At 72.7% G+C, this 115,343-nt stretch carries 89 protein-coding genes and 3 pseudogenes (1 of these 92 running past the window's edge); 50 read left to right on the top strand and 42 right to left on the bottom strand.

Annotation, left to right across the window (positions count from 1 at the left end):
* From htpX to AB0912_RS19325, 3 genes and pseudogenes are all read left to right on the top strand, one after another.
* Positions 1–284: pseudogene (htpX, locus tag AB0912_RS19335) on the top strand (zinc metalloprotease HtpX) (its annotated part extends 628 nt beyond the left edge of the window); the annotation flags it as partial.
* Between the two features lie 59 nt (positions 285–343).
* Complete coding sequence (locus AB0912_RS19330; protein ID WP_366701194.1) at positions 344–928, top strand: hypothetical protein; 585 nt, start codon at positions 344–346, stop codon at positions 926–928.
* A gap of 198 nt (positions 929–1,126) precedes the next feature.
* Complete coding sequence (locus AB0912_RS19325) at positions 1,127–1,996, top strand: DUF1269 domain-containing protein (protein WP_366701193.1); 870 nt, start codon at positions 1,127–1,129, stop codon at positions 1,994–1,996.
* A 180-nt stretch (positions 1,997–2,176) separates the two neighbouring features.
* Here AB0912_RS19325 and AB0912_RS19320 read toward each other — a convergent pair whose 3' ends face one another.
* Complete coding sequence (locus AB0912_RS19320; RefSeq protein WP_366701191.1) at positions 2,177–3,541, bottom strand: DUF2252 domain-containing protein; 1,365 nt, start codon at positions 3,539–3,541, stop codon at positions 2,177–2,179.
* A gap of 5 nt (positions 3,542–3,546) precedes the next feature.
* Entirely contained in the window at positions 3,547–4,074 is a 528-nt protein-coding gene (locus tag AB0912_RS19315) for a hypothetical protein (protein ID WP_366701189.1), read from the bottom strand.
* 222 nt (positions 4,075–4,296) lie between these two features.
* On the opposite strand from AB0912_RS19315, the gene AB0912_RS19310 reads away from it, so the two are divergent.
* Entirely contained in the window at positions 4,297–5,499 is a 1,203-nt protein-coding gene (locus AB0912_RS19310) for a winged helix DNA-binding domain-containing protein (protein WP_366701187.1), read from the top strand.
* A 240-nt stretch (positions 5,500–5,739) separates the two neighbouring features.
* On the opposite strand, the gene AB0912_RS19305 is transcribed toward AB0912_RS19310, so the two are convergent.
* A complete protein-coding gene (locus AB0912_RS19305; RefSeq protein WP_366701185.1) occupies positions 5,740–6,048 on the bottom strand; it encodes a hypothetical protein in 309 nt (102 codons plus the stop codon).
* A gap of 409 nt (positions 6,049–6,457) precedes the next feature.
* On the opposite strand from AB0912_RS19305, the gene AB0912_RS19300 reads away from it, so the two are divergent.
* From AB0912_RS19300 to AB0912_RS19275, 6 genes and pseudogenes are all read left to right on the top strand, one after another.
* On the top strand, positions 6,458–7,156 hold the full coding sequence (locus AB0912_RS19300) for a hypothetical protein (RefSeq protein ID WP_366701183.1): 699 nt from the start codon (positions 6,458–6,460) through the stop codon (positions 7,154–7,156).
* A 501-nt stretch (positions 7,157–7,657) separates the two neighbouring features.
* Positions 7,658–8,686, top strand: coding sequence for a glutamine synthetase (glnII, locus tag AB0912_RS19295; RefSeq protein WP_366701181.1), 1,029 nt, complete (start codon positions 7,658–7,660; stop codon positions 8,684–8,686).
* Between the two features lie 431 nt (positions 8,687–9,117).
* On the top strand, positions 9,118–9,738 hold the full coding sequence (locus tag AB0912_RS19290; protein WP_366701179.1) for a winged helix-turn-helix domain-containing protein: 621 nt from the start codon (positions 9,118–9,120) through the stop codon (positions 9,736–9,738).
* 245 nt (positions 9,739–9,983) lie between these two features.
* Entirely contained in the window at positions 9,984–10,970 is a 987-nt protein-coding gene (locus AB0912_RS19285; protein ID WP_366701228.1) for an SDR family oxidoreductase, read from the top strand.
* 243 nt (positions 10,971–11,213) lie between these two features.
* Positions 11,214–11,918 (top strand): annotated as a pseudogene (locus tag AB0912_RS19280) (sensor domain-containing protein); the annotation flags it as partial.
* Positions 11,919–12,176: 258 nt separating this feature from the next.
* The gene (locus AB0912_RS19275) at positions 12,177–13,742 is read left to right on the top strand and encodes a DUF1996 domain-containing protein (RefSeq protein ID WP_366701177.1); all 1,566 of its coding nucleotides are present in this window, start codon (positions 12,177–12,179) and stop codon (positions 13,740–13,742) included.
* Positions 13,743–13,858: 116 nt separating this feature from the next.
* Here the strand turns inward: AB0912_RS19275 and AB0912_RS19270 are convergent, their stop codons facing one another.
* Entirely contained in the window at positions 13,859–14,323 is a 465-nt protein-coding gene (locus AB0912_RS19270; RefSeq protein WP_366701175.1) for a hypothetical protein, read from the bottom strand.
* Positions 14,324–14,481: 158 nt separating this feature from the next.
* Here AB0912_RS19270 and AB0912_RS19265 point away from each other — a divergent pair, with 158 nt between their 5' ends.
* From AB0912_RS19265 to AB0912_RS19245, 5 genes are all read left to right on the top strand, one after another.
* Positions 14,482–14,991 (top strand): tetratricopeptide repeat protein, encoded by a 510-nt coding sequence (locus tag AB0912_RS19265; protein WP_366701173.1) that lies wholly within the window; start codon positions 14,482–14,484, stop codon positions 14,989–14,991.
* Between the two features lie 180 nt (positions 14,992–15,171).
* Entirely contained in the window at positions 15,172–17,100 is a 1,929-nt protein-coding gene (locus AB0912_RS19260; protein WP_366701171.1) for a hypothetical protein, read from the top strand.
* Between the two features lie 216 nt (positions 17,101–17,316).
* On the top strand, positions 17,317–18,237 hold the full coding sequence (locus AB0912_RS19255) for a metal-dependent hydrolase (RefSeq protein WP_366701169.1): 921 nt from the start codon (positions 17,317–17,319) through the stop codon (positions 18,235–18,237).
* The gene (locus tag AB0912_RS19250; protein WP_366701167.1) at positions 18,237–19,286 is read left to right on the top strand and encodes a PDR/VanB family oxidoreductase; all 1,050 of its coding nucleotides are present in this window, start codon (positions 18,237–18,239) and stop codon (positions 19,284–19,286) included. Before AB0912_RS19255 ends, AB0912_RS19250 begins: the two co-directional genes overlap by 1 nt.
* Before the next feature lie 56 nt (positions 19,287–19,342).
* Positions 19,343–20,044 (top strand): TetR/AcrR family transcriptional regulator, encoded by a 702-nt coding sequence (locus tag AB0912_RS19245; RefSeq protein WP_366701165.1) that lies wholly within the window; start codon positions 19,343–19,345, stop codon positions 20,042–20,044.
* A gap of 129 nt (positions 20,045–20,173) precedes the next feature.
* Here the strand turns inward: AB0912_RS19245 and pulA are convergent, their stop codons facing one another.
* The 6 genes from pulA to AB0912_RS19215 all read right to left on the bottom strand — a co-directional run bounded on the left by pulA (position 20,174) and on the right by AB0912_RS19215 (position 32,699).
* The gene (pulA, locus tag AB0912_RS19240) at positions 20,174–25,603 is read right to left on the bottom strand and encodes a pullulanase-type alpha-1,6-glucosidase (RefSeq protein ID WP_366701226.1); all 5,430 of its coding nucleotides are present in this window, start codon (positions 25,601–25,603) and stop codon (positions 20,174–20,176) included.
* 144 nt (positions 25,604–25,747) lie between these two features.
* Positions 25,748–27,130 carry an alpha-amylase family protein gene (locus tag AB0912_RS19235; protein WP_366701163.1) on the bottom strand — a complete coding sequence of 461 codons (1,383 nt, stop codon included), beginning with the start codon at positions 27,128–27,130 and terminating at the stop codon, positions 25,748–25,750.
* Between the two features lie 270 nt (positions 27,131–27,400).
* Positions 27,401–29,080, bottom strand: coding sequence for a glycoside hydrolase family 13 protein (locus AB0912_RS19230; protein WP_366701161.1), 1,680 nt, complete (start codon positions 29,078–29,080; stop codon positions 27,401–27,403).
* A gap of 281 nt (positions 29,081–29,361) precedes the next feature.
* Complete coding sequence (locus tag AB0912_RS19225; protein WP_366701159.1) at positions 29,362–30,270, bottom strand: carbohydrate ABC transporter permease; 909 nt, start codon at positions 30,268–30,270, stop codon at positions 29,362–29,364.
* Positions 30,271–30,283: 13 nt separating this feature from the next.
* Positions 30,284–31,288 (bottom strand): sugar ABC transporter permease, encoded by a 1,005-nt coding sequence (locus tag AB0912_RS19220; RefSeq protein ID WP_366701157.1) that lies wholly within the window; start codon positions 31,286–31,288, stop codon positions 30,284–30,286.
* 136 nt (positions 31,289–31,424) lie between these two features.
* On the bottom strand, positions 31,425–32,699 hold the full coding sequence (locus AB0912_RS19215; RefSeq protein WP_366701155.1) for an extracellular solute-binding protein: 1,275 nt from the start codon (positions 32,697–32,699) through the stop codon (positions 31,425–31,427).
* A 467-nt stretch (positions 32,700–33,166) separates the two neighbouring features.
* On the opposite strand from AB0912_RS19215, the gene AB0912_RS19210 reads away from it, so the two are divergent.
* A complete protein-coding gene (locus AB0912_RS19210) occupies positions 33,167–34,201 on the top strand; it encodes a LacI family DNA-binding transcriptional regulator (RefSeq protein WP_366701153.1) in 1,035 nt (344 codons plus the stop codon).
* Positions 34,202–34,343: 142 nt separating this feature from the next.
* Entirely contained in the window at positions 34,344–35,201 is an 858-nt protein-coding gene (locus AB0912_RS19205; protein WP_366701151.1) for a phosphatase PAP2 family protein, read from the top strand.
* Between the two features lie 200 nt (positions 35,202–35,401).
* Here AB0912_RS19205 and AB0912_RS19200 read toward each other — a convergent pair whose 3' ends face one another.
* Positions 35,402–38,407, bottom strand: coding sequence for a bifunctional [glutamine synthetase] adenylyltransferase/[glutamine synthetase]-adenylyl-L-tyrosine phosphorylase (locus AB0912_RS19200; RefSeq protein ID WP_366701149.1), 3,006 nt, complete (start codon positions 38,405–38,407; stop codon positions 35,402–35,404).
* Between the two features lie 495 nt (positions 38,408–38,902).
* On the opposite strand from AB0912_RS19200, the gene AB0912_RS19195 reads away from it, so the two are divergent.
* Genes AB0912_RS19195 through AB0912_RS19185 form a run of 3 tightly spaced genes read left to right on the top strand, consistent with a single transcriptional unit; the run spans position 38,903 to position 42,457 of the window.
* On the top strand, positions 38,903–39,790 hold the full coding sequence (locus tag AB0912_RS19195; protein ID WP_366701147.1) for an alkaline phosphatase family protein: 888 nt from the start codon (positions 38,903–38,905) through the stop codon (positions 39,788–39,790).
* A 1-nt stretch (position 39,791) separates the two neighbouring features.
* Positions 39,792–41,432, top strand: coding sequence for an MFS transporter (locus AB0912_RS19190; protein WP_366701145.1), 1,641 nt, complete (start codon positions 39,792–39,794; stop codon positions 41,430–41,432).
* Positions 41,433–41,437: 5 nt separating this feature from the next.
* The gene (locus tag AB0912_RS19185; RefSeq protein WP_366701224.1) at positions 41,438–42,457 is read left to right on the top strand and encodes a TolB-like translocation protein; all 1,020 of its coding nucleotides are present in this window, start codon (positions 41,438–41,440) and stop codon (positions 42,455–42,457) included.
* 270 nt (positions 42,458–42,727) lie between these two features.
* Here AB0912_RS19185 and glnA read toward each other — a convergent pair whose 3' ends face one another.
* Entirely contained in the window at positions 42,728–44,089 is a 1,362-nt protein-coding gene (gene glnA / locus AB0912_RS19180; RefSeq protein ID WP_081216896.1) for a type I glutamate--ammonia ligase, read from the bottom strand.
* A 373-nt stretch (positions 44,090–44,462) separates the two neighbouring features.
* Between glnA and AB0912_RS19175 the strand changes: the two genes are divergently transcribed.
* The 4 genes from AB0912_RS19175 (at position 44,463) to AB0912_RS19160 (ending at position 50,294) form a co-directional block, all read left to right on the top strand.
* Positions 44,463–45,155 (top strand): DUF3105 domain-containing protein, encoded by a 693-nt coding sequence (locus tag AB0912_RS19175; RefSeq protein WP_366701143.1) that lies wholly within the window; start codon positions 44,463–44,465, stop codon positions 45,153–45,155.
* On the top strand, positions 45,152–45,775 hold the full coding sequence (locus tag AB0912_RS19170; protein WP_366701141.1) for a DUF305 domain-containing protein: 624 nt from the start codon (positions 45,152–45,154) through the stop codon (positions 45,773–45,775). The genes AB0912_RS19175 and AB0912_RS19170 overlap by 4 nt, the downstream gene beginning before the upstream one ends.
* Positions 45,776–46,068: 293 nt before the next feature.
* Complete coding sequence (locus AB0912_RS19165; RefSeq protein ID WP_366701139.1) at positions 46,069–48,009, top strand: S53 family peptidase; 1,941 nt, start codon at positions 46,069–46,071, stop codon at positions 48,007–48,009.
* Between the two features lie 230 nt (positions 48,010–48,239).
* Entirely contained in the window at positions 48,240–50,294 is a 2,055-nt protein-coding gene (locus tag AB0912_RS19160) for an NAD(+) synthase (RefSeq protein WP_366701137.1), read from the top strand.
* Positions 50,295–50,388: 94 nt separating this feature from the next.
* On the opposite strand, the gene AB0912_RS19155 is transcribed toward AB0912_RS19160, so the two are convergent.
* From AB0912_RS19155 to AB0912_RS19140, 4 genes are all read right to left on the bottom strand, one after another.
* A complete protein-coding gene (locus AB0912_RS19155; protein ID WP_366701135.1) occupies positions 50,389–51,612 on the bottom strand; it encodes an MFS transporter in 1,224 nt (407 codons plus the stop codon).
* Between the two features lie 315 nt (positions 51,613–51,927).
* Positions 51,928–52,965, bottom strand: a complete 1,038-nt coding sequence (locus AB0912_RS19150; protein WP_366701133.1) for an endonuclease/exonuclease/phosphatase family protein — start codon at positions 52,963–52,965, stop codon at positions 51,928–51,930.
* Positions 52,966–53,226: 261 nt separating this feature from the next.
* Positions 53,227–53,856 (bottom strand): TetR/AcrR family transcriptional regulator, encoded by a 630-nt coding sequence (locus AB0912_RS19145; protein ID WP_366701131.1) that lies wholly within the window; start codon positions 53,854–53,856, stop codon positions 53,227–53,229.
* 100 nt (positions 53,857–53,956) lie between these two features.
* Positions 53,957–55,579 (bottom strand): MFS transporter, encoded by a 1,623-nt coding sequence (locus tag AB0912_RS19140; protein WP_366701129.1) that lies wholly within the window; start codon positions 55,577–55,579, stop codon positions 53,957–53,959.
* A gap of 211 nt (positions 55,580–55,790) precedes the next feature.
* Between AB0912_RS19140 and panB the strand changes: the two genes are divergently transcribed.
* From panB to AB0912_RS19125, 3 genes are all read left to right on the top strand, one after another.
* Entirely contained in the window at positions 55,791–56,678 is an 888-nt protein-coding gene (gene panB / locus AB0912_RS19135) for a 3-methyl-2-oxobutanoate hydroxymethyltransferase (protein ID WP_366701127.1), read from the top strand.
* A gap of 191 nt (positions 56,679–56,869) precedes the next feature.
* On the top strand, positions 56,870–57,904 hold the full coding sequence (locus AB0912_RS19130) for an ATP-binding cassette domain-containing protein (RefSeq protein ID WP_366701125.1): 1,035 nt from the start codon (positions 56,870–56,872) through the stop codon (positions 57,902–57,904).
* Complete coding sequence (locus AB0912_RS19125; protein ID WP_366701123.1) at positions 57,901–58,788, top strand: ABC transporter permease; 888 nt, start codon at positions 57,901–57,903, stop codon at positions 58,786–58,788. Before AB0912_RS19130 ends, AB0912_RS19125 begins: the two co-directional genes overlap by 4 nt.
* 38 nt (positions 58,789–58,826) lie before the next feature.
* Here AB0912_RS19125 and AB0912_RS19120 read toward each other — a convergent pair whose 3' ends face one another.
* Positions 58,827–62,471, bottom strand: coding sequence for a BTAD domain-containing putative transcriptional regulator (locus AB0912_RS19120; protein ID WP_366701121.1), 3,645 nt, complete (start codon positions 62,469–62,471; stop codon positions 58,827–58,829).
* A gap of 282 nt (positions 62,472–62,753) precedes the next feature.
* Between AB0912_RS19120 and AB0912_RS19115 the strand changes: the two genes are divergently transcribed.
* Positions 62,754–63,554 (top strand): site-2 protease family protein, encoded by an 801-nt coding sequence (locus AB0912_RS19115; protein ID WP_366701119.1) that lies wholly within the window; start codon positions 62,754–62,756, stop codon positions 63,552–63,554.
* On the opposite strand, the gene AB0912_RS19110 is transcribed toward AB0912_RS19115, so the two are convergent.
* The 3 genes from AB0912_RS19110 to AB0912_RS19100 all read right to left on the bottom strand — a co-directional run bounded on the left by AB0912_RS19110 (position 63,544) and on the right by AB0912_RS19100 (position 65,999).
* Entirely contained in the window at positions 63,544–63,732 is a 189-nt protein-coding gene (locus AB0912_RS19110; RefSeq protein ID WP_366701117.1) for a hypothetical protein, read from the bottom strand. The two genes, AB0912_RS19115 and AB0912_RS19110, sit on opposite strands and share 11 nt — an antisense overlap.
* 306 nt (positions 63,733–64,038) lie before the next feature.
* Positions 64,039–64,743 (bottom strand): NADPH-dependent F420 reductase, encoded by a 705-nt coding sequence (npdG, locus tag AB0912_RS19105; protein ID WP_366701115.1) that lies wholly within the window; start codon positions 64,741–64,743, stop codon positions 64,039–64,041.
* A 68-nt stretch (positions 64,744–64,811) separates the two neighbouring features.
* The gene (locus AB0912_RS19100; protein WP_366701113.1) at positions 64,812–65,999 is read right to left on the bottom strand and encodes a sialidase family protein; all 1,188 of its coding nucleotides are present in this window, start codon (positions 65,997–65,999) and stop codon (positions 64,812–64,814) included.
* A gap of 117 nt (positions 66,000–66,116) precedes the next feature.
* Between AB0912_RS19100 and AB0912_RS19095 the strand changes: the two genes are divergently transcribed.
* Positions 66,117–66,719 carry a hypothetical protein gene (locus AB0912_RS19095; RefSeq protein ID WP_366701111.1) on the top strand — a complete coding sequence of 201 codons (603 nt, stop codon included), beginning with the start codon at positions 66,117–66,119 and terminating at the stop codon, positions 66,717–66,719.
* Between the two features lie 383 nt (positions 66,720–67,102).
* On the top strand, positions 67,103–68,461 hold the full coding sequence (locus AB0912_RS19090) for an MFS transporter (protein WP_366701109.1): 1,359 nt from the start codon (positions 67,103–67,105) through the stop codon (positions 68,459–68,461).
* Between the two features lie 285 nt (positions 68,462–68,746).
* On the opposite strand, the gene AB0912_RS19085 is transcribed toward AB0912_RS19090, so the two are convergent.
* Complete coding sequence (locus tag AB0912_RS19085) at positions 68,747–68,980, bottom strand: hypothetical protein (protein WP_366701107.1); 234 nt, start codon at positions 68,978–68,980, stop codon at positions 68,747–68,749.
* A gap of 58 nt (positions 68,981–69,038) precedes the next feature.
* Here AB0912_RS19085 and map point away from each other — a divergent pair, with 58 nt between their 5' ends.
* Both map and AB0912_RS19075 read left to right on the top strand, forming a co-directional pair.
* On the top strand, positions 69,039–69,896 hold the full coding sequence (gene map / locus AB0912_RS19080) for a type I methionyl aminopeptidase (protein WP_366701105.1): 858 nt from the start codon (positions 69,039–69,041) through the stop codon (positions 69,894–69,896).
* 243 nt (positions 69,897–70,139) lie between these two features.
* Positions 70,140–70,826 (top strand): biliverdin-producing heme oxygenase, encoded by a 687-nt coding sequence (locus AB0912_RS19075; protein WP_366701103.1) that lies wholly within the window; start codon positions 70,140–70,142, stop codon positions 70,824–70,826.
* Positions 70,827–71,035: 209 nt separating this feature from the next.
* Here AB0912_RS19075 and AB0912_RS19070 read toward each other — a convergent pair whose 3' ends face one another.
* The gene (locus AB0912_RS19070; protein WP_366701222.1) at positions 71,036–71,485 is read right to left on the bottom strand and encodes an ATP-binding protein; all 450 of its coding nucleotides are present in this window, start codon (positions 71,483–71,485) and stop codon (positions 71,036–71,038) included.
* A gap of 410 nt (positions 71,486–71,895) precedes the next feature.
* Here AB0912_RS19070 and AB0912_RS19065 point away from each other — a divergent pair, with 410 nt between their 5' ends.
* The gene (locus AB0912_RS19065) at positions 71,896–72,951 is read left to right on the top strand and encodes a DNA-binding protein (protein WP_366701101.1); all 1,056 of its coding nucleotides are present in this window, start codon (positions 71,896–71,898) and stop codon (positions 72,949–72,951) included.
* A gap of 8 nt (positions 72,952–72,959) precedes the next feature.
* Here the strand turns inward: AB0912_RS19065 and AB0912_RS19060 are convergent, their stop codons facing one another.
* The 4 genes from AB0912_RS19060 to AB0912_RS19045 form a co-directional block, all read right to left on the bottom strand.
* The gene (locus tag AB0912_RS19060) at positions 72,960–73,976 is read right to left on the bottom strand and encodes an NAD-dependent epimerase/dehydratase family protein (protein ID WP_366701099.1); all 1,017 of its coding nucleotides are present in this window, start codon (positions 73,974–73,976) and stop codon (positions 72,960–72,962) included.
* A 92-nt stretch (positions 73,977–74,068) separates the two neighbouring features.
* On the bottom strand, positions 74,069–74,713 hold the full coding sequence (locus AB0912_RS19055) for a PhzF family phenazine biosynthesis protein (protein WP_366701097.1): 645 nt from the start codon (positions 74,711–74,713) through the stop codon (positions 74,069–74,071).
* A gap of 79 nt (positions 74,714–74,792) precedes the next feature.
* On the bottom strand, positions 74,793–76,355 hold the full coding sequence (locus AB0912_RS19050; protein WP_366701095.1) for an HtaA domain-containing protein: 1,563 nt from the start codon (positions 76,353–76,355) through the stop codon (positions 74,793–74,795).
* A gap of 175 nt (positions 76,356–76,530) precedes the next feature.
* Positions 76,531–78,117 (bottom strand): HtaA domain-containing protein, encoded by a 1,587-nt coding sequence (locus tag AB0912_RS19045; RefSeq protein ID WP_366701093.1) that lies wholly within the window; start codon positions 78,115–78,117, stop codon positions 76,531–76,533.
* 262 nt (positions 78,118–78,379) lie between these two features.
* Here AB0912_RS19045 and AB0912_RS19040 point away from each other — a divergent pair, with 262 nt between their 5' ends.
* The 7 genes from AB0912_RS19040 (at position 78,380) to AB0912_RS19010 (ending at position 86,107) form a co-directional block, all read left to right on the top strand.
* A complete protein-coding gene (locus tag AB0912_RS19040) occupies positions 78,380–79,432 on the top strand; it encodes an ABC transporter substrate-binding protein (RefSeq protein WP_366701091.1) in 1,053 nt (350 codons plus the stop codon).
* Positions 79,433–79,692: 260 nt separating this feature from the next.
* Positions 79,693–80,712, top strand: a complete 1,020-nt coding sequence (locus AB0912_RS19035; protein WP_366701220.1) for an iron ABC transporter permease — start codon at positions 79,693–79,695, stop codon at positions 80,710–80,712.
* A 65-nt stretch (positions 80,713–80,777) separates the two neighbouring features.
* A complete protein-coding gene (locus tag AB0912_RS19030; protein WP_366701218.1) occupies positions 80,778–81,596 on the top strand; it encodes a heme ABC transporter ATP-binding protein in 819 nt (272 codons plus the stop codon).
* 190 nt (positions 81,597–81,786) lie between these two features.
* The gene (efeO, locus tag AB0912_RS19025; RefSeq protein WP_366701089.1) at positions 81,787–82,935 is read left to right on the top strand and encodes an iron uptake system protein EfeO; all 1,149 of its coding nucleotides are present in this window, start codon (positions 81,787–81,789) and stop codon (positions 82,933–82,935) included.
* Between the two features lie 22 nt (positions 82,936–82,957).
* The gene (gene efeB / locus AB0912_RS19020; RefSeq protein ID WP_366701087.1) at positions 82,958–84,241 is read left to right on the top strand and encodes an iron uptake transporter deferrochelatase/peroxidase subunit; all 1,284 of its coding nucleotides are present in this window, start codon (positions 82,958–82,960) and stop codon (positions 84,239–84,241) included.
* A 2-nt stretch (positions 84,242–84,243) separates the two neighbouring features.
* Positions 84,244–85,119: an iron uptake transporter permease EfeU gene (gene efeU / locus AB0912_RS19015; RefSeq protein WP_366701084.1), complete on the top strand. Its 876-nt coding sequence runs from the start codon at positions 84,244–84,246 to the stop codon at positions 85,117–85,119.
* Complete coding sequence (locus tag AB0912_RS19010) at positions 85,076–86,107, top strand: hypothetical protein (RefSeq protein ID WP_366701082.1); 1,032 nt, start codon at positions 85,076–85,078, stop codon at positions 86,105–86,107. The genes efeU and AB0912_RS19010 overlap by 44 nt, the downstream gene beginning before the upstream one ends.
* Positions 86,108–86,134: 27 nt before the next feature.
* Here the strand turns inward: AB0912_RS19010 and AB0912_RS19005 are convergent, their stop codons facing one another.
* The 5 genes from AB0912_RS19005 to AB0912_RS18985 form a co-directional block, all read right to left on the bottom strand.
* Positions 86,135–86,872 (bottom strand): bifunctional DNA primase/polymerase, encoded by a 738-nt coding sequence (locus AB0912_RS19005; protein WP_366701080.1) that lies wholly within the window; start codon positions 86,870–86,872, stop codon positions 86,135–86,137.
* A 185-nt stretch (positions 86,873–87,057) separates the two neighbouring features.
* The gene (locus AB0912_RS19000) at positions 87,058–87,720 is read right to left on the bottom strand and encodes a TetR/AcrR family transcriptional regulator (RefSeq protein ID WP_366701078.1); all 663 of its coding nucleotides are present in this window, start codon (positions 87,718–87,720) and stop codon (positions 87,058–87,060) included.
* Between the two features lie 134 nt (positions 87,721–87,854).
* A complete protein-coding gene (locus tag AB0912_RS18995) occupies positions 87,855–88,847 on the bottom strand; it encodes a small ribosomal subunit Rsm22 family protein (protein WP_366701076.1) in 993 nt (330 codons plus the stop codon).
* Between the two features lie 422 nt (positions 88,848–89,269).
* The gene (locus AB0912_RS18990; RefSeq protein WP_366701074.1) at positions 89,270–90,463 is read right to left on the bottom strand and encodes a serine hydrolase domain-containing protein; all 1,194 of its coding nucleotides are present in this window, start codon (positions 90,461–90,463) and stop codon (positions 89,270–89,272) included.
* Positions 90,397–91,959 carry a multidrug effflux MFS transporter gene (locus AB0912_RS18985; protein WP_366701072.1) on the bottom strand — a complete coding sequence of 521 codons (1,563 nt, stop codon included), beginning with the start codon at positions 91,957–91,959 and terminating at the stop codon, positions 90,397–90,399. The genes AB0912_RS18990 and AB0912_RS18985 overlap by 67 nt, the downstream gene beginning before the upstream one ends.
* An 82-nt stretch (positions 91,960–92,041) precedes the next feature.
* On the opposite strand from AB0912_RS18985, the gene AB0912_RS18980 reads away from it, so the two are divergent.
* The gene (locus tag AB0912_RS18980) at positions 92,042–93,070 is read left to right on the top strand and encodes a Gfo/Idh/MocA family oxidoreductase (RefSeq protein WP_366701070.1); all 1,029 of its coding nucleotides are present in this window, start codon (positions 92,042–92,044) and stop codon (positions 93,068–93,070) included.
* Here AB0912_RS18980 and AB0912_RS18975 read toward each other — a convergent pair.
* Positions 93,057–94,703 (bottom strand): alkaline phosphatase D family protein, encoded by a 1,647-nt coding sequence (locus AB0912_RS18975; protein ID WP_366701068.1) that lies wholly within the window; start codon positions 94,701–94,703, stop codon positions 93,057–93,059. The two genes, AB0912_RS18980 and AB0912_RS18975, sit on opposite strands and share 14 nt — an antisense overlap.
* Before the next feature lie 145 nt (positions 94,704–94,848).
* On the opposite strand from AB0912_RS18975, the gene AB0912_RS18970 reads away from it, so the two are divergent.
* On the top strand, positions 94,849–95,742 hold the full coding sequence (locus AB0912_RS18970) for an SDR family oxidoreductase (protein ID WP_366701066.1): 894 nt from the start codon (positions 94,849–94,851) through the stop codon (positions 95,740–95,742).
* A gap of 525 nt (positions 95,743–96,267) precedes the next feature.
* On the opposite strand, the gene AB0912_RS18965 is transcribed toward AB0912_RS18970, so the two are convergent.
* The 3 genes from AB0912_RS18965 to AB0912_RS18955 all read right to left on the bottom strand — a co-directional run bounded on the left by AB0912_RS18965 (position 96,268) and on the right by AB0912_RS18955 (position 99,236).
* Positions 96,268–97,464 (bottom strand): D-alanyl-D-alanine carboxypeptidase, encoded by a 1,197-nt coding sequence (locus tag AB0912_RS18965; RefSeq protein ID WP_366701064.1) that lies wholly within the window; start codon positions 97,462–97,464, stop codon positions 96,268–96,270.
* Positions 97,465–97,724: 260 nt separating this feature from the next.
* Positions 97,725–98,765, bottom strand: a complete 1,041-nt coding sequence (locus AB0912_RS18960) for an aldo/keto reductase (protein ID WP_366701062.1) — start codon at positions 98,763–98,765, stop codon at positions 97,725–97,727.
* 144 nt (positions 98,766–98,909) lie between these two features.
* Positions 98,910–99,236, bottom strand: coding sequence for a nuclear transport factor 2 family protein (locus AB0912_RS18955; RefSeq protein WP_366701060.1), 327 nt, complete (start codon positions 99,234–99,236; stop codon positions 98,910–98,912).
* A gap of 132 nt (positions 99,237–99,368) precedes the next feature.
* Between AB0912_RS18955 and AB0912_RS18950 the strand changes: the two genes are divergently transcribed.
* Entirely contained in the window at positions 99,369–99,902 is a 534-nt protein-coding gene (locus AB0912_RS18950) for a DoxX family membrane protein (protein WP_366701058.1), read from the top strand.
* 269 nt (positions 99,903–100,171) lie between these two features.
* A complete protein-coding gene (locus AB0912_RS18945) occupies positions 100,172–101,494 on the top strand; it encodes a hypothetical protein (RefSeq protein WP_366701056.1) in 1,323 nt (440 codons plus the stop codon).
* 355 nt (positions 101,495–101,849) lie between these two features.
* Here AB0912_RS18945 and AB0912_RS18940 read toward each other — a convergent pair whose 3' ends face one another.
* Complete coding sequence (locus AB0912_RS18940; protein ID WP_366701216.1) at positions 101,850–102,464, bottom strand: response regulator transcription factor; 615 nt, start codon at positions 102,462–102,464, stop codon at positions 101,850–101,852.
* A gap of 272 nt (positions 102,465–102,736) precedes the next feature.
* Here AB0912_RS18940 and AB0912_RS18935 point away from each other — a divergent pair.
* A pseudogene (locus tag AB0912_RS18935) lies at positions 102,737–102,940 on the top strand (ATP-binding protein); the annotation flags it as partial.
* A 912-nt stretch (positions 102,941–103,852) separates the two neighbouring features.
* Positions 103,853–106,366: a LuxR C-terminal-related transcriptional regulator gene (locus tag AB0912_RS18930; RefSeq protein WP_366701214.1), complete on the top strand. Its 2,514-nt coding sequence runs from the start codon at positions 103,853–103,855 to the stop codon at positions 106,364–106,366.
* 113 nt (positions 106,367–106,479) lie between these two features.
* On the opposite strand, the gene AB0912_RS18925 is transcribed toward AB0912_RS18930, so the two are convergent.
* A complete protein-coding gene (locus tag AB0912_RS18925; protein WP_366701054.1) occupies positions 106,480–107,700 on the bottom strand; it encodes a hypothetical protein in 1,221 nt (406 codons plus the stop codon).
* A gap of 30 nt (positions 107,701–107,730) precedes the next feature.
* Positions 107,731–108,207: an ATP-binding protein gene (locus AB0912_RS18920; protein ID WP_366701052.1), complete on the bottom strand. Its 477-nt coding sequence runs from the start codon at positions 108,205–108,207 to the stop codon at positions 107,731–107,733.
* A gap of 199 nt (positions 108,208–108,406) precedes the next feature.
* Here AB0912_RS18920 and AB0912_RS18915 point away from each other — a divergent pair, with 199 nt between their 5' ends.
* From AB0912_RS18915 to AB0912_RS18900, 4 genes are all read left to right on the top strand, one after another.
* Positions 108,407–109,234, top strand: a complete 828-nt coding sequence (locus AB0912_RS18915) for a helix-turn-helix transcriptional regulator (protein ID WP_366701212.1) — start codon at positions 108,407–108,409, stop codon at positions 109,232–109,234.
* Positions 109,231–109,440 (top strand): DUF397 domain-containing protein, encoded by a 210-nt coding sequence (locus AB0912_RS18910; RefSeq protein WP_366701050.1) that lies wholly within the window; start codon positions 109,231–109,233, stop codon positions 109,438–109,440. Before AB0912_RS18915 ends, AB0912_RS18910 begins: the two co-directional genes overlap by 4 nt.
* Positions 109,441–109,572: 132 nt before the next feature.
* The gene (locus AB0912_RS18905) at positions 109,573–110,157 is read left to right on the top strand and encodes a helix-turn-helix domain-containing protein (protein ID WP_366701048.1); all 585 of its coding nucleotides are present in this window, start codon (positions 109,573–109,575) and stop codon (positions 110,155–110,157) included.
* A gap of 13 nt (positions 110,158–110,170) precedes the next feature.
* Complete coding sequence (locus AB0912_RS18900; protein WP_366701046.1) at positions 110,171–110,371, top strand: hypothetical protein; 201 nt, start codon at positions 110,171–110,173, stop codon at positions 110,369–110,371.
* Positions 110,372–110,403: 32 nt separating this feature from the next.
* Here the strand turns inward: AB0912_RS18900 and AB0912_RS18895 are convergent, their stop codons facing one another.
* The 4 genes from AB0912_RS18895 to AB0912_RS18880 all read right to left on the bottom strand — a co-directional run.
* The gene (locus AB0912_RS18895) at positions 110,404–111,141 is read right to left on the bottom strand and encodes a 4'-phosphopantetheinyl transferase superfamily protein (RefSeq protein ID WP_366701044.1); all 738 of its coding nucleotides are present in this window, start codon (positions 111,139–111,141) and stop codon (positions 110,404–110,406) included.
* Positions 111,142–111,144: 3 nt separating this feature from the next.
* Entirely contained in the window at positions 111,145–112,122 is a 978-nt protein-coding gene (locus tag AB0912_RS18890) for an aspartyl/asparaginyl beta-hydroxylase domain-containing protein (protein WP_366701042.1), read from the bottom strand.
* 93 nt (positions 112,123–112,215) lie between these two features.
* The gene (locus tag AB0912_RS18885) at positions 112,216–113,508 is read right to left on the bottom strand and encodes an MFS transporter (RefSeq protein WP_366701040.1); all 1,293 of its coding nucleotides are present in this window, start codon (positions 113,506–113,508) and stop codon (positions 112,216–112,218) included.
* Between the two features lie 34 nt (positions 113,509–113,542).
* Positions 113,543–115,343 (bottom strand): non-ribosomal peptide synthetase (locus tag AB0912_RS18880; protein WP_366701038.1); only part of this gene is annotated, 1,801 nt, incomplete at its 5' end.

Below are 115,343 nucleotides of genomic sequence, written 5' to 3'. Positions count from 1 at the left end.
CGCTCTCGCGGTACCGCGAGCTGGCCGCCGACCGGGCCGCGGCCCACCTCACCGGCCGCCCCTCGGCGCTGGCCTCCGCCCTGGCCAAGGTGAGCGGGGACATCGGCCGTATCCCCACCAAGGACCTGCGGACCGCGCAGGCCTTCAACGCCTTCTACTTCACCCCCGCGCTCGGCCGGGAACCCGGTGTCGCCAGGTTCTTCTCCACCCACCCGAGCCTGGAACAGCGGCTCGAACAGCTGGCCGGTATCTCCGTCGAGCTGGGCGAGCCCGCGTCGCCGGGCCCGCTCACCCCGACTCCCGACTCCCGGCCCCCCGACTCCCGGAGAGGCCCGCTGACCGCATGGGGTTCCTGGACATCCTGCTCGGCCGCAGCAAGCCCGTCGCACCGGACCTCGACCGGCTCTTCGGGCTGCCGTCGGCGGCGGTGACGCTGGAGGCGGCGGCCGGTTTCACCCCGACCGGCACGGGTGCGGTGTGTTTCGCGTCCGTGGAGGGCGCGGCCTTCGCCGAGGCGCACCAGGAGGCGCAGGCCCTGCTCGACGCGGACGCCGACCGGTCGGGACCACCGGTGGAGGTCAGCCGGGACGAGTACGGATACTCGTGGCTGGTCTCCCGCCGCTCCGCCGACGACCTGCCCGCCCTGGTCAGCGATCTGCACGCGGTCAACAGCGCCCTGGAAGGCACCGGGTTCGGGCCCCAGCTGCTGTGCTCCGTGGTGGCGTTCGAGGACCGCGAGCGGCGGCGGCTCGGCCTCGTCTACCTCTACAAGCGCGGCACCTTCTATCCCTTCGCCCCGCTCGCCGGGGCGGGCGAGCGGCGCGACAACGCGCTGGAGCTGCAGATCAAGGCGGTGCTCGCGAACGACCTGCGGATCGAGGAGGACCTCGGCCGCTGGTTCCCGATCTGGGGCGCGCCGGGGCTGTGACGCCCTGGCAGCCTCGGGAACCCCGGAAGTCCCGGCGCGCCCCGGGAACCTCGGCAACCCTGGGAGCCTCAGGAGCCTCAGGAACCGTAGAGGCTCCCGGGCGGCCCGGAATCACCGGCTCGTGTGCGTGAACTGCCCGACTGCACCCTGTCCGATATCCCTATAAAGTCGAACGAAATCGACATAAGGGGTGCCCTCATGAGCAATCTGTTCGTCGTGGCCTACGACGACGTGGCCACCGCCGGCCAGGTGCGCGACAAGCTGTTCGAGCTGTCCAAGCAGCACCTCGTGGAGCTGGAGGACGCCGTCGTCGTCGAGCGGCACGAGGACGGCCGGATCAAGCTGCACCAGGCGGTCAGCCACACGGCGGTGGGCGCGGCGGGCGGTGCTCTGTGGGGCGGTGTCATCGGGCTGCTGTTCCTGGCGCCGCTGCTGGGCGCGGCGGTGGGGGCGGCGGCCGGAGCGGCCGGCGGGGCGGTGACGGACACCGGGATCAACGACCAGTTCATGCGGGACCTCAGCCAGAACCTGCGGCCGGGCGCCGCCGCGCTGTTCGTCCTGGTGAAGCAGGCGGCCGGGGACAAGGTGGTCCCGCAGATCGCGGAGTTCGGCGGCGAGCTGGTGCAGACGTCGCTGAGCCAGGAACAGGAGGACGCGCTGCGCGACGCGGTCGCGGCGGCCCGGTCGAAACCGGCGGGCTCCCCGGCTCCGGCGGCCGGCACCGACCAGACGCCGGGGGCGGACACGGCGGCGGCGTCCGGGGCCGGGGCCGACGGTACGGCCGTATCCGGGACGGGCGATGCGGCGACGGCCGGGACCGGGGCCGGGACGGGCGGCGGTACGACGACGGCCGGGGCCGGGACGGGGCGTACTCCGACGGCCGGGACCGGGGCCGGGACGGGTGGTACTCCGGCGGGCGGGGCTGCGGCTGCTCCGCCGAGGACGAGCACGGTCAAGGCGGAGGCCGGGGGCACGGGCACGCCGCCCAAGCCGGCGCCCCCGAAGCCCGGCCCGCCGAAGCCGGCGCCGCCCGCGCCGAACGCCGGGGGCGCGTCCGCTTCCTCCTGAGGCCCGCCGGTACCGGCTCGGCAGCCGGGGGCCGGCTGAGCCGGTACCGGAACCCAGGTCCAGCGGGGGCGACGACCACCTCCCGGGCCACCTCCGCCAGGCGCCGCCGCGCGGCCGGGGCTGGCCGTGCTGTGAGCGTGCGCGGCCGTGCTGTACGTATGCGCGGCTGTGCTGGGGCTGTCAGATGCCGGGGGTCGCCGGGATGACGCCGGCCAGGACCGCCGCGCCGAGTGCCGTGTGGTCGGCGGCGGTGCGGTCCGCGTAGCGCAGCGCGAACTCCGCGAGGGCGCGGTCGAAGGTGTCGGCACCGCCGAGGTAGGCGGCGATGGCGATGCGGTCGCCGGAGCGGGCGTGCGCGCGGGCCAGCGCGGTGCCGCACAGTCCGGCGTAGCGGCGCAGCTCGCCGGGGCCCATGCCGGCGATGTCCGCGCAGCCCTTGGTGTCGCGCAGCCGGCGCCAGTAGAAGGCTCGGCCCTCGGGCCCGGTGGTCCAGCCGAGGAAGATGTCGCCGGCGGCCTGCATGAGCCGCTGTCCGGCGACGATCCGGCGCCCCGGGTGGAGGTAGGGCCCGCTCGGCAGGTGTTCTTCGAGGACGGACCGTCCGGCCTGCTTGATCTGGAGGAGCAGCGGATCGTCGGCGTCGCGGCCGGCGAGCAGCACGATGAAGCAGCGGACGCCGACGCTGCCCACGCCGACGACCTTGCGGGCGGCGTCCACGAAGCGGTACCGGTCGAGGAGCAGCCGGCGTTCCTCGGAGAGCGTGGAGCGGTAGTCGCTGAAGATCTTGCGGAGCGCGGCCAGGTCGAGGGTTCCGGCCGGTTCCAGCAGGGGCGGGTCGTGGACGATCCGGGGACGTCCGTCGACGGTCTCCACGAGTTTGCCGAGCGCGTGCAGGCTGGTGCGCCGGCGGGCCCGGGTGAGGGTGGCCTCGGCGCGCCGGCGCCGGCGTCCGGAGCGGACCAGCGGCAGCAGCAGGTCGGCGTCGATGTGCTGGTACCAGACGGTCAGTTCGCCCTGCCGGGCCAGTCGGCGCATGGCCTCGCGGTAGTGCCCGGCGGCGGCCCGTGCGGCGGCGAAGACGTGGTCCTCCCCGTGCCCGTTCTCGCGGGCGGCGACGGCGACACTGGCGGCGAGGCGCTTGACGTCCCATTCGAAGGGGCCGGGGAACGTCTCGTCGAAGTCGGTGAGGTCGAAGAGGAGGGAGCGCGCGCGTTCCGGGGCGGCGTGCAGGCCGAAGTTCAGCAGGTGGGCGTCGCCGCAGAGCTGGACGGTGAGGCCGGTGTGCGGCTGCGCGGCCAGGTCGGCGGCCATGACGGCGGCGGCTCCGCGCAGGAACGCCGCCGGGGAGGCGGCCATCCGCCCGTACCGGACGGGCAGCAGTTCCTGGAGCCGGTCCCGGCCCTGCCGTTGCAGGACGCCGACCGGGTCGGGGCGGTCCGCGGCGGGGATCCAGGTGCCGTGCGCGGAGCGGGAGACCCGCTTGCGGGCCGCGCGTCCGCGGGCGGCCCGGTCCGCCGAGCCGGCCGTGACGCTGTCGCGGAGCACGGCCGTCAGTGCCGCACGGCGCGGGCGACGGTGGTGTCGACGTCGCCGGTGAGGGCACGGTTGCTGCGGGCGGTGGCGTCCTTGGACGCGTTGGCCGCGACGTCGTTCAGCGTGACGACGGTGGTGTCGAGGAGGTTGCCGCTCTTGTCGCGGAAGTCGACCTGGACGACGTAGGACCTCGCCGAGTCCGTCGGGTTCGACGCGGTCACCCGCGCGGTGGCGCGGCCGTCGGAGTCGGGGCTCGCCGTGCCGTCGAGCTTCACCTCGCTCTTGGCGTCCGCGCCGTCCTTGAACTCGTCGAACCTCCGGCCGGCCTCGGCGGTCGCGGAGGCGAGGGCGTCACCGGCCTGGGTGGCGGCGGACGCGGCCCGGGAGGCCGCCGAGGCTGCCCGGGAAGCGGCGGAGGCGGCCCGGGAGGCGGTGTCGGAGGGGCTGCTGTCGTCGGAGCAGGCGGTCAGCGACGCGGCCAGGGCGGCCACCGCGGCGGCGGCCAGGATCAGCCGGACCGGTCCTCGTACGCCGTTGCCTCGCATCGCGTCTCCCGCTGTGGTCCTGGTCCGCCTCCGGTCCGCTCGTCGCGGTGGCCCCAGTCAAGGCCGCGGGCCCGGCCGGCGCATGCCCGGAGGGGACGAACGGGTGAGCCGCGTCCCGTGCCGGGCGGCCGTCCGGGAGGATGGCGCCGCAAGGGCCGGGGCCAGGCCGGGATGACGAAGGCCGGGGGCCGTGGGCCGGGAGTGGACGGGGACGGAGGCGGCGTGGTGGTGGGGAATCCCCGGCACATCGGGGTGGCGGAGCGGCGGGCACGGCTGGCACTGCGGCAGCGGCTCGCGCCGTCCGCGCGTGCGGTGCGGCCCGAGGAGGTCGCGGACTCGCTGGTCGCGTTGCACGGCACCGACCCGGCGACGGTGTATCTGGCGGTGGGCGCGCGGCTGGTGGACGCCGGGGTGACGGTCGCGGAGGTCGGCCGCGCGCTGTACGAGGACAGATCGCTCGTGCGGATGCACGGCATGCGGCAGACGGTGTTCGTGTTCCCCGCCGCGCTCGCCGCCGTCGTGCACGCCTCGACCGGGCTCGACATCGCGGCGAAGGCGCGGGCCGGACTCGTCAAGGACGTGGTCACCGGCAGCGGCGGCCGGCTGACCGAGGCCTGGCTCACCGAGGTCGAGGAGTCGGCACTCGCCGCGCTGGGCCGCCGAGGCCAGGCCACGGTGGACGAACTCGCCCGGGACGAGCCGCGGTTGAGAGAGCAGTTCACCTACGGCGCCGGGAAGAGTTACGAGGCTGCGCAGACGGTGTCGTCGCGGCTGATGCGGGTGCTCGGCGTCGAGGGCCGGGTGGCCCGCGGGCGTCCGCTGGGTTCGTGGACGTCGAGCCGGTTCCGCTGGGCGGTCGCGCCGCCGCATCCCCGACTGGCGCCCGCTCAGGCCCGGTCCGAGCTGCTGGGCCGCTGGCTCACCGCGTGCGGGCCCGCCACGGAAGCCGACCTGAAGTGGTGGACGGGCTGGAAGGTCACCGACGTACGGCGGACGCTGGCCGCGATCGGCGCGGTGACCGTGGCGCTGGACGACGGGGTCACCGGGTACGTGGCGGCGGACGACGAGGAGCCGGTCGCCGCGCCGGAGCAGCCCTGGGCCGCGCTGCTGCCGGGCCTGGACCCGACGCCGATGAGCCGCCGGGAGCGCGACTGGTATCTCGAACCGTCCCTGCGGGCCGCCCTGTTCGACCGGAGCGGCAACGTGGGCCCGACGGTCTGGTGGAACGGCCGGGTGATCGGCGGCTGGGCTCAGCGCCCCGACGGCGAGATCGTCTGGCGCCCGCTGACCGGGGAGGGGGCGGGGGCCGACGCGCGGGCGGCGGTCGAGGCGGAGGCAGCCCGCCTCCAGAGCTGGGTGGGCACGACCCGCGTCACCCCGCGCTTCCGGACCCCGCTGGAACGGGAGTTGTCGGCGGCGGACTGAGGGGAGACGTCCCTCGGGGCGCGGGTGCGGGCCCCTACCGGGCGGGGTCCGGCGGAAGTTCCCCTGTCGAGTCCCGGCGACGGGCCGTCGCCGGGACTCGACAGGGCCCCTCAGCCTGCACCGGACGACCGGAACGGCCGTGACGGTGCCGGGAATTGGCGGTGCCGGGCGCCCTCGACGTACGCGGGGCACCCGGCACCAAGGAGTCGGCGCACCCGACCCCTGTGCGGGCGGGACGCCTCAGCGGGCGTACCTCATCAGGGCCCGCACCATGTGGCACGTGGTGTCCGACGGCGGGTGCACGCCGATGAGCTGGGCGGCGCTGCGGATCGTGTCGTCGCGGGCCTGGTTCGGCACGTACACACCGGAGTCGAGCAGGGCGATGGCCAGGCGCATCGCCTTGAGCCGGCGGTTGTGCGTGACGTACCAGTCGCGCGGGCGGCCCGGCGGCAGCGGGCGCTTCTCGACGGGCTCGTACGGCAGGTCCAGCAGGACCGCCCTCTTGGCGGTGGACTGGGTGGGCAGCGGCTTCAGTGCGGCAGCGGGCACGGGCATCCTCCTGTCGCGTCAGGACCCCTCCGGACCACCCGGCGGGACCCTCGAACACTGCTTCCAGTCTACTGCCCGCCACTGACATCCAGGGAGCGCGAGAGAACATCAAATGGGCAGGTGAGAAAGGGGATTGACGTCGATCCACCTCCGATCCGGGAGGGGCGCATGGGGCGGTAATAATTCGAACAGCGGGAGAGTGCCGGGGTCTGGGATCGGGGCCTGACGGGGGCGGCGATCGAACCCGGGGCGCACCGCGGGACCACCCATGCCCGCCGGCCGCCCGCCGCCAACCCGCCCCAACTCCCCTGTGACCCAGGTTACTTACGAGGCTCACGTCACTGTTGAGCATCCGCGTCCGGTGTCCCGTACATAGCGGCGTAACGCTCCCCCCGCACAGGAGGCGCGCATGTCGCGTAGGAGAACGCTCAGCACCAAGAAGAAGATCGCCCTGCTGACCGGCGCCGCGGTCGTGGCCGGGGGCGGGGCGTTCGCCCTCGCCGCCACCTCGAACGCCGCGTCCGTGCAGAACGCGCGGACCTCGACCGTCTGCAAGGGCCTCGCCACCGCGCTCGGCAACAACCAGAAGTTCATCGCGGACCAACGGGCCGCCCCCGACGCGCAGTCGGCGGCCCGGATCGCCAACCGCGAGGCCGTCATCGCGCAGATCAAGGTGCAGCAGGAGGCGTCCGGCTGCGAGGTCGGGGAGTCGGCTCAGGACTCCCAGACCGCCCCGCAGCCGGGCCAGTCCGCCCCGGCCGAGGCCGCGCCCGCACCCTCCGCCCCGGCACAGGCGGACCCCGCGCAGACGGCCCCGGCGCAGACCGCGCCCGTCGGCAACGGGGCCGGCGCCGCCACCGGGCAGCAGGTCTGCACCGGCTCGACGGTCACGCTGTCCGGCGAGGGCGGCGCACCGGCCGCGTCCAGCAACCAGTTCCCGGCCGGGACGAAGCTGAAGGTCACCAACCTCGACAACAACAAGTCCACGACCGTCGAGGTCACCTCGGTCTCCGGAAGCTGTGTCCTGCTGAACAACGCGGCCTTCGAACAGGTCCGGGAACCGGGCAAGTTCCTCATCCGCAAGGCCCGGATCGAGAAGGTGGGCTAGCCGGGCGGCGGACCGAGGCCGAGGGTCAGGTCGAGATGTAAGTCGAGACCAAGGTCGAGATGTAGGTCGAGATGTAGGTCGAGATCAAGGTCGAGATGTAGGTCGAGGTCGAGGCCCTGTCGTCGCCGGTTTCCTGCGGGCCGGGGGCGACAGGGCCTTCGCGTACGCCGGGGAGCGGGCCGGAACGGGACCGTATCCCCGTATCCCGCCCATATCGCCGCCACCCCCATCGCATACGAGCCGCCCCCGGCCCGGGGCTTCCGGAGGCGGGCCGGCTCGCCGGGCGGCCCGTCGCGGTTGCGAACGCCCGCGCGCGGCCCGGCGTCCGGGCGGACGGGTGAGACGGGACACACGCGGGGCGGGTAACACGGGGTTCACACTCGGGCAATGGCCGGGAAACCGCCGGTTGACAGGCTGCCCGCATCTCCAGCGGCGTCCCGGTGCCGCAGCGCCGCAGCACCCGCAAGTGCGCCTCAAGACACACCCCGAAGGATGTGGCCCGTGACCTTCAAGGCTGAGTACATCTGGATCGACGGCACCGAGCCGACGGCCAAGCTCCGTTCCAAGACGAAGATCCTGGGCGACGACGCCAAGGGCGCGGAGCTGCCGATCTGGGGCTTCGACGGTTCCTCCACGAACCAGGCCGAGGGCCACGCCTCCGACCGCGTACTCAAGCCGGTGGCCAGCTACCCGGACCCGATCCGCGGCGGCGACGACGTCCTCGTCATGTGCGAGGTCCTCAACATCGACATGACGCCGCACGAGTCCAACACCCGTGCCGCGCTCGCCGAGGTCGCCGAGAAGTTCGCCGCCCAGGAGTCGATCTTCGGCATCGAGCAGGAGTACACGTTCTTCAAGGGCAGCCGTCCGCTCGGCTTCCCCGAGGGGGGCTTCCCGGCCGCGCAGGGCGGCTACTACTGCGGTGTCGGCGCGGACGAGATCTTCGGCCGTGACGTCGTGGAGGCGCACCTGGAGAACTGTCTGAAGGCGGGTCTCGGCATCTCCGGCATCAACGCCGAGGTCATGCCCGGCCAGTGGGAGTTCCAGGTCGGCCCGCTGTCGCCGCTGGAGGTCTCCGACCAGCTCTGGGTGGCCCGCTGGCTGCTCTACCGCACCGCCGAGGACTTCGGCGTCTCCGCGACGCTCGACCCGAAGCCGGTGAAGGGCGACTGGAACGGCGCGGGCGCGCACACCAACTTCTCCACGAAGGCGATGCGCGAGGGCTACGACGCGATCATCACCGCGTGCGAGTCGCTGGGCGAGGGCTCCAAGCCCCTGGACCACGTCAAGAACTACGGCGCCGGCATCGACGACCGTCTGACGGGCCTGCACGAGACCGCCCCGTGGAACGAGTACTCCTACGGTGTCTCCAACCGCGGTGCCTCGGTCCGTATCCCGTGGCAGGTCGAGAAGGACGGCAAGGGCTACATCGAGGACCGCCGTCCCAACGCGAACGTCGACCCGTACGTGGTGACGCGTCTGATCGTGGACACCTGCTGCACCGCCCTGGAGAAGGCCGGCCAGGTCTGATCCACCGCACACCCGTGAAGGGGCGCCCGCCGGACCGGCGGGCGCCCCTTCCGCGTTCCCCTGCCGCGTTCCCTTCCCCGTCGCCCGTCCGCGTTCCCCGTCCGCCATCACCGTCAAGTTCACGCCAAGGAAGCGTCCGGTCCGTGAGAGGAGTCTGCTGCCATGCCCCGCCTTCTGCTTCAATGGGGGCATGGCCAGCTACCAGAAGTGCATCGCGACGGGTCGCCATGACCTCGAGCCCTTCTGGCCTTCCCGTCAGCACCACGATTTCGACCGGGTGTGTTGCCGCGCGACGAACGCGCCGGCCCTCTAAAGCCGTACACCCCGGCCTTCGGCCAGCGCGCACGACGTACGTCCTCGACGGCTCCGACCACGAACTCGCGGTCGTCGACCTTCCCGACGAACTCCTCGCGCGAAAGAGCTGACCTCTCATGGCGACCACTCGTTCCTTCTCCTCCGTAGCGACGGCTCCCACCCCCTCGACCGGCCCGGCACGGCACCGACTGCGTGCCGTCGACCGGGACGAGGTGGTCGACGTCGCCGACTTCCTGCCGCCGGGCGCCACCTGGCTGCCCGCTCCCCCGCACACGCTGCCGGTGCTGCCCGGCCAGCCGCCGATGATCGGCTACCTGGTCCTCGTGCCCGCCGACCAGAAGCCCCTGCTGCCGGTGGCCGTACCGGACCAGGCGGTCCCGGACCGCGCCGAGCCCTCGGTCACCGGGGCCGGCCCGGGTGCCGGGACCGCAGCCGGCGCCGTCGAGCCGCTGGTGCGCATCGACGCCGTGCGGCGCACCGCCGAGGTCGACGGGCGGGTCCTGGACCTCACCTACCTGGAGTTCGAGCTGCTCGCGCATCTCGTGCGGCACCCGCACCGGGTGCACACCCGCGACCAGCTCGTCTCCACGGTGTGGGGGTACGGGCACGTGGGCGACGGGCGGACCGTCGACGTCCATGTCGCGCGGCTGCGCCGCAAGCTCGGGGCACAGCACCGGCAGGCCATCCAGACCGTGCGCCGCGTGGGCTACAAGTACGCGCCGCCGACGGGCCGTTGAGCTGTACGCCGACGGCCGCTGACACAGCGCTCGACGGACCGCCGGCGTAGACCGGACCGGCTGCCGGCGTGAACCGGACCGGACGCCGGCGGAGAGCGGACCGGCCACCGGCGTAAACCCGGACCGGCCGGTTCCCCGGGGCGGCTGTCCTCGGCGCCCTGGGCGCCGGATCTTCTCTCGGCAGATTCCTGTTCCGCCGGCCGGGCCCGGCGGGCAGAGTCCTCCGTATGACGCGGAGACTACTGATGCTGGGCGGTACGGAGTTCGTGGGGCGCGCGGTCGTGGAGGCGGCGCTCGGCCGGGGGTGGGAGGTCACCGTCTTCCACCGGGGCCGGAGTGAACCGCCGCCCGGGGTGCGGTCGTCGCGGGGCGACCGCACCGAACCGGACGGGCTCGCCGCCCTCGCCGGCGCCCCGGACACCTGGGACCTCGTCGTCGACACCTGGTCCGGGGCGCCGCGCGCGGTCCGGGACAGCGCGCGCCTGCTGGCCGGACGGGTGTCCCGGTACGTGTACGTGTCGAGCTGTTCCGTGTACGCGTGGCCGCCGCGGGCCGGGTACGACGAGGACGCGCCGCTCGTGGAGGGGGCGTCGGCCGATGCGGAGGCGACCGACTACGCGCGGGACAAGCGGGGCGGGGAACTGGCCGCGCTCGACGCCTTCGGCGCGGAGCACTCGCTGCTCGTGCGGTGCGGGCTGATCCTCGGGCCGTACGAGAACATCGGGCGACTGCCGTGGTGGCTGAACCGGATCGCGGCCGGCGGACCCGTGCTCGCCCCCGGGCCGCGTGACCTGCCGGTCCAGTACGTCGACGTACGGGACCTCGCGGAGTGGACGCTCACGGCGGCCGAGTCCGGGCTCGGCGGCGCGTACAACCTGGTGAGCCCGCGGGGGCACGCCACGATGGGTGAGCTGCTCGACGCGTGCGCGAAGGTCACCGGAGGCCGCGCGGAGCTGCGGTGGACCGACCCGGAGACCGTACTCGCCGCCGGGATCGAGCCATGGACGCAGTTGCCGGTGTGGGTGCCGCCCGCGAGCGAACTGCACGGCGCGCTGCACTCGGTGGACGTCTCGCGGGCGGTCGCGTCGGGCCTGCGCAGCCGCCCCGTACGGGACACGGTGGCCGACACCTGGGCCTGGCTCCGCGCCCGGGGCGGCACGGCCCCGCAGCGCCCCGACCGCCCCACGGTGGGCCTGGACCCGGAGGTGGAGGCGAAGGTGCTCGGCGGGTGAGGAAGGCACGACCAAGGCCCGCCTCGCCCGGCCGTGCGCCGGGTCGGGCTGGGCCGGGCGGGGGTCCGGGTCGGGTCGGGCCCGGGTCAGGTCAGGCCCGGGTCGGATCAGGCCGGGTCCGGCCGGGTCGGGTCCGGCGGGCCTCGGGGGGGGTGCTGCCCCCACCCCCGGCCGGGGGCTGGGCCCAGTGACGGGGGTGCCGGGGGACGCGAGACTCGGGGGATGGAGACACGGGGATTCGGGATGCGGGGGACGGCAACGACGGGGTTCGCGGCGCGGGCCCGGGAGGCCTTCGTGGCCGGGGTGCGGGGACTGGTCGTCGCGGTGACCGGGCCGGCGGGGGCGTTCGGACTGTCCTTGCTGACCCTCATGTCCCTGCTGCTGGTGCCGTTCGGCGTCGGGATCGTCACGACGCCATGGGTGCTGACCGGCGTCCGGGCCTTCGCGGACACGCGGCGGCTGGCCGCGGCCCGCTGGTGCGGGGTGCGCATCCCGCCCGCCTACCGGCCGCTGCGCGACGGCGCGGGCCCCTGGGAGCGCTGCTCCGGGATGCTGCGGGACCCGGCCACCTGGCGGGACCTGCGCTGGCTGCTGTTCGACATGACCGGCGGGTTCGTCACGGCGGTGCTGCCCGCCACGCTGGTCTTCTACCCGCTGGAGGGCTTCGCGCTGGCGCTCGGCCTGTGGCGGGTGTTCACCGACGGCACGTACGTCGGCTGGTGGTACGGCTTCGTGCCGGTGTCCGGTCAGGGCTCCGCCCTCGCCGCGGGTGCCCTCGGCGCCGTACTGCTGGCCGCCTCGCTCTGTCTCTCACCGCTCCTCCTGAAGGCCCACTTCCTCGCGACGCGCGCCGTGCTGGCCCCCGACGAGGGTGAACTCAGGGAACGCGTGCGGGTGTTGACCGCGTCACGACGGGACGCCGTGGACACCTCGGCCGCCGAACGGCGCGGGGCCGCTCGAACGGGGCGATCGCGGCGCGGCTCGTCGTGACTGAATTTCAGTCAAAAAGCGTCCTCAAACCTTTTCACCGAGATCAACTCCCGTGAATTCGGGGGCTTCTGGGCCCATTGTGTCCGAATTGGCCTCACGAAGTCCCAAGATTTTCCGGGGTTTCTGAACACCCCACCCGCCCCGTGCGTATGAAATGGAGCCGCTTCACTCCTGTCGGGCGCCCTCGATGCCCCGCAAGGAAGTCAGAGGAGTTCCATGGGACGCAACATACGAAAACGCCGTTCGCCGCTGGCCGTTCGCGCCATCGCCGCGTCGGCAGCGCTCGCGATCGGCGGGGGTGGGCTGGTCTGGGCGAACTTCTACGCCTCGGCGCACGAGGAGAACTCGTCTCCCAACACCACGAAGGCCGCCACCGCCCAGGTGGCGACCATCAGCTGTCCAGACGTCGGCCAGAAGCTGACCAATGTGCCGAACCGGGCCCGGGGTGAGGTCGACGGCGAACTCGCCACGCTGGACCAGCAGATCACCGCCGCCTACCAGCGGCTCGCCACCACCCGTGACGCGCAGACGAGGGACGCGAGCTTCGTCCAGAACGCCATCCTCGGCCCGCTGCGGAACAACCGGTCGGTGATCATCGACCGGATCAAACTGGAGATCAGCCGGGTCGGCGGCACGGTCCCGTCCTCGCTCGACACCCTCTCCGCCTGCACGGGGACGCCCGCCAACCAGACCAACGCCGGCTGGGGCAACAACGGCCAGAACAACGGCGGCCAGAACAACGGCGGTCAGAACAACGGTGGTCAGAACAACGGCGGGACGGCCAGTCCGGCCCCGTCCGCCGGCGACCAGCAGGGCGGTGGCCAGCAGGGCGGCGACCAGCAGGCGGGCAACGGCGGCCAGGCCGGCAACGGCCCCGTCGCCACCGACTTCGTCGACATCACCAAGGTCCAGCCGAACGTGGCGCGCAAGGCGCGGACCCGGGCCGGCGGTTCGACGGGCACGTTCACCACGTCCTGTGGCGTCAACGCGAACAAGAAGTTCAACACCGACAACGTGATCGTGGCGCCCGGCGTCAGCAACGGCGCGCACCACCTGCACGACTACGTCGGCAACCAGTCGAACGACGCGTTCGCCAGCAACGACACGTTCGCCGCGGCCCAGACCTCCTGCGCCAACCAGGGTGACAAGTCGACGTACTACTGGCCGGTCGTCCGTATCCAGAACGGTACGCAGGACTTCGACCAGAACAACGACGGCGGCGGCAAGGAAGGAAACGTCGGCCAGATCCAGCAGGTCAGGCAGGCGCAGATCAAGTTCGTCGGCAACGCGCGGAACAAGGTCGTCGCGATGCCGAAGTTCCTGCGCATCATCACCGGTGACGCGAAGACCACCACCAACGGCCTCGCGAACGCCAACGCCCACTGGTCCTGCACCGGCTTCGAGAACAAGGTGCAGCTCACCGAGCAGTACCCGATCTGCCCGCGCGGCAGCACCGTGGTGCGCACCTTCGCCTTCCAGAACTGCTGGGACGGCGTGAACATCGACAGCGCCAACCACCGTACGCACGTGGCCTTCGCGGACGCGCAGGGCAACTGCGCCAATGGCTTCAAGGCCATTCCGCAGCTCACGATGCGCCTGGTCTACGGCTTCCGGGCGCCGACCCTGGAGAACGGGCAGATCAAGAACGCCTACGCGGTCGACGGATTCCCCGAGCAGCTCCACAAGCCGGCCACCGACCACGACGACTTCATCAACGTCTTCGACGACAACCTGATGAACAAGATGGTCAATTGCATCAACAAGGGCCAGCGTTGTAGGTGACCCCCATGAGAGAGCGGGTGGCGGGATTCTCCCGCCACCCGCTCTCTTTTGTGCCCGCACGGGTCGCTCCCGCGGTCTCCTGTGCCCGAGCGGGGTGCTCCCGGCCGGGCGCGGGATCAGCCGTCGTGCTCGTGCCCGCCGTGCGAGGCGTCGGCGCCGTGTGAGGCGTGGGCCCCGTGCGAGGCACCCTGCTCCAGGCTTCCGCCGAGCGTGCCGCGCAGGCCGGTCACCAGTTTCCGGTCGCCGACGGCGACCCACTTGGCGCCGACGAGATACGAACCGCCGTAGTCCTTCGCCCCGTTGAGCCAGTCGCGCTGGCCCCGGTCGGTGGCGAAGGTCGCCAGGATGAACTTGCCGCCGGCCACCTGGCAGACCCCCTGGCGGATCTCGTCCGCGTCGGTCTGGATGTCCGGACGGCACTTCACCTCGGCCGCCAGGTCCTCCAGGCTGCCGGTCGCCGTGGCCGGGACCGTCTCCCGCGCGGTGCCCGCCTTGTCGTCCGGTCCGCCGCCGCAGCCGGTCAGCGTCAGCAGTACGGCCACGGCCGCCCCGGCCAGCAGCCTCTCGCGTGTCACCCTCATACGTTCCTCCGGTACCTGTCGGCGCTCACGCCGAAGCGAGCCCCGGCAAGGGCTCTGCCTCCGATACGGCTCCGGGCCGCCGTCTGCTCAACCGGGCGCCGTCTTTCACGCCGGGAACCCGATACCGCCGGTGGCACGGCTGTGCGAGGGTGTCCCTCGTGAACGAAGACTGGGAAGAGCGTACGGCGGCGGCCTGGGCCACTTTCGACTCCTACGAGGAGGAGCGGGCGGCCGACTTCCGGGCGGTGATCGACGCCCTGGTCGCCGAACTGCCCGCCGACAGCCCCCTCGGCCCCTTCGAGCGGGCCTGCGCCTGGGACTCCACGGGCCACTCCGACAAGGCGGTACCGCTCTACCGCGAGGCGCTCGACCGTGGCCTGGCCGGATACCGGAAGCGGCGCGCCAAGATCCAGCTCTCCAGTTCGCTGCGCAACCTCGGACAGGCGGACGAGGGTGTCAAGCTCCTCACCCCCGAACTGGTCGCGCCCTCGGACGAGTTGGACGACGCGGTGCGCGCCTGTCTGGCGCTGTGCCTCGCCGACCTCGGCCGCGAACGCGAGGGCCTGGCCCTGGTGATCGGCGCGCTGGCCCCTCATCTGCCGCGCTACCAGCGGTCGATGGCGAACTACGCCCGCCTGCTGGTGGAACCCGAGGAATCCGGGGCCTGATCCGGAACCTGGGCCTTGACCTGATCCCTGGCCCGATCCCTCGCCTGATCCGGGGCCTGAGCCTTGGCCTGATCCCTCGCCTGATCCGGGGCCTGAGCCCGGCGGGGCGGCAGGCGGGCGGCAGCGGGGCGGCGGGCGCGGGGCCGGTGACCATCCACCCGTTCGCTCGTTTTGCTGAACGTGCAGTCACAGGATGTAGCCCAACGCCCCGCACCCTCCTCCGGAGCTGTCGTCGACGTCGAGCAGGCCGAGGCCGCCCTCGTCGAGCACTACCCGCGGCTGGTCCGGCTCGCCTATCTGGTGCTGCCGCCGAGCCTCGGCCGCAACCGGCGGGTCCTCACCGCGCACGCCCTGGTCCAGCGGGCACTGCCGCGCGGCCGGTCCTCCGGCGACGCCTCGGTCATCCCGGCCCAGCAGGGCGCCGGCGGCCGGGACGGCGACCCGGGCTACGCCCTCGTACGCCTCCAGGTGGTACGGACGGCGCTGGAGGCGGGGCTGCCGCTGCGGTGGCGCGCGCTGCCGAAGCGGTCCCAACTGCCGCCGCTGCTCCCCCAGGTGTGGGGTCTGCGGCTGTTCCCGCGCTCGGGCGGCGCCGACGAACTCGCCCTGGACCAGCGGCTGTCCGCGCTCTCCGGGCCGGCCCGCGCCGCGTATGTGCTGCGCGGTCTGGAGCAGCTGGCGGACCCGCAGCTCCGCAAGGTGCTGGCCGCGGCGGGCGCGGCGGACCCGGCGGCGGCGCTGAAGGAGGCGGCCGGGGTCCCGGCCGGGGACGCGCTGCTCGCCTCCCCCGAGTTCGACCCCTGTTCCCTGCACGCCCGCCCCACCGACCTGATGCGGCGCCGGCAGCACATGAAGGCCGCGCTGGCCGCCGCGGCGGCGCTGGCCGTGTGCGGGGCGCTGCTCGGTCTGCCGGGCGGCGGCTGGGGCCCGGACGGCGCCGCGGCCCCCGCGTACGCGCAGAACCCGGCCGCCGAGGCCGCGTTGAACCCGGCCCGCCTCGAACGGGTGGCCCCGGCCGCCTGGCAGTCGTCCGCGCGGCTGGACTTCTCGGTGTGGCCCGCGCGCGGCAACCTGGTCAAGGACACCGGGCTGCTGCGCCGCGCGCTCGCGGTGTGGGCCCGGCCCGGCGAGTCCGTGCAGGTGTCGGCGACGCCCGGCACCCCGTCCGGCGCCCCGGCCGGACCGCCCCAGCTGCTCTACGCGGGCGATGTCGACCAGGCCCGGGTGGTGCTCCTCTACGACGGTCTGCGCATCGTCCGGTACGCGGAGCCGAAGGACGGCACGAGCGGCGCGGCCCTCGACTTCGCGCGGGCCGACGGGGCGGGCCGGGCCGAGTCGAGCGCGCTGGTGCTGAGCCGCGCCGACGGCAACGTCCGCTATCTGACGGCGCCCTGGGTGAAGAAGGCCGCCGAGCGCGATCTGCTGAAGCCGAACACCGGCACCATGGACCTCACCCTGTCCGCCGACGGCTCGGCCTCCCCGCTGGCGGGCCCGCCGCAGACCGGCGCGTGCACGTCGTGGAACGTGCTCCAGGTCTCCGACGGTTCGGGCACCCGCCTGCTGAGCGACCTCGGCGAGCTGATCCCGGCCCATCTCACCGCGGGCCGGCCCGGCGCGCCGCAGGAGGCGACGAGCGCCGCGAACCTGCGGGGCTGGGCGCCGTACGCGTGCTCGCTGGCCTCGGTGCGCTCGCAGGGCGTGCGGTCGGTGAACGCCTGGCAGTTCGCGGAGCAGCCGCTGCCCGACGCGAGCGGTGCGGCGACCTGGGTGTGCACCCGCGCGGACACCTGGCGGGGCGGCGGCACCCGGGTGCTGGCCCAGTTCCGTACCCCCGGCGGGACCTACGGGGCGGTCGCGGCGAAGGCCGAGAACTCGCCCGCGTGCGGCTCGCGCGACCCGCATGTGCTGGCCGGTGTGCTGTGGAAGTCGGCCGCCGGGTCCTGGTATCTGCTCGCGGCCGGCAGCCGGGACACGGCGTCGGTCACCGCGAGCGGCGGGGTGCGCGGCTCGGCGCGGGGGCCGCTGCTCGCCGTGCGGACGAAGGAGGGGGCGCAGGCCCGGCTGTCGGGGACGCTGGCGGACGGGCGGGGTATCGGCGGACTGCGCTGACCCGACGCGATCCCGGCCGCCCGGCGCTGCCGACCACCCCGCCCGGCGCTGTCGGCCACCCCGACCGGCCGCTGTCGGCCACCCCGACCGGCCGCTGTCGGCCACCTCGGGCGGGGTGGCCGGCGGCGCCGTTTCCGTGCCGGACTGCTGACATTGTCGTAAACAAGTGGGCGCAGAGGGGTTCTCCGCGGGCTTACCCGTCAGTACATTGACGCCATGTCTAACACGCAGGCCCGGCTGCCCCGGCCGGTCGAGTCCGAGTGGACGGCGCTCAAGGCGCGCAAGGTGTCGTTCTCGTGGGACGACACACCGCTGCACTGGGTGCCGGACGATCCGTTCGCCACGCACACCATCAACGTGCTGCATCTGCTGCTGCCGGCCGGTGAGCGGTGGTTCGTGCACGTCTACAAGCAGGTGCTGCCGCTCATCCGCGACGAGCGGCTGCGCGCGGACGTCATCGGGTTCATCGGCCAGGAGGCGATGCACTCCCAGGCGCACGACGAGGTGCTGCCGCATCTCAAGGAGCTGGGGCTCGACCCGACGCCGTACACCGCGCAGGTCGACTGGCTCTTCGAGAAGCTGCTCGGCGACCGGACCCTGCCGCCCGGCAAGGCGCGCCGGTGGTGGCTGCTGGAGCGGGTCGCCCTGATCGCGGCGATCGAGCACTACACCGCCTTCCTCGGCGACTGGGTGCTCAACGCGACCGAGCTGGACCGGCGCGGCGCCGACCCGACCATGCTGGACCTGCTGCGCTGGCACGGCGCCGAGGAGGTAGAGCACCGCTCGGTGGCCTTCGAGCTGTTCCAGCACGTCGACGGAAGCTACCGGCGGCGGGCCCGCACCTGGGCGACCGCCTTCACCGCGCTGGTGTTCCTGTGGCAGCGCGGGGCCCGGTTCTTCATGGAGAACGATCCGACGCTCGCCGACGGCCGCGCCACCTTCAAGGACTTCTACGTCGCCGGACGGCGCGGGGTACTGCCCTCCACCGGGGCCATGCTCCGGTCGATCCCGCGCTATCTGAGCCGCGCCTACCACCCCTCCCAGGAGGGTTCCACCGAGCAGGCCGTCGCCTATCTGGCCTCCTCCCCCGCCGCCGTGGCCGCCTCGCGGGCCGAGAAGGGCGCTGGTGCCGCGTGATGCCCAGGATGCGGACCGTCGTCGCGGTCGCCGGTACGGCCCTGCTGGTGCGGCGCGCGCTGCGCCGCCGGATCGGGGCGTCGCCGCTGTGGCCGATGCCCGCCCTGGAGGAGCCGGTCTCCGGGCGGCCCCGCTCGCGCGCCCTGCGCCTGCTGGTCACCCGGCACGAACGGGTCGCGGACGGCGTGGTCCAACTGCGCCTGGAGGGAACGGATCTGCCGCCCTGGGAGCCGGGCGCCCACCTCGATCTGGTGCTGCCCTCGGGGCTGGTCCGGCAGTACTCGCTGTGCGGCGATCCCGAGGACACCTCCTCGTACACCGTCGCGACCCGGCTGGTCGAGGACGGGCGCGGCGGGTCGCGTGAGGTGCACGAGCAGCTCCAGGAGGGCATGGAGGTCGAGGTGCGCGGGCCGCGCAACCGCTTCCCGCTCGTGGACGCCCCCGGCTATGTGTTCATCGCGGGCGGCATCGGCGTCACCCCGGTCCTGCCGATGCTGCGGGCCGTGCGGGAGCGCGCCGACTGGCGGCTGCTGTACGGCGGCCGGACGCGGGCCTCGATGCCGTTCCTGGAGGAGATCGAGAAGCTCGACCGCGCCCGGGTCACCGTGGTCGCCGAGGACGAGGACGGACTCCCGGACCTGGACGCCCTGTTGGCGGACCTTCCGGCGGGCACGGCGGTCTACTGCTGCGGCCCCGAGGGGCTGATGGCCGCGGTCGAGGCCCGGGTCCCCGAGGGCGGCACGCTGCACCTGGAGCGGTTCACGGCCCGGGCGCCGGGCTCCGGCGACAGCTCCTTCGAGGTCGAACTGCGGCGCAGCGGCCGTACGGTGACCGTCCCCGCCGGCTCCACGGTCCTCGCCGCCGTCCGCGCGGAACTCCCCGACACCCTGTACTCCTGCGAGCAGGGCTTCTGCGGGACCTGCCAACAGCGGGTCCTGGAAGGGGAGATCGAGCACCGGGACGAACTCCTGACGGACGCGGAGCGTGACGACTCGATGCTGATCTGTGTCTCCCGCGCGCGGGGGGAGCGCATCGTCCTGGACATGTGAGCGCCGGCGCACGGACCGGCCCGTTCCGGGCCGGATCCGATCGGTAAGGTGTTCGTATGACAACCGGGGTACGCCGCAGGATGGGTGTCGAGGAGCGACGGCAGCAGCTCATCGGCGTCGCCCTCGACCTGTTCAGCCGACGCTCGCCCGACGACGTCTCGATCGACGAGATAGCCTCCGCCGCGGGCATCTCGCGCCCGCTGGTCTACCACTACTTCCCGGGCAAACTCAGCCTGTACGAGGCCGCGTTGCAGCGGGCGGCGGACGATCTCGCGGGCCGTTTCGTGGAGGCCCACGAAGGCCCGCTCGGGGCGCGGCTGCTGCGGGTGATGCGCCGGTTCTTCGACTTCGTGGACGATCACGGGCCCGGTTTCGCCGCATTGATGCGGGGCGGCCCGGCCGTCGGCTCGTCCACCACCAACGCGCTGGTCGACTCCGTCCGGCAGGCCGCGTATGTCCAGATCCTTTCGCACCTGGACGTACGGCAGCCGCCGGCCCGGCTGGAACTGGTGGTCCGCTCCTGGATCTCGCTGGTGGAGTCGACCGCGCTGATCTGGCTGGACGGGCGGCGCATCCCGCGCGGCGAGCTGGAGGTGCAGCTCGTGCACGACTTCGCCGCGCTCGCGGCGGTCAGCGCGGCCTACGACGACGAGGTGGCGGCCCTGCTGCGCAAGGGACTTGAGGGCGAGCCGGGCGACGGGCCGTTCAGCGACCTCCTGGTCCGGCTCATCGCCCTGGCCACTCCGCCCGCCCGATAAGGGCGCGGACGCGAGCCCCGGGGGGGACCTCCCGAACCACCCGGCCCCGCCGGCCGGGTGGGCCGGACGGGGCGGGTGACGGGTCCTGGAACGCCAGGGCGTGGTGTTCGTTCAGGCGGTGGTGTCCGGTCAGGGGGTCCGGGTGAACACCGCCACCGTGCGGGCCGGGACCGTGAAGGTGCCCGAAGTCCGCGCGTAGGAGGCGGACTTGACGACCGGGTCGGCGCCCTTCGCCTGTACCGGGTGCAGCGCGTACGCCGTCCCGGCGAGGGAGGCGACCGTCTGTTCCCGCTTCTCGGGGGTCGCGTTGAAGACGATCACGAGGTCACCGAGACGGGCGGTGATCACTCCCGGGGTCTCCTTGGCTCCGGAGAGCGGGAAGGACAGTTTCGACTGGACCTGGGCGGCCGTGGCGAGCGAGAAGACGTCCTCGCCGGTACGGATGCGCTGGAGGTCCCGGTAGGCGGCGGACGCCCCGTCGATCTGGGCGCAGCCCACCGAGACCGAGGTCAGCAGCGGCTTGGCGTAGGGCCACTTGGCCTCGTTGTCGGCGGCCGGCGGCAGCCCGCGGCCGAAGCCGTTGCCGTCCCGGCAGTTCCAGTGGATGGCGTTGAACCAGTCGCCGCTGTCGTAGGAGTTGCGGTCCAGGGACTTCGAGCGCAGCAGGTCGGAGCCGGCCTGGGAGAGGGACGGGCCCTGCGAGAGGGTGGCCGTCGCCATCGCGAGGACCTGCGCCCGGGCCCGGTCGGCGGCGCCGGTGGCCGCGGGCAGCTTGTAGGTCAGCGCGTCGTAGAGCGACTCGTTGTCGTGCGCGTCGGCGTAGGCGAGCGCGTCGCCCGGGGCCTTGGCGTACCCGGCGGGCTGGCCGTTGTAGTCGACCTCGGCGCCGGTGACCCGCTTGCCCGCGGAGTCGGTGAAGCGGTAGTCGGCCAGGTTGCCGGTCAGGCCGACCTTGATGAGGTCCTGGTAGTGCAGCAGCCGGGCCTTCTGCTCGGCCGGAGTGCCGTTGGCGGGCGAGGAGTTGGGGTCGGTGTACAGGCCGGAGGCGAAGCCCTGGACTCCGGGGTCCTCGTCGAAGGGGCTCCCGCCGCGTACGGCGTCACGGGCGCGGTCGGAGAAGGTCGCGATCCCGGTCCCGGCCATGTTCTTCTGGGTGGCCTGGACGAAGCGGGCGTCGTCGGCGACCTCGCCGAAGTTCCAGCCCTCGCCGTACAGGACGATCTTCTTGCCGTCGACGCCGTCCTTGGCGGGGGTGAGCGCGTCGAGGGCCTTGCGGACGGCCAGGATGTTGGCCTTGGGGTGGTGGCCCATGAGGTCGAAGCGGAAGCCGTCGACCTTGTACTCCCTGGCCCAGGTGACGATCGAGTCGACCACGAGCTTGCCCATCATGGCGTTCTCGGGGGCCGTGCCCGCGCAGCAGGTGGAGGTGGCCACGCTGCCGTCGGCCATGAGGCGCTGGTAGTAGCCGGGGACGATCCGGTCGAGGACGCTGGTGGCGGCCTGGCCGCTCGCGGCGGTGTGGTTGTAGACGACGTCCATGACGACCCTGAGGCCGTCCTCGTTCAGCGACTTGACCATGTTCCGGAACTCGACCGTGCGCCCGGTGCCGTCGGGGTCGGTGGCGTAGGAGCCCTCCGGGACCGTGTAGTGGTAGGGGTCGTAGCCCCAGTTGTAGGCGTCCTTCGCGGCGGTCTTCGCGACGCACTCCTGCTGCTTGTCGGAGTCGGCCGGGTAGGAGGCGAGGTCGCAGCCGGGGCTCGCCTGGTCCGCCTTCCTCTCCGGGACGGTCGCGAGGTCGAAGGCGGGCAGCAGGTGCACGTAGGAGGTGCCGGACGCGGCCAGTTCGCGCAGGTGCTTCGAGCCGTCGCTGTTCTTGTCGGTGAAGGCGCGGTAGGTGCCCCGGTCCTTGGCGGGGACGGTTCTGTCCTCCACCGAGAAGTCCCGGACGTGCAGTTCCTGGATCTGCGCGTCCCTCAGCGGCACGGCCGTGGGCTTCTTCAGCGCGGACCAGCCGGAGGGGGCGAGGGACGTGGCGTCCAGGTCGGTGACCAGGCTGCGTTCGGAGTCGGCGGTCAGGGCGACCGAGTACGGGTCGGTGACCTTGTTGGTGACGAGCTTGCCGACGGTGGGCGCCCACACCCGCACGGCGTAGCGGTAGGACTTGCCCGTCCAGGACCGCTTGCCGGTGACGGACCAGACGCCGGTGGTGTCGTTCCGCCGCATGGCGACGGTGCTGCCGTCGAGGTCGAGGCTCACCGACCGCGCGGTGGGTGCCCACACGGACAGGGTGGGCACGCCGTTTCGGAAGACCGGCCCGAGTCGTGCGGTGCGCGCGTCGTACAGGTCGTCCAGGACGCCGGCGGTCTGGACGCCGGTGGCCGCGAGGACGGCGCCCGTCGCCGCGCGCTGCGAGGCGACGAGCTGGCCGCCGAGCGCGGCGCGGACCCTGCCCCGGTCCCGTGGGTCGACCGACCAGGCGGTGTACGTCTTCAGGTGCGGGAACCTGGCCTTCTGGGCGTCGGTGAGGGTGGTCTTCTCCAGCCGCAGCCAGCGTTCGTCGTCGCTGGTCAGCGTCCCGTCCTTGACGGTGATCGAGCCGTCGCGGGAGGACAGGAGCTGGGTGGAGACGGCGGCGTCGGAGCCGTTCCAGGCGACCGTGTCCCGGTCGATCCAGATTGCCTTGGAGGTGGTCAGGTCGAGGGCGGCGGCACTGCCCGCCGGCTGCGGGAGCAGATAGGCCTCCTGGCCGCCGAGCAGCCACACCTCGTGGCCGTTCGCGGTCAGGTCGAGGGACTGGTCGGCGGGCAGGTCCTTCTCGTCGCCCTTGTGCAGGATGTAGCCGAGGCTGGTCGCGCCCTCGGCGAGCGGCACCTCGAAGACGGCTCCGTAGGCGTCGGTGCGCACCGGCTGGAGGGGCTTGGTCCAGTCCGTGGGGGTGGCGGCCCCGGTCCAGGTGTGCAGGCCCCAGCCGGTGTAGTCGCCGTCGGCGCGGTGGTAGTGGAGGACGGCCTTGGTCTTGTCCTGGGCCGGCAGGTCGGGCCGTTCGGTGCGGACCTGCTCCTTGCCCTGTTCGAGCCAGACCTCGCCGGTCTTGGTGACGTCGATGGTGCGGTCGGTGGCGACGTCCTTGGTGCCGTCCTTGTCGATGACCAGGAAGCCGACGCCGGACGCGCCGGGCTTCAGCTTGACGTAGGCGAAGGCGCCGTAGGCGTCCCGGCCGATGAAGTCGTGTCCCTCGGGCCAGGTGGTCGCCTCACCGTCGGCGAGGTCGCCCCAGGCGTACAGCCGCCAGTCGGTGTAGTCGCCGTCGGGGCGCTTGTAGTGGACGACCGCGTAGTCGCGGGAGGAGGCCGTCGGGATCTCGGCGGCGGGCGGGGTGCCGGTGACCGAGGCGGCCGTCGCGCTCGCGGTGCGGCCCGCCGGGTCGATGACAACGGCCTTGTAGCGCAGGGCTGTTCCGGCCGGTACGTCCTTGCCGATGGTCTGGGTGACCTTGTACGGGGCGTGGTCGGCCGAGCCGAGGACGCGCCAGGATCCGTTGCCGGTCTGGGCGGCGAAGACGACCCGGTCGAGGCCGCCGCCGTCCACGTCCGCCGTCAGGTCGACGGTGCCGGTGGCTCCGGCGTCGGGGGCCTTGAGGGTCAGGGCCGGCTTCGAGGCCGGGGCGGCGAGCCGGCCGGCGGCCTTGAGGACGATCGCGGAGCCGGCCGGGACGGTGACGGTGATCTTCTTGCCGGCGTCGCTGCGCACCGAGGCGGAGGTGCCGTAGATCCCGTGGAAGTCCATGCGCGCCGAACCCGTGGCGAACGTGGCCGGTCTGGCCTCGTCCGCGTTGTTCACGGCGACCACGTACTCGGTGCCGGACTTCGCGTCGGTGCGGGAGAAGGCGTACACGCCCGCTCCGTTGGCCGCGTACCGCTCGGTCTGCACGCCGTCCGCGAGGGCCGGGTTGGCCTTGCGGAGCTTGGACAGGGCGCTGATCTGCCGGTAGAGCGGGGCGCCGGGGTCGTAGGCGTCGCTCGCGTGGGTGCGGTCGGTGCCGATCTCGTCGTCGTCCAGGTAGTCGGCGACCTTGGAGGCGAACATCGTCTGCCGGGCGTCCTTGTCGCCGCCCGAGCCGGTGAAGCCCTGTTCGTCGCCGTAGTAGACGACGGGGTTGCCGCGGCTGAGGAACATCAGCTCGTTGGCGAGCCGGTCCTTCCTCAGCAGTTCGGCGTCGGTCGCCTTCGGGTTGTCCTGGTTCAGGAAGTACCCGATGCGGCCCATGTCGTGGTTGCCGAGGAAGGTGACCTGCTCGTACGCGTTGGCCTTGTCGGTCGTGTACTTGTAGTCGTCCCCGAACACGGACGCCAGCTTCTTCGCGCTGCCGCCCTGGGAGGCGTACGAGCGGGCCGCGTCCTGGAAGGGGAAGTCGAGGGTGGCGTCGAGGCGGCCCTCGGTGACGTACGGGGAGGTGACCGAGGTGTCGGCGGAGTAGACCTCGCCGAACATGAAGAAGTCCTTGCGGCCGTGCCGGGCGGCGTACGCGTCGAGGGCGGTCGCCCACTGCGTCCAGAACTCCATGTTCACGTGCTTCACGGTGTCGATCCGGAAGCCGTCGATGCCGAAGTCCCTCACCCAGCGCTGGTAGATCTTCTCCATGCCGCTGACCACCTCGGGACGCTCGGTCCACAGGTCGTCAAGGCCGGAGAAGTCGCCGTAGGTGGTGGACTCGCCCGCGTAGGTGGAGTCGCCCCGGTTGCTGTACATGGTCGGGTCGTTGAGCCAGGAGGGGACCTTGGCGTTCTTCTTCGCGGCGGGCACGGCCGGGGTGCGCGGGAAGGAACCGGCGTCCACCGGGGGGAACTTGCGGGTGCCGTCGGCGTAGTCCGCGTCGTCGAAGGGGCGGCCGTCCTTGGTCAGATAGGGGAAGGCGCCCTTGGAGAGGTAGTCGTAGGACTTCTCGCGGTAGTCGACGATGTCGGCCGTGTGGTTGGTGATGACGTCGAAGAAGACCTTCATGCCCTTGGCGTGGGCCGTGGAGATCAGCTTCTCCAGGTCCTTGTTGGTGCCGAAGTGCGGGTCGACCCGGGTGAAGTCGGTGATCCAGTAGCCGTGGTAACCGGCCGAAGCTCCCCCAGAGCTCAACGCCTGGGAGGTGCCCCCATTGGCGGTGCCCTGGACGGGCTGGTTCTTGAAGATGGGCGCCATCCAGATGGCGGTGGTGCCGAGGCCCTTGATGTAGTCGAGCTTCCTGGTCAGGCCCTTGAGGTCGCCGCCCTGGTAGAAGCCCTTGTCGGTGGGGTCGTAGCCGGTCGACAGCCGCGAACCGGTCAGTCCGCCCTCGTCGTTGGCCTTGTCGCCGTTGGCGAAGCGGTCCGGCATCACGAAGTAGAACTGGTCGCGGGTGGCGTCGTGCCGGGCGGGCTCGGCCGCGAGCTTCGCGTCGGACGGGGGGGCGGGCGGTGTCGCGGCCCGCGCGGCGAGGGGTTGTGCGAGCGATACGGCCAGTGCGGCGGCGAGGACGGCCGCGCGCAGCCGGGGACGGCCGGAGCGGCGCGCCGGCCCTCTCGGTATCAGGTCCACAGCGGTGAACTCCTAGGGATGACGGCGTACTCGGGTCCGACCCCGCGCTGCGTTGCGGCTTCGGTGCCGAACGCCCGCGTGACCGTATCGCTCACGCAAGGTTTACAGCAAGAGTCTTGCAACCGGCGGAAAGAGTTTTCAGCAGCTCGACTTGCCCGCGTAGAGCGCGAGGGCCGTGTTGGCGCCGAGCGTTGCCGTGAACTGGCCCGAACCGTTCACGCTGACCTGCGTGTTGTTCTGCACGTTGCAGTAGGTGCCGGCCGGCAGGGAGGTGGTGTAGGTCCGGCTGAGGGAGGACGTCTCGTGGTTGATGGCGACGAAGCCCTTGGTGCCGCGGCCGAAGGCGATGGCGTCGTTGCCGTTGTCCCACCAGTTGCTCAGCGCCTGTCCACGCGTGGCGTTGCGGAAGGCGACCATCGACTTGATCTCGGGCCAGGCGTGCTGGCACTTCCAGCCGTCCTGCCAGCAGGCGTTGACCGTGCCCCCGTTGGGCGGTCCGGCGTCCGCGTCGGACCACTCGTAGCCGGAGTTGATGTCGGGGGCGCCGTAGGGGTAGGCGAGCATGAAGACGTTGGCGAGGGTGTAGTTCGCGCCGTCCTTGTAGTTGAGGGTGGAGCCGTTGCGCTCGGTGTCGTGGTTGTCGACGAAGACGGCGGCGACGCTGTTGTCCAGGTAGCCCCAGCCCTCGCCGTAGTTCTTCAGGTAGGCGAGGTTCTCGTTGTTGAAGACCCGCTTGAGGTCGTAGGCGTAGCGGAACTCCTGGACGTCGCCGTTGCCGGTGTACTCGGTGGGCTGGACGGCCTCGCCCGCGCCGTAGATGACCTCCTGCTTCCAGTACGCGGAGGGGTTGTTCAGCCGGGACTTGATGTTGGCGAGGTCGGCCGCCGGGATGTGCTTGGCCGCGTCGACGCGGAAGCCGTCGACGCCGTAGCCGAGCAGGGTGTTGAGGTACCCGGCGATGGTGGACCGGACGTACTCCTCGCCGGTGTCGAGGTCGGCGAGGCCGACGAGTTCGCAGTTCTGCACGTTGGCGCGGTTGGTGTAGTCGCTGATGCCGGCGGTGCAGTCGTCCATGTCGTACGAGGAGTACAGGCCGGGGTAGTTGTACTTCGTGTACGAGGAGCCGCCGGTGCCGGTGCCCGATCCGGCGGACATGTGGTTGATGACCGTGTCCGCGACGACCTTCACGCCGGCCGCGTGACAGGTGTTGATCATGTTCTTGAAGGCGGTGGCGTCACCGAGCCGCCCGGCGATCCGGTAGCTGACCGGCTGGTACGAGGTCCACCACTGGGAGCCCTGGATGTGCTCGGCGGGCGGGGACACCTGGACGTAGCCGTATCCGGCGGGGCCCAGTGTGGTGGTGCACTCCCTGGCGACCGAGTCGAATTTCCACTCGAACAGGACGGCGGTGACGTCCTTGGTGCCGGGCGGGGCGGCTTCGGCGGTACCGGCGGGGAGGGCCACGGAGGCGGCCATTCCGGCGGCGAGCGCGAGCGCGGTGGCAAGAGGTCTCTTGGCCATGTCTTCTCCTGCACGTCGTTGTGCGGTGGGGGTGTGCGGGTGCGGGTGACCGGGGCTCCGGGGTGCAAGTGGGGGGCCCAGGAAGGAAGTTGCCCGGTGAATCAGCCGGGCGTGTGCCGGAACGTATCTCTTGCCAACAAGTTTCAGCAAGATGTCGTAAGGGATTTCAACGCGCGAAAAAAGCGGTGCCCCGGTCCGGAGGACCGGGGCACCGCTCAGCCGGGAGGGGGCGGGGTCAGGCCGCCCCCTCCCGGTCGTGGCCGGGCGGGGTCAGACCGCCCACCACACGGTCGTGTCGGCGGGCAGCTCCGCCTCGCCGCCCTTCGGCACGCTCACCTCGCCGCTCGCGACGAGCACCCGGCCGTATACCGGCACGGTCACCGCCGTGCCGCCCGTGTTCGCCGTGCAGACGACATCGCCGCGCCGGAAGGCGAGGACGCCCTCGGGCGCGTCCAGCCACTCGACGGAGTCTCCGGCGCCGAGGTCGGGCCGCTCCCGGCGCACCGCCAGCGCCTCGCGGTACAGCTCCAGGGTCGAGCCCGCGACGCCGGTCTGCGCCTCGATGCTCAGCTCCGCCCACGCGGCGGGCTGCGGCAGCCAGCTTCCGCCGTCCCCGAAGCCGTACGAGGAGCCGGCCCGGGTCCACGGGATCGGCACCCGGCAGCCGTCGCGGAAGCCGTCCTGTCCGGCGCCGCGGAAGTAGGCGGGGTCCTGGCGCACCTCGTCGGGCAGGTCGACGACGTCGGGCAGGCCGAGTTCCTCGCCCTGGTAGAGGTAGGCGGAGCCGGGCAGCGCCAGCATCAGCAGGCTCGCCGCGCGGGCCCGGCGCAGGCCCAGCTCCCGGTCGCCCGCGGTGCGGATCTGGGTGCCGAGGCCGGCCTCGTTGGCGAAGCGGGTGGCGTGCCGGGTGACGTCGTGGTTGGACAGCACCCAGGTGGAGGGGGCGCCGACCGGGCGCATCGCGTCGAGGGTCCGGTCGATCACCGAGCGCAGCTCGGCCGCGTCCCAGTGGGTGCCCAGGTACTGGAAGTTGAAGGCCTGGTGCAGCTCGTCGGGGCGGACGTAGTTCGCGGTGCGCTCGATGGTCGGCGTCCACGCCTCGGCGACGAAGATCCGCTCGCCGGAGTACTCGTCGAGGATCGTGCGCCACTGCCGGTAGACCTCGTGCACCCCGTCCTGGTCGAAGAACGGCATGACATCGTTGCCCAGCAGTTTGAGCTGGTCGTGGTCGCCGAGGTCGGGCAGCCCCTCCGCCTTGACCAGGCCGTGCGCCACGTCGATACGGAATCCGTCGACGCCCATGTCCAGCCAGAACCGCAGGATCGAGCGGAACTCGTCGCCGACGGCGGGGTGTTCCCAGTTGAAGTCGGGCTGCTCGGGCGCGAAGAGGTGCAGATACCACTCGCCGGGGGTGCCGTCCGGTTCGGTGACCCGGGTCCAGGCCGGTCCGCCGAAGATGGACTCCCAGTCGTTGGGCGGCAGTTCGCCGTCCGCGCCCTTGCCGGGGCGGAAGTGGTAGCGGTCGCGCAGGTCGGAGCCGGGGCCCTCGCGCAGGGCGCGCTTGAACCACTCGTGCTGGTCGGAGGAGTGGTTGGGCACCAGGTCGACGATGATCCGCAGGCCGAGCCCGTGGGCGTCGCGGATCAGCGCGTCGGCGTCCAGCAGGCTGCCGAACATGGGGTCGACGGCCCGGTAGTCGGCCACGTCGTAGCCGGCGTCGGCCTGCGGCGAGGCGTAGAAGGGGCTGAGCCACACGGCGTCCACGCCGAGGTCGCGCAGATACGGGAGTCGGGAGCGTACGCCCTCCAGGTCGCCCATGCCGTCGCCGTTGCTGTCGGCGAAGCTGCGCGGATAGACCTGGTAGATCACCGCGTCGCGCCACCAGTCGCGGTGCGCGGCGACGGTGGCGAGAACGGAGTTCGGGGCCTGGTCGGCGGAGTGCTGGCTCATGGCGTCCTTGATGCGATGGGTTCCCCGTGGCCGGGCGGGCCCGGCGTGGGGAGGAGTTCGGTGGGGGCGGCCCCTGCTCGCGCGGCACGCGGAGCACGGGCGTGAGGTCCGGGGCCGACGAAGTCGGTTTCCCGGGTGGGGAGTCGTGGCGGCCGCGGTACCGGCGGGGTCTGGGTGTCTCCCCCCGCTCGGAGAGCTGGGGGAGGGCACCGCGGCCGCCACCCGCGCGCCGGGGCGCGCGGAGTCTTGCGGAGGTGGGCGCGAGGGGCGTCCCTCACGGGTCAGCCCTTCGTGCCGCCCGCGGTCAGGCCGGTCACCAGGTTCTTCTGCACGAGGTAGAAGAACGCGGACACGGGTATCGCGACGAGGACCGCGGTGGCGGCCATCAGGTTGCGCTGCGCGTCGTGCTCGCTGACGAAGCTCTGGAGTCCGACGGCGAAGGTGTACTTCGAGTCGTCCAGCATGAACGTGGAGGCGAAGGCGACCTCGCCGAACGCGGTGATGAAGTTGTAGAACGCGGCCACCGCGAGGCCGGGCTTGGCGAGCGGCAGGATCAGCCGGAAGAAGGTGCCGAAGGGGCTGAGCCCGTCGACGCGCCCGGCCTCGTCGATCTCGAACGGGATGGTGTCGAAGTACCCCTTGAGCAGCCAGGCGCTGTAGGGGACGGCGGTCGAGCAGTAGACGAGGATCAGGCCGAGGTAGGAGTCGATGAGTCCCAGGTCGGAGAGGATCTGGTACATCGGCACGATGAGCACGGCGATCGGGAACATCTGGGTGACCAGCAGGACCCACATGAACTTGCGGTAGCCGGGGAAGCGCATGCGGGACACCGCGTAGCCGGTGCTGGCCGCGACCATCACGCCGATCAGCGTGGTGCCCAGCGACACGATGAGCGAACTCTTCATCCATTCGAAGAAGTTCGTGTGCTGAAGCACGAAGGAGTAGTTGTCGAACGTCATCGTGTCCCAGATGCGTCCGGGGTGCAGGTAGTCGTCCTTGTCCGGACCGAGGGACAGGAAGACCAGCCAGGCGATCGGGAACAGCGCGATCAGGCTCGCGACGGTCAGGATGCCGTGCGAGGCGAGCGAGCCGGCGAGCCCGCGCCGGCCGCGCTCGCGGACCGGCCGCGCGGCCGCGCCGGGGACGGGGGCCTCTTCGGCCGGCGGTGTCCGCAGGGTGGTGGTGCTCATGGAGACTCCCGCCTCAGATCGCGAGCTGCTGGTCATTGCGGTTCAGCCAGCGGCGGTAGAAGGAGGTGAAGACGACGAGGATGGCCAGCAGCAGCATGCCGTAGGCGGCCGACTGGGCGAAGTCGCGCGGCTGCTGTCCGAAGCCGAGGTAGTAGGCCCAGGTGACGAGGATCTGCGCGTCGGGGGCGGTGTTGCCGAACAGCAGGAAGATCACGGCGAACTGGTTGAAGGTCCAGATGACGCCGAGGAGCACGACGGTGGAGCTGACCGACCTGAGGCCGGGCAGGGTCACGTAGCGGAACTGCTGCCAGGCGCCCGCGCCGTCCATCTCGGCGGCCTCGTACAGCGTGCTGTCGATGGACTGGAGTCCGCCGAGAAGCGAGACCATCATGAACGGCACACCGCACCAGGTGTTGACCATGATCGCGGCGAACCGCTGCCAGAAGGTGTCCTCGAGCCAGGCCGGGGAGGGCAGGTGCAGCGCGTCGAGCATCGCGTTGACGATGCCGCCGTCGGCGAGCATGAACCGCCAGCCGAAGACGGTGACGAAGGTCGGCACGGCCCAGGGCAGGACGAGGATCAGCCGGTAGACGGTGCGGCCGCGCAGCTTCTGGTTGAGCAGCAGGGCGAGGCCGAGGCCGATGCAGTAGTGCAGGGCCACACACAGGACGGTCCAGGCGATGGTCCAGATGAAGTGCGACCAGAAGCGGTCGTACGACGTCGGACCCCAGAGGATGTCCTTGTAGTTGTCGAGGCCGATGAACTTGTAGGTGGCGTCGATGTGGTTGACGCCGATGGTGCGGGCCGAGTTGAGGCTGTTGGCGTCCGTCAGCGTCAGGTAGAAGCCCCGCACCAGCGGATAGAGCACCAGTCCGCCGAGAACGACGACGACCGGGGCGATCATCGCGTACGCGTACCAGTACTTCTGGTACGCGTGCTTCAGACGCTGCGCCCGGCCCGGGCGCGGTGCTCGGTCACCGCGGCGCTTGCCGGTCGCGCGGTCGATGGCGACTGTCATGGTTCGACACCTTCTGCAAGATCAGGGGTTGGGCGCGCACGGCCGGTGGCCGCCGGGTCCGTCCCCGCCGCCGGCGGGGGTCCCCCCGGCCCGGCCGGAGCCGGGCGCGGGGTGCGGAAGCGGCGGCCACACGGGCTCACTTGCTGAAGTCCGGGACCAGCTTGGCGATCGCCAGTTCGGCGTTGCTCAGGCCCTTGTCCAGGGACTCCTTGCCGCCCGCGATCTTCGGCAGCTCGGTGTCGAGCGGGCCCCACAGCGAGCTGTACTCGGGCAGCGCCGGGCGCGGCTGGGCGGCGGGGAGCACCGTCTGGTAGCCGGCGATGCCCGGGTCGGCCTTGACCTCGGCGGTGTAGGCGTCGTCGCGCGTGGGCAGCGTGGAGTTCTTGAGCGCGATGGTCGCCTGGGACTTCGCGGAGGTCATGAACTTCACGAACTTCAGCGAGGCCGCCTGGTGGGCCTTGTCCGAACCCGCGTACACGGAGAGGTTGTGGCCGCCGGTCGGGGCGCCCGCCTTGCCGGTGGAGCCGGCCGGGACGGTGGCGATGCCGAGGTTCGTCTTGTCGGTGAAGGCCGAGCCCTTGTAGAAGTTCGTGATCTCCCAGGGGCCCTGGACGATCGCGGCGACCTTGCCGTTGACGAAGGCGTCCTGGATGTGGGCGTACGCGTCGGCGGTGGTGTCCGCCTTGTGCAGGCCCTTGCCGGAGAACAGGCCCTGCCAGGTGCCGTACGCCTTCTTCGCGGCGGCCGAGTTCACGGTGATCTTCTTGGCGCCGGCGTCGACCGTGTCGGTGCCCTCGCCGTAGAGGAAGGACTGGGCGTAGTAGGCCTGGGTCGAGCCCCAGTAGCCGTCGACGCCCGTCTTCGCCTTGATCTTCGCCGCGTCGGCCTTCAGGTCGGCCCAGGTCTTCGGGGCCTCGGCGATGCCGGCCTTCTTGAAGAGCGCCTTGTTGTAGACGAGCGCGAGGGTGTCGGTGACCAGCGGAACGCCGTAGGTCTTGCCGTCGTACTTGGCCTGCTCGATCAGGCTGGGCTGGAACTTGGCCTGGTCGGCGAGGGCCTCGGTGCCGTCGAGCGGCGCGAAGAAGCCCTTCTTCGCGAAGGCGGGGGTCCAGCCGACCTCGGAGCGCAGCACGTCCGGGGCGCCCTTGGAGCCGGCGGCCGTGTCGAACTTGTTCTGCGCCTGGTCGAAGGGGACGTTGACGTACTTGACCTTGATGCCGGGGTTGGCCTTCTCGAACTGCTGGGCCAGAGCCTTGTACGTCGGCGCCTCATTGGTGGCGTTGGAGGTGTCCCACCAGGTGATGGTGGTGGGGCCGTCCGACTTGTCGCTGCCGCTGTCACTGCCGCCGCAGGCCGTCGCCGCGAGGGCGAGGGACGCCACCAGCGCGGTGGCCGCTATGCCACGCCGCATGAGATCTCCTTGAGGGTGAAAGCCCGAGTAGGTGGGGATGCGGTCCCGCCCGATCCCCTTGCCGACTTGCCGACTGCGCCGTTGCGTCCGCCGGGCGACGTGAACGTAACAGCGTTGTAAGCGGCGCGAAAGACCTTGCAGCAAAAAAGTGCAAGAGCTGCCGAGAGTTACGGGCCCGTGACCTCCCCCGCCGAGTCCCCGATCCCTTGCGCCAGGCCGATCAGCGGAGGTGCGCGGCGCTGTGCAAGACTCTGCAAGCTCTTGCCACGGCTGTCGCGTACGGGGATCATCGGGCCGTCAGCGCCTTGCAGGAGCCACCCCTTCCCGCGGCGCACGCCCGGGACGCCGAGCCGACCGGAACACGAGGGAGCGCGATGACGCAGCAGCCCGGAGCGGGCCGTACAACCGCCCGCACACGGCGTCCGGTTGGTGGGCAGGGCGATACCCGACCGGTACAGTCCAATCCCGTGACCACACGGCTTGCCGACATCGCAGCCCAGGCGGGGGTCAGTGAAGCGACTGTCAGCCGCGTCCTCAACGGGAAGCCGGGCGTCGCCGCGACCACCCGCCAGTCCGTCCTGGCCGCGCTCGACGTGCTGGGCTACGAGCGCCCGGTGCGGCTGCGGCAGCGCAGCGCGGGCCTGGTGGGCCTCATAACCCCCGAGCTGGAGAACCCGATATTCCCCGCGCTCGCGCAGGTCATCGGGCAGGCCCTGACACGCCAGGGCTACACCCCCGTCCTCGCGACGCAGACCCCGGGCGGCTCCACCGAGGACGAGCTGACCGAGATGCTGGTGGACCGCGGGGTCGCCGGCATCATCTTCGTCTCCGGACTGCACGCCGACACCTCGGCCGACATGCAGCGCTACGAGCAACTGCGCGGCCAGGGCGTCCCCTTCGTCCTCGTCGACGGCTTCTCCCCCAAGGTGCAGGCGCCCTTCATCTCCCCCGACGACCGCGCGGCGATGGCCCTCGCGGTCACCCACCTCGCCTCTCTCGGGCACACCGGCATCGGGCTCGCCCTCGGCCCGAAGCGGTTCGTGCCGGTGCAGCGCAAGATCGAGGGCTTCGTGCGCACCATGCAGGAGCAGCTCGGCCTGGCCGCCGCCGATGTCGAGGAGCGACTGGTCCAGCACTCGCTGTACACCCTGGAGGGCGGTCAGGCCGCCGCGAGCGCGCTGATGGACCGCGGCTGCACGGCGATCGTCTGCGCGAGCGACATGATGGCGCTCGGCGCGATACGGGCGGCGCGCCAGCGCGGTCTGGAGGTTCCGACGGACGTCTCGGTGGTGGGATTCGACGACTCGCCGCTCATCGCGTTCACCGACCCGCCGCTCACGACGATCCGCAAGCCGGTGCCGGCCATGGGGCAGGCGGCGGTGCGCACGCTCCTGGAGGAGATCGGCGGCACGCCCGCCCCGCACAGCGAGTTCGTGTTCATGCCGGAACTGGTGGTACGCGGCTCGACCGCCTCGGCGCCCGGGGACCGCGGGCGTTCCTGAGCCGGTGCCCTCTGGGGGTCGCGGTCGTCCTTGAGGAGGAGTCGCGGGGGCGTTATCGCCACCTGTGGGCGTAGAAAGTGCGACCTGAACCCAACCGGGGGATGATCGGTGGTCGAAGGCTTTTCTGGCAGACTCTTCGCCTATGGGTGAGACCGTGACGACACTGGAAGGCCGGGAAAAGGCCACCGACCAGCCCGTCGCGGAGGAGAAGGCGGGTCACCACCTCCTGCGTCGTATGCGGGCCCCGCGTCGCCCCCGCCTCTGGTTCGAGATCCTCCTCATCGCCGTGAGTTACTGGACCTATTCCCTGATCCGCAACGCGGTGCCGGAGCAGAGACACGCCGCCCTGCGCAACGCGGACTGGATCTGGCGGATGGAACACCACCTCGGCATCGCGGTCGAGGAGTCGGTCAACCACGCCGTGAACTCGGTGACATGGCTGATCATCGGGATGAACTACTACTACGCGACACTGCACTTCGTGGTGACGCTCGGTGTTCTCGTCTGGCTGTACCGCCGCCATCCCGGCCGCTACGCCGCGGCCCGCCTCGCGCTCTTCGCGACCACGGCGGTGGCCCTGCTCGGCTACTACTTCTATCCGCTCGCGCCACCCCGGCTGATGACCGGCAACACCTTCGTGGACACGGTCACGGTGCACCAGACCTGGGGATCGATGGCCTCGGGCGACCTGAAGCACATGTCGAACCAGTACGCCGCCATGCCGTCCATGCACATCGGCTGGTCCCTGTGGTGCGGGCTGACCGTCTTCGCGCTGGCCTCCGCCCCGTGGGCCCGCGTCCTCGGCCTGCTCTACCCGGCGGCCACCCTCACGGTGATCGTGTCGACGGCCAACCACTTCTGGCTGGACGCGGTGGGCGGCATGCTCTGCCTCGCCTTCGGCTTCCTGGTGGCCCGCCTCTGGTACGGGACGTGGCCCTACCGGCTGCCGCAGTGGGTGCCGGACACCCGTACGGGGCGGACGCTGCCGGCGAAGACCTGAGCCGCGGGCTCCGCGCTCCCGCCGGGCGCGCTTTCCACCCCCGGGGAGTCCACGGTCCGTACGTCCCGGGCGTCACGCTTCCCGGGCGTCACACTTCCCGGGCGTCACACTTCCCCGGGGTCACGCTTCCCCGGGGTCACGCTTCCCCGGGGTCACGCTTCCCCGGGGTCACGCTTCCCCGGGGTCACGCTTCCCGGGCGTCACGCTCCGTAGAACAGCTCGTCCACGACGGCCCGGGCCCTGCGGGTGGTGCGCCGGTAGTCGTCCAGCATGTCCCCGACATGACCGGGGCCGTAGCCGAGGTAGCGGCCCACCGCGGCCAGCTCACGGCCGTCGGAGGGGAAGGTGTCACCGGCCCGCCCGCGCACCAGCATCACCGCGTTCCGTACGCGGGTGGCGAGGACCCAGGCCTCGTCCAGGGTGGCCGCGTCCTCCGTGGACAGCAGCCCGGCGGCGCGGGCGGCGGCCAGTGCCTCCCGGGTCCGGGTCGTCCTGAGGCCGGGCTCGGCCCAGCCGTGCCGGAGCTGGATGAGCTGGACCGTCCACTCCACGTCGGACAGCCCGCCCCGCCCGAGCTTGGTATGCAGGGTCGGATCGGCGCCGCGCGGCATCCGCTCCGACTCCATCCGCGCCTTCAGCCGCCGGATCTCCCGTACGGCCTCCTCGCCGAGCCCCTCCGCCGGGTACCGCAGCGGGTCGATCAGCTCGATGAACCGGCCGCCCAGGTCGGCGTCGCCCGCCACGACCTCCGCCCGCAGCAGCGCCTGCGACTCCCACACCAGCGACCAGCGCCGGTAGTACGCCTCGTACGACTTCAGCGTGCGCACCAGCGGCCCCGACTTGCCCTCCGGGCGCAGGTCGGCGTCGATCAGCAGGGGCGGGTCGGCGCTCGGGATCTGGAGGAGCCGGCGCATCTCGGACACCACGGCGTTCGCCGCCTTGGACGCCTCGTGCTCGTCCACGCCCTCGCGGGGTTCGTGCACGAAGAGGACGTCCGCGTCGGAGCCGTAGCCCAGCTCGTGGCCGCCGAAACGGCCCATGCCGATCACCGCGAACCGGGTCGGCAGGGTGTCCCCCCAGCCGTCGCGCACCACGGCCCGCAGGGTGCCGGCGAGCGTCGCCGCCGTCAGATCGGACACCGCGCCGCCGACCAGGTCGACCAGCGCGCCCTGGTCGGCGATGACCGGGGTCTCCTCGGTGCCGTAGGAGGCGATGATGTCCGTCGCGGCGGTACGGAACAGCTCCCGGCGCCGCACCCCGCGCGCCGCGGTCACCGCCTGTTCGCCGCCGTCCGCCCGGCGCACCGCGGCGAGGATCTCCTGTTCCAGATGGGCGCGGTCGCGTGGTTCGAGGCCGCCGCTCTCCCCGTCGCCGAGCAGCGCCACGGCCTCGGGCGCGCGCAGCAGCAGGTCGGGGGCGAGCCGGCCGGCCGACAGCACCCGGGCGAGGTTCTCGGCGGCGGCGCCCTCGTCCCTCAACAGCCGCAGGTACCAGGGGGTTTTGCCGAGCGCGTCGGAGACCTTCCGGAAGTTGAGGAGTCCGGCGTCGGGGTCGGCGGAGTCCGCGAACCAGCCCAACAGGACGGGCAGCAGGGTGCGTTGGATGGCGGCCTTGCGGGAGACGCCGGACGCCAGCGCCTCCAGGTGACGCAGGGCCGCGGCCGGGTCCGCGTAGCCGAGGGCGACGAGCCGCTCCCGGGCCGCACCGGGGCTCAACCGGGTCTCGCCGGGGGCGAGTTGGGCGACCGCGTCGAGCAACGGCCGGTAGAACAGCTTCTCGTGCAGCCGGCGCACCACGGAGGCGTGCCGTTTCCACTCCCGGTTCAGTTCCTTGACCGGGTCGACGCGCAGGCCGAGGGAGCGGCCGATGCGGCGCAGGTCGGCCTCGTCCTCCGGCACCAGGTGGGTGCGCCGGAGCCGGAAGAGCTGTATGCGGTGCTCCATCGAGCGCAGGAAGCGGTAGGCGTCGTCGAGCTGGACGGCGTCGGCGCGGCCCACGTAACCGCCGGCCGCGAGCGCCTTCAGGGCGTCCAGGGTGGTGCCGCTGCGCAGCGAGGTGTCGGCCCGGCCGTGCACCAACTGGAGGAGCTGCACGGCGAATTCGACGTCCCTGAGGCCGCCGGGGCCGAGCTTCAGCTCGCGTTCGATCTCGGCGGCCGGGATGTTCTCCACGACGCGGCGACGCATCTTCTGCACGTCGGCGACGAAGTTGTCCCGCTCGGCGGCCTGCCACACCAGCGGGGCGAGCGTGGCCACGTACTCCTCGCCGAGCGCCAAGTCCCCCGCCACCGGGCGGGCCTTGAGGAGCGCCTGGAACTCCCAGGTCTTCGCCCAGCGCTGGTAGTAAGCGAGATGGCTGCTGAGGGTGCGCACCAGCGGGCCGTTGCGGCCCTCGGGGCGCAGGTTGGCGTCGACCGGCCAGATGCTGCCCTCGACCGTCGTCTCGGAGCAGATGCGCATCAGGTGGGAGGCGAGCCGGGTGGCCGCCTGCACGGCCTTGGCCTCGTCGGCACCGTCCGTGCCCTCGGCGGCCTCCGCCACGAAGATGACGTCGACGTCGGACACGTAGTTCAGCTCGTGGCCGCCGGTCTTGCCCATCGCGATCACGGCGAGCCGGCACAGCGCGGCGTCGTCGGGGGCGGCGGCGCGGGCGATGGCGAACGCGGCGCGCAGGGTCGCGGTGGCGAGGTCCGCGAGTTCGGCGGCGGTCTGCGCGAGGTCGGTGGTGCCGCAGACGTCGCGGGCGGCGATGGAGAGCAGGCAGCGGCGGTAGGCGACGCGCAGCGCGACCGGGTCGTCGGCGCCGGCGAGCCCCGCCTCGAACTCGGCGACACCCGGGTGCAGGTCCTGCGCCTCGTAGGTGACCAGGGCCCGCCAGTCCCCGGGGTGCCGGGCGAGGTGGTCGCCGAGCGCCTCGGAGGCGCCGAGGACACCGAGGAGGCGGTCGCGCAGCGGCTTGGCGGCGATCAGGGTGTCGAGCAGTTCCCGGCGGGCCGCGTCCCCGTCCTGCGCCTCGACCAGCCGGACCAGTCCGAGCAGCGCCAGGTCGGGGTCGGCGGTGGCGCCGAGGGCCTCCAGGAGCACCGGGTCGGCCCTTATGGGCGCCAGTTCGGGGCCCTCCAGAAGACGTTCGGCCGCCGAGGGATCGGTGAAACCGTGCCGCAGCAGCCGCGTGAAGGTACTGCTCCTGCGCCCCGGCGCCGTCATCCCGGCCTCCCGTCGGATCGGACCCGCACCGCCTTCGGATCAAGGTCGTGCGAAGCGAGCCTAACCCCGGGTGGGCGGGGCTTGTCGTCTGGATCGGGGGACGTCCGAGGAGGCGGGGTGGGACGTGGGGGTGCGGCGCGGGGGTGGGAGGCAGGGGTGGGGCGCGGGGTGGGAGGCGGAGGTGGGGCGCGGGGGCGGGAGGCGGAGGTGGGGCGCCGGCCACGTCGGTGACGACAGCCGGCCGCAGGTGGGGGGCGCAGGCGCAGGTGGCGGGCGCGGGTGGCGGGCGGCGGGCGCAGGTGGGGGGAGCAGGCGCAGGTGGCGGGCGGCGGGCGCAGGTGGCGGGCGGCGCCGAGGGCAGCCGTTCACTTGCTCTTCACCTTGCCGGTTGGGGGACGTGGGCCCCGGGATTGTTGGCGTGTGCATGCTCTGTCCGCACCGCCGCCGTCGACACCCCCTCACCCCCTCACCTCACCCCCTCACCGGAGGTCTGCAGTGCCCGGCAGAAACGTGTACCGCCGCAGTCGTGCCGTCGTGGCATCGGCTCTCGCCTTCACCGCGGCAGCGGCCGGGGTCTGGACCGGCTTCGCCGGCTCTGCCCCCGCCCACGCGGCGGCGGCCGTCCCGACCCCGGACCACGTCGTGGTCGTGGTCTTCGAGAACCACGCGTACAGCCAGGTGATCGGCTCCTCCAGCGCTCCCTACATCAACTCGCTCAAGACCGGCGGAGCCAACCTCTCCCAGTCGTACGCCGAGACGCACCCGAGCCAGCCGAACTACTTCGCCCTGTTCTCCGGCTCCACGCAGGGGATCACGGACGACAGTTGCTACACCCCCGGCTTCTCCTCCGCCCCCAACCTCGCCTCCGAGCTGATCGCCAAGGGCAAGACCTGGGGCAGCTACAACGAGACGCTGCCCAGCCAGGGTTCGACCACGTGCAGCAGCGGCAACTACGCCCGCAAGCACAACCCCTGGTTCGGTTTCAGCAACGTACCCACGTCCAGCGCCAAGACGTTCGCCCAGTTCCCGACGGACTACTCGACGCTCCCCCAGGTCTCCTTCGTCGTCCCGAACCTGTGCAGCGACATGCACGACTGCTCGGTGTCCACCGGTGACACCTGGCTGAAGAACAACCTCGGCGCCTACGCCACCTGGGCCAAGACCCACAAGAGCCTGCTCGTCGTCACCTTCGACGAGGACAACCGCCTCGCCGGGAACAAGATCCCGACGGTGCTGTACGGCCAGCAGGTGACTCCGGGCTCCTCCTCGTCCACCACCTACAACCACTACGACCTGCTGCGCACGCTGGAGGACATGCACGGCCTCACGCACGCGGGCAACGCCGCCTCCGCCAAGGACATCACGGGTATCTGGACGTCCTGACATGTATGTAGCGGACAGTCGCGCCGTCGCTCCGGAGACCCCGGCGACGGCCCCGTCCGCGGACCGCGCCGCCCGGCCCAACGCCGGGCGGCGCCGTGCCGCGGTCGCGCCCACGGTGCTGGCCCTCGGCACGGTCAGCCTGATCACCGACGTCTCCTCCGAGATGGTGACGGCGGTGCTGCCCCTGTACCTGGTGGCGGGCCTCGGCCTGTCCCCGCTCGGCTTCGGGCTCCTCGACGGGATCTACAACGGCGTATCGGCCCTGGTCCGCCTCGTCGGCGGCCACCTCGCCGACCGGGGCGGGGGCCGCCACAAGTGGGTGGCGGGCGCCGGGTACGCGCTCTCGGCCGTCTGCAAGCCCCTGCTCCTGCTGGCGACGACGCTGACCCCCATCGGCCTGGTCCTCGCCGCCGACCGCACCGGCAAGGGCCTGCGCACCGCCCCGCGTGACGCGCTGATCTCCCTGTCGAGCACCCCGGAGAACCGCGGCCGCGCCTTCGGCGTCCACCGCGCGATGGACACGGCGGGCGCCCTGCTGGGCCCCCTCGTCGCGTTCCTGATCCTCCGCACCACCGTCGACGGCTACGACGCCGTGTTCACGGTGAGCTTCTGTGTCGCGGTGGTGGGGGTACTGGTGCTGGTGCTGTTCGTGCCGGGGGGTGGGGCGGCTGGGGCAGGCGCTGGTTCGGGGACCATCGCCGAAGCCGGAGCCGGCGCACGGGCCGGTGCCGAAGCCGAAGTCGGCGCACGGACCATCGCCGAAGCCGGAGTCGGCTCACGGACCGGTGCCGAAGCCGAAGCCGGCGCACGGACCGGTGCCGGTGCCGAAGCCGGAGCCGGCGCACAGGCCGGTGCCGAAGCCCGGCGCGGAGCCGCCGGCACACCCGGAGGGGAACCCGGGCGCCGGTCCGGCCGAAAAGCCGGCCCGGAGTCCGTCGTGCCGCCCGCCGCACCCCCCACGGGGGCCCCGACCGGTGCCGCACCCGAGGCACCAGCTACGAAACCCTCCGTCCCACGCCCCACCCTGCGCGCCGCCCTGGCCCTGCTCCACCGCCCGGAGCTGCGGCGCATAACCCTGTGCGCGCTGCTGCTCGGGCTCGCCACGGTCAGCGACTCCTTCGTGTTCCTGCTGCTCCAGCGGCGCCTGGGTGTGCCGGACCGCTGGTTCGCGCTGCTGCCCCTCGGTACCGCCGCCGCCTTCCTCCTTCTGGCCGTCCCGCTCGGCCGGCTCGCGGACCGGGCCGGCCGGTGGCGGGTGTTCCTCGGCGGCCACGGCGCCCTGCTCCTCGCGTACGCCCTGCTGCTCAGCTCCTGGCAGGGCGCGGCGGCGGCCTGTGCCGTCCTGCTCCTGCACGGCGGGTTCTACGCGGCGACCGACGGCGTCCTGATGGCCGCCGCCTCGGACAGCGTGCCGCGCGAGCTGCGCTCCTCCGGGCTCGCGCTGGTCCAGACGGGTCAGGCGCTGGCCCGTTTCGTGTGCTCGCTCGGCTTCGGCGCCGCGTGGACGGCGTGGGGAGACCGGACGGCGCTCACGGCGTCGGCCGTCCTGCTCGCCCTGTGCGTCGCCTTCGCCCTGAGCCTCCGCCCGGTCCGCCCGGCCACCTCACCCACCCCGACCGCCCCCTCGGAAAGCCTCGTATGACACCGCTGACAGCGCGCAACCGCGTCCTGGTCCTGGTCTGTGCCCTGCTCGTCCTGGCGGGCGTGGCGGTGGCGTCCGTGCTGCACGCCTCGGCGCGCGCGGACCGCCGGAACCAGGCCCGGCCGGGCGGGCCCCGGATCACCGCCGGGCCGGTGTCCCTGACCGACTCCCGGCGGCTGGTGTTCCGCAACATGGCGTGGGGCCCGCACCGCGACGAGCTGACGTCCGTCCCGGCGTCGGGCCCCTCGGGCCCGCGCGTCGCGTCGAAGGTCAAGTGCCTGCGTTTCTACGCCGCTTCGGGCACCGGCGTGTGCCTCCAGGCGGCGCACGGCACGGTCCAGGACACCTACCGGGCGGTGATCCTGGACGCCGGGCTGCACGAGCGGGCGCGCTACGACGTGCCGGGGATTCCGTCCCGGGCCCGGGTGTCGCCCAGCGGGAGGTACGCGGCCTGGACGGCGTTCGTCGGCGGCGACTCGTACGCGGGCACGAACTTCTCGACGCGGGCGGCGATCGTGGACACGCGTACGGGGAAGCTGACGCCCTCGCTTGAGGCGTACCGGGTGATCAAGGACGGCCGGACCTACCACGCGGCGGACGTGAACTTCTGGGGTGTGACGTTCGCTTCGGACGACCGCACCTTCTACGCCACGATGGCCACGCACGGCTCGACGTACCTGGTCCGCGGCGATCTGCCCACCCGCACGGTCACCACCGTGCACACCAACGTCGAGTGCCCGTCCCTCTCCCCCGACGGCACGCGTATCGCCTACAAGAAACGCGTCAAGGGCCTTCCGGCGGACGCCCCGTGGCACCTGTACGTCCTCGACCTGCGCACGGGCCACGAGACAGCCCTGTCGGAGTCCCGCAGCGTCGACGACCAGGCGGTCTGGCGCGACGACCACACCCTGGTCTACGCCCTCCCCGGCGACTACGGCGCCGACCTCTACACAACCCCGTCCGACGGCACGGGCACCCCGCACCGCATCAGCACGGCGGCGGTATCCCCCGCCTACATCAACTGACCGCCCCCGCAAGGCCGGAATCACCTGGCGTCTGCCGATGAGGACGGCGCCGAAACGCCCACCGCCGCCCGGCAGCTCGCGCGACGAGTCGGAGGACATGCCGCGGGAGGTGACGCTCAGATCCGACCACTTGGCAACGATCACACCTACGAGGACAACGGCAGACGTGGTGGGCAAGACGGCGAATGGCGGTCTTTCCCAAGCCTGAGGGCCCCCGGTCCTCGACCGGGGGCCCTCTCGCAGCAGACAGTGAACCGCCCTGGCCTGCGCCTACAGCACCGGCAGGTTCTTCCGCAGCTCGAAAGCGGTCACCTCGCTGCGGTACTCCTCCCATTCCGACTTCTTGTTGCGGAGGAAGAAGTCGAAGACGTGTTCGCCGAGGGTTTCGGCGACGAGTTCGCTGCGTTGCATCAGGGCCAGGGCCTCGCCCAGGTTCTGGGGGAGGGGCTCGATGCCCATCGCGCGGCGTTCCGCGTCGGAGAGGGCCCAGACGTCGTCGTCGGCGCCCGGCGGGAGTTCGTAGCCCTCCTCGATGCCCTTCAGGCCCGCGGCGAGCAGCAGCGCGTACGCCAGGTAGGGGTTCGCGCCCGAGTCGATCGAGCGGACCTCGACCCGCGCCGAGCCGGTCTTGCCGGGCTTGTACATCGGGACGCGGACCAGCGCGGAGCGGTTGTTGTGGCCCCAGCAGATGTACGAGGGGGCCTCGCCGCCGGCGCCCGCCGTGCGCTCCGAGCCGCCCCAGATGCGCTTGTAGGAGTTGACCCACTGGTTGGTCACCGCGGAGATCTCCGCGGCGTGCTTGAGCAGGCCGGCGATGAAGGAGCGGCCGACCTTGGAGAGCTGGTACTCGGAGCCGGACTCGTAGAACGCGTTCCGGTCGCCCTCGAAGAGGGAGAGGTGGGTGTGCATACCGCTGCCCGGGTACTCCGAGAACGGCTTCGGCATGAAGGTGGCCTGCACCCCCTGCTCCAGCGCGACCTGCTTCATGATCAGCCGGAAGGTCATGATGTTGTCGGCCGTGGACAGCGCGTCGGCATAGCGCAGGTCGATCTCCTGCTGGCCGGGGGCGCCCTCGTGGTGGCTGAACTCGACCGAGATGCCCATCGACTCCAGCATCGTGATGGCCTGGCGCCTGAAGTCCTGGCCCACGTTCTGCGGGGTGTGGTCGAAGTAGCCCGAGTTGTCCGCGGGGGTGGGCCGCGAGCCGTCCAGCGGGCGGTCCTTCAGCAGGAAGAACTCGATCTCGGGGTGGGTGTAGAAGGTGAAGCCCAGGTCGGACGTCTTGGCGAGAGCGCGCTTGAGGACGTAGCGCGGGTCCGCGAAGGACGGGGAGCCGTCGGGCATCAGGATGTCGCAGAACATCCGGGCCGTGCCGGGGGCCTCGGCGCGCCAGGGCAGCACCTGGAAGGTGCCCGGGTCCGGCTTGGCGATCATGTCCGACTCGTAGACGCGGGCGAAGCCCTCGATGGCGGAGCCGTCGAAGCCGATGCCCTCGTCGAAGGCCTGTTCCAGCTCGGCCGGGGCCACGGCCACCGACTTCAGGAAGCCGAGCACGTCCGTGAACCACAGACGTACGAACCGGATGTCACGCTCCTCCAGCGTCCGGAGCACGAACTCCTGCTGCTTGTCCATCTTCCGCTTCCACCCATCCTTGCTGGTCAGGCCGCCTGCTCCCACGCCTCGGAGACGATCGGGGCACCTGAGCATCCCACCACAACACCGTTTCGTGCGCGTTGCGGACCTTGATCGGCCGGGCGACCCCGGTCTGAACGCCTCGCGTACGGGAGGTGTCCTGCTCCGGTGCCCATACTGCCTGCTCACGGACGCACCCGTAAGGGCCGCCCCTCCCCCGCTCCCCGGGCGCCGGGGCGGACCGGCTTCCGGCACCCGGCCCCGTACCGCTTCGGCCAATTCCGCGACCTCGCCGCCGGGGGCGCACCCTTCCCGATTACGATCAGCGCACCGACCGTCCGTCCCGTCCGCCCCATCCTCATAAGGACTCACCATGGGTTCCGCCAAGAACACCGCCACCGCGTCGCGCAAGGCCCGTATAGAGGAGCTGCGCCGCGTCGAGCGGGCGCGTGCCCGGCGCAACCGGATCCTGGTGATCGCCGCGAGCGTGGTCGTCGTCGCCGGTCTGGCCGTCGGCGGTGTCGTGCTCGTCCGCTCGCAGTCCGACGGCTCCGACGGCTCCGACGGCTCCGACGGCAAGAACGCGGCGGGCGAGGTGAAGCAGGCCTCGGGGCACTTCGAGACGGGCGCGGACGGCGTCAAGACCTGGAAGGGCACGCTGGCGCGCAACCACGTCACCAAGTCCGTGGCCTACCCGATGGAGCCCCCGGTCGGCGGTGACCACAACCAGGTCTGGATGAACTGCAACGGCGACGTGTACACCAAGGCCGTCGACAACATGAACGCCGTGCACTCGCTGGAGCACGGCGCCGTGTGGGTGACGTACAACGGCAAGGCGTCCGCGGCGGACGTGAAGGCGCTCGCGGCGAAGGTCAAGAAGACCCCGTACACGCTGATGAGCCCCGTCGCGGACCAGAAGGACCCGATCATGCTGAGCGCCTGGGGCAAGCAGCGCACGGTGACGAGCGCGTCGGACAAGAACGTCGACGCGTTCTTCTCGGAGTTCGTGCAGGGCAAGCAGACGCCCGAGCCGGGTGCCGCCTGCACCAACGGCCTCGCGCGGTGAGGCACGCCGGGTGGGTCGCGGGCGGCGCGGCGGCCGTGCTGGTCGCCGCCGGGGCGATCACCTACGCGGTGGCCGACGGCGACGACTCCGGGTCGCGGGCGCCCGCCGCCGACTCCGCGGACGCGGGCTTCGCCCGGGACATGGCGGTCCACCACCAGCAGGCCGTCGAGATGTCGTACATCGTGCGTGACCGCACCAAGGACGTGGATGTGCGGCGGCTCGCGTACGACATCGCGCAGACGCAGGCCAACCAGCGGGGCATGCTGCTCGGCTGGCTCGACCTGTGGGAGCTGCCGAAGGTGTCCGCCGACCCGCCGATGACCTGGATGGGCATGGGCGACATGGCCTCCGGCAAGGACGGTTCGCTGATGCCGGGCATGGCCACCAACACCGAGATGAAGCGGCTCGGCACGCTCGACGGGAAGCGGGCCGAGGTCTTCTACCTCCAGCTCATGACGGCCCATCACCAGGGCGGTATCCACATGGCCGAGGGCTGTGTCGAGAAGTGCGCGGTGGGGGTGGAGAAGCGGCTCGCGCGGGGCATGGTGGCCTCGCAGCAGTCGGAACTCGACCTGATGGCCGACCTCCTGAAGCAGCGGGGCGCGAAGCCGCGGACGTAGGGCATGTCGTCTGGATCATGTGGCGGGTCGCGGGGCAGGGCACGCCCTTGGTAGCAGCCAGACCGAGGGAAAACCCTCGACCTGGCGCGGGAAGATCCATCAAACCACCCCAAACACCCGTGAATCACGGCCACTTGGGGTTTCCTTGGTACTTTCATTCCCCTGGCATGAACGGTTCATCGAAAGAGTGGCCCCCATCTGTGATCCATTCCCCTCGCCCTGGCAGGGCGTGGGATCCCACGTGGTTCACCGACCAACCACTACATGCGACGAACCGCATCGCAGGGGGCTCTATGAGATCCAACCGCGCCACCGCGCGCGCCGGAGTGAGCTTGGCAGCAACACTGCCGCTGCTCGCCGGTGCGCTGGCGTTCGGCATACCCGCGGCCCACGCCGCGGACGGGCCGAGCCGCGACACGCTCGCGGGCACCAAACCCGCGTGGGCCACCTCCACGGCCGACAAGGGCGCCGCCTCGAACGGCTCCCAGGTCTCGGCCCGGGTCTACCTGGCCGGCCGGGACGCCAAGGGTCTGGCCGCGTACGCCAGGTCCGTGTCGGACCCGAACTCGGCCTCGTACGGCAAGTACCTGAGCGCCAAGAAGACGCAGGCACGTTTCGGCGCCACCAAGGCGCAGGTCGCCGCGGTGACCTCGTGGCTGCGTTCCGCGGGCCTGAAGGTCACCGGCACCACGCAGCACTACGTCTCCGTCACCGGTGACGTGGCCGCCGCCGAGAAGGCGTTCGGCACCCAGCTCCACAACTTCACCAAGGGCAAGAAGACCTACCGCGCGCCGTCGAAGGCGGCCTCCGCGCCGGCTTCCCTGAAGGGCGCCGTCCTGACCGTCACCGGCCTGGACAACGCCCCGCACAAGGCGCGGCACGCGGACCAACTGCCCCCGCCGGACGCGGTGTTCAAGAACGCCGGGCCGTTCTCCTCGTACTACGGCTCGAAGACCGCGAGCGGTCTGCCCTCGGCCTACGGGAAGAAGATCCCGTACGCCGTGCAGGGGTACACCGGCAAGCAGCTCCGTGCCGCGTACGGCGCGGGCAGCCGTACCGGCAAGAACGTCCGGGTCGCCATCACGGACGCGTACGCCTCGCCGACCATCGCCTACGACGCGGCCACCTACGCCAAGAAGCACGGTGACGCGAAGTACTCGACCAGCCAGCTCCGTCAGGTGCTGCCGGCCAAGTACACGAAGACCGAGGAGTGCGGGGCGGCCGGCTGGTACGGCGAGGAGACCCTCGACGTCGAGGCCGTGCACGCCGTCGCGCCGGGCGCGAGCATCACGTACGTGGGTGCCGCCTCCTGCTACGACGACGACCTGCTCGACTCGCTCAGCAAGATCGTCGACGGGCACCTGGCCGACATCGTCTCCAACTCCTGGGGCGACATCGAGGCCAACCAGACCCCGGACCTCGCCGCGGCCTACGACCAGGTCTTCCAGTTCGGCGCGGTCGAGGGCATCGGCTTCTACTTCTCCTCCGGTGACAACGGCGACGAGGTCGCCAACACCGGCGTGAAGCAGGTCGACACCCCGGCCAACTCGGCGTGGGTGACGGCGGTCGGCGGTACCTCGCTGGCGGTCGGCAAGGGCGACAAGTATCTGTGGGAGACCGGCTGGGGCACCAAGAAGGCCAACCTGTCGACCGACGGGAAGAGCTGGACCGGGTTCCCGGGCGCGTTCACCTCGGGCGCCGGCGGCGGCACCAGCAAGACCGTGGCGGAGCCCTATTACCAGAAGGGTGTCGTCCCGAACAAGCTGGCCAAGGCGAACAACGCCGCGGGCAACCGGGTCGTCCCCGACATCGCGGCGATCGCCGACCCCAACACCGGTTTCAAGGTCGGCCAGACGCAGACCTTCCCGGACGGGACGGAGCAGTACAGCGAGTACCGCATCGGCGGCACCTCGCTCGCCGCTCCGGTGATCGCGGCCGTCCAGGCGCTCGCCCAGGAGGCGCGCGGCGGCAAGGCGATCGGTTTCGCCAACCCGTCGATCTACGCCAAGGCCGGATCGAAGGCGTACCACGACGTCACGGACAACCCCACGGGGACCGGACTCGCCGTGGCGCGTGTGGACTTCGCGAACGGTATCGACGCGACGGGCGGTCTGCTCACCTCGGTGCGCACCCTCGGCGCGGACAGCTCGCTGAAGGCCGTGAAGGGCTACGACGACGTCACCGGCGTGGGCTCCCCCGCCCCGGGCTACGTCAACTCGTACAGCCGTCACTGACCGGCTCGTACAGCCGTCACTGACCGGCTCGTACAGCCGCCGCTGACGGGCTCGTACCGCCGTCACCGACCGGCGTTCACCCGCGATGCGCTCGCCTCTCCAGGGAGGCGGGCGCATCGCGCGTTCCGTGGGCTCCATGCCCCGCCGGCCGGCCGTCCGGCGTGTGCCGGGGACGTGGCCCACCGGCCACCCCCACGCCATCGCGTCGCTCTGACGATTACACTGTCCGGGTGCCTCCTCTGAACTTCCGGTCGCTCTATCAGCACGGCTTCGCGCGCGTCGCCGCCTGTACGGGTCACACCGCCATCGCGGACCCGCACGCCAACGCCGAGTCGGTCCTGCGCCAGGCGCGCAGATGTGCCGACGAGGGGGTCGCCGTCGCCGTCTTCCCGGAGCTGGGGCTCTGCGGCTACTCGATCGAGGACCTGCTGCTCCAGGACGCGCTGCTCGACGAGGCCGAGAAGGCGCTCCAGGTAGTGGTGGCCGGGTCGGCGGACCTGCTGCCGGTGCTGGTCGTGGGCGCCCCGCTGCGCCACCGCAACCGGCTCTACAACTGCGCGGTGGTCGTGCACCGCGGCCGGGTCCTCGGCGTCGTCCCCAAGTCGTACCCGCCGAACTACCGGGAGTTCTACGAGCGCCGGCAGATCGCCGCTGGCGACGACGAGCGCGGCGGCACGATCCGGGTCGGCGGACAGTCCGTGCCCTTCGGCGTGGACCTGCTGTTCGCCGCCGAGGACGTCCCCGGCCTGGTGCTGCACGCGGAGATCTGCGAGGACATGTGGGTGCCGGTGCCGCCGAGCGCCGAGGCGGCCCTCGCGGGCGCCACCGTGCTCGCCAACCTCTCCGGCAGCCCGATCACCGTCGGCCGGGCCGAGGACCGCAAGCTGATGTGCCGCTCGGCCTCCGCCCGCGGCATCGCCGCCTACGTCTACGCGGCGGCCGGCCTCGGCGAGTCGACCACCGACCTGTCCTGGGACGGGCAGACCATGATCTACGAGAACGGGGCGCTGCTGGCCGAGTCGGACCGCTTCCCGCTCGACGACCGGTTCTCGGTGGCGGACGTCGACCTCGACCTGCTGCGCCAGGAGCGGATGCGGACCGGCAGCTTCGACGACAACCGGCGTACGCACGCGGCCCGCACCGCCGATTTCCGGACGCAGTCGTTCCGGCTCGACCCGCCGGCCGGCGACCTGGGCCTGCGGCGCCGCGTCGAACGCTTCCCGTTCGTGCCGGCGGACCCCGACCGGCTGGCCCAGGACTGCTACGAGGCCTACAACATCCAGGTCGCGGGCCTTCAGCAGCGGCTCGCGGCGATCGGCGGCCCGAAGGTCGTCATCGGGGTGTCCGGCGGGCTCGACTCCACGCACGCGCTGATCGTCGCCGCCCGCGCGATGGACCGGGCGGGCCGGCCGCGCGCCGACATCCTCGCCTTCACCCTGCCCGGCTTCGCCACCAGCGACCACACCAAGGGCAACGCGCACGAGCTGATGCGTTCCCTCGGCGTCACCGCGGCCGAGCTGGACATCACGCCGACCGCCCGGCTGATGCTCCAGGAGATGGAGCACCCCTTCGCCGCCGGCGAGCCCGTGTACGACGTGACCTTCGAGAACGTGCAGGCAGGGCTGCGCACCGACTACCTGTTCCGGCTCGCCAACCAGCGCGACGGCATCGTGCTCGGCACCGGCGACCTCTCGGAGCTGGCGCTCGGCTGGTCCACGTACGGCGTGGGCGACCAGATGAGCCACTACAACGTCAACTCGGGTGTGCCGAAGACGCTGATCCAGCATCTGATCCGCTGGGTCATCGGCACCGGGCAGTTCGGCGAGGAGACCGGCCGGACGCTCTCCGCGATCCTCGACACGGAGATCAGTCCTGAGCTGGTGCCGGGCGAGGAGCTGCAGTCCACGGAGTCGAAGATCGGCCCGTACGCGCTGCACGACTTCACCCTCTTCCACGTGCTGCGCTACGGGTTCCGGCCCTCGAAGATCGCCTTCCTGGCCTGGCACGCCTGGCACGACCCGGAGGCGGGCGCCTGGCCGCCCGGCTTCCCCGCCGCCGACCGGGTCGCCTACGACCTGCCGGAGATCCGGCGCTGGCTGGAGGTGTTCTGCCGCCGCTTCTTCGGGTTCGCGCAGTTCAAGCGCTCCGCCATGCCGAACGGGCCGAAGGTCTCGGCCGGCGGCTCGCTCTCCCCGCGCGGTGACTGGCGCGCGCCGTCGGACAGCTCGGCCCGCACCTGGCTCCGCGACCTGGCCCGCTTCGACCTGCCGGGGGCGGAGGACTGACCTCCCGGCCTCCGGGGGCCGACCTCCTCAAAGGCCTCCCCGGGCCCCGCCGGGGCGGTGGAAAGTACGGCCGCGGCGGGGCGAAGAGCGCCGTTCAGCGGCGCAGTGCCTCCGGCCGGTCGGGGACGCCCGTGGCGACGACCCGCGCGTGCCCGGCCGCCGGCCGCTCCGTACGGCCGCGGTCCACCGCGTACGCCGTCCCCGCCACCGCGATGCCGAGGACCGCGAGCCCGGCTCCGGCGAGGGCCGGTGCCGTCGTGCCGAAACCGGCGGCCAGGGCGAGGCCGCCGATCCAGGCGCCGCCCGCGTTCGCGAGGTTGAAGGCGGCCTGGTTGGCGGAGGAGGCGAGGGACGGGGCCGCCGCGGCCTTCTCCATGACCATGAGCTGGAGCGGCGAGCCGGTGACGAAGGCCGCCGCGCCGAGCGCGGTGACGCCGACGGCGGCGCTCCACTGGGCGCCCATGAGGACCGGGAACAGTGCGAGGACCACGGCCAGCGAGAGCAGGCCGCCGAAGAGCGTGCCGCGCAGCGAGTGGTCCGCGAGCCGCCCGCCGAGCAGGTTGCCCGCGGTCGCGCCGACCCCGAAGAGCGCCAGCAGCAGGGTGACGCTGCCCTCGGCGTATCCGGCGGAGTCGGTGAGCATGGGCGTGATGTAGCTGTAGGCGGAGAAGAGCGCGCCGAAGCCGGCGACGGTCGTGCCGAGGGCGAGCCAGACGGGCAGCGAGCGCAGCGCGGTCAGCTCACCGCGCAGGCCGCCCTCGGGGGCGTGCGCGCGGTCGTGCGGGATCAGCAGGAACAGGGCGGCGATGGCGGCGACGCCGATCACGCTGACACCGAGGAAGGTGGCGCGCCAGCCCAGGTGCTGCCCCATGGCCGTGGCGACGGGGACGCCGGCGATGTTCGCGACGGTCAGGCCGAGGAACATCAGCGACACGGAGCGGGCCTTGCGCTCGGGGGCGACCAGACCGGTGGCGACGACGGCGCCGACGCCGAAGAAGGCGCCGTGCGGCAGGCCGCTGACGAAGCGGGCGGCGAGCAGCCAGTGGTGGTCGGGGGCAAACGCGGAGAGCGCGTTGCCCGCGACGAAGAGGCCCATCAGGGCGATGAGGACCGTGCGGCGGGACATCCGGGCGGTGGCCGCCGCGAGCAGCGGGGCGCCGATCACGACGCCGAGCGCGTACGCGGAGACGAGGTGTCCCGCGGTCGGTATGGATATGCCCAGGTCGTCGGCGACGTCGGGCAGCAGCCCCATCATGACGAACTCGGTGGTGCCGATGCCGAAGGCGCCCACGGCGAGGGCGAGCAGGGCCAGGGGCATGAGATGCCTTTCGGGAGAGAGGGGAAGTGAAGTACGGGGTCCGTGCGGGCGTGCGGGCGTGCGGCGATACGAGCGGAGGGGCCCCGGGGGGAGCCGGGGGGCTTGTCAGGTGCGGCGGGCGGGGTCGGTGTGGGCTCGTCGCGTGCGACGGGTGAGGGGTCGGTGCGATGAGTGAGGTCGGTGCGGCTCGTGAGGCGTACGGGGACACGGGCGCGCACGTTGGTGACCCGCACCCACGGGTGTGGGTGCGGGTCTCTGACCGAAGCTTAAGTTCAGCCGGTGAACAAAGTCTGCCCGGCCCAGTATTCCAGGAGGTTAAGAGGCGGTTGCGCTCAGCTTGACGCGGGCGGCGACCGGGAGGTGGTCGCTGCCGGTCTCGGGCAGGGTCCACGAGGTGACCGGCTCGACGCCCCGGACCATGATCTGGTCGATGCGGGCCATCGGGAAGGACGCCGGCCAGCTGAAGCCGAAGCCGGTGCCCGCCGCGCCCTGGGTGGAGCGCATCTGGGCGGTGACGGCGTTCAGGGCACGGTCGTTCATCGTGCCGTTGAGGTCGCCGAGCAGGACGACCTGCCGGACCGGCTCGTCGGCGATGGCCTCGCCCAGCGCGTCCGCGCTCGTGTCGCGCTGCCGGGCGGTGAACCCGGCCTCCATCTTCACGCGCACCGAGGGCAGGTGGGCGACGTACACGGCGACGTGGCCGGCCGGCGCGGACACGGTCGCCCGCATGGCGCGCGTCCAGCCCAGCTTGATGTCCACCGGCCGTGCGCCGCTGAGCGGGTACTTGCTCCACAGCCCGACGGTGCCCTGCACCGAGTGGTACCGGTACGTCGAGGCGAGCGCCCGCTCGTACACCGGTACGGCCGACGCGGTCAGCTCCTCCAGGGCCAGCACGTCGGCGCCGGAGGCGGCCACGTCACGGGCGGTGCCGGAGGGGTCGGGGTTGTCGGCGTTGACGTTGTGGGTGGCGACGGTGAGGTTCCCGCCGCCCTCGGTCTTGTCGGTGAGCAGTCCGCCGAAGAGGTTCAGCCAGACGACCGCGGGCAGCAGCACGGCGATGAGGGCGGTCGCGGACCTGCGCAGCACGGCGAGCACCAGCAGGACCGGGACGAGGAGTCCGGCCCAGGGCAGGAAGGTCTCGGTGAGGCTGCCCAGGTTGCCGATCCGGTTGGGGATCTGCGCGTGCGTGAACATCACCAGGGTGAGCAGGAGGGCGATCGCGGCGAGGATCAGGCCGCGCCGCCAGATGCCGCGGTCGCCGCGCCAGCCGTCGAACAGGCGCCGGACCCGGGAACCTCTGCGGTCCGGCCCCTGGCCGCCGCTGCCCGTCTCCGTCATATACGCCTGCGCCATACCGTCGCCTCACAAACTGCCGTGCGCACCGTCTGCCCCTCGGCTACGACCCTAGGGGATGTTCGGTGTCGTTCTCGCCGTCCGGGACGGCCGTACAGGCAAGGGGACGTTCAAGTTCGTCTCCGGAGTTCCGGCCGAAGCCCCGTGACGTGCCCTCTGTGACGAAACGCGCACATTCGCACCGTCAGAAACCCGCCGGTTCACGGCACGCCGGTTCACGGCACGCCGGTTCGCGGGGCACCGGTGTCGCGGGAGGCCGGTTCACGGCCCGGTGGGGCGCAGGCCCTCCAGCAGGGTGTCGACGACCTGTTCGGCCAGGCCTTCGGGCAGGTCGGCGGCGGGGCGCAGCACGGTCCGTACGAGCAGGGGGCCGACGAACATGTCGTTGAGCAGCTCGATGTCGATGTCGTCGCGGAGTTCGCCGTTCTGCTGGCCGCGGCGCAGCACCTCGCAGCCGAGCCGGCGCCGGGGGGCGATGACCATGGCGTCGTAGGCGGCCCAGAGTTTGGGGTTGCTCTTCATCTGGGCGTGCACGTTGTGCAGGATCGCGGAGGAGCGGCTGACCAGGCCGCGGCGGCGCAGTGACTCCAGCAGGATCACGAGGTCGTCGCGCATGGAGACGCCGGGGAGTTCGGGGTCCTGGGGTTCGGCGGCGCGCATGACGTCGACGAACAGCTCGTCCTTGCCGTTCCAGCGGCGGTAGATGGTGGCCTTGCCGACGCCGGCGGTGCGGGCGAGCCGCTCGATGGAGATGTCCCCGAGCGGAACTCCCTCTTCCAGCAGCTTCATCACGCCCTCGATGATGGCGCGCTCCACGGCCTCGCTGCGGGGCCTTCCCCGGTTGGGGCACCCCTGCCTGTCCCGGCTCTCCGGGCTGTGCGCGAGGCTCACGTCGAACTCCGTTCCCATCGTTGACCTGCTGCCATTGTCCCCCGGTGGGCGACGGGGGCGGGCACCCGGTGCCGGGTGCCCGCCGCCGCGTACGGCGTGCTCAGTCCCGTTCCGCCCGCTGTCCGCTCTGTCCGGGGGCGGCGGTGACCAACTCGGCCTCGTCGCCGCCCTTTTGACCGGCCGGCGGGCGGCCCGGCAGGAACACGGCGACGACCACCGCGCCGATGACGGCGACGCCCGCGCCGCACAGGGCGGTGACGTGCATGGCGTGCAGGAAGGCGTCGTTGGCGGGGGTGACGAGGGCCTGGCCCCGCGGTCCGAGCTTGGCGGCGACGCCGAGGGTGGCCTCGATGGACTCGCCCGCGGTGTGCCGCAGCGGGGCCGGGACGAGGGTGAGCTTGTCCTCGATGCCGTTGCGGTAGGCCGTGGAGAGCACGGAGCCGAGGACGGCGATGCCGAGGGCGCCGCCGACCTGGCGGAAGGTGTTGCTGAGCGCGGACGCGGAGCCCGCCTTCTCGCGGGGCAGCGCCTGCATGATGACGACGCTGGTCGGGGTCATGATGTGCGCCATGCCGGTGCCCATCAGGAAGAAGATGACCTCCAGGAGCCAGAGCGGCGTGTCGGCCTCCAGCGTGGCGAACGCGGCGAGCATCGCGGCGATGAGCACGAGCCCGCCGGTGCAGGTGGCGCGGTTGCCGAAGCGGTCGACGACCAGCCGGGCGCGGGGCGCGAAGATGATCTGCGCGGCGGCCAGCGGGAGCATCAGCAGGCCGGTCTGGAGCGGCGAGTAGCCCCGTACGCTCTGGGTGTAGAAGACCGAGAAGAACGTGACGCCCATGAGCGCGAAGAAGACCAGCGCGATGGCGGAGATGGCCGCCGAGAAGACCTTGTTCTGGAAGTACGTGACGTCGATCGACGGGTGGTCGCTGCGCTTCTCGAAGACGACGAAGCCGACGAGGACCGCGAGTCCGGCGCCGATGGTCGCGAGGACCTGCGGGTCGGTGAAGTCGGCGAGCTGGCCGCCCTTGATGATGCCGTAGACGAGCAGGACGAGGCCGACGACCGACAGGACGACGCCGATCGGGTCGAGGCGGCCCGGGTTCGGGTCGCGGGAGTCGGGGACCAGCCAGACCATCAGGGCGATCGCGAGGATCACGATGGGCACGTTGATCAGGAAGACCGAGCCCCACCAGAAGTGGTCGAGCAGGACACCGCCGGTGATCGGGCCGATGGCGATGGCGAGGCCGACGCCGCCGGCCCAGATGCCGATGGCCTTGGGCTGCTCGTCGCGTTCGAACACGTTCATCAGGACGGCGAGGGTCGCGGGCATCACGAAGGCGGCGCCGAAGCCCATGAGGGCGCGGAAGACGATGAGCTGGACGGGCGAGCCGGACTCGGCGGCCAGCGCGGAACCGATGCCGAACACGGCCAGACCGGCGAGCAGGACCTTCTTGCGGCCGAGCCGGTCGCCGAGCAGCCCCGCGGTGAACAGGAGTCCGGCGAAGACCAGGGTGTAGGCGTTGATGGCCCACTCCAGCTCGCCCTGGGTGGCGCCGAGGCCGGTGGGCGGCGGGGTCGAGATCGTCTTGATCGCGACGTTCAGGATGGAGTTGTCGAGCACCACGATCAGCAGGCTGAGCATGAGCACGCCGAGGATCGCCCAGCGACGCCGGTGCACCGCCTCGGGCACGCGCCGGTCGGACGGAGGAGCGGAAGTTGTCATGACGTCCACCCTAGGCTCAATTCGATACGGCACCGTATCGTATCGGAAAGCCTTTACGCAGAACTTACGAAAGGGGCCGGCGCCGGGCGTGACGGGGGAGACATCCCGGGCGGCGGGGCCGGTCTAGCCGGGCGGGGCGGGAGGTGCCACCATGGGGGGTGATCCGGGGACGCCGTCAGGGCGCCTCGAGATGACAGAAGGAGCCGTTGCGATGACGCAGCTTTCGGCTGCCCCGACACAGCCCGCGGAAGGTGCCCTCAAGGCCACCGACACCAGCAGGGCGCTGTACGGGGGCAAGAGCACCCGCCGTATCACGGTGCGCGACATCACCGCCGCCAAGGAGCGCGGCGAGAAGTGGCCCATGCTGACCGCCTACGACGCGATGACCGCGTCCGTCTTCGACGAGGCCGGCATCCCGGTCATGCTCGTCGGCGACTCGGCCGGCAACTGCCACCTGGGGTACGAGACCACCGTCCCCGTCACCCTGGACGAGATGACGATGCTGTCCGCCGCCGTCGTCCGGGGCACCAGCCGCGCCCTGATCGTCGGCGACCTGCCCTTCGGCTCCTACCAGGAGGGCCCGGTGCAGGCGCTGCGCTCGGCGACCCGGCTGGTGAAGGAGGCGGGGGTCGGCGCGGTCAAGCTGGAGGGCGGCGAGCGCTCGCACCGCCAGATCGAGCTGCTGGTGGAGTCCGGCATCCCGGTGATGGCGCACATCGGCCTCACCCCGCAGTCCGTGAACTCCATGGGCTACCGCGTACAGGGCCGGGGCGAGGAGGCCGCGCAGCAGTTGCTGCGGGACGCCAAGTCCGTGCAGGACGCCGGCGCCTTCGCCGTCGTGCTCGAACTGGTCCCGGCGGAGCTGGCCGCCGAGGTGACGCGGACGCTGCACATCCCGACCGTGGGCATCGGCGCGGGCGCCGAGACCGACGCGCAGGTCCTGGTGTGGACCGACATGCTCGGCCTGACCGGCGGCAAGGTGCCGAAGTTCGTCAAGAAGTACGCCGATCTGCGCCAGGTCATGGGCGACGCGGCCCGGTCGTTCGCGGAGGACGTGGTCGGCGGGACGTTCCCGCTGGACGAGCACTCCGTCCACTAACCCCGGCCAGGCCCCCCGAGCCACTGCGGCACCAAGGCAACCCGCCGATCTTCCCCCGTCGGCGGGTTGCCGCCTTTTCCCGGGTATCGCCATCCTCTGTCGGTCGAGTGTCGGCGACATATCGGTAGCGGTCGGTGGGCTGTAGGCGTCCTGTCGGTCGTTTGTCGGTGGCGCCTGACACCTTGGTGGGCATGACGCGAATCGACAACACGCCCCGGCAAGCTGCGACCGGCCGCAGCGCCGTCACCGTACGGGGACTGGTCAAGCACTACGGCGAGACCAAGGCGCTGGACGGCGTCGACCTGGACGTCCGCGAGGGCACCGTCCTCGGCGTACTGGGCCCCAACGGCGCTGGCAAGACCACCCTCGTCCGCTGCCTGTCCACCCTCATCACCCCGGACGCCGGGCAGGCCACGGTCGCCGGTTACGACGTACTGAAGCAGCCCCGGCAGCTCCGCCGCGTGATCGGGCTGACCGGCCAGTACGCCTCGGTCGACGAGAAGCTCCCCGGCTGGGAGAACCTGTACATGATCGGGCGGCTGCTCGACCTGCCCCGCAAGGAGGCCCGCCGCCGGGCCGACGAGCTGCTGGAGCGCTTCTCCCTCACCGAGGCCGCCAAGCGCCCGGCGTCCACGTACTCCGGCGGTATGCGCCGCCGGCTCGACCTCGCCGCCTCGATGATCGGCAGCCCGGCCGTGCTCTACCTGGACGAGCCGACCACGGGCCTCGACCCGCGCACCCGCAACGAGGTGTGGCAGGAGGTCAAGCGGATGGTCGCGGACGGCGTCACCGTGCTGCTCACCACCCAGTACATGGAGGAGGCCGAGCAGTTGGCCTCCGAGCTGACGGTCATCGACCGCGGCAAGGTCATCGCGAACGGCATGGTCGACGAGCTGAAGGCCCGCGTCGGCGGCCGGACACTGCGCATCCGCCCGCTGGACCCGCTGCAACTGCGCCCGCTGGCCGCCATGTTCGACGACATGGGGCTCACCGGCCTCGCCACGACGATCGTGGACAGCGAGACCGGCAGCGTGCTGGTCCCGATCCTCAGCGACGAACAGCTCACCGCCGTCGTCGGCGCGGTCACCGCGCGCGGCATCACCATCGCCGCCATCTCCACCGAACTGCCCAGTCTGGACGAGGTGTTCCTGTCCCTCACCGGCCACAAGGCCAGTGCCCCGCAGGACGAGACCCCCGCCCACGCCTACGAGGAGGTCTCCGCATGAGCGCCCGCCCGTCGCCCGCCGCCACCCTTTCAGCGAGCGACTCCGCCGCGACCCTCCCCCCTGACGCCTCTGCCGCCGAAGCCCCCCTCGCCGCCGAGGGCGACTCCCGTATCTCGCCCCGGGCGCACGCGCGCCACATCGGCGCCCTGGTCCGCCGCAACCTGCTGTGGATCCGCCAGGACCCCGAGTCGATGTTCGACGCGGTCCTGATGCCGGTCGTCTTCACCCTGCTCTTCGTGTACGTCTTCGGCGGCTCCATCGGACAGTCGCTGGGCGGCGGACAGCAGCAGTACGTGCAATACGTGGTGCCGGGCCTGCTGGCCATGATGGGCATGAACATCGCCACCGCCGTCGGCACCGGCTTCAACCAGGACTTCCACACCGGGGTCATGGACCGCTTCCGCACCCTGCCGATCGGCCAGGGCTCCGTGCTCTTCGCCAAGATCGTGGTCGAGCTGATGCGGATGCTCGTCGCCACCACGATCCTGCTGATCGTGGGCGTGCTCGTCGGCTTCGACATCGAGAGCTGGCCGGGCCTGTTCGCCGCCGTCGGACTCGCGACGCTGTTCGGCTCCGCCCTGATGTGGATCTTCCTGGTCCTCGGCGTCACGATGAAGAACGCCCAGTCCGTGCAGGCGATGGGCTTCCTGGTGCTGATGCCGCTCCAGTTCGGTTCGTCGATCTTCTCGCCGACGAGGACCATGCCGGGCTGGCTGCAGAACTTCACCGACTACAACCCGCTGTCCGCGCTCGCCGACAGCGCCCGCGGGCTGATGATCGGCGGCCCGGTCGCCCACGACCTGTGGGTGACGCTGGCCTGGACCGCCGGGCTCACGGTGGTGATGGCGCCGATCGCGATCCACAAGTTCCGTACCAAGAGCTGACGTTCGCGCCCGGAACCGACGCCCGTGGCGTCCGCGTCTCAGATGAGGGCGGCGGCCTCCTCCGCGGAGAGGCCGCCGCCCTCCGCGTATGCCGCCGCGAAGTCCGCCTCGTCCAGCAGGGCGCGCGCCCGCTCCTCGGCCCGCTCGCGCACCGCCTGCTCCATCGGGCCGGAGAAGTGCCGGGGCGGCAGCAGCCCGTCGGCGGCGCCGAGCAGCCGCGCCGCGTCCCGGGCCCGGCGTCCGCCGTGCAGACCGGACAGCGCGATCGCCGCGGTGGTCAGATGCGCCGAGATCATCTGGGGCGCGATTATCTTCGCGAGCGGGTCCATGGACTGCGTCACCGCGCTGCGCGCCTTCTCCAGCGCGCCCTCGTCGTCCCCCTCGACCGTGTCGAGCCAGGCCTCCAGGCCCACCACGAACCCGTCGAAGACCATGAAGGTGCTGGCCCCGAACTGCTCGCGCAGCAGCCGCAGTTGCTCACGCGCCTCGGGGACCCGGCCGCTGCGGCCGAGCCAGGTGGTGAGAAAGAGCCGGGCGGCGGGCATCGCCTCGTTGTGGGCGCCGTTGCCCTCGGCCAGCACCTCGCGCAGCATCCGCTCGCCGCGCTCGGTCTCCCCCAGCTCGATGTACATGCTGCCGAGCCGCACGGTCAGGACCGCCTGCTGGGCGCGGGCGCCGAGCCGCTCGGCGTACCGGGCGGCCTCCGCGTAGTCCTTGGCCGCCGCCGCGAACGCGCCGACGCGTTCATGGGCCTCGCCCCGCGCGGAGAGCGACTCGGCGGCGCCCCAGGCGTCGCCGATCCGGACGAAGATCTCCAGCGCGTGATCGGCGTCCGCGGTGGCGTCGCCCGCCAGGTCGGAGCGGTTGGCGAGCATGTTGGCCCGCATCTGGAGGGCGGCGGCGAGTTCCCACTCGTAGCCGAGTTCACGGCAGGTGGCGACCGAGGCGTCGATCACCTTCGTGACCCGCTCCAGCGTGCCGGTCAGCAGCACCGCGTAGAACCAGAGGTTGCCGGGGCTGCGGCAGGTCTGGGGCATGCCGGGGGTGTAGGCCGCGGCGATGGCGCGCAGCTTCTCCTGGGCCTCGGGGGTCTGCCAGGAGTCCATGTCCATGTCCATGTAGGCGAGATGGAACAGGTGGACCCCGCGCCGGGCCTCCTCCAGGATCTCCGGGCGCATCGGCGGCGGCGCGTCCGTGCACCGCTCGTACAGCGGGTCGACCCGGCGGGCGGGCGGCCGGAACGGGTCGGGGCCGAGCGCCATCACCTCGCGGGACCAGGCGCGGGCGTCGACGCGCTGGTCGCGGATCTGCCAGTACCAGGCCAGCGAGAGGACCATACACAGGGCCTCCTGCTCGTCCCGCGCGGCGACCGCCCGCCGCAGCGCGGTGCGCAGGTTCTCGTACTCGCGCTCGATGAGGTCGATCGCGGTCCGCTGCTCCGGCCCGCGCAGCAACGGGTCGGTGGTGCGGGCGAGTTCGCGGTAGTACGTGAGGTGGGCGCGCTCGGTGGACTCGCGGTCGCCGGACTCGTCCAGGCGCTCCGCCGCGTACTCGCCGACGGTCTCCAGGAGCCGGTAGCGCATCCCGCCGTCGCCCGAAGGGGCCGCGACGACAAGGGACTTGTCCACCAGGGAGCCGAGGACGTCCAGGGCGGCGGGGCCGCAGACGGCTTCGGCGGCGGCCAGATCGCAGCCGCCGGCGAACACCGACAGCCTTCGCAGGGCGTCCCGTTCGGCCTGGTCGAGCAGGTCCCACGACCAGTCGACCACGGCGCGCAGGGTCTGCTGGCGGGGCAGGACGGTGCGGCTGCCCGAGGTGAGCAGGCGGAACCGGTCGTCCAGCCGGTCGGCGATCTGGCGCGGGGTGAGCATCCGCAGCCGGGCGGCGGCGAGTTCGATGGCGAGCGGAAGGCCGTCGAGGCGCCGGCAGATCTCGGCCGCCGCCTCCGGATCGTCCTCGACGCGGAACCCGGCGCGGGCCGCGGCGCCCCGGTCGGCGAGCAGCCGCAGCGCGACGGGCTCCGGCAGCGGCTCCACGGGGCGCAGCAACTCCCCCGGTACGCCGAGGGGTTCGCGGCTGGTGGCCAGCACCGTCAGTCCCGGGCAGCGCTCCAGCAGGGCCTCGGCGAGGTGGGCGGCGGCGTCCACGACGTGCTCGCAGTTGTCGAGGACGAGCAGCATCCGGCGTCTGCCGCAGTGTTCGGCGAGCCGGGTCAGCGGGTCGTCGTGCCGGTCGGCCACGGCCCGCATCTCCTCGGCTCCGGCGCCGCGCAGCACGGTCTCGCGGGCGCCGACGGCGGTCAGCACGGCCTCGGGCACGGCCTCGGGGTCGTCCACGGGGGCAAGTTCGGCCAGCCAGACGCCGTCCGGGAGCGTCGGGGCCAGGGCCTCGCCGACCTCCTGCGACAGCCGGGTCTTGCCGGCCCCGCCGGGCCCGAGCAGCGTCACGAGCCGGGCGCCCGCGAGGTCGGCGCGGATGGCGTCGATGTCCGGCTCGCGTCCGACGAAGGAGGTGAGGCGGGCGCGGAGGTTGCCGGGGTGGGGGGTGCCGGGGTGTGGGGTGCCGGGGTGGGGCGGGGTGTTTGGGCGGGCGCCGTTTCCGGAGGGTGCGGTGGCGGTGTCCGGGCCGGTGGTGGCCGGTTCCGGGGACGCCGGGCCGGTGGTGGCCGGTTCCGGGGTCGTCGGGCGGGCAGTGGCCGTTCGCGGGGGCGTCGGGCGGGCGGTGGCCGGGGGGAAGGGGAGGAGCCGGGCGCCTGGCTGGGCAGAGTGGGGTCCACGGTCCGTGGCCAGGGGGTCCGGGGCGCCGTGAGGCGGGGTGCCAGGGGCCGGGGTGCCGGGGGCCGGGGTGTGCGGGCTGCTGCCGTGTGCCGGGGCGCCGGTGTGGCCGTCTCGCGAGGAGCCGGGCGTGGTGGCGGTCCCCGCCCCCGCGGCGGGCCGGTGCTGCCCGGGTGCCGTGTCCCACCTCAGGAGGTCGGCGTGCAGGGCGCGGAGTTCGGGGCCCGGGTCGGAGCCGAGCCGGTCGGCGAGGAGTTCGCGGACGGACTCGTAGGCGGCGAGGGCGGCGGCGGGCCGGCCGGTGTCCCGCAGCGCGCGCAGCCGCAGGACGTGCAGCGGTTCGTCCAGCGGATGCAGGTCGCACAGGGCGCTCAGCTCGGGGAGGACCCGCTCGGCCTCACCGAGGGCGAGGGCCGCCGCGAGCCGGGCCCGTTGGACGTCGATCCGGCGGGTCTCCCAGCGGGCGGACTCGGCGGTGCGGTCCGGGAGGTCGGCGAGGGCGGGCCCCTGCCACAGGGCGAGGGCGTCGTCCAGGACGGCGGCGGCCTTGGCGGGGTCGCCGTCGGCGAGGGCGCGGGTGCCCTCGTCCGCGAGCCGCCCGAAACGGTGCAGGTCGATGTCGTCGGCCACCGCGGCGAGCCGGTAACCGCCGTCCACCGACTCCACGGCGTCGGCGCCGAGCGCCCGGCGCAGCCGCCCCACCAGCGCCTGGAGGGCGCCGGGCGCGTCGGCGGGCGGGTCGCCGTCCCACACTTCGTCGACCAGCACGGCCGCGGACACGGTCCGTCCGGGCCGCAGCGCGAGCACGGTCAGCAGGGCACGCAGCCGCGCCCCGCCGACCGGGACGGCCGTGCCGTCGGGGCGAAGTGCCTGGGTTGTTCCGAGGATGCGGTAGCGCACGGGGTCCATTGTCTCTGGTGACGAGGGGGACGGGGCGGGGGTCCGCCGGTTGGGCGCCCGGGCGCGCGCCTGAGCCCGCCCTTGCCCACCCTCCCCGGAACCAATGCCCGTTGGCGAGACGTTTTCCGCGTGGGCCCGGTACGGTCGGGCAGGCCCGAGCACCCGGCCAGTCAGCGAAGCCCCAGTCCGACCAGTCCGACCAGTCCAACCAGTTCAGCCGGTCGGTCAGTCAGTCCAGCCAGTCCAGTCAGTCCAGCCGATCCATTCAGTCAAGCCAGTCCAGGGAGTCCCATGACCACCGCCGCGACCCGCCGCAGCGACCGGAGGATCAGCCCCGTCTTCGTCGGGATCGTGGCCGTCATGGCGGTGACCGGCTGGGCGACGTGGACGGGGTTCGCGGAGCAGCCCGGTCTGGCGGTGTTCCTGTTCGTGACGGCGGCCTGGATCGTCTCCCTGTGCCTGCACGAGTACGCGCACGCGCGCACCGCCCTGCACAGCGGGGACATCTCGATCGGCGCCAAGGGCTATCTGACGCTGAACCCGCTGAAGTACACGCACGCCCTGCTCAGCATCGTCCTGCCGGTGATCTTCGTGATCATGGGCGGGATCGGCCTGCCCGGCGGCGCGGTGTTCATCGAGCGGAACCGTATCCAGGGCCGCTGGAAGCACAGCCTGATCTCGGCGGCGGGCCCGCTGACGAACGTGCTGTTCGCCATCGTGTGCACGGCGCCGTTCTGGCTGGGCGCGCTGGACGGGGTCCCGGTAGCGTTCCGGTACGCGCTGGCGTTCCTCGCGCTGCTCCAGGTGACGGCGGCGATCCTGAACTTCCTGCCGGTTCCGGGCCTCGACGGCTACGGGGTGATCGAGCCCTGGCTGTCGTACGGGGTCCGGCGCCAGGTGGAGCCCTTCGCACCGTTCGGCCTGCTCGCGGTGTTCGCCGTGCTGTGGATCCCGTCGGTGAACATCGCCTTCTTCGACGCGATCTACTCGATCCTGGGCGCCCTCGGCATCGACGACGTTCAACGCTACTGCGGTCAGGATCTCTACCGGTTCTGGGACGGCGTAGACCAGCTCTGCACCGTCAGCCGCTGACCGGCCCCGATTCGTCGCGCAGGCGGGCGCGGCGGGCGTAGTACCAGGTCATGTTGGACGACAGGCCCGCGATCAGTACCCAGACGATGCCCAGCCAGCTGCCCTGGGCGAACGAGACGACGGCCGCGGCCACGGAGAGGACACAGACGGCGAGGGCGTAGAGAGCGAGGCGGGGCATGGGGTCGGCTCCTGTCGGGGGGACACTGCTTGCCACCAGTGTCCCCCACACTCCCGGGCCGCCCCGCCCCGGATCACCCGCGTCTCCTACGCTCCTCCGCCGGCCCGCCCCGGATCACCCGCGTCCGCCGCACTCCCCGTCGGCCCGCCCCGGATCACCCGCGTCCGCCGCGCTTCTCCGTCGGCCCGCCCCGGATCACCCGCGTCCGCCGCGCTTCTCCGTCGGCGCGCCCCGGATCACCCGCGTCCGCCGTGAGGCTCGCCGGTATCGGGCCCCGCCCTGTGTTGGGCTGTGCCCCGCGCGGGGTCAGACGTCCGTCACGCGCAGGCCCGCGTGGGCCTTGTAGCGGCGGTTGACCGAGATCAGGTTGGCGACCAGGGACTCGACCTGGTGGGCGTTGCGGAGGCGGCCCGCGAAGACTCCGCGCATGCCGGGGATGCGGCCGGCCAGGGCCTGGACGATCTCGACGTCGGCGCGCTCCTCGCCGAGGACCATCACGTCGGTGTCGATCCGCTCGATCTCCGGGTCGGCGAGCAGGACCGCCGAGAGGTGGTGGAAGGCCGCGGTGACCCGCGAGCCCGGCAGCAGGGCGGCGGCCTGTTCGGCGGCGCTGCCCTCCTCCGGCTTCAGCGCGTAGGCGCCCTTCTTGTCGAAGCCGAGCGGGTTGACGCAGTCGACGACGAGCTTCCCGGACAGTTCCTCCCGCAGCGCGGCGAGGGTGTCGCCGTGGCCCTCCCACGGGACGGCGACGATCACGATGTCGCTGCGGCGGGCGGTCTCCGCGTTGTCGGCGCCCTCGACGCCGTTGCCGAGTTCCTCGGCGGCGCTCCGCGCGCGGTCGGCGGCGCGCGAGCCGATGATCACCTTCTGGCCCGCCCGGGCGAGGCGGTAGGCGAGGCCCTTGCCCTGCGGACCGGTGCCGCCGAGCACGCCGACGACGAGCCCGGACACGTCGGGCAGATCCCAGGGGTCCTTGGCGGGGGCCTTCTGTGCACTGTCAGTAGAGGTCATGGGCCGACCTTACGTGCGCGCGCGGCGGCCCCGCCTGTCGGTCCGCGGTGCGCCCGGGGTGAGGGCGGTCACCCGAGGGCGCTCACCGGGACGCGCCGGAAGGTGATCGTCTCGTAGGCGCCGAAGTCGCCCGTCTCGTAGAGGAGTCCGACGGTCTCCGGGTCGACGCGGACGAGGTCGGAGTACGCGGCGGGCAGCCCGTCGACCGTGTGCGCGGTCCGCCAGGTGGTGCCGCCGTCGGTGGAGGCGCGCAGGGTCATCAGGGCGCGGAAGCCGGGGTCGGCCGGCCCGGAGAAGAGCAGCAGGTCGGGGTCGCGGAGCTGGAGCAGGCTGCCCTCGACCACGGGGGTGACGAGTCCGGCCTGCGGGCGGAACGGCTTCTCCAGGGTGCGCCCGCCGTCCAGGGAGCAGGCGTCGGCACGGTTGCCCGGCGAACGGGAGTCGTTGCGGGTGTTGAAGTACAGCCTGCCGTCGGGGAGTTCGGCGGCGGTGGTCTCGTTCACGTTGACATAGCCGTCGGTGTTCTCGTCGAGGTAGCCGAGGTACCAGGTCGCGCCGCGGTCGTCGCTGAGCAGGCAGTGGCCGCTGTTGTACTTCGCCTCGGTGCCGTTGTCCGTACCGGTGGGCGGCACGGTGTGGTTGGCGGGGACGACCACCCGGCCGGAGCCGAGCTGGAGGGCGTGGCCGGGCGTGGTGGCGTACCAGCGCCAGGCGGGCTTCTTCACCTGTCCGGTGATCTCGGTGGGCCCGGACCAGGTGAGGCCGTCGTCGTCGCTGTGCTGCACCCACACCCGGCGTCCGTCGGCGGGCTTCACCTTGCCGTGCAGCAGGGCGTCCTCGGTGGCGCTCGCGGCGGCGCGGACGTGGACGAGCAGCACGCGGCCGGTGTCGAGGACGACGGGGGCCGGGTTTCCGGCGAGGTTGACGCCGTTGCGGGCGACGGCCTGGAGCGGGCCCCAGGTGCGGCCGCCGTCCTCGGACCGCTTGAGCACGATGTCGATGTGGCCGTGGTCGCTCGCGGAGTCGACCCGGCCCTCGCAGAACGCCAGCAGGGTGCCCGTTCCCGTCGCGACGACGGCGGGGATGCGATAGCTCGCGTAGCCCTCCTGGCCGCCCCGGAAGGGGACGCTCGCCGCCGGGTCCGTGGCGGCGGACGGCGGTCCCGCCTCCGCGCCGGGCGGCGTTTCGTGACCGGGGGTGGGTCCGGGGGTGGGTCCGGGGACGGAGACGGGGCCGGGGGTGGTCGGGTCTGTCATGGCGGTCGGGCTCCTTCGCGGTCGCCGGTGGGGCCGGTGGTGCGGGCCTGTCCCCATGTCGGGCGAATTCGTGGTGAACTCCGGGTCACGAAGCACGGGTTGCGCCAGGATGCGGCCATGGACGCCGTACGGGTCGCGTTGCTGCGCGAGGTGCTTGCCGGGACCGAGTGGCTGGGCGCCACCCGCCGGTTCGGGGGAACCCTGCGGGGGTCCGTGGTGGCGCACGGCGGCGGACTGCTGCTGGTCGGTTCCGAGAGGTACGAGCCCTGGCATCTCGCGGCCCATCTGGTGGACGAGGCCGCCTGGTCGGGAACGCCGGAGCTGGCGCCGACGCTGGTACGGCACGGGGCGCGGGAGTCCGACCCGGCGCACCTGGCGGTGGGGCTCGGACGGATCGAGGCGGCCCGGCGCGGGGAGACGCTGCTGGTGGTGGCGCCGGACGCGCCCGCCGCCCCGCTGCTGGAGCGGGTGCACGACGCCCGCCGGGCCGGGGCGACGGTCCTCGCCCTGTCGGCCGGCGGCGGCGAGCTGCCGGCGCTGGCCCACGAGTCGCTCGACGTGCCGCCCGATCCCGAGCTGGACCTCGACACCGTGCAGCATCTGGTCAGCGCGGCGGCCGGGGAGAACGCGCTGCCCTCGCCGCGGGGCCGGCGCCGGCTGCGGGACCGGTTGTCGCACCTGGCCGACCAGTTGACGGCGCCACCGTCGTACCGCTGGTAGCCGCCTCACCGGGCTGGGCCCTGCCCGGCTGGGGCTGGGCCCTGCCCGGCTGGGGCTGGGCCCTGCCCGGCTGGGGCTGGGCCCTGCCCGGCTGGGGCTGGGCGTGCCCGGCTGGGGCTGGGCTGGCCCGGCTGGGGCTGGGCGGGCCCGGCTGGGCTGGATCGAGCCGGGGCGGGCTGTGCTGGATCGGGTGGGGCTGGGCTGGATCGGGTCGGGCTGGGCTGGACCGGGTCGGACCACCCGGCTGGGCCGAGCCGATCGGGCGGGCCGGCGCGAGTCGGGCCGGGCTGGGCCGGGCCGGGCTGGGCCGGGCCGAGTCGGGCCGGCCACGGGAAGGAAATGGATTTGCCGAAGGCCGGGCCTTCCGCAGAGCATGGCCCGTCGTGACTGATGAAACCCCCGCCTCGCGTGAAACCCCCGCCTCACGCCTGCGCACCCTGCTCCCCGATCTCGCGCCCTGGCGGACCTCCGCCGACTTCCGTCGGCTGTGGGTGGCGGGTCTCGTCACGAGCTTCGGCAGCTTTCTGACGTTCGTCGCGCTGCCGGTGCAGATGAAGGAACTCACCGGTTCGACGGCCGCGGTCGGCGCGATCGGCGCCGCCGAACTGATCCCGCTGATCGTCTTCGGGCTGTACGGGGGCGCGCTCGCCGACGCGCTGGACAAGCGCAAGCTGATCGTCTCCACGGAGGCGGGCCAGGGCGTGCTGTGCGCCGCCCTGCTCGTCAACGCGGCCCTCCCCCACCCCGCCGTGTGGCCCCTATACGTGGTCGCCGCGCTCTCCGCCGCGCTCAGCGCCGTACAGCGCCCGGCGATGGACGCCCTCACCCCGCGGATCGTCGCCCACGAGCACCTGACGGCCGCCGCCGCGCTCAACTCGCTGCGCTGGACGGTCGGCGGCGTGGCGGGCCCGGCACTGGCCGGCGTCGTCGTGGCGTACGCGGGGCTGGGCTGGGCCTACGCCGTCGACCTGGTGACCTTCGCCGTGTCGGTGGTCATGATCGCCCGGATCGCCGCGTCCCCTGCCTCCCACGAGGCGGCGAAGCCGTCGCTGCGGTCCATCGCCGAGGGCGCCCGGTACGCGTGGAGCCGCAAGGAACTCCTCGGCACGTACGCGATCGACCTCGCGGCGATGTTCTTCGCGATGCCGCTCGCGGTGCTGCCGTTCCTCGCGGACGACCTGCACGCCGCGTGGTCGCTGGGCCTGATGTACGCGGCCCTGCCGGCGGGCGCGCTGGTGGTCAGCCTGACCAGCGGCTGGACCTCGCGGATCCACCGGCACGGCCTGATGGTGGTCGTCGCCGCCGCCTGCTGGGGCCTCGCGATGGTCGGCGCGGGCCTGGTGCACAACGTCTGGCTGGTGCTGTTCTTCCTCGCCCTCGCGGGGAGCTGCGACATGGTCAGCGGGGTCTTCCGGGCCGCCATCTGGAACCAGACGATCCCGGACGAGCTGCGCGGCCGGCTCGCCGGGATCGAGCTGCTGTCCTACTCCGTCGGCCCCCAGCTCGGCCAGGTGCGCTCCGGCGGGATGGCGGCGTTGACGACCGTACGGACATCGGTGTGGGCCGGCGGCGCGCTGTGCGTCGCGGCGGTGGGGCTGCTGGCCATGGGCCTGCCGAAGCTGATGACGTACGACGAGCGGACGAACGAGCATGCGCGGCGGATGCGGGCCGCGCGGGCGGGGGCGCGGACGCCGACGCAGGCACAGGCACAGGCACAGGAATCGCCGGTGACCGCTGTCTGAGGGCCGGGGAACCCAGGTGTCTCCGGTCTCACCCATTGCCGGCGGCTGGGGCCAGCGGGGGCGAGTCGCGGGACGCCGGGCCGGTCGGCGCCGGGGCACGTGACTCCTCGCCCCGGGCCGGGCCACGCGCCCCCGGGTTCCGCTCGGCTTCCCCGGCTTGCTTCCGGGACTCCCTGACTACCGGGGCTGCTCAGTCGTCCTCGACTACCGGGGCGGCTCAGTCGTCCTCTGAGCCAGACCTCCAGGGCGGCTCAGTCGTCCTCGGAGCCCGGCCCCCAGGGCGGGTCAGCTGTCCTTGGGCCCGTCGGGGTCCGGGGCGTCATGCCACTTGGGGTCCGTCTCCCATTCGAGGTTGCGTTCGCGCGCGGTGTCCATCGCGTGCTGGGCCTCCTCGCGGGTGGCGTACGGGCCGAAGCGGTCCTTGGCCGGGCAGTCGGGGCCCTCCTCGACCTTCTTGTGCTCCAGGCAGTAGTACCACTCGCCGGGCTTACCGACCGTCCGCTTCTTGAACAGGGCCATCACCAGCTCCTTTCGCCAGGGACATGTTCCCCCATGACCGCTGGTTAGACTCGCTGGCATGTCTGGCCAGTCGCTGCTCGTCCCAGGGGAGCTATCCCCCACCCGTTCCGTGCCGGGAAACATCAGGCGCCCCGAGTATGTGGGAAAGCCCGCCCCCACGCCGTACACCGGACCGGAGGTGCAGACGCCCGAGACGATCGAGGCGATGCGGATCGCCGGACGGATCGCCGCGCAGGCGATGGCCGAGGCCGCGAAGCTCATCGCGCCCGGCGTCACGACGGACGAGCTGGACCGGGTCGCGCACGCCTACATGTGCGACCACGGCGCCTACCCCTCCACCCTCGGCTACCGCGGTTTCCCCAAGTCGCTGTGCACCTCGGTGAACGAGGTCATCTGCCACGGCATCCCGGACTCCACGGTGCTGCGCGACGGCGACATCGTGAACCTCGACGTGACGGCGTACATCGGCGGGGTGCACGGGGACAACAACGCGACCTACCTGGTCGGTGACGTCGACGAGGAGTCGCGGCTGCTCGTGGAGCGGACCCGGGAGTCCCTGGCCCGCGCGATCAAGGCGGTCCGGCCGGGCCGGCAGATCAACATCATCGGGCGGGTCATCGAGTCGTACGCCAAGCGGTTCGGGTACGGGGTCGTACGGGACTTCACCGGGCACGGGATCAACTCGTCGTTCCACTCCGGGCTGATCATCCCGCACTACGACAGCCCGCACGCGACGACCGTCATCCAGCCCGGGATGACCTTCACCATCGAGCCCATGCTCACGCTCGGCACCCACGAGTACGACATGTGGGACGACGGGTGGACCGTCGTGACCAAGGACCGCAAGCGGACGGCGCAGTTCGAGCACACGCTCGTCGTCACCGACACGGGGGCGGAGATCCTCACGCTGCCGTAGCCGCCGACCGGCGTCCGGCGTTCGGCGTCCGGCATCCGGCGTTCGGCGTTCGGCGTTCGGCCGAGAACCGTGAAAGCCCGCTCTGTCCACAGGGCGGGCTTTTTCGTGTGGGTGGGGGCGGAAATCGGGGTACGTTTTTACCGACAGCGTGTCGGAAAGCTGTTGACTTAGGTAAGCCTAACCATAGAAGATACGAGAGATCTCGCACCAGTTCCCGTCCTTCCACTCGGCCCCGGAGGCCCCATGAACGCGTCGGACACGTCGGCCACGATGACGCCGGCGAGCACGCCCTTCTCGACGCTCATCCGCACCGCGTCGCACGAGGCACACACCGAGGCGGAGACCTCGACGTTCATGAGCGACCTGCTCGGCGGCCGGCTGGGAGTCGAGGCGTACGCGCGCTACACCGAGCAGTTGTGGTTCGTGTACGAGGCGCTGGAGGCGGACGCCGAGCGGCTCGCCGGTGATCCGGTGGCCGGCCCCTTCCTACGCCCCGAGCTGCTGCGCCGCGCGGCGCTGGAGCGGGACCTCGCCCATCTGCGGGGGCCGGACTGGCGCGCCACGCTCAGCGCGCTGCCGGCGACCCGGGCGTACGCGGAGCGGGTGGCGGAGTGCGCCCGCGAGTGGCCGGGCGGTTATGTCGCCCACCACTACACCCGCTACCTCGGGGACCTCTCCGGCGGCCAGATCATCCGCGGCAAGGCGGAGCAGACCTGGGGCTTCAGCCGCAAGGGCGACGGGGTCAGGTTCTATGTGTTCGAGGGCGTCTCCAACCCGGCCGCGTTCAAGCGGGAGTACCGGGAGCTGCTGGACGGGGTCCTCGCGGACGAGTTGGAGAGGCAGCGGATCGTGGCCGAGTGCAAGCGGGCGTTCGCCTTGAACACCGGGGTGTTCAGAGAGCTGGGCGAGGAGTTCCCCCTCTCGGCCTGACCCTCAGCTTCCGGGGCCCGGGGTTTCCCCCTGGGCCCCTTTTCGTCTCCCCTGCGGGGGGCCTCGGGTTCGCAGGCTTGGGGTTCACTGCCTGGCCGCGGGCCGGCGGGGGCCGACCGCGCGGTTCCCCGCGCCCCGAGGGGCCCTGCGGGGGCGTGGGCTGGGGGCGGTGTGCCCGTGCGGGTGCGTCGTGGATGGTCGCGCGCGGATCACACCTGAGGCGGCGCCTCAGGTCGGGGAGGAATCGGTGCACGGGGCGGGAGGTGGACGCGGACCGTCTTTCCGATGTGTTCGCGCAGGAACCAGCTCAGGCGACCCCCGAGGAGCGTGACAAGGGCGAGTCCCCGGCCGCGCTCGTCTTCGGAGCCGGGCTCCCGGGCGACCCCGAACTCGGGAAAGGAACCGGCGGGGTCGGACACATCGATGAGCAGGGCGCCGTCCTCCAGTACGGCAAGACGCAGCAGGAGGAGACGTCCTTGGACCCGACCGTGCTGAACGGCATTGGTCACGATCTCCGAGGTACAGGTAGCGGCGTCGTGAATGTCGCCTGGCCACTGCCACTCGGTGAGTTTGCGGCGGGTGTGAAGCCGGGTGAGTCTGACCGAGCCGTCCATCATGGTGTAACTCATCGACCATTCCTTCACCACAGGCGCGGCCATGGCGGCCACCTCTACGGTCCTTGCCACTGCGGTCCCCCTCGTGGGTGTCACGCGGCGATTCCTCCCCACAGGACGAACCTGTCGGTCACCGCAAGCCGCGCGGCCGGGCAAACCCCGGGTGACGGATGTGGCGTCTCGATGACTTTGAAGTGGCTCGCTGGCGAGAGTTGTTGTCATCGCGACTGTCCACGGTGTCCCCTGCGGGTGAGGGAGCCGCGAGCAGCGCCGAGGCCGTCGGCCCGCGAACTGACGAGGGGGACGTGATGGTGGATCTTCCGAAAACTGAAGGTGCTGGTGGACCTTAACCGGTGGCGCTACGCCGACTTCGAGGCGAAGTTCACTGCCACGGCCGATCACGTCGTGCGGAAGAGCGCACGCAATCCGACGGTCTCCGAGAGCCAGTTCCGACGGTGAACGGCCGGAAAGATCCACGATCTTCCGCGTCCTTGAGGAGATGTTCGGCGTCGAAACCGCCACTCTGGTCCGCCGCCGCATCAATCTCGGACACCACACTCGACCAACTCCGCGACGACGCGGCCGCTCTGGCAAGGACCTACAACAACCGCCCCGCCTATGACGTCTTTCGTGTCGCGCGCGCCCTGCGGGAGCAGGCGGAGCAGCAGCGTGACCGTACCCAAGTACCTTCCCAGCGGCAGGAGTTGCTGATTGTCGCGGGGCAGGCGTGTGCCCTGCTCTCCGCCGCCTGCTTCGACCTCGGATCGCTCGACGCCGGCGTCCGACTGGCACGGGCCGCCGCTCTGTACGGGGAGAGCGCCCGCTTCGAGCCACTGCGGGCCTTCGCCGGAGGAACGCTCGCGTACATCGCGTACTTCACCGGCCTGCCCGCCCAGGGGGTGCGACACGCCCAGCGCGCGCAGCTGCTCCCCGGGGTCGGTGATGTGGGGCTTCGGCGCCTGCGCGCCATCGAGGCCCGTGCTTTCGCTCACCTCGGCGACCGTGCGTCGGCTCGCCGGGCCCTCCGGGCGTCGCAGACCGAGCCGACCGGTGCGCTGGACGACCTGCACGACGGGGTGGGCGGTGAATTCGGCTTCACCCCGGAGCGGCTCGCGATGTCCAACGGGTCGACCGCACTTCTTCTGGGGGACGGCGAACAGGCCGAGGCCTCGGCGCGACAGGCTCTCGCCCTGGTGACCGAGCGGCCCGAGTCCCGGCGCTCAGCACCCGTGTTCGGCGGGGCCGCCGCCAACCTGGCCATGGCCCGCCTGCTGAACGGCGATCTCGACGGGGCGGCCGACGTTCTGGAAACGGTGTGGACCATCCCGCCGGACCAACGCGTCACCGGGCTCCTGGCTCGGGCCGCCGACGTGCGACGAGCCCTCGCCCACGAACATTTCCAGGGCTCGCCGCTCGCCCGAGAGCTGGGTGAGCGAGTCGAGGATTTCATCCGTCTCTCGACGCAGCGCCAGCTCGGTGCCCTCCGGGGGCCGCTCGCCCTCGAAGGGTGAGGAAGTGCCTATGTGAGGCGGGCGAGAATGCCCGCCTCCTTCTCCTCGCTCAGTCCGTGATCGGCCCACCGTGGGTGCTCGACAGGACGGCCGCCCTCCTGAAGCCAGTTCCAGGTGTCTTCGACCGTCTCGCTCAACGGGCGGCAGCGCAGTCCGGCGGCAACCGCCCGGCTCGGGTCGACGCTCCACACTCCCGCGTGGGTGCGCCACAGGGGCAGCTCGGTCCACTGCTTCACCCCGTGCTCGGTCAGCGTCCGCGCCGGGGCCCACACGGGGTGTCCCGCTCCGCCGGTGACCGCCAGGCACGTCGACACGAAATCCTCGAAGGTGATTCCTTCCGGGTGCGCCACGTTGTAGGCACCGGTCGTCGAAGCCGCCGCCCGGTCCAGGGCGAAGGCGGCGACGTCCCGGACGTCCACCGGCTGGATACGGCGGTCCGCGGGCGCGGGTGCCAGGATCGGGCCGCCCCGCGCCGCACGGCTCAACCACCATGGCAGCCGGCCGACGTACTCGCCGGGTCCGAGGATGACACCGGGGCGCAGAAAGGTCGCCCGGCCGCCGAACGCCTCCGTGACCGCGTGCTCGCCGCCGGCCTTCTGGAACCCGTAGACGGTCGGGCTTCCGTCGGGGCCGGTGTGTCCGTACGTCTCGTCGGCGTCCGGCGGGCAGTCGAGGAGTTCGGAGTCCTCGGTCAGGCGCTGGTGGGGCCAGCCCGCGTAGACGGAGACCGTCGAGATGTGAATCCACCGGTCCGCGGCGGCGCGCAGAAGGTTCGCGGCCATGCGGACGTCCCGGGGCGGCAGTTCCGAGCTGGACGTGTCGACCACCGCGTCCCACGGGCCGTGTCCGGCCAGTCGCTTGAGATCGTCGGACACGGTGCGGTCACCGTGTACCGGCTCGGCGCCCTCCACACCGGGCCCGGACCGGCCACGGCTGAACGTCGTCACCCGCCAGCCGCGCTCCACCGCCTGCTCCGCGACGCGCCGACCCAGAAACCACGTACCGCCCATGATCAGAAGCCGCATACGGACGATCCTGCCAAGCGACGTCCCCGCAGAGAAGAGGGACATGGTCAGCGGAATCTCCGAACTCGGCCCCTGGACAGAACCCCCGGCTCTCAGCGCTCCAGGTGGACCCGGCCTCCCACCTCCACCCAGTCGTTCGGCTGGGGGGCTGTGAGGAGTTGGGAGCCCTTGCCCTGGGTGATGTTGAGGGCTCGGCCCAGGTGTTGGGTCAGGAGGATGGCCGCCGCTCCGGTGGCCTCGTCCTCGGTGATGGCGTCGTCGCGGCCGGGGAACGCTCGGGCCCGTATCCGGCCGCCCGCCTCGTCCTGCCAGGCCCAGGCGTAGATCCACTCCCCCGGCGCGGGCACCGCGAGCGCGTCGACCTCGGCGGCGGACGCGTACCGCTTCAGGGTGCGCGGCGGGGCCCACTCGGCCCGTGCCTCGATCCAGCTGAACTCGCCGTCCAGCCGGACCCCCACCACCCCGGCGGGGGTGACCAGTTCGGGCACATCCAGGAGCCAGCCCACGCCGACGCAGGGGTGCCCGGCGAAGGGCAGCCGCAGGGTCGGTGTGTAGATGTCGATCACGCCGCGCTCGGGGTCGTCCACGAACACGGTCTCGCTGAACCCGAGTTTCGCGGCGAACTCCTGCCGCTCCGCCCGGTCCGGCATCGTCGAGCCCTCGCGCACGACACCCAGTTCGTTGCCATACCCGCCACCTGGCCCGCAGAAGACCCGCAGCACGTCGTAGTCAGTCACTCCGGCATTCAAACATCACCCGGTGCGAGACCGCCCGCCCCGTAGGTTCCGGGGCGGGCGGTCTGGCGCGGCCAGGGGATCACGCCTGGCGGCGCCTGCGGACCGCTATGACCACGCCCGCGCCCGCCGCGACCGTGACCGCCGCCGCCGCGCCGAGGGCGCCGGTCGGGAGGTTCGAGCCGGTCGAGGCGAGGGCGCCGGAGATGCCGCCCGTCGTGGAGCCGGTCGTGCCCACCCCGCCGGTCGTGCCGGCGCCGCCCGTCGTGCCCGTGTCGCCGGAGCCGGAGCCGGAGCCCGAGCCGGTGCCCGAGCCCGTGCCCGTGCCGGAGCCGGAGCCGGTGCCCGAGTCGCCGTTGCCGTCCGGGAGTTGGGCGTCGTCCGTGAGGGCCACCGACAGGTCGACCGGGTCGAGGACGGTGCCCTCGGTGTAGAAGCCGCCGAAGGCCTGCGCGCCCGCCTTCGTCAGTTTGGCGGTCACGTCGTCGACGGTGAGGACGTCGCCCTTGGCCTTCAGGTCGGACGTGGCGGCGGTCAGCTTCGCGAGGACCACGTCATCGGTCGTCTTGCCGAGGCTCTCGACGTCGGCGGTCAGTTCGCCGGTGCCGCCGTCGAGTTCGACCGCGAGGCCGCTGAGGGTGAGGTCGAGCCCGTAACTCCCGTTCGCCTCATGGCCCTTGAAGTTCACCGCGCCCTTGAAGGCGGCCGTGAGGGTGTCCGCGTCGGTGTCGTACGAGCCGGTAGCCCCGCCGAACGTGAAGACACCGTTGCCGGAGGCCTGCTTCGCGCCGCCGGAGGCGGTGATCTTCCCCTGCGCCGGGCCCTCCACCACGTAGGTGCGGAAGGACTGCTTGACGCCCCAGCCGAGGGTGCCGTCCGCGATGTCGCCCCGGCCGGCCGCGCCGGTCTCCGACGCCGAGGCGCTCGGGCTCGCGGTGTGCGAGGCCGAGGGGGACGCCGTGGACGACGGGGAGGCCGTGGACGAGGCCGAGGAGGTGGGCTTCGGGGAGGTCGACGTCGTCGGCTCCGGGGAGGTCGACGTGGAGGGACTGGCGGTCGGCGACGGGGACTGCGTCGGGGGCGTCTTCTGCACCACCGTCAGCGGGTCGCCCGCGGCGCCCTCGTAGCTCGCGCTGCCGAGGACGCTCGCCGCCTCCTTCGTCAGCTTGGTCTCCATGTCCGTCATGGAGCGGGTCACGGTGACGTCCGCGAGCGGCACGTCGTCCCGCGTGGTGCCGCCGCTCGTCACGTCGGCGGTGATCTCCGCGGCGCCGCTGTCGAACTTGACGTCGGACAGGGTGAGTTCGAAGCCGTGCAGCTTGGAGGCGATCTTCAGGCTGCCCGCGAACCCGAGCCGTACGGCGTGGGTGTCGGAGTCGTAGGTGCCGCTGCCTCTGACGAAGGTGAACGCCCCGTTGTCGGCGGCCTGCGTCGCCCCGTCGGCCGGGGTGAAGGAACCGGCCGCCATGCCCGTCACGTACGAGCGGTAGGACTGCTTGATGCCCCAGGTCAACTCGTAGTCCTTGAGCGGGGCTTCGGCGGCCGACGCGCTGGTCACGGCGAGGGCACCGGCCCCCAGGGCGACCGCGACGGCGGCGGCGAGTGCGAGGGGGCGGCGGCTGCGGCTGCGGCTGATGGCGGCCATGATCGTGGGTCTCCTCAGGGGTGGCATCCCTCCACCCGGGGGCTGAGGGATGAAGGATCACAGGGGCTTCAGGTGGAGTTCAGATGGAGTTCAGATGGAGCGGGGGGGGTGAAGCGGCTTGAGGTGAGGTGAGGTGAGGTGAGGTGGGACTGGGGTGAGGTGGGGCTGGGGTGCGTCAGTCCTTGTCCGCGGGTGCCGAAGGCGGCTCGGGTGCGGACGGCGGCTCGGGTTCCGAAGGCGTCTCAGGTGCCGGCTCGGGTGCCGGCTCGGGTGCGGATACGGGCTGGCGCTCGGGTTCCGGCGCGGGTGCGGACCGCGACTCGGGGGCCTCCGGCGTGGGCGAGGCCTCCGGTGTCGTCCCGCCGCGCCTGCGTACGGCCACCACCACGAGGGCCCCCGCCACGAGCAGGACCGCGACGGCGATGCCGATCGGCAGGGCCGGGCCGCCGTCCGAGGTGTCGTTCGCGGTGTTCTCCGCGCGGGGCGCGGCGACGGCCTTCCCGGTGGACGTCTTCGACGGCTGGGGTGCCGGGGACGCCGACGTGCCGAGGTCGGGGAGCGCGGGCAGGCGTGCGGTGCCGGTGAGGGCGACGGAGAGGGTCAGCGGGTCCATCGCGGTGCCCGCCCGGTACACCCCGCCGAAGGCCTTCGCACCCCGGGCGGTCAACTCGGTCGCCACCTCGGTCAGTTGGAGCAGCCCCCGCTTCGGCGCCAGCTTCTTGGCGGCGAAGGTCACCAGGGGAACCTTCTTCGCGGTGAGGCCGGTGCCGGTGACGTCGGCGTAGAGGGTGCCGGTGCCGCCGGTGACGGAGACGCGCGGCGCGCTCAGCCGCAGGTCGAGCCCCTGATGCCCGGTGAAGCGGACGGCTCCGGCGAACGCGGCGGTCAGCGTGTGCTTCTTCTCGTCGTACGTGCCCTCGCCCTTGGGGAAGCGGAAGAGCGCGCCGCCGTCCTGGGCGCCGCCGGTCAGGGTCCACCTGCCGTCGGCGACGGGCCCGGTGACGTACTCCCGGAAGGTGCGCCGCACACCCCAGTCGACGGCGCCGTCCCGGATCGCACCGGAGGCCGGCTTCTTCTTCGCCGGGGTGGTGGGCTTCGGCGTCGGCTTGGAGGTGGGGGTGCTCGTCGGCCTGGGCGTGGCCGCGGGGCGTACGTCCGCCTCCAGGCTCACCGGGTCCAGTGCCGTACCGGCGGTGTAGTACCCGGCGAAGGACCTGGCGCCCTGTGAAGTGAGCGTGGCGGGGAGGTTGTTGAGGCGGACGGAGGTGCCGCCGCCCTTCATGTCGATGCCGCCGAGCGAGAGGGCGGCGAAGGGCACCTGTGTGGACGTCGTGACCGTCCCGGTGCCCTTCGCCTTGCTGGTGATGTCGACGTAGAGCGTGCCGCGACCGCCGGAGAGGCGGACGGTGGGGCGGCTGATGGTCATGTCGAGTTCGTAGGAGCCGTTGCTCCGGCGGTGTCCGACGAAGTGGACTCCGCCGGAGTAGGAGGCGGCGAAGGCTCCGGTGCCGCCGTCGTAGGAGCCGGTGGCGGAGTGGAAGCGGAACTGGCTCGCGCCGACCGTGGCTGCGCCGCCGGTGAGCGAGAAACTCCCCTTCGCGATCGGGCCGGTGACGTAGCTCTGGAAGGAGGATTTGATGCCCCAGTCCAGCCGGCCGCCCTGCACGGTGCGGCTCGCGGCGTGGGCGGCCGTGGCGGTGAGCAGAGCGCCCAGCACGGCCGCGCACAGCACGGCGGCCAGAGCCCTCGTTCGCGCGGGCATGGATGTCCTCCGGATTCCGGTGCCTGGAGAGGCGGTTGCTGAAGAAGCGGTCACCTGAAGGGCCCTCGCCGGACGAGGCAGCCCCCCGACGAGATGACCGTCTGACGAGGCAGCCCCCGACGAGGTGACCGTCTGACGAGGCGGTCGCCCGGCGAGGTCGTCGCCCGGCGAGGTCGTCGCCTGACGAGTAGTCGCCCAACGGGACGGTCGCCCCGACGAGACGGTGGCGCCTTAGGTAAGGCTAACCTAAACTATCGCTCGGATGGGCCGGAAGAGTACCGAGAGGATTGACGGGACAGTGCGACGCTTGCGCAGACGACTGGCGGGGGCACTGCTGTCCACGCTCGCCCTCACCCTGACCGCGTGCGGCGGCTCGGGCGGACCCGGACCGGCCGCCGCCACCCGCGCGGCCGGGGCGGAGAAGCCCCAGGCGGCCAACCGCGTCGAGCCGCTGGACTCCCCGGGCACGCCCCGGCTCCCGGTCACCGTGCGCTCGTCCGGCGGCAAGCAGGTCACCGTCGAGAAGGCCGACCGGATCGTGCCGCTGTCCGGCAGCCTGAGCGAGATCGTGTTCACGCTCGGCCTCGGCGAGCACGTCGTCGCCCGTGACATCACGGCCACCTTCGACCAGGCGAAGAAGCTGCCGGTCGTCACCCGCAACCACGACGTCTCCGCCGAGAGCGTCCTGTCGCTGCACCCGGACCTCGTCCTCGCCGAGACGACGACCGGGCCCGACGAGGCCATGGAGCAGATCCGCGACGCCGGTGTCCCGGTCCTCGTCGTGGACCCGGCGCGGGGCCTCGCCGACGTGGGCCCGCGCATCCAGGCGGTGGCCGACGCCCTCGGTGTCCCCGCCGCCGGGAAACGGCTGACCCGGCGGTCCGAGGACCGGATAGCCGCCGTGCGCAAGGCGATTCCGGCCCACGCCGACCATCCGCGCGTCGCGTTCCTCTACCTGCGCGGCTCCGCCTCCGTCTATCTGATCGGCGGCCGGGGCTCGGGGGCGACCTCGCTGCTCGAAGCGGCCGGCGCGGTCGACGCGGGCGCCGAGTCGGGGCTGAAGAAGGACTTCACCGCCATCACCACCGAGGCCCTGGCACAGGCCGCGCCCGACGCGATCCTCGTGATGTCCAAGGGTCTCGAATCGGTCGGCGGCGTCGACGGACTCGTCAAGATCCCGGGCGTCGCGCAGACCCCGGCCGGGATGGAACGGCGGATCGTGTCCGTCGAGGACGGCGTCCTCCTCAACTACGGGCCCCGCACCGACCAGGTGCTGAAGTCGATCGTGGAGCAGTTGTACGGGGGCGGGAAGTGACCGCCGCCGACACGTCCGACGCGGCGCCCGGCACCGCCGTACCCCCGCGCCCGGAGCCGGCCCCGAGACCGGCCCCGGCCGAAAGCACCGGTCCTCAGACCGCGGGAGCCACCCCGGAACCGGCCCCCGACCGAACCCCCGACCGAACCACCGCTCCCGTCACCTCCCCGCCCCCGTCCCCTTCCCCCTCCTCCACCGCTGCCCCTGCCCCTGCCCCTGCCCCTGCCCCCACCCCTCCCCTCCGCAAGCGATCCCGAGGCATCCCCTGGTTTCTGACGGCGGGTCTGGTCGCCCTGCTGCTCGTACTGGTCCCGGTCGCGGCCGGGCTCGGCGCGTATCCGATCCCCGTCGGGGACGTGCTCGGCTCGGTCGCCCACCGGATCGGTCTCGGGGGCGCCGCCCTCGACCGGGTCCCGGAGTCGGTGCTGTGGGACGTACGGTTCCCGAGGATCGTGCTGGCGCTGCTGATCGGCGCCTCGCTGGGCTGCGCGGGCGCCCTGATGCAGGGCGTGTTCGGCAATCCGCTGGCCGAACCGGGAGTCATCGGCGTCTCGTCGGGCGCCGCGGTCGGGGCGGTCGCCGCCATCGCGCTGGGCCTGGACTTCCTCGGCGGCTGGACGGTCCCCGGGGTCGCCTTCGTGACCGGTCTCGCCACCGTGCTGCTGGTGTACGCGATGTCCCGCTCGGGCGGCCGGACCGAGGTGGTCACCCTGATCCTCACCGGTATCGCCCTGAACGCCTTCACGGGCGCGCTGATCGGGCTGTTCCTCTTCTTCGCCGACTCCGCTGCCGTCAGTCAGATCACCTTCTGGCAGCTCGGTTCGCTGGCGCAGGCGACCTGGCCGAAGGTCCTCGCGGTGCTGCCGTGCGCCGTGGCCGGTCTCGCGGTGGCGCCGCTGTACGCCCGCCGGCTCGATCTGCTGGCCCTCGGCGAGCGTCCGGCCCGGCACCTGGGCGTGGACGTGGAGCGGCTGCGGATCGTGCTGGTGCTGGTCATCGCGCTGCTGACCGCCGCCGCCGTCAGCGTCTCCGGGATCATCGGCTTCGTCGGTCTGGTCGTCCCGCATCTGCTGCGGATGGCCGCCGGTCCCGGGCACCGGTTCCTGATCCCGGGCAGCGCGCTCGGCGGCGCGGCCGTCCTGCTCGCCGCCGATCTCGCCGCCCGCACGATCGCCCAGCCCGCCGAACTCCCCCTCGGGGTCCTCACCGCCCTGCTGGGCAGCCCGTTCTTCCTGTGGCTGCTGCGCAGGACCCGCCGCAAGCAAGGAGGCTGGGCGTGAGAACCGCTCGCGCGAAGACCGGTCCTACGACGCCTTCCAGGCTCCGGCGTACGGCCCTCGGCCTGCTGCTTCCGGGGACCGAGCGGCCCGCTCCGCCACCGCGGCCCGGCCCCGGCGAGGTACTGGCCGAGGCGGCGGGGCTGCGCGTCCGCCTGGGCGGCCGGGAGGTGCTGCTCGGGGTGGACGTCGCCGCCCGCGCGGGCGAGGTGCTGGCGCTGGTCGGGCCCAACGGGGCGGGAAAATCCACCCTGTTGTCCGCGCTCGCGGCCGATCTGCCCGCCGCCGAGGGGGTCGTACGACTGCACGGGCGTCCGGCGGCCGAGTGGACGGCGCCCGAACTCGCGCTGCGCCGGGCCGTGTTGCCGCAGTCGGCGGCCCTGTCCTTCCCGTTCACGGTCGAGGAGGTCGTCCGGATGGGCCGGGCGCCCTGGGCCCGCACCCCGTACGACGACGACGCGGCGGTCGCCGCCGCGATGGCGGCCACCGAGGTCACCGGCTTCGCGTCGCGCTCGTTCGCCGCGCTCAGCGGCGGGGAACGGGCCCGGGTGGCGCTCGCCCGGGTGCTCGCGCAGCGCGCCCCGCTGCTGCTGCTCGACGAGCCGACGGCCGCACTCGACCTGCGGCACCAGGAGTTGGTGCTGCGGGTGTGCCGGGAACGGGCCGCGGCCGGGGACGCCGTGGTCGTGGTGCTGCACGATCTGGGGCTCGCGGCGGCGTACGCGGACCGGGCGGCGGTGCTGTGCGCGGGGCGGGTCGCGGCGCACGGCCCGCCGGCGGAGGTGTTCACCGACGGGCTGCTGACCGAGGTGTACCGGCAGCCGGTCGAGGTGCTTCCGCATCCGCGCACCGGGGCGGCCCTGATCACTCCGAAACGGGACGCTTGACCCGCCCTTGACCCTTCCGTGGGGTGTGTTTTGAGTCACCGTGATCTCACCGTTTCGGTACGCCGGGGGTGAGAGCTGAATCACCGAACGACCGGGTACCACCAAGGCAAGCCTCAGATAAGTTAGGCCAGCCTCACCATGCCGACACGGGTCTCACCGTGCGGTTTGTCCGATTTCTCTTGGAGCCTGAATGCGAGCCGTCCGACTCTCCGTTGTCACCGCCGCCGCCACCGCGGCGGCTCTGGCCGCCGTCACGGGTTGCACCGAGAAGAGCGACGCCAAGGACGGCGACGCGATCCAGGTGACCGCCGCCGACTCGACCTGCGACACCTCGGTGAAGTCGGTGCCGGCCGGACAGGTCACCCTGAAGATCGAGAACAAGGGCTCCAAGGCCACCGAGGTCGAGATCCTCTTCCCGGACGACCGGATCGTCTCCGAGAAGGAGAACATCGGCCCGGGCACCAAGTACACGCTGACCGCCGAGGTGAAGGCCGGTACGTACGAGATCGCCTGCCGGCCGGGCATGAAGGGCCTCGGCGTGCGCCAGAAGCTCACCGTGACCGGCGGCAAGGTCGCCAAGCGCGACCCGCGTCTGGACAAGGCCGTCGCCGCCTACCGCGAGTACGCGCAGGAGCAGGCCGACGCGACGCTCCCCAAGGTGCAGACGTTCGCCGACGCGGTCAAGGCCGGCGACCTCGAAGCCGCCAAGAACGCCTTCGCCCCCTCGCGTGTCGGCTGGGAGAGCACCGAGCCGATCGCCGAGTCCTTCGGTGACATCGACCCGAAGACGGACACCCGCGCGGACGGCCTGGAGAAGGGCCAGAAGTGGACCGGCTGGCACGCGCTGGAGAAGGCCCTGTGGACGGACAAGAAGATCGGCGCCGAGCAGAAGACGCTCGCCGACCAGCTCGTCTCGGACCTGAAGGACTGGCAGAAGCGGGTCGGCAAGGCGGAGATCACCCCGACCTCCATGGCCAACGGCGCCAAGGAGCTGCTGGACGAGGTCGCCACCGGCAAGGTCACCGGTGAGGAGGACCGCTACTCGCACACCGACCTCAGCGACTTCAAGGCCAACGTCGACGGCGCCCAGAAGTCGTACGAGCTGCTGAAGCCGGTCGCCGAGCAGAACGACAAGGCGCTGACCACCGAGCTGGACAAGCAGTTCGCTGCGCTGAACACGACGCTCGACAAGTACCGCTCCGACGACCCGAAGGACAAGGCGCAGAACGGCTTCGTGTCGTACGACAAGGTCACCAAGGAGCAGCGCAAGGAGCTGTCGGACGCGGTCAACGCGCTCGCCGAGCCCCTGTCAAAGCTCGCCGCCGCCGTCGTCAAGTAGCCGCGGACGGAGGAACAGCACGATGACGGACGCCCCGGACAGCACGGCGGGCACCGGACCCGTCGCGGGCGGCTCCGCGCCGTCCCGGCGTTCGCTGATCGGCTGGGGCGGTGCCGGGCTCGCGCTCGGTGCCGCCGTGGCCGGCGGTGCCGTCGCGATGACCCGTACCGGCAACGACGTCGACCCGGCCGGATCGGACGCCGGGGGCCCGGTCCCCTTCCACGGCGCCCATCAGGCCGGTATCGCCACGGCCGTCCAGGACCGGCTGCACTTCGCCGCGTTCGACGTGAAGACCGACGACCGCGCCGCGTTCGTCCGGCTCCTCAAGGACTGGACGCGCGCGGCGGCCCGGATGACCGCCGGGCACCCCGTCGGCGACGGCGCCTACGGTGGGCTCGCCGAGGCCCCGCCGGACGACACCGGCGAGGCGCTGGGCCTGAGTCCCTCCCGGCTGACGCTGACGATCGGCTTCGGCCCCTCCCTGTTCGAGAAGTTCGACCTGGCGGACCGGCGGCCCGAGGCGCTCGTCGACCTGCCGCGGTTCCCCGGCGACAACCTCGACAAGGCGCGCAGCGACGGCGACCTGTGCGTCCAGGCCTGCGCGGACGATCCGCAGGTCGCCGTGCACGCCATCCGCAACCTGGCCCGGATCGGCTTCGGCACGGTCGCCATCCGCTGGTCGCAGCTCGGCTTCGGCAAGACCTCCTCCACCACCCCGGGCGCGCAGACCCCGCGCAACCTGATGGGCTTCAAGGACGGCACCCGCAACATCGCGGGCACCGAGACCGAGCGGCTGAGGAAGTTCGTGTGGGTCGGCGAGGGCGACGGCACCGACTGGATGACCGGCGGCTCCTATCTCGTCGCCCGGCGCATCCGGATGAACATCGAGACCTGGGACCGCACCTCCCTCCAGGAGCAGGAGGACGTCTTCGGCCGCGACAAGGGCGAGGGCGCCCCCGTCGGCAAGGCCAAGGAGCACGACGAGCCGTTCCTGAAGGCGATGAAGCCCGACGCGCACGTCCGGCTCGCCCATCCCGACTCCAACAACGGGGTGACGATCCTGCGCCGCGGCTACTCCTTCACGGACGGCACCGACGGGCTCGGCCGCCTCGAAGCGGGCCTGTTCTTCCTCGCGTACCAGCGCGACGTGCGCAAGGGGTTCATCCCGCTGCAGCGCAGCCTGTCGCGGTCCGACGCGCTCAACGAGTACATCCAGCACGTGAGTTCGGCGGTCTTCGCCGTCCCGCCCGGCGTCCGGGACAAGGACGACTGGTGGGGCCGCACGCTGTTCTCCAAGGAGGCCTGACCGTGTTCTCCAACTACCTGATCGGGCTGCGCGAAGGCCTGGAAGCCAGCCTCGTCGTCTGCATCCTCATCGCCTATCTGGTCAAGACCGGCCGCCGGGACGCCCTGCGGCCGATCTGGATCGGCATCGGCGTCGCGATCGCCGTCGCCCTCGGCTTCGGCTGCGCGCTGGAGTTCGGCTCGCAGGAGATGACGTTCCAGGCGCAGGAGGGGCTCGGCGGTTCGCTGTCGATCGTCGCCGTCGGTCTGGTGACGTGGATGGTCTTCTGGATGCGGCGCACCGCCCGTCACCTGAAGGCCGAACTGCACGGCAAGCTGGACGCCGCGCTCGCCATGGGCACCGGCGCGCTGGTCGCCACCGCCTTCCTCGCCGTCGGCCGCGAGGGCCTGGAGACCGCCCTGTTCGTGTGGGCGTCGGTGCACGCCGCGAGCGACGGCACCCCCCGCCCGCTGATCGGCGTCGCCCTGGGCCTGGCCACCGCCGTCCTGCTCGGCTGGCTCTTCTACCGGGGCGCCCTGAAGATCAACCTGGCGAAGTTCTTCACCTGGACCGGCGGCATGCTCGTCGTCGTCGCGGCCGGTGTCCTCGCCTACGGCGTGCACGACCTCCAGGAGGCCGACTTCATTCCCGGCCTGACCAACCTGGCCTTCGACATCAGCGGCACGATCGACCCCACCAGTTGGTACGGCACCCTCCTCAAGGGCGTCTTCAACTTCCAGCCCGACCCCACCGTCCTCCAGGTCACGGTGTGGGCGCTGTACCTGGTCCCGACGCTCGCGGTCTTCCTCGCCCCGGTAGGGTTCGCCTCCGGGAAGGGGAAGGTGACGGCACCTGATGAGCAGGGATCACACGGGTCGCGGCCCACGAAGGCCCCGTAGTTCCGCCGGCCTGAGCCGGTTCGTCCGGTTCATCCGGGCGGCGGGAGCGGTGACCGCCCTGTCCGCCGTCGCCAGCGGCTGTGTGGTGGTGCACGGCGAGCGGGAGGTGGTCCCGGCGGCGACCCGCGCCGAAGCCGCCCGCGCGCTCAGGGACTTCACCACCGCCTACAACGAGGCGGACAGGACGTACGACCGCACGCGGGACGCGGACCGGGTGGCCGGGCCGCTCGCGGACATCGACGCGGCCAAGCTGAAGGCCGGGCACAAGAACAACCCCGGCGGGAATCCCGCGCATTCGGCGCTGGAGTTCCACGACGCGAGGTTCTCCATACCGGCGAAGGCGGCGTGGCCGCGCTGGTTCCTCGCGGACACCGCGGCCAACAAGGGCGCGCCGGGCAGCCGTTGGCTGCTGGTCTTCACCCGGGGCAGCGCTTCCGAGGTGTGGCAGGCCGCGTATCTGACGGTCCTCGCGGCCGACGAGGTACCGCGGTTGGCGAGGAACGCGGACGGCTGGGCGGAGCCCGTACCCGCCGACGATCCCGCGCTCGCCGTCGAACCGGAGAAGCTTCCCGGCGCCTACGCGACCTATCTGCGGGCCGGCGGCGGCGCGTTCGCGGCGGGCACGCACACCTCGCGGTGGCGGGCCCAGCGCGAGAAGTTCGCGAGCAAGCCGGGGCTCGCGCGCCAGTACATCGACGAGCCGCTGACGGCGGGCGACTACGCGCCGGTGGGGCTGCGCACCGCGGACGGCGGGGCGCTGGTGTTCTTCACGACGCACCGCTTCGAGAAGCAGACCGCCGCCGAGGGCACCGAGGTCCCCACCCCCAACGCCGACGTCCAGGCGCTGACCACCGGGGAGATCAAGCAGTCGCTGACCCTGGAGTTCGTCTCCAACCAGGTGGCCCTGGACCCGGCGAAGAACGCGGGCGACCGGCGGGTGTCGGTGCTCGGCCGGGTCGAGGGGCTGACCGGCGCGAAGGGCGAGTAGCCCGGCGGGCCGGCCCGGGGCCGCGGCTCAGCCCCGGTGCGGCCAGGCGGCGAGCTGCTCGGCGCCGCCGTTCTCCCCGGCGTAGCGGGCGCAGGCGTCGGTGAGGGGCTCCAGCACGGTCAGCGGGTCGGGCAGCGGATGCTCGGGGCCGCGCACCCAGTCGACGCCCAGACCGCCCGGGAGCTGGGCCGGGGGCACCAGGACGTAGGAGCCGCGGCAGTGCCAGCGGAAGCCGGGGTGCTCGTCCATCGTCTCGGGGTGGCAGTCCAGCTCGCAGGGCCACCACTCGTCCTCGTCCTCGGGGGTGCCGCGGGTGAGGGTGAAGAAGAGCATCCGGCCGTCGCCGGTCTCGGCGACCGGGCCGACGTCGACGCCCGCGGCCAGCAGCCGCTCCAGCGCCTCGCGGCCGGCCTCCAGCGGCACGTCGAGGACGTCGTGCACCATGCCGGTCGCGGTGATGAAGTTCGCCTGCGGCTGGTGCCGGGCCCAGCGCTCGATCTGCGCGCGGTCGGTGGTGGACTGCGTCTGCCAGGCGAAGGAGACGGGGTGGCGGGCGGGCGTGGGACAGCCCACGCGGTCGCAGGAACAGCGGTAGCCCACGGGGTGGGCGGCCTGCGCGAGCGGCAGGCCCGCGTCGGCGGCGGCGAGCAGCAGGGCCTCGCGCCGGGCCTCGGACGTCTCCGCAGGGGGCTTCGGCCGGCGTCCGCGCAGCCACTGGGAGATCCTGCCCTGCGCGCCGGAGCGGCGTCCGAACTCTGCGCTCATCTATCCCCTCGCCAAGCCGTAGTGCACTCGTCGTCCTTGCCCATGGTCCCACCATCCTGCGCCCCGGGTGGCCGGAGCCGACAACCGGGGTAGGTGGGACGATGCCTCCACCCGGCCCTGATCAGGGGTTATTGCATGAAGTGTGACGATTTCCGCACGTGCAGGACAGGACAGGACAGGACCGATCAGCGGGGGGCGAGACCGTACAGCGCGTAGTCGACCAGGGTGTCCGTGTAGTCGTACGTGATCGGGGCCGTGCGCTGGAGCCAGCGCTGGGCGAGCGGGGAGACGAACAGCTCCAGGGCGATCCGGGGGTCGATCTCCGGGCGGATGCCGCCGTGCTCCTGCGCGGAGCGCAGCCGGCGGACGTAGAGCCGGAGCTGCGGTTCGAGGAGCCGCGCGACGAACTCGGCGCCGAGCCGGTCGTTGACCAGGCCCTCGGCCGCCAGGGCGCGGGCGGGCACCTCGAAGGCGGGGTCGAGCAGCTCATCCACGGTGGCGCGCAGCACCAGCTTGAGGTCGGCGGCGAGGTCCCCGGTGTCCGGGAGGGTGTACGGCTCCTGTCCGGCGGCCCGGGCGGTCCGCTCGCCGAGGTCCGTGAAGGCGTCGAGGAGCACGTCGGCCTTGGACGGCCACCAGCGGTAGATGGTCTGCTTGCCGACTCCGGCGCGGGCCGCGATGCCCTCGATGGTGGTCTTCGGGTAGCCGGTCTCGCCGACCAGGGCGAGGGCGGCGGCGTAGATCGCGCGGCGGGACCTCTCGCTGCGCCGGCTGGCGTCGGGGCCGGGGCGCTCGACGGGGCCGGGGCCCGGGGCGGGATCGGGGCTGGAGGGGGGCTTCTCGGCCATGGGCCGAACCTACCAGGCACGCGATACGGCCCGTCTCGCGTGCGGGGGTACGGGCGTGCGGGGGTACGGGCGTCCGCGCGTCCGGGGGTACGGGGGTACGGGGGTACGGGGTACGGGGTACGGGCCCGCCGGTTCTAGCCGGCCTCGGGCGGGGGCCAGGCGTTGCCCCAGTCGGTGGCGCGGGCCGCCCTGTAGAGGGGGCCGTGGCGTTTGGTCACCGTCTCGCGGCGCAGGGTCTCGTCCGGTTCGCACAGGTCCAGGAGCACCTGGCCCTTGCGGATCTGCGGCCTGCGGACGATACGGGCGGGCGCCGGGGAGGGCGGGAAGCGGGTGGCCGCGACGTAGCTGAACTTCTCGTCCTCGTAGGGCAGGGAGCCGCCCTTGACCTGGCGGTGCAGGGAGGAGCGGGCGACCCGCGCGGAGAAGTGGCACCAGTCCTCGCCGGGGACGATGGGGCAGGCCGCGCTGTGCGGGCAGGGGGCGGCGACGTGGAATCCGGCGCGGATCAGGCGGTCGCGGGCGGCGAGGACGCGGGCGTAGCCGTCGGGGGTGCCGGGCTCGACGACCACGACGGCCTGGGCGGCGCTCGCGGCGGCGTCCACGACGGACGCCCGGTCGTCCTCGGTGAGTTCGCCGAGGACGTAGGAGACGGTGACGAGATCGGTGCTCTCGATCGTGAGCGCCGCTCCGATACGAGAGCGCTGCCAGGTGGCGCCGGTCAGCTCGGGGTTGGCGGCGGCGATCTCGCGGCCGAGGGCGAGGGCTGGCTCGGCCCAGTCGAGGACGGTCACCTCGCGGGCGCCCGCCCAGGTCGCGTTCACCGCCCAGGTCGCCGCGCCGGTGCCGCCGCCGACGTCCACGTGGCCGGCCGGCGCCCAGCCGGGTACCGCGTCCGCGAACGCGTCGAGGGCCGCGCTGACCGCCTCGAACGTCGCGGGCATCCGGTACGCGGCGTAGGCCGCCACGTCCGACCGGTCGCGGAGGACCGGGGTGTGTGTCGGGGTGGTGCCCCGGTAGTTCACGATCAGCCGGTCGACCGCCTGTGTGGCCGCCTTCGGCGGGAGGCCGTCGAGGAGGTCCGCGAGGGCGCTGCGCAGGGTGTCGGCGGGGGGCGGGGGGGCGTTCACGGGGCGATTCTCTCAGGTGCGGCGCGTCGCCCGCGGCGCGGGCGGTCCCCCTGCTCCGGAGGGGGGTACGGCCCCCGGCCTCCGGCCGGATCGTCTCCCGCCCGCGCACCGCCCGTCACCGTCCCCCGACAAGCTCGGCCCTCCCCTGGGGGCTGCCCGCCGTCGGCGGGTTGCGGGTGTGGGGCCTGGGCCGGCCTCCGGCCGGATCGTCTCCCCGCCCGCGCACCGCCCGTCACCCTCTCCCGACAGGCTCGGCCCTCCCGTGGGGGCTGCTCGCCGTCGGCGGGTTGCGGGTGCGGGTCCTGGGCCGGCCTCCGGCCGGATCGTCTCCCGCCCCCGCACCGCCCGTCACCGTCCCCCGACAAGCTCGGCCCTCCCGTGGGGGCTGCCCGCCGTCGGCGGGTTGCCGGTGCGGGGGGGGCTCATGTGCCTCGTACCGCTCTGCGCAGGCGGGTGGCCGCCGCTGCCCGGGGGGTGTTGTCCGGTGGGCGGCGGACGGGGTGGACGGTGTTGGCGAGGAGGACCAGGAAGGTGCCGGTGACCGGGTCGAGGACCAGGGACGTGCCGGTGAACCCGGTGTGACCCGCCGCGCCGCCGCCCGCGAGGGTGCCCATGAACCGGGGCTGGTCGAGGGCGAACCCGAGCCCGGGCGGGGTCAGCAGGAGTTCGACGAAGTCGGGGCCGAGGATGCGCGCGGGCCCGTAACTGCCGCCCGCGAGCAGGGTGCGGCAGAAGACGGCCAGGTCCCGCGCGGTGGAGAAGAGGCCCGCGTGACCGGCCACCCCGCCCAGCGCCCAGGCGTTCTCGTCGTGCACGACCCCGCGCAGCATGCCCCGGTCCGCCTTGCCCCACGGCCGGCGCTGGTCCTCCGTGGCGGCGGCGCCGGGGCAGGGCCCGAAGGCGGTGGCGTTCATCCCGAGCGGGCGGGTGATGCCGTCCCGCACCAGGACGTCGAGCGGCCGGCCGCTGACCCGCTCCAGCACGAACTGCAGCAGGATCAGGTTGAGGTCGGAGTACAGGTACTCCCCCGGCGCGGACGAGGGCGCCTCGGCCCGCAGCGTCTCCAGCCGGGCCGAGTCGTCCGGGCAGTCGTACAGCGGGAGTTCGGGGCGCAGCCCGGAGGTGTGGGTGAGGAGCTGCCGTACGGTGACGCCGTGTTCGCGGACCCCGCGGAACTCGGGCAGGTACGCGCCGACCCGGGCGTCGATGCCGAGGGTGCCGCGCTCCAGTTGCTGCACCGCGGCGACGGCCGTGAACAGCTTGGTGAGCGAGGCCAGGTCGAAGGGCGTGTGCACGGTCACCGGCACGCGCGCCTCCGCCGCCAGCTCCCGGCCCGCGCCGGCCGCCTCGTCGTAGGACGCGTAGCGCACCGCCCATCCGGCCGCCTCCTCGACGGCGATGACCGGGCCGCGTCCGGCGACCATGACGACGCCCGCCGCCCACGGGTCGGGCCCCTCGGTGAGGGCGCGGACCTCGCGGGCGAGCCGCCGCAGCTCTCCGGCGTCGAGTCCGGCGCGTTCCGGTGTGTCGATCCGCAGTCTGGGTGCGCTCAGCTCTCCGCCGCCTTTCGGTCCGTTGGGTGCCCCGCCGGGTGCCCCGCGCTCCGGGGACGGCACAGTCCCACGAAGCAGGCGACGGCCACCAGTACGGCCGTCAGCTGGACCACGGCCATCGGGACCGCGGTGTGCTCGCCCGCGACGCCGACGAGCGGTGAGGCGACCGCGCCGACGAGGAAGGAGGTCGTGCCGAGCAGCGCGGAGGCGGAACCGGCCGCGTGCCGTACCCGCATGAGGGCGAGCGCCTGGGTGTTGGGCAGCGCGAGGCCCATCGCGGACATCAGCACGAACAGCGCGACGGCCACCGGCGCGAGCCCGACGGTTCCGAACACGCCGCCGGACATGAGCAGCAGGGCGGTCGCGGCGAGGACGACGACGGCGAGCCCCACCGCGAGGACCTTCTCCAGCGGGACCCGGCCGACCAGCACCTTGCCGTTGATCTGACCGGCGATCACGAGGCCGACGGAGTTCACGCCGAAGAGCAGGCTGAAGGTCTGCGGGGAGGCGCCGTAGATCTCCTGGATCACGAACGGGGAGGCGGAGATGTAGGCGAACAGGGCCGCGAAGGTGAAACCGCCGGCGAGCATGTAGCCGGTGAAGACCCGGTCGGCGAGCAGTCCGCGCATGGCGTGCAGCGCCTCGCCGACGCCGCCCACGTGCCGGTCCTCGGGCCGCAGCGTCTCGGGCAGCCTCGCCCAGACGACCGCGGTGAGCGCGATGCCGACGGCGGTGAGGACGACGAACACGCCCCGCCAGTCGGTGACGCGCAGGATCTGGCCGCCGATGAGCGGCGCGACGACCGGGGCGACCCCGGATATCAGCATGAGGGTGGAGAAGAAGCGGGCCATCGCGTCGCCGTCGTACAGGTCGCGCACGACCGCCCGGGCGATGACGATGCCGGCGGCGCCCGCGAGCCCCTGGACGAGGCGGAAGGCGACGAGGAGTTCGACGGTGGGGGCGAGCGCGCACAGCACGGTCGCGAGGACGTACACGACGAGGCCGGAGAGCAGCGGGCGTCTGCGGCCCCACCGGTCGCTCATCGGGCCGACGACGAGCTGGCCGAGCGCCATGCCCGCGAGGCAGGCGGTGAGCGTGAGCTGCACCGTCGCGGCGGGGGCGTGCAGGGCTCCGGTGACCTCCGGCAGCGACGGGAGGTACATGTCCATCGCGAGCGGGGGTGTGGCGGTGAGCCCGCCGAGGACGAGGGTGACGAGCAGTCCGGTACGCCCGCCGGGCCGGCTGTGTCCGGCCTGCCTGGTGCTTCCGGCGCCGGGGTCCGTGGCGTCGGCGCCCGCGGCCCGTGATGGTGCGGGCACCGCGCCCGGCCGGGGCACGGCGGCGCGCGTCGGCGCGGTGCCCGTGGTGGGCGCCGGTGCGGTGCCGGTGGCGGTTGCCGGTGCGGTGCCGGTGGCGGTCGCCGGTGCTGTGCCGGTCGCCGGTGCGGTGCCGGTGGTGGGCGCCGGTGCGGTGGCTGTCGCCGGTGCGGTGGCGGTCGCGTCCGTTGGGGGCCCGTACGGGCCTTCCTGGTCCCGCGTGGTGCGGCCACGCTCGGGCATGTGCCCCTCCCTCTCCGAGTGATGCGCCCCCTATGCTCTCAGTTCGAACAGCGTGTTCGGGGTCACAGAACGAGGTGCGGGCATGACGGGCGAGCGCGAACGCGTGCGGTGGGGGATTCTGGCGACCGGCGGGATCGCCGCGGCGTTCACGGCCGACCTGGTGGACCTGCCGGACGCCGAGGTCGTGGCCGTCGCCTCCCGCTCGGACGCTTCGGCCAAGGCGTTCGCGGAACGGTTCGGCATCCCGCGGGCGTACGGGGACTGGGCGTCGCTCGCGGCGGACGAGGACGTCGACGTCGTGTACGTCGCCACCCCGCACGCGGCGCACCGGGCGACGGCCGGGATGTGCCTGGAGGCGGGCCGCCATGTGCTGTGCGAGAAGGCGTTCACGCTCAACGCGCGGGAGGCGGAGGAACTCGTCGGTCTCGCCCGGCGGCACGACCGCTTCCTGATGGAGGCCATGTGGATGTACTGCAATCCGCTGGTCCGGCGGCTGAAGGCGCTGGTGGACGACGGGGTGATCGGTGAAGTCCGCACCGTGCAGGCCGACTTCGGTCTGGCGGGCCCGTTCCCGCCCGCCCACCGGCTGCGCGACCCGGCGCAGGGCGGCGGCGCCCTGCTCGATCTCGGCGTCTATCCGGTGTCGTTCGCGCAGTTGCTGCTCGGGGAGCCGTCGGACATCGTCGCGAGAGCGGTGCTCTCCGAAGAGGGCGTCGATCTCCAGACGGGTGCACTGCTCTCCTGGGAGAGCGGCGCTCTCGCATCGGTGCACTGCTCCATCAACGGCGGCACCCCGGTGGCCGCCTCCGTGACCGGTTCCGAGGGCCGCGTCGACATCCCGGACGGCTTCTTCTTCCCGGAGTACTTCGTGGTGCACCGCGACGGCCGCGAGCCCGAGACGTTCCGCGCGGAGCCGTCGGCGGGGCCCCGCAACAGCCTGCGGCACGAGGCCGCCGAGGTGATGCGCGCCCTGCGGGCCGGCGAGCGCGAGTCCCCGCTCGTCCCGCTGGACGGCACGCTCGCCGTGATGCGGACGCTCGACACGATCCGGGACCGCGTCGGCGTCCGCTATCCCGGCGAGGCCGGCGCGGTGGACGTCAGGCCTGCTTGAGCCCCTGGTCGCCGACCTCCGTCACGAAGGACGCGGCCGTGCTGACCGGCGCCCCCGGGGTCGTCACCGCGGTCACCGTCCTGAAGTCGGCCCGCGCGGCCTGCCGGCCCAGCTCGACCGTCACATAGCCGCGCCGCCCGTTGTAGAACTTCAGGTGCGGGTTGGCCTGGGTGTAGGTGGCCCAGTTGGCGGGCCGGTCGGCGCCGTCCTTGCCGCTGGTGACGGAGGTGGCGACGATCTCGGTGCCGAGGACCTTCGACGCCGGGTCGTCGAAGTCGGCGAGGATGTCGAAGGCGTAGCCCACGTGCACGTCGCCGGTGAGCACCATCAGGTTGTCGGTGCCGGTGGCGCGGGCGCCGGCCAGGACCCGCTGCCGGGAGGCCCGGTAGCCGTCCCAGGCGTCCATGGACACCTTGGCGACGGGGTTCAGGTCCAGCTTGCGCTGGGAGAAGGTGACCTGCTGCGGGACGACGTTCCACAGGGCGCGCGAGGTGCGCCAGCCGTCGATCAGCCAGCGTTCCTGTGTGGCGCCGGTGATGGTGCGCGCCGGGTCGTCCGACTCGGGTCCCGGTACGTGCGAGCCGTCGCCGTAGGCCTGGTTGGAGCGGTACTGGCGGGTGTCGAGGATGTCGAACTGGGCGAGCCGGCCCCAGACCAGCCTGCGGTAGAGCTGGGCGTCGGGCCCGACCGGGAGCTGGGGACGGCGCAGCGGCTGGTTCTCCCAGTAGGCGCGGTAGGCGGCGGCGCGGCGCAGCAGGAACTCCTCCGGCGGGCCGTCGTTCTCGTCGATGTCGTCGGCGTAGTTGTTCTCCGTCTCGTGGTCGTCCCAGGTGACGGCGAAGGGGTGGGCGGCGTGCGCGGCCCGCAGGTCGGGGTCGGACTTGTAGAGGGCGTACCGCAGGCGGTAGTCCTCCAGCGTCACCGTCTCGTGGTTGAAGAGGGCGGGGAGCGTCCGGTCGGTGTACTTGCGGGCGCCGCCCGCGGAGTCGACGGCGTACTCGTACAGGTAGTCGCCGAGGTGGAAGACGACGTCGACGTCCTCCTCGGCGAGGTGGCGGTAGGCGGTGAAGTAGCCGTCGTGGTAGGCCTGGCAGGAGACGGCGGCCAGCCGGAGCGCCGGGACGTGGGCGCCGGGGGCGGGGGCGGTGCGGGTGCGGCCCGTCTCGCTGGTCCAGCCGCCGGCCGTGAAGCGGTAGTAGAAGACGCGGTCGTGGTCGAGTCCGCCGACCTCGACGTGTACGGCGTGGTGGTACTCGGGGTGCGCGGTGGCGGTGCCGCGCCGCACGATCCGGCGGAAGCGCTCGTCGTGCGCCAGTTCCCAGCGCACGGCGACACGTTGGGCGGGCAATCCGCTGTCGGGCTGGTACGGCGAGGGCGCGAGCCGGGTCCACAGCAGCACCGAGCCGGGCAGCGGGTCACCGGAGGCGACGCCGAGCGTGAAGGGGTTCTCGGTGATTCTCGCCGCGTCGAGTTCGGCGGCGCTCGCCACGCCGGCGCCCGGCAGGTCGACGGCGAAGGCGAGCGCCGCGGCGGCGCCGGTGACGGTGAGGAAGCGGCGGCGCCCGATGTGCCGTGCGACGGCGCGGAGTTCGGGGGCGTGCTGCGACGGATGCTCGTGGGCTGCGGGTGTCATCTGGCCCTCCCCTGACGGTGGTGGTACTCGGCATTGGAGTGGCCGGGATCGACGGCGACTTGGCGCGTACACAACAGGAGCATGGCGGGGGGATGAGTTCCGGATGCCGGCCCCGTCAACGGGGCCTCCCGTACGCTGCGGGCCCATGAACGCCATGAACGCGATGAACCCCCCGGACCCCCAGGAGACCCGGGACACCCCGGACACCCCGGACGCTCCCGACGCCCCGGCCCCCCAGGCTTCCCGGGTTTCCCAGGCGTCCCAGGCGTCCCAGGCGTCCCGGGATTTCCAGGAGGCGAAGACGGCGGTGGTGACCGGAGCGGGCTCCGGCATCGGCCGCGCGGTCGCCGTCGAACTGCTCCGCGCCGGCTGGTCGGTGGCGCTGGCCGGGCGCCGCGCCGAGCCCCTGGAGGAGACCGCCGCGCTCGTGCCGGAAGCGCCCTCGATCGCCGTCGTCACGGATGTCGCGCGCCCCGAGGACGTGGCCGCCCTGTTCGCGGCGGTACGCGACCGGTTCGGCCGGCTGGACCTGCTGTTCAACAACGCGGGGACGTTCGGCCCCGGCGGGGTGCCGGTCGAGGAACTGTCCTACGAGGCCTGGCGGCACGTCGTGGACACCAACCTGAACGGCGCGTTCCTGTGCGCCCAGGCGGCGTACCGGCAGATGAAGGAGCAGGACCCGCAGGGCGGCCGGATCATCAACAACGGCTCCGTCTCGGCGCACACACCCCGGCCCCGGTCGGTCGCCTACACCGCGACGAAGCACGCGCTGACGGGCCTGACCAAGTCGCTCTCCCTGGACGGCCGCCCGTACCGGATCGCCTGCGGCCAGATCGACATCGGCAACGCGGCCACCGACATGACGGAGCGGATGCGGACCGGGACACTCCAGGCGAACGGCGAACTCGCCGTCGAACCGGTCATGGACGTGGCCGACGTGGCCCGCACCGTACGGCACATGGCCGAGCTGCCGCTGGAGGCGAACGTGCAGTTCGCGACCGTACTGGCGACGGCGATGCCCTACGTGGGGCGCGGCTGACCCGCATCCGGCCCCGCCGGCACGTCCACGACGGCCCGTCCGTCGGGTACGGGGGAAACGGCGCCGGCGTTCACCACATCTGGTCAAGCCGTCAACCTACACAAACGGAAGCTGAATCTCCGGACCATACGAACCGGTGATGGGCTTATGCTCAACACCTCGTTCTTCCACGAGAGCTTCACACTTGGAGGAAGAGACTTCGGTACGGCCAACGGTCCATACCGAGGGGGGAGGTGGCAGTCGCTCCGCGGCCCGGGTGGGGGCGGGCCCCGCGCGGGACGCGGGGAAAGCACCGGATCGCGGCGCGGCTGACGCCATGGGAACGGCAGGCACCGCACAGTTGTCAGGGCTGTGCGGTGTTTTGCTGTGTGGTGCTCTGCGGTGCGGTGCTTTGCCGTGCGGTGCTTCGCCGTGCGGACTCGCTCTGTCCAGCGCGGCGCGGCGCGGTGTTTGCGGCGCCCGGTGCTTGTGCGGCGCCCGGTGCTTGTGCGGCGCGCGGTGCTTCCTCGGGCCGGGCGTCCGGGGTCAGCGCTTGCGTCGGCGGCGGCCCCCGCCGGATGTCTCGGCGGACGCGTCGGCCGCCTCCTGGGCCGTACGGCGCCGGCGTCCGCGCAGGGCCACCGCGCCGCCCGCGAGCAGGACGACCGCCGCGCCGGCCCCGCCGACCAGCCCCCAGGGCGAGCCGTCGCTCTTCGGGCCGGCGGCCGGGGCTCCCGCCGCCGGTTTCGCCGCCCGGTGCGAGGGGGCGGCGCTCGCGCCGCCCTCGCTGAGCGGATCGACGAGCGTGCCCACCGGCTCGGCCGTGCCGTTCCTGAAGCCCCAGTCGAGCAGTTGGGCCGCCTCCTCGTAGACGCCGCTGCCGCCGCTCTTCGGGTGCATCACCGTGACGAGGAGCGTGCGCCCGCCGCGCGTGGCGGCACCGGTGAAGGTGTTGCCGGCGTGGCTGGTGTAGCCGTTCTTCACCCCGATCAGACCGTCGTACGTCTTCACGCCCCACGCGCCGGTCAGCAGGCGGTCGGTGTTCTGGATCTGGAAGGTCTTCTTGCCGCCCGCAGGGAAGTCGGCCGTCTTCGTCGCGCAGTAGCCGCGGAAGTCGGCGTTCGCCAGGCCGTGCCGGGCGAACAGCGTCAGGTCGTAGGCGGAGGAGAGCTGGCCCGGGTGGTCGAAGCCGTCGGGGCTGACCACGTGCGTGTCCAGGGCTTGCAGGTCCTTCGCCTTGGCCTGCATCTCGGCGACCGTGGCGGGGACACCGCCGTTCATGTGGCTGAGCACGTGCACGGCGTCGTTGCCGGAGCGCAGGAAGACGCCCTGCCACAACTGCTCGACCGTGTAGGTGATGCCGGGCTTGATCCCGACCAGGCTGGAGCCCGCGGGCACGTCGGCGATCTCGGCGTCGGTCACCCGGTGCGTCTGGGTCCGCTCGAACTTGCCCAGCACGGTGTCCGCGAACAGCATCTTCAGGGTGGAGGCGGGTGCCAGGCGCCGGTGCGCCTGGTAGGAGGCGAGCACCTGGCCACTGGCGTGGTCCGCGACCAGCCAGGCGCGGGCCGTGAGGTGCTTGGGCAGCGCCGTGCCGTCGCTCGTCTGGACCCCGGCGCGGCCGAGCCGCGCACCGCCGATCGTCGTGGCGGCGGAGGCGGGGCCCGCGGTCGCGGCGGCGAGGGGAACGGCGGCGGCGAGGCCCAGAGCGGCACGGCGGGAGAGCCCGGAAGAATCACGCATCCCGGGACCGTACAAAGCCGCTCCGCGCGGCTCGACAGCGGGGTGACCAAGGAAAGGGAAGCCGATCCCCAAGGGTCGGCAAAGGCACCCCGGGCCCGCCCGTTTCCCCGGTTCGCGCAGGTCCCCGCACCCGCCCCCGCTTCTCTCGGCTCTCTCTCGGTTCAGGCATATCCGGCGCCGGCCCGGCGCGAAGGTTCCTCCCCCGCGTGTGGCCGCGCCCACAACGGGCGCCGAGTCGTCCGGTTCGGAGCGGGGGCCGTTCAGCGTCCGAGTATCCGGTCGGCCTCGGCCAACTGGGCCGGGGTGAGCGGCCCCTTCGCGAGCGCGCCCGCGTTCTCCTCGGCCTGGGCGACCGAGCGGAACCCCGGGATCGGCACGGTCCGGGGGCTGCGGGCCCACAGCCAGCCGAGGGCGCCCTGTGCGAGGGTACGGCCGCCGCTGGTCAGGATCTCCCTCAGCGCCTCCACCCGGGCGAGCCACCGCGGGTCGGCGCCGCCCTCGCCGGTGAAGCCGGGCAGCCAGGCGGGCGGCGCGCTGCGTATGTCGCCCGCCGCGAGGGTGCGCCCCGGCGCGTGCCGGCCGGTCAGCAGCCCCATGGCCAGCGGACTGCGGTTGATGCTCGCGAGGCCGAACTCCTCGCAGAAAGCGACGAGTTCGGGCGCGTCCTGGAGCACGTTGAGCCGGTGCTGCACGGCCGCGCAGTGCTCCCCCGCCGCGAACACGGCCGCGCGCCGCGGGTCGTCGGTGCTCCACGCGTAGGCGCGGATCAGCCCCTCGCGGACGAACTCCTCGCAGGCGTCGCGGAGTTCGGCGGCCCGCTCGGGTTCGGCGTCGGAGATGTGCAGTTGGTAGAGGTCGATCCAGTCGGTGCCGAGCCGGCGCAGCGAGGCGGTGAGGGCGCGGCGGGCGTACGCCGGGGAGTCGTCGGTGCCGGTGAGAAGGCGGCGGTCCTCGTCGATGACGTTGCCCCACTTGGTGGCGAGGACCACGTCGGCCCGCCGCTTGCCGAGGGCCCGCGCGAGCACCCGTTCGCTGTGCCCGGCGCCGTACGCGTCCGCCGTGTCGAAGAAGGTCACGCCGAGGTCGAGGGCGCGGCGGACGGCCCGTACGGACTCCTCGTCGTCCACCGCGCCCCAGCCGAGCGGCTGCCCGTCCGGGGTCGCCCACTCGCCGCCGATGGCCCAGCAGCCGAAGCCGAGGGCACTCACCTCGATACCGCCCGCACTGCCGGTGCCGGTGCCGGTGCCGGTGCCGGTGCCGGTGCCGGTGCCGCCCAGTGTCCTGTTCCCGAAGTTCTCCATGCCCCGGAACGCTAGGAGTTGGAGCGCACGTGAACACAAGCCCGCGCGGGAAGTCGTCCCGGCCGGCCGGGATGTCGTCCGGCTCGTCCAGCCCGGCGGGTCTCGCGGCGCGTCTCGGCTCCGGTCCTCGGGCGGCCCGTACGTCTAGGCCTGGCCCGTTTCGAAGCGGCTGATCTTGCCCGCGTCGTCCACGGTGAAGGTCCACTTGGTCTTCATCTCGCCCCAGGTGTCGTTGCGGTACCGCACGACGAGGGAACGGCCGCCGTCGGACTCGTTGTCGACGTCCATGTGGCCCCGGGAGGAGAAGACCTCGCGCTCGGTCCAGTCGGCGACGTCCCGGTCGGAGCCGTCGTCGGACATGGTGGCGCCGGGTGCGAGGGCCGCCTGGAACGCGTCACGGTCGTGGGCGTTCACGGCGGTGACGAAGGCACGGACGGCCGGATCGCTGAGTTTCGCTACCTGAATCGTCATGGCAAGCAGACTCACACCGGTCCCCGGGGCCCGCCACCCGAACGGCCGCGCGCACCCTCCGGGCACGTGTGATCGGTGCGACGGTGGAGACCCGGGAGGGGACCGTGGCCGTTGTCTGCACTGGGAGTCACCGTGACCTGTTTCGACCGGCGTGATCTGGGACTGCTGCTGCTCCGTCTGAGCGCGGGCGGCGCACTGGCCGCGCACGGAGCGCAGAAGCTGTTCGGCTGGTTCGGCGGCGGCGGCCTCGAGGGGACCGGAGCGGCCATGGAGTCCATGGGCTACTCCCCCGGCAAGGCCAGCGCCACCGCGGCCGGCCTCGCCGAGGCGGGCGGCGGTACCCTCCTCGCCCTCGGTCTGGCGACCCCCGCGGCCGGTGCGGCGGCGGCCGGGGCGATGGCCGGCGCGGCGGCGGTGCACTTCCCGAACGGGTTCTTCGCGCAGAGCGGCGGCTTCGAGTACCCGGCGACGCTCGGCCTCGCCGCGGTGAGCCTCGCGGTGGCGGGCCCCGGCCGGCTGTCCCTGGACCACGTACTGGGCGACACGGTGAACCGGAACTGGATGGTGCCGGCCGCGCTCGGGGTGAGCGCGGCGGTCACCGCGGTCACCATCGGCGCCCGCCACAACCGGCTCCGCAAGGCCCGGCAGGACGAGCAGGAGGGGTAGGCACCTCGCTCGCACGGCCTTCCCCAGGTCAGTGCAGGAGGAGTAGGCACCCCGCTCACACGGCCTTCCCCAGGTCAGTGCGCCGGTCACGTCCACCGCGACCGGAGCTGTTCACCCCCCGGTCAGGGGTACGTCGCCGGAAGTTGGCGGACGCCGCACAGCCTTCTCCTCGACATCGCGTCGACGAAAGGGCCCCCGTGCAGGACAACGTTTTCCCCAGAGGCCGTCGGACGACCGCCGTGCTCGGCGGTGTGCTGACGCTCACGGCCATGGGGCTGGGAAGCCAGGCACACGCGGCGAGTTACGGCACGCCGAGCCTGTCCCTGTCGGCCACGTATCTGTCGGGCGCGGTGGGCGCGACCGCCGATCCGACCGTGAACGTGACCGTCGCGCAGAGCGGGGCCGACGCCGGCGCGCTCGCCGTCACGGTCACCAAGAGCAGCAAGACGGCGGTGGCGAACACCGGGGACGTCACGGTCACCGGGACGGGCGCCACCCGTACGGTCACGGTCGCCGCCCGGGCCCAGGGCTACACCGACCTCACCCTCCAGGTCACCGGCGTGGACGGCAAGAAGGTCACCAAGACGCTGCACTACGCCGCCTCCGCCTCCGTGCAACTCCCGGCGCAGACGCGGTACTTCACCGGTTCGAGCGACGCGTCCGCGGCCGTCGACGTAGGCGGCGGTTACGTGGTCGTGGCGGACGACGAGTCCAACACGCTGCGGCTGTACGACCGTTCGGCCTCGGGTGCGCCGGTCAGGACCTGGGACTTCGGCTCCAAGGCGGGCGTGTCCAAGGAGATCGACATCGAGGGCGCCACGCGGGTCGGCGACACGATCTACTGGACGGGCTCGCTCGGCAACAACAAGGACGGCAAGTACAAGGCCGACCGCAACACCGTCTTCACCACGACGGTGACCGGCTCCGGCGCCTCGACCGACCTCGCCTACGGGCGCTCGTACAAGAAACTGCGGGACGATCTCGTCGCCTGGGACAAGGCGAACGGCGACCGTTACGGCTTCGCGCGGGGTACGGCGGACGGCCAGGTGCCCAAGCAGATCGACGGGTTCAACGTGGAGGGCCTGGAGTTCGCGCCGGACTCGGCCACCACCGCCTACCTCGGTTTCCGCGCGCCGCTCGCCCCGGCGGTGCCCGGCGGCAAGGCGCTGATCGTGCCGGTCACCAACTTCGACAAGGTGCTGAGCAGCGGTTCGAAGGCGACGTTCGGGACGCCGATCGAGCTGGACCTCGGCGGCCTCGCGATACGTGACATCCGCAAGAACGCGGCCAACCAGTACCTGATCGTGGCCGGTTCGTGGGCGGCGGACGACAACACCGACCCGTACGCCCTGTACTCCTGGGACGGCAACGCGGCGCACGCGCCGGTCAAGCGTCTCGACCTGCCGACCTCGGACCCGGGCGGCTGGGAGGCGGTCGTCGACGTCCCCGACCTCGGCGTGCCCGGCGCCCGCGCCCAGCTCATCACCGACGACGGTTCGGCGGACCTGTACGGCGACGGCACCGAGGCCAAGGACCTCGACCACGCGGAGTGGAAGAAGTCCCGGGCGACCTGGTTCACGGTCACCAACTGACGGTGACCGGACGGGCAACGGCCGTGTACCGCAAGCATGTTGACACGGGTCGGCCGTGAGCCCGCGTACTGCCCGGACGTACCTGTGCCCCCGTACCGCGGGGGCACAGGCGCGTCCGGAGCCGGTCGCGTCTGCCCGGCGGGCGCGGGATGCGGGGGCCTGCCGTGGGGCGGATTTCAGCCGTTCTCCGAGGTGGGAGGGGGGGACGGGCCGCGTCCCTCGCGGCGTGGGGCGGCCGGCGGCACGCGCGGACCGGCCGGGTGTCCCGTCGTGTCCGCGAGCCGGCTCCCGGTGCCCGATCGGCCGTCCGGGAGCGGCGCCGTTGCCCGTTCGGGCAACGCGGGTGCCCCGCCGGTCAGATGTAGCCCTCCCGCAGGGCGTGGGCCACGGCGTGCGCGCGGTTGCGCAGGTGCAAGCGGGTGGTGAGCCCGTGCATGACGTTCTTGACGGTGCGTTCCGAGTACGACAGCTTGCTCGCGATCTCGGCGGTGTCGAGCCCCTCCGCCACCAGGCGCAGCACGTCGACCTCCCTCGGCGTGAGCCCCGACACCGGCGCCCCGGAGTGGCCGGCCGCCGAGCGCTGCAAGGTGCCCACCTGGCTCAGCAGCCGTCCGAGCAGGTCGGCGGGCAGGTCCCCGTCGCCGCGCGCGGCGGCGAGCACGGCCTGTGACAGCCGCTGTGCGGTGGCCTCGTGGCGCCAGACGACGGCGCCGGCGCCGCAGGCGATGACGTCGAGGAGTTCGGCCTCCCGTACGGCGCTCACCACCAGCACGGCACGGGCGCCTTCCCCGCGGACCAGCCGGCGCAGCCGCGCGAGGGTGGTGGGGTCGGGCGTCTCGCTGATGAGCACCGCCACGGTGTCGGGGCCGGCCTCGCGTTCGCCGCGCAGCTCGATCAGCGGGTTGCCGCGCAACTGGCTCAGCGCCCCGGCCCTGGAGATGGGGTCCGCGGTGTGCACCACGACGGGGATACGGCGGGCCGTGCCCGCGAGGCCGTTCTCGGTGCCCGGTTCGGGTGCGGATGGCGGGGGCGGGGCGAGGTCCGGCGGTGAGGGCGGTTCTGTCGTCCGGGCTGAACTGTGCAACCGATGCTCCCGAGTCAACGTGCCCTCCGTCGATGTGGGGTCGGTGACAGAGGGCTGAAATCACACTCGTGTGCCAACAGAGGTCCGCACAATCGTGGAGCACCACGAGAGACACCACGAGATCGGCGTCAGCGGATCCACGACTGCGGGAGGCAGTGATGTCCGTACGCGGACCGCTTCGCGAACGCGGGGACGCGCTGGAGCTGGTGGCCGCCGAGGCCGCGCGGGCCCGGAGCGGCACCGGCCGTCTCCTGCTGCTCACGGGCGCCACCGGCACCGGCCGCACCGCCCTCCTGGAGGCCGCCGCCCGCCACGGCGAGGCACACGGAATGCGGGTACTGCGGGCCCGCTGCTCCCCCGGCACGAACGCGCCCTTCGCCGCCGTACTCCACCTGCTGTCCCTGGACCGGGAGGCACTGTGGCAGCCGGCGGAGGAGCGGGGGCCGGTGGGCGAGCGGGGACCAGCTGAGGAGCGGGGACCGGCTGAGGAGCGGGGGCCGGCGGACGAGCGGGGGCCGGATGCGGGGGGCGGCGCGGGTACCGGGGCGAGCGACGGGGGCGGCCCGTGGCCGGGAGGCGGAACGGATACCTGGACGGGAACCGGCACGGAAGACGGAGCCGGACCCTGGCCGGGAAGCGGCGGGGTCCCCGGGCCCGGAAGCGGAAGGGACACCCGGACGGGAACCGGCACGGGAGACGTGGCCGACCTCTGGCCGCCAGGCGGAACGCGTCCCGGGGCTCCCGGGACGGGAACCGGCGCGGGAAACAGGGCCGACCCCTCGTCCGAAGGCGGCGAGATCCCCAGGCCGGAACCCGGAGCGCACCCCTGGGCCCCCGGCGCGCGGAGCGGCGCGGGCACCGCGACGGGCGACGGGGCTGCCCCCTGGCCCGGAAGCGGAAGGGACACCCGGACGGGAACCGGCACGGAAGACGGAGCCGGACCCTGGCCGGGAAGCGGCGAGGTCCCCGGGCCCGGAGCGCGTTCCGGGGCCCCCGGCGCGCGGAGCGGCGCGGGCACCGCGACGGGCGACGGGGCTGCCCCCTGGCCCGGAAGCGGAACGCACACCTGGGCGGCCCCCGGGAGCGCTCTCGGCGGCGCGGCGGCGTCCTTCGCACCGCGGCCCGCCACCCACGCCCCCTCCTGCGAGCACGACCACGGCCGTGACCACGTTCGTGACCATGGTCGTGACCACGTCCGTGGCCACGGACACGACCACGGACACGACCACGGCCCCGACGGCGATCACGACCGTTCGGCGGCGCGGCTGTGGCGGATGCTGCTGGCGCACGCGGGCGACGCGCCGCTGCTGGTGGCGGTGGACGACGTCCACCGCGCCGACGAACACTCCCGGCGATGGCTGGTGGACGCGGCCCGGCGGATCGACCGGCTGCCGGTACTGCTGGTGGTCACCGAGCGGACGCAGTACGACGTCGACCCGCCCGGCCCCGGGCTGGCGCACGCGCTCCCGCCCGACCTCGTCCGCACCCACACCCTGGCCCCGCTGAGCGCCGACTCGGCGCGGGCGCTGGTCCGTTCGGCCTTCGACGGGCCGCTCCCGGACACCTGGGTGGACGACTGTGTGCGGGCCTGCGCGGGCAACCCGCTGCTGCTGCACGCCCTCCTGGACGACCTGCGCGCGACGGTTCCCGGCGCGACGGGACCCGTTCCGGTCCCGGCGACCTGCGCGGCCCTGTATCCGGGCGCGTACCCGGCTGCCGTGTCGTGGTGGCTGGACTGCGCGGGCCGGGCGACCGCCGAGGTGGCCCGTTCGCTGGCGCTCGCGACGGCGGACTCGCCGGGTCAAGTACCGGACGCGGACGCGGAGTTGCTGGCGGCGATGGCGGACGCGGACCCCGCACGGGTGCCCGGCTGGCTGATGTCGATGACCCGGCTGGGAGTACTGCGCCCCTCCCCCGAGGGGCACCCCGACTTCGCCCATCCCCTGCTGCGCGACGCCGTGTTGAGCGGCTGGCCCGGGGTGAGGCGGCAGGAGGCCCACCGCCGGGCGGCGGAGGCGCTGCTGCGGCGTGGCGACCCGGCGGAGACGGTGGCCCGGCATGTGCTGCGGACGCCCGCGATCGGCGCCGCGTGGGCGGCCGGCACGCTGCTGGACGCCGCGTCGGCCGCGGTCCGCGAGGGCAGGACCGGGGACGCGCCGGCCTTCCTGCGCCGGGCCCTGGAGGAACCCCTGACGCCCGGACGGCGCTCCGCGGTCCTCACCGAGCTGGGCTCGCTGGAGTTCGCGACGGTCCGGCCGGCCGTCGGCCTGTCCCGGCTCGCCGAGGCCGTACGGCTGCCGGGCACGCCACGGGACCGGGTGCGGGCGGCGGTGGCGCTCGGCACGGCGCTGACCGGGCAGGGTGAGACGCGGGCGGCGATCGACGTACTGCGGTCCCTGGACGGGCAGTTGGGCGACCATCCGGACCTGGTCCGCACGGTGCGCACCGCCTCGGCGCTGCTGTCGGACCACGACCCGGACGTCCGGCGGGAGATGTACCGCTGGCTCCGCGAGAACGCCGAACGCTGCCCTCACCTGGTCGGCGCGGCGGGCCGGGCGCTGCTGGTGCGCTACGAGTCGACGGCGGGCCTGACGTCGGCGCGCGCGGCCCTGCGCCGCGTCCGCGCCCTGCTGGAGGAGCCCTCGGACCCGCTCGGCGAGCCGTTCCTGCTCGGCACGGCGGCGGCCGTCGCCCAGTGGGCCGACGAACTCGACGAGGCGGAACGCTTGGTGGAACGGGGCCTGGCGGGGCAGAGCGCGTCGCTGCTGCACCCGATGCACGCGGCCCTGCTGAACGTACGGGCGGACATCGCGGCCGCCCGCGGCACGCACGGCTTCCTCGCCGCGGGCCCCCGCCCCGCCGCCGGCCCCGCCGGACGCGCGCCGGGCAACCAGGACGCGCTGGCCGTACTCGCGCTGGTGGACCGGGGCCACACCCGCGAGGCCGCCGCCCTGGCCGACGGCTTCGCGCTGCGGGACGCCCCCGACACCTGGGAGTCGAACCGGTTCCTGTACGCGCGGGGTGTCCTGCGCGCGGCCTGCGGCGACCCGGGAGGGGCGCTGGACGACTTCCTGGAGTGCGGGCGGCGGCAGACCGCGCGGGAGGTGCTCAGTCCGGTGGTGACGCCCTGGCGCACGGCGGCGGCGGAGTGCCGGGTGGCGCTGGGGCGGCCGGAGGAGGCGATCCCGCTGGCGCGGGAGGAACTGCGGCTGGCCACCGTGTGGAACACGCCCCGCCTGGTGGGCCGTTCACTGAGCGCCCTCGGCGCGGCGACCGGCGGCCGGCAGGGTCTGGACCTGGCGGAGCGCGCCGTACGCCTGCTGCGCCAGGCGCCCGACGGGACGGAGCTGCCGTCCGCGCTGATCGCCCAGGGCCGCCAGTTGACCGCGGCCGGGGAGCGGTCGCGGGCCCGTGAGCCGCTGCGCGAGGCGGCCGAGCGCGCGGAGCGGCTGGGCGCGGTCCGCCTGCACGCCGAGGCCGAACAGGCGCTGCGCGCGGCGGGCGCCCGCCGCGCGGCGGCCCCCCGCACCGGGATGGACGCCCTGACCCCGAGCGAGCGCCGGATAGCCACCCTCGCGGCCAACGGCCGTACCAACCCGGAGATCTCCACCCTCCTCCACCTGGCCCGCCGCACCGTCGAGACCCATCTGACCAGTACCTTCCGCAAGCTGGGGGTGCGGGGGCGGGGGGAGTTGGCGCGGGCGCTGGGGCAGGAACCACCCCCGGGCAGGGTCCTCAGCCCGACGGCGCCGGCCACGGACCACCCACGGGAGCCGAGCCCCAGGTGAACCGGGCCCTCCGGCCGCATCCACACCGGTCACCGGCCCCGTGTACGCCCCTGCCTGCCGCCCTCCAGCCCGCCCCTGTCCCCTCGTCGCCCCGGCCCTCGTGTCATGCCCGGTCATCGCCCAGCTCTGGTCGTCTCCCTTTCTAGCGGCCGTGATGCCGCGGTGGCAGATGAGTGGCCGGCGCGGTCCGGGCAGGGGGCGGCTGCGACGGGCCCCGGGTGGCGGCTCTGCTCCTCGTACGTCGCCGTCGGCTCGTTGCCGCCGGTGGACGGACCACCGGGGACAAGCTCCCGGGCGCGGTGCAGAGCTTCCCGGAGCGGCGGGCAGACCAGGGCGACGCCTGCCAGCCCGGCGGCTGCCAGTAGCTCCGAGACGGCTCCCCCGCCCGGGAAGACCACCGCCCCGCCGAGGAGACCCACGGCCACCGCGATCGTCCCCGCCCCCGCCAGCAGCCGGCTCCGCAGCGGCTCGGGGGCGGCCTCGGCCTCGTCGGATTCGGGTGCGTCCGCGAGGAGCCGAGGATCGACGATCACCAGGCTGTCGCGCTCCGCGCGCGGGCGGCAGCTGTGGCGCAGGACGTCGGCGACGAGCCGCGAGAGGTCACGGACGGCGGTGTCGCGCTCCGCGCCCTCACCGAAGAGATACCGCTGGTTGGCGTCGTCGAGTGCAGCGATCAGCCTCTCCGTGGTAGCCCGCACCCGTGCGCGGGCGGCGGGCGGCATCGTCCGGCTGCCATGCCGGGCCTGGGCGCGCAGCGCGTTGCGGAGTCGCCCGAACAGCTTGCCATGCACGTCGAGCGCCGAGTCCTGCGCGCGGCGCCCGGCCGGGACGAGCAGCAACTCCAGAAAGCGGATCGACTCCGCTGCGACTACCCCGGCCGCGTCAGAGACCGCGGCGGCCCGCTCATCGGCGGCGACGAGGGCCAAGGAGACGGCGCCGAAGCCGACGCCGGCCGCGAACATCCAGAAGGGCGTCACCATGGTCCGGGCGAGCGAGGTCTCCCACCAGAAGGGAAGGACGACGCTGAGGACCGGCACCGCCGCGAGGAGCCCGGAGACGCACCGGCCCGCCACGATGCGGTGCCACCGGTCGAGCAACTCGTCCTTGTCCGGCCGGTGTTCCTGCGCCACTCCCCTCCCGGCCAGCTCCGCGAGTATCACCTCGACGCGCTTCCCGCCCGCCCGGCGCCGGACACGCCTCAAGCCGGGCACCCGATACACCGCCTGACCGAGCACCCGGCTCCGGGACTGCCACAGCACTGCGATCCACACCGCTTCGAAGAAGGTCCACGCGCCCCAGAGGAAGGCGAGGTTCCCGAATTCCGTACGTGTCATGACGCTCAGGCTCGCAGACACCACTGACAGTCAGGCGAGATCGACTTCGCACCAGACGGTTTTGGTGTACGGGTCCGCGCAGGTGGTTCCCCAGTGGGTGGAGAGCCCTTCGACAAGGAGGAGGCCCCGGCCGGACTCCTCGTCCGGGGAGGGCCGGCGGAGGACGCCAGGGGCGGGAGGGCGGCTTTCGGGGCGGGGGTCCGTGAGTTCGATACGGAGCGTGGCGTCCCCGGGGTGGAGAGTGAGGCGCAGGCGGAAGTCCCGGCCTCTGACCCGGCCGTGCACAGCCGCGTTCGTGGCCAGCTCGGACACGAGGAGGGCGGCGGTGCGGTTGGCCTCGCTGTCGTAGGGCCGGCCCCAGGTGTGGAGTTGCCCGGCCGTCAGGCGGCGGGCGAGACGGGCGCCTCTCGGGGTGGCGGAGAGACGGATGGTGAAGTGCCGGGCGGGAGTGCCGGGTTGGGTGGGGTCAGGGCGTGATGCCCTCGCGGGGGCGATATCGGCGTTCATGTCACTCAGAGTGGTGGGCTGTCCCTACTCTGAACAGCAACGACGGCGGTACGCAGCGTCACTGTCCGGGTGCTGCCCGGCTCTGTCCGGGCGGCGCGGCGTCACGCGGGGCGGCGGCGGGGAGTTGAGTACAGGCGACACATGGAGGTGGCCGGGCGTGGGTGTGACGGGGCAGGCGCCGCAGCGCAGCGGTGACGGGATGGAGCCGTACGGAGCCGACGACGAGGAGTCGGCGGCGGTACTGCGGACGATCGGCAAGATCCTCAAGGCGTGCCGGGAGCGAAAGGGCTGGACACAGGCCGAGTTGGGGGCGGCCATCGGGTACAGCGAGGAGCAGGTGTCCTCGGTGGAGCGGGGGCGGCGGGCACCCAGCGCGAAGTTCCTGGACGCGGCGGACCGGGTGCTGAACGCGGGCGGATTGCTCGCCGGACTGAAGAAGGACGTGGAAGAGGCTCGGTATCCGAAGAAGGTCCGGGATCTGGCGAAGCTGGAGGGGGAGGCGGTCGAGATCTGCGCCTACGACAACTCCGTCGTCAATGGGCTCTTGCAGACCGAGGAGTACCTGAAGGCGGTGTTCGGGTCGCGGCGGCCGGCATTCTCGGAGGAGGAGGTGGAGCGGCTTGTCGCCGCACGGTTGGCGCGGCAGGGGATTCTCGACGGAAACGGGATGATCCCCGCATTCAACTTCGTGCATGATGAGGCTGCCCTACGTCGGCCGGTCGGAGGCAAGATGGTCTTGCGCCGACAGCTCGAACAGCTATTGCAGATCGGGCAGATGCGGAATGTGGAGATCCAGGTGCTGCCCATGGCCAGCGAGGAGAACGCTGGTCTCGACGGTCCCTTCCATCTGCTGCGGCTGAAGGAGGGCGCCACCGTGGGGCACAGCGACATCCAGCTCGTCAGCCGACTGATCTCGGACCGCAGGGAGATCCAGATCCTCGAACTGCGCTATGGGATCATCCGAGCCCAGGCCCTTACACCGCGAGAGTCGCTGGCCTACATCGAGAAACTGCTTGGAGAGACATGAGCGTCAAGCCCCTGGCCGGTGACGGCACCGAACTGGAGTGGCTCAAGAGCAGCCACAGCAATCCCGACGGAGCTGCCTGCGTCGAGGTCGCTTGCACGCCGGGAACCTTCCATGTACGGGACTCCAAGTGCACGCACAGCCCCCAGCTCGCCTTCAGCGCCCAGCAGTGGGCCGACTTCGTCTCGTACGCTGCCGCCGATCACTGACGTACGACAAAGCTGACGCCCCGCCTCCGGTTCCGCACCGGGCGCGGGGTGTTCGCGTATCCCGGTCGAATGGACCGCGGAGTTGCAAAGAAACCCTTGCAAGGACTTCTTTGCATAGCTACCTTTGTACTCATGCAAGAGCCACCGGACGAACAGGTCCGCAATCTCGACGCCCGCTCCCTGCGCGGGCTCGCCCATCCGCTGCGGATGCGGCTGCTGGACGCGCTGCGCTTCGGCGGGCCGGCCACCGCCTCCCAACTCGCCCAGAAACTCGGCGAGTCGAGCGGTGCCACCAGCTATCACCTGCGCCAGCTCGCCGCCCACCACTTCATCGAGGACGCCCCCGAGCGCGGCAAAGGGCGGGAGCGCTGGTGGAAGGCGGTCGACCGGGGCCTGCACTTCGACGACTCCCTGCTCACCGACGCCGGCCCGGACCTGCGCGGCGCCGCCGACCTGTATCTGCACGAGGTCGCGAACAGCCAGACCCGGGACCTGTCGACCTGGCTGGGCGGTCGCGCCGACTGGCCGGAGGAGTGGAACACCGCCTGGGACATGAGCAGCGCCACGCTGGCCCTGACGCCCGAACTCACCCGGCAGCTCATCGAGAGGATGCACGCCCTCGTCGACGAGTACCGCGGCCGGGCCGGCGACGGGGACGCCGCCGACGGCACCCGCGTGCGCATCCACACCAACGCGTTCCCCATCACCACGGAATGAGAGGCGACCCCTGATGCATCCCGAGACCCACCTCGCCCTGCACCACCTCCGCGCCGCCACGCTCCGCGCCGAGGCCGACGAGCACCGCCTCGCCGCCTCGGCCCGGGCCCCGCGCGCGCTGCGCACCCGCCTCGGCTGGACCCTGGTCGAGGTCGGCCTCCGGCTGGCCTCCGCCTCCCCCGCCGCCGCCAGGACCGCGATCGCCCTCCCCTGAAGGAGTGAGCGCCGTACGGAGGCGGGGCAAGCTCACCGGGGCGCGCGCTCGGCGACCGCGCCCGCCGCTCCCCGGCCGACGGGGACGTCGGTGAGCAGCCAGTCCCGGTCGGTGCCGGCGGGTTCGGTGCCGGTGCCGACGTAGCAGGACGCCGGGGACTCGGCGAGGCCGACGCCAAGTCCCTTGAGATAGGCCTCCTTTCTGACCCAGGCCCGGGCGAAGGCGCGCGGGCGGGCGGACGGGGGAAGCAGCGCGAGTTCGGCGCGTTCGCGCGGGTGCAGGGCGTCGGCGGCCTCGGACACCGCGGCCGGCGAGGGGACGGCCTCCACGTCCACGCCGACCGGGACGGCGGCGAAGGCGAGCAGACCGAGCCCCCCGCTGTGGCTGAGCGAGTAGTGCAGCGGGTCCCCCGCCACCCCGGGCCGCCCGTGCGGGCCGCCGCACAGCGGGCACGCCCACCGGGTCAGCGGCACCGCCGCGGGCTCCGCGCCCAGGTAGGCGCCCAGCAGCAGGCGGAGCCCCAGATGGGTGGCGAGATAGCAGTCCCGGTCCCTGGGCACACGCAACGCCGCCGCCCGGGCGCGTTCCCGGGCGTCGAGCACCTCGGGCGCCGCGCGCACGACCGCCGCGCGGTGCCGTTCGGCGTCCAGCAGCCAGATGTGCGCGGGCCCGCCCACCGTCGGCGGGGCGAGCCGCCGGCCGGTGACCGCCGCCGGGTCGAACGCGCGGACCTGTGTGGGGTCGCGCGGCGTGCCGGTGGCGTACAGCATGGCTCAGGCCGCCGCCGTCGCGGTGGTGGTGCGGACGGTCTCCTCCATACGGCTGCCCTGGCGCATCCGGAAGCGCAAGCGCCGTCCCCCGTCCGCCCGTTCGGCCTTCACGGTGCGCTCGGCGGTCCATCCGAGGGCGCGGAACTCGCCCTCGCCCAGGTGCACCAGCGCCGCGCGCGGCTCGTCGTCGACCTCCAGGACGAGCCGGCCCCCGTCGAGCCGCAGCCGGGCCGGCCGGTCGGCCCGGCTGTCGTCGGCCAGCTCCTCGGGCTCCCCGTAGAGGAAGGCGTCGGGTATGTCGAACGTGCCCTCGAACTCGGCCAGTTCCTCCTCGGTCAGCGGGATCTCGGGGCTGTTGAGGAGCACCTCGGACCAGCGGACGCCGTCACGGAACTCGGCCGGGAACAGCTCCAGCAGCTCGGCGTTGACGTAGGCGTCGATGACGAGGTGGACGCGGCGCTCGGAGCCGCCGTTGCGGACCGAGTGCGGGCGGGAGAAGTCGCCGAACCAGAAGGTGCCGGGCTGCCAGGTGTGGGGCTGCCCGTCGAGGGTGAGGACGGCTTCGGGGTTGGTGACGAACGGGATGTGCAGCCGCACCCAGCCCGCCGCGAGCCCGTACGGCTGGTCGCGGTGCTCGTCCACCTCGGCACCCGCGCCGAGCGACATCAGCCGCACCGCGCGCAGTTCGGTGGGCAGGCTGTCCAGAATGGACCGGATGTACGGGGTCTTCTCCAGCCAGGGGGTGGCGGCGTACTCGACCAGGCCGAGGCCGCCCGGGTCGGTGCGGTCGGCGCGGCCGGAGGGGCTGCGCAGCGGCAGCACCCGCCAGTCGAGCACGGTGTCCTCACTCGGTTCGAGGCTCTCGCCGTAGGTGCGCTGCGCGGCCCACTGGGTGCGTTCCAGGACGGCGAGTTCGGCCAGCAGCCGGTCGACGTCGAAGTCGCCCTTCAGGCGTGCGGCGCTCAGGTTGCCACTGCTCATGATGTGCCTCTTTCCTCTCGTGAACTGCGGAGGTGTGCTCTTGGGCCGTGAAAGGCGCGCTCCTCGGCGGGTGCCGGGGGTGCGCGGGCGGGCTCAGGGCGCGGGGGCCTTGTGGTCGTCGGGTTCGGGGGTCACCGCGGGGGACGGTGGCCGGTCGTCGAGTTCGCGCCAGTGCGGGCGCAGGGCGGGCAGCACGGTGCTGCCGAGATAGAGGGCCGCGCAGCCGATCAGGACGGGGCCGAGGCCGGCCAGGCTGACGAGGAAGCCGGCGAGGATGGGCCCGAGCGGGACGCCGGCGGAGCCCACGGAGTCGGTGAGCGCGGAGACCCGGCCCAGCAGGGGGCGCGGGATGCGCTCCATCAGCACGGCGTTGAGGATCGGGTTGACGAACCCGATGGCCAGTCCGTCAAGGACGGCGACCGCGAGGACCGTCCACAGCGGCAGATGGAAGGCCAGGACCAGGAAGCGGGGCGGTCCGGCCAGCAGGAAGGCGATGACGTAGGTCGGCCGGCGGCGCAGCCGGTGCGCGAGGGCGGTGGCGAGCGCGGAGCCGCCGACGGCGGCGATGCCGAACACCGAGCCGAGGGCGCCGATCGCGGCCGGGCCGCCGCCGGTCTCCTTCGCCCAGACCGGGATGAGCAGGGAGCCGTAGGCGGCGTCGATGAGGTTGGTGACGCTGAGCATGACGGCGATGGACCGCAGCAGCCGGTCCTGGCGCAGGAACCGCAGCCCGGCGCGCAGCCGGTCGAGGTAGCGCTCCTCGTCCTCGGGCGCCGCGTCGGCCGCTTCCGCCGGGGCGGGGGCGCGGCGGGGCGCGGTCGCGGCGATGATCAGCGACGAGACCAGGAAGGTGACGGCGTTGACCGCGAGCGCCCACACCGGGTCGAAGAAGGCGACCACGGCGCCCCCGGCGGCGGGACCCGCGGTGCCGGCGAGCCGTTCCAGGGTGCCCACCATGCCGCTCACCCGCTCCAGCGGCATGCCGGCCGCCTCGGCGGTCTCCGGGGTGAGGGTCCGCTTCGCCACGTCACCGGGCCCGCGGGCCAGCCCGAGCAGCGTGGACAGCGCCAGCAGCAGCCCGTACGGCAGCACGCCCAGCCAGTGGCACAGCGGTACGGTCGCGATCACCGCGGCGCTGGCCAGGTCCGCGGAGACGCTGAACCTGCGGGCTCCGAACCGGTCGATCAGGGGCCCCGCGAGCGCCTTGCCGAGGACCAGCGGTACCGCCTCGGCGAAGACGACGAGTCCCGTCTGCGAGGCGCTGCCGGAGGTGACGAGCACCAGCCAGGGCAGCGCGATCATGGTCAGCCGGGTGCCGAACAGCGAGACCGTGTAGGCGCTCAGCAGTCCGTACAGCGAGACGCGGGGGGCTACGGATGTCCGCATGGGAGTGGGGCCTTTCCGGAAGGAGCGGCGGCAGTCAGTGGTCGCTGCGGTCCGCTATCGCGCGGGCGAGATCGCGCAGCCGCGGATGCTGGTAGACCATGCGGGTGGGGATGACCACCCCGCGCCGCTTCTTGAGGTCGGCGATCACGCGCAGCGCGAGCAGCGAGTGTCCGCCGAGGGCGAAGAAGTCGTCGGTGGCCAGCACCCGTTCACGGCCGAGGACGTCCTGCCACGCGCCGGCGATCAGTATCTCCAGCTCACCGGCGGGCGCGTCGTCCGCCCCTCCCCGTTCCTGCTCCCGCTCCCGCTCCCGCTCCCGCTCCAGTTGTCCGGCCGGTTCGGGCAGGGCCGCGCGGTCGACCTTGCCGCCGACGCCCAGCGGGAGGGCGGCGAGGGAGGTCAGGGAGAGCTGGGCCATGTGGGCGGGCAGCCGGCTGCCGAGGTGGCGGCGCAGGGGCTCGGGGTCGGTGTCCGCGCCGGGGGCGGGGACCCAGTAGGCGGCCAGGGCTCGGCCGAGCCGGGGGTGGTCGCGTACGACGGCGACCGCGGCGGCGACGGACGGATGGTCCGTCAGGACGGCCTCGATCTCGCCGAGTTCGATGCGCAGGCCGTTCACCTTGACCTGGTGGTCGACCCGGCCGAGGTAGGCGAGGGCGCCGTCCGGGCGGCGCCGGACGCGGTCGCCGGTGCGGTACATGCGGCTGCCGGGCGGGCCGAAGGGCGAGGCGGTGAACCGTTCGGCCGTCAGGGCGGTGCGGCGCAGGTAGCCGAGCGCGACGGCCGGACCGGTCAGATACAGCTCGCCCTCGGTCGCGGGGCGCAGGTCCTCGTCCAGGACGTGGGCGCCGATGCCGGGCAGGGCCGGGCCGATGTGCGGTTCGGCGCCCTCGACGCGGGCGGCGGTGGAGTCGACGGTGCACTCGGTGGGCCCGTACAGGTTGAGCGCGTGGACGGTCCCCCGGGCGCGCAGGTCCGCCAGGTCCTGCCACATGGGCGCGGGGATGGCCTCGCCGCCGACGAACAGCCGTATGCCGTCCGGGAGTTGTCCGGCGGCCTCGACGACCCGGTCGCGCAGGACGGACCAGTGGGAGGGGGTGACGTCGAGGTCGGTGACGCCCTCGCGGAGCAGGTGGGCGGCGAGCGCGGCCGGGTCGGCGCGCTGGTCCTCGGCGAGCAGCAGCAGGGTGTCGCCGCGGCAGACGCGGGCCCACTGCTGCACGGAGGCGTCGAAGGAGACGCTGGCGTTGCAGGCCACACGGGCGGGGCGGTCGGGGTAGCAGCCGCTCTCCTCCAGGGAGGCGACCAGTCCGTCGGCCGCCGCGCGGGTCACGGCGACGCCCTTGGGGCGGCCGGTCGAGCCCGAGGTGTAGATGACGTAGGCGGGGGCGTCGGCGGGCACCGGCACCTCCGTGACGGGGTGGAGGGCGCTCGCGTCGGGGGCAACGGTGCGGACGCCGGCGGGCCAGGTGCGGGCCGGGTCGGCGGAGATGACGACCTGGATGCCGGCGTCCTCCACCATGTGGTCGAGGCGGGCCCGGGGGTGGGCCGGGTCGAGGGGGACGTAGGCGGCGCCGGCCCGCCAGACGGCGAGCAGGGCGGCCACCAGGGCGGGTTCCCGGCCGAGGGCGACACCCACGTGGTCGCCGGGGCGGACGCCGGCCCCGGCGAGGGCCGCCGCGAGCCGCCGTGCCTGGCCGTCGAGGGTGCCGAAGGCGACCGTGGTGCCGTCGGCGGCCACCACGGCGTCCCGCCACGGGTGCCGGGCGACGGCCTCCCGGAACCAGTACACGGAGCTGAACCAGTTCCGCATGTTTCCGACGCACGCCGTCACCGCG

The sequence above is a fragment of the Streptomyces sp. NPDC007084 genome (assembly GCF_040703595.1).
In the GTDB taxonomy this organism is placed as follows: domain Bacteria; phylum Actinomycetota; class Actinomycetes; order Streptomycetales; family Streptomycetaceae; genus Streptomyces.
Note: the sequence above shows the minus strand (reverse complement) of the source record. Positions and strands in the feature narration are given on the sequence as shown.

Coding starts and splice junctions, on each gene's coding strand:
- AB0912_RS19245 (WP_366701165.1), top strand. CDS start 19,343: ATGACAACCGGGGTACGCCGCAGGATGGGTGTCGAGGAGCGACGGCAG.
- AB0912_RS19120 (WP_366701121.1), bottom strand. CDS start 62,471: ATGGACCCCGTGCGCTACCGCATCCTCGGAACAACCCAGGCACTTCGC.
- AB0912_RS19205 (WP_366701151.1), top strand. CDS start 34,344: ATGGGTGAGACCGTGACGACACTGGAAGGCCGGGAAAAGGCCACCGAC.
- AB0912_RS19200 (WP_366701149.1), bottom strand. CDS start 38,407: ATGACGGCGCCGGGGCGCAGGAGCAGTACCTTCACGCGGCTGCTGCGG.
- AB0912_RS19250 (WP_366701167.1), top strand. CDS start 18,237: ATGCCCAGGATGCGGACCGTCGTCGCGGTCGCCGGTACGGCCCTGCTG.
- AB0912_RS19225 (WP_366701159.1), bottom strand. CDS start 30,270: ATGAGCACCACCACCCTGCGGACACCGCCGGCCGAAGAGGCCCCCGTC.
- AB0912_RS19155 (WP_366701135.1), bottom strand. CDS start 51,612: ATGCCCCTGGCCCTGCTCGCCCTCGCCGTGGGCGCCTTCGGCATCGGC.
- AB0912_RS18980 (WP_366701070.1), top strand. CDS start 92,042: ATGACGGGCGAGCGCGAACGCGTGCGGTGGGGGATTCTGGCGACCGGC.
- AB0912_RS19275 (WP_366701177.1), top strand. CDS start 12,177: ATGGGACGCAACATACGAAAACGCCGTTCGCCGCTGGCCGTTCGCGCC.
- AB0912_RS19140 (WP_366701129.1), bottom strand. CDS start 55,579: ATGACAACTTCCGCTCCTCCGTCCGACCGGCGCGTGCCCGAGGCGGTG.
- AB0912_RS18985 (WP_366701072.1), bottom strand. CDS start 91,959: ATGCCCGAGCGTGGCCGCACCACGCGGGACCAGGAAGGCCCGTACGGG.
- npdG (WP_366701115.1), bottom strand. CDS start 64,743: ATGACCTCTACTGACAGTGCACAGAAGGCCCCCGCCAAGGACCCCTGG.
- AB0912_RS18915 (WP_366701212.1), top strand. CDS start 108,407: ATGGAGCCGTACGGAGCCGACGACGAGGAGTCGGCGGCGGTACTGCGG.
- AB0912_RS19285 (WP_366701228.1), top strand. CDS start 9,984: ATGCTGGGCGGTACGGAGTTCGTGGGGCGCGCGGTCGTGGAGGCGGCG.
- efeB (WP_366701087.1), top strand. CDS start 82,958: ATGACGGACGCCCCGGACAGCACGGCGGGCACCGGACCCGTCGCGGGC.
- AB0912_RS19150 (WP_366701133.1), bottom strand. CDS start 52,965: ATGGCGCAGGCGTATATGACGGAGACGGGCAGCGGCGGCCAGGGGCCG.
- AB0912_RS18945 (WP_366701056.1), top strand. CDS start 100,172: ATGGGGCTGGGAAGCCAGGCACACGCGGCGAGTTACGGCACGCCGAGC.
- AB0912_RS19325 (WP_366701193.1), top strand. CDS start 1,127: ATGAGCAATCTGTTCGTCGTGGCCTACGACGACGTGGCCACCGCCGGC.
- AB0912_RS19230 (WP_366701161.1), bottom strand. CDS start 29,080: ATGAGCCAGCACTCCGCCGACCAGGCCCCGAACTCCGTTCTCGCCACC.
- AB0912_RS18965 (WP_366701064.1), bottom strand. CDS start 97,464: ATGCGTGATTCTTCCGGGCTCTCCCGCCGTGCCGCTCTGGGCCTCGCC.
- AB0912_RS19190 (WP_366701145.1), top strand. CDS start 39,792: ATGTATGTAGCGGACAGTCGCGCCGTCGCTCCGGAGACCCCGGCGACG.
- AB0912_RS19075 (WP_366701103.1), top strand. CDS start 70,140: ATGAACGCGTCGGACACGTCGGCCACGATGACGCCGGCGAGCACGCCC.
- AB0912_RS18975 (WP_366701068.1), bottom strand. CDS start 94,703: ATGACACCCGCAGCCCACGAGCATCCGTCGCAGCACGCCCCCGAACTC.
- AB0912_RS18970 (WP_366701066.1), top strand. CDS start 94,849: ATGAACGCCATGAACGCGATGAACCCCCCGGACCCCCAGGAGACCCGG.
- AB0912_RS19045 (WP_366701093.1), bottom strand. CDS start 78,117: ATGCCCGCGCGAACGAGGGCTCTGGCCGCCGTGCTGTGCGCGGCCGTG.
- AB0912_RS18900 (WP_366701046.1), top strand. CDS start 110,171: ATGCATCCCGAGACCCACCTCGCCCTGCACCACCTCCGCGCCGCCACG.
- AB0912_RS19095 (WP_366701111.1), top strand. CDS start 66,117: ATGGACGCCGTACGGGTCGCGTTGCTGCGCGAGGTGCTTGCCGGGACC.
- AB0912_RS19300 (WP_366701183.1), top strand. CDS start 6,458: ATGTCGCGTAGGAGAACGCTCAGCACCAAGAAGAAGATCGCCCTGCTG.
- AB0912_RS18920 (WP_366701052.1), bottom strand. CDS start 108,207: ATGAACGCCGATATCGCCCCCGCGAGGGCATCACGCCCTGACCCCACC.
- AB0912_RS18885 (WP_366701040.1), bottom strand. CDS start 113,508: ATGCGGACATCCGTAGCCCCCCGCGTCTCGCTGTACGGACTGCTGAGC.
- AB0912_RS19215 (WP_366701155.1), bottom strand. CDS start 32,699: ATGCGGCGTGGCATAGCGGCCACCGCGCTGGTGGCGTCCCTCGCCCTC.
- AB0912_RS19085 (WP_366701107.1), bottom strand. CDS start 68,980: ATGGCCCTGTTCAAGAAGCGGACGGTCGGTAAGCCCGGCGAGTGGTAC.
- AB0912_RS18930 (WP_366701214.1), top strand. CDS start 103,853: ATGCTGCTGGCGCACGCGGGCGACGCGCCGCTGCTGGTGGCGGTGGAC.
- glnA (WP_081216896.1), bottom strand. CDS start 44,089: ATGGACAAGCAGCAGGAGTTCGTGCTCCGGACGCTGGAGGAGCGTGAC.
- AB0912_RS19175 (WP_366701143.1), top strand. CDS start 44,463: ATGGGTTCCGCCAAGAACACCGCCACCGCGTCGCGCAAGGCCCGTATA.
- AB0912_RS19000 (WP_366701078.1), bottom strand. CDS start 87,720: ATGGCCGAGAAGCCCCCCTCCAGCCCCGATCCCGCCCCGGGCCCCGGC.
- panB (WP_366701127.1), top strand. CDS start 55,791: ATGACGCAGCTTTCGGCTGCCCCGACACAGCCCGCGGAAGGTGCCCTC.
- AB0912_RS19315 (WP_366701189.1), bottom strand. CDS start 4,074: ATGCGAGGCAACGGCGTACGAGGACCGGTCCGGCTGATCCTGGCCGCC.
- AB0912_RS19100 (WP_366701113.1), bottom strand. CDS start 65,999: ATGACAGACCCGACCACCCCCGGCCCCGTCTCCGTCCCCGGACCCACC.
- efeO (WP_366701089.1), top strand. CDS start 81,787: ATGCGAGCCGTCCGACTCTCCGTTGTCACCGCCGCCGCCACCGCGGCG.
- AB0912_RS19130 (WP_366701125.1), top strand. CDS start 56,870: ATGACGCGAATCGACAACACGCCCCGGCAAGCTGCGACCGGCCGCAGC.
- AB0912_RS18890 (WP_366701042.1), bottom strand. CDS start 112,122: ATGAGCAGTGGCAACCTGAGCGCCGCACGCCTGAAGGGCGACTTCGAC.
- AB0912_RS18960 (WP_366701062.1), bottom strand. CDS start 98,765: ATGGAGAACTTCGGGAACAGGACACTGGGCGGCACCGGCACCGGCACC.
- AB0912_RS19270 (WP_366701175.1), bottom strand. CDS start 14,323: ATGAGGGTGACACGCGAGAGGCTGCTGGCCGGGGCGGCCGTGGCCGTA.
- AB0912_RS19255 (WP_366701169.1), top strand. CDS start 17,317: ATGTCTAACACGCAGGCCCGGCTGCCCCGGCCGGTCGAGTCCGAGTGG.
- AB0912_RS19005 (WP_366701080.1), bottom strand. CDS start 86,872: ATGAGCGCAGAGTTCGGACGCCGCTCCGGCGCGCAGGGCAGGATCTCC.
- AB0912_RS19165 (WP_366701139.1), top strand. CDS start 46,069: ATGAGATCCAACCGCGCCACCGCGCGCGCCGGAGTGAGCTTGGCAGCA.
- AB0912_RS19010 (WP_366701082.1), top strand. CDS start 85,076: ATGAGCAGGGATCACACGGGTCGCGGCCCACGAAGGCCCCGTAGTTCC.
- AB0912_RS19070 (WP_366701222.1), bottom strand. CDS start 71,485: ATGGCCGCGCCTGTGGTGAAGGAATGGTCGATGAGTTACACCATGATG.
- AB0912_RS19235 (WP_366701163.1), bottom strand. CDS start 27,130: ATGGCCAAGAGACCTCTTGCCACCGCGCTCGCGCTCGCCGCCGGAATG.
- AB0912_RS19050 (WP_366701095.1), bottom strand. CDS start 76,355: ATGGCCGCCATCAGCCGCAGCCGCAGCCGCCGCCCCCTCGCACTCGCC.
- AB0912_RS19125 (WP_366701123.1), top strand. CDS start 57,901: ATGAGCGCCCGCCCGTCGCCCGCCGCCACCCTTTCAGCGAGCGACTCC.
- AB0912_RS18910 (WP_366701050.1), top strand. CDS start 109,231: ATGAGCGTCAAGCCCCTGGCCGGTGACGGCACCGAACTGGAGTGGCTC.
- map (WP_366701105.1), top strand. CDS start 69,039: ATGTCTGGCCAGTCGCTGCTCGTCCCAGGGGAGCTATCCCCCACCCGT.
- AB0912_RS19220 (WP_366701157.1), bottom strand. CDS start 31,288: ATGACAGTCGCCATCGACCGCGCGACCGGCAAGCGCCGCGGTGACCGA.
- AB0912_RS18905 (WP_366701048.1), top strand. CDS start 109,573: ATGCAAGAGCCACCGGACGAACAGGTCCGCAATCTCGACGCCCGCTCC.
- AB0912_RS18955 (WP_366701060.1), bottom strand. CDS start 99,236: ATGACGATTCAGGTAGCGAAACTCAGCGATCCGGCCGTCCGTGCCTTC.
- AB0912_RS19330 (WP_366701194.1), top strand. CDS start 344: ATGGGGTTCCTGGACATCCTGCTCGGCCGCAGCAAGCCCGTCGCACCG.
- AB0912_RS19290 (WP_366701179.1), top strand. CDS start 9,118: ATGGCGACCACTCGTTCCTTCTCCTCCGTAGCGACGGCTCCCACCCCC.
- AB0912_RS19040 (WP_366701091.1), top strand. CDS start 78,380: ATGGGCCGGAAGAGTACCGAGAGGATTGACGGGACAGTGCGACGCTTG.
- AB0912_RS19110 (WP_366701117.1), bottom strand. CDS start 63,732: ATGCCCCGCCTCGCTCTCTACGCCCTCGCCGTCTGTGTCCTCTCCGTG.
- AB0912_RS18925 (WP_366701054.1), bottom strand. CDS start 107,700: ATGACACGTACGGAATTCGGGAACCTCGCCTTCCTCTGGGGCGCGTGG.
- AB0912_RS18895 (WP_366701044.1), bottom strand. CDS start 111,141: ATGCTGTACGCCACCGGCACGCCGCGCGACCCCACACAGGTCCGCGCG.
- AB0912_RS19060 (WP_366701099.1), bottom strand. CDS start 73,976: ATGCGGCTTCTGATCATGGGCGGTACGTGGTTTCTGGGTCGGCGCGTC.
- AB0912_RS19115 (WP_366701119.1), top strand. CDS start 62,754: ATGACCACCGCCGCGACCCGCCGCAGCGACCGGAGGATCAGCCCCGTC.